105 protein-coding genes, 1 tRNA gene, 1 other RNA gene, 1 pseudogene and 3 riboswitches (1 of these 111 cut by a window edge) are annotated in these 115,343 nt (G+C 36.8%); of the genes and pseudogenes, 23 read left to right on the top strand and 85 right to left on the bottom strand.

What is annotated here, in order from left to right; all coding sequences use genetic code 11:
• Positions 1-60: 60 nt before the first annotated feature.
• The 9 genes from yhaM to CWR45_RS07425 all read right to left on the bottom strand — a co-directional run bounded on the left by yhaM (position 61) and on the right by CWR45_RS07425 (position 10,438).
• On the bottom strand, positions 61-1,008 hold the full coding sequence (yhaM, locus tag CWR45_RS07465; RefSeq protein WP_115749232.1) for a 3'-5' exoribonuclease YhaM: 948 nt from the start codon (positions 1,006-1,008) through the stop codon (positions 61-63).
• Between the two features lie 78 nt (positions 1,009-1,086).
• Positions 1,087-1,635 (bottom strand): GbsR/MarR family transcriptional regulator, encoded by a 549-nt coding sequence (locus CWR45_RS07460; protein ID WP_115749231.1) that lies wholly within the window; start codon positions 1,633-1,635, stop codon positions 1,087-1,089.
• 112 nt (positions 1,636-1,747) lie between these two features.
• Positions 1,748-4,705 (bottom strand): ATP-binding protein, encoded by a 2,958-nt coding sequence (locus CWR45_RS07455; protein WP_170138815.1) that lies wholly within the window; start codon positions 4,703-4,705, stop codon positions 1,748-1,750.
• Between the two features lie 5 nt (positions 4,706-4,710).
• Positions 4,711-5,934, bottom strand: a complete 1,224-nt coding sequence (locus CWR45_RS07450; protein WP_115749229.1) for a metallophosphoesterase family protein — start codon at positions 5,932-5,934, stop codon at positions 4,711-4,713.
• A 355-nt stretch (positions 5,935-6,289) separates the two neighbouring features.
• Positions 6,290-7,246, bottom strand: a complete 957-nt coding sequence (locus CWR45_RS07445; RefSeq protein ID WP_115749228.1) for a hypothetical protein — start codon at positions 7,244-7,246, stop codon at positions 6,290-6,292.
• A gap of 459 nt (positions 7,247-7,705) precedes the next feature.
• Positions 7,706-8,959, bottom strand: coding sequence for an ABC transporter permease (locus tag CWR45_RS07440; protein WP_115749227.1), 1,254 nt, complete (start codon positions 8,957-8,959; stop codon positions 7,706-7,708).
• Positions 8,952-9,851 carry an ABC transporter ATP-binding protein gene (locus CWR45_RS07435; RefSeq protein ID WP_115749226.1) on the bottom strand — a complete coding sequence of 300 codons (900 nt, stop codon included), beginning with the start codon at positions 9,849-9,851 and terminating at the stop codon, positions 8,952-8,954. The genes CWR45_RS07440 and CWR45_RS07435 overlap by 8 nt, the downstream gene beginning before the upstream one ends.
• Before the next feature lie 70 nt (positions 9,852-9,921).
• Entirely contained in the window at positions 9,922-10,236 is a 315-nt protein-coding gene (locus tag CWR45_RS07430; protein WP_115749225.1) for a DUF2178 domain-containing protein, read from the bottom strand.
• Positions 10,229-10,438 carry a helix-turn-helix transcriptional regulator gene (locus tag CWR45_RS07425; protein ID WP_115749224.1) on the bottom strand — a complete coding sequence of 70 codons (210 nt, stop codon included), beginning with the start codon at positions 10,436-10,438 and terminating at the stop codon, positions 10,229-10,231. The genes CWR45_RS07430 and CWR45_RS07425 overlap by 8 nt, the downstream gene beginning before the upstream one ends.
• 167 nt (positions 10,439-10,605) lie before the next feature.
• On the opposite strand from CWR45_RS07425, the gene CWR45_RS07420 reads away from it, so the two are divergent.
• Positions 10,606-10,791, top strand: a complete 186-nt coding sequence (locus tag CWR45_RS07420; protein WP_115749223.1) for a YhzD family protein — start codon at positions 10,606-10,608, stop codon at positions 10,789-10,791.
• Positions 10,792-11,267: 476 nt separating this feature from the next.
• Here the strand turns inward: CWR45_RS07420 and CWR45_RS07415 are convergent, their stop codons facing one another.
• Complete coding sequence (locus CWR45_RS07415) at positions 11,268-11,624, bottom strand: YlbF/YmcA family competence regulator (protein ID WP_115749222.1); 357 nt, start codon at positions 11,622-11,624, stop codon at positions 11,268-11,270.
• Between the two features lie 177 nt (positions 11,625-11,801).
• Between CWR45_RS07415 and CWR45_RS07410 the strand changes: the two genes are divergently transcribed.
• Positions 11,802-12,689 carry a PucR family transcriptional regulator gene (locus CWR45_RS07410; protein WP_170138814.1) on the top strand — a complete coding sequence of 296 codons (888 nt, stop codon included), beginning with the start codon at positions 11,802-11,804 and terminating at the stop codon, positions 12,687-12,689.
• A gap of 87 nt (positions 12,690-12,776) precedes the next feature.
• Positions 12,777-13,874 (top strand): ABC transporter ATP-binding protein, encoded by a 1,098-nt coding sequence (locus tag CWR45_RS07405; RefSeq protein ID WP_115749220.1) that lies wholly within the window; start codon positions 12,777-12,779, stop codon positions 13,872-13,874.
• A gap of 157 nt (positions 13,875-14,031) precedes the next feature.
• On the opposite strand, the gene CWR45_RS07400 is transcribed toward CWR45_RS07405, so the two are convergent.
• The 3 genes from CWR45_RS07400 to CWR45_RS07390 all read right to left on the bottom strand — a co-directional run bounded on the left by CWR45_RS07400 (position 14,032) and on the right by CWR45_RS07390 (position 16,331).
• Entirely contained in the window at positions 14,032-14,232 is a 201-nt protein-coding gene (locus CWR45_RS07400) for an alpha/beta-type small acid-soluble spore protein (RefSeq protein ID WP_114915987.1), read from the bottom strand.
• 335 nt (positions 14,233-14,567) lie between these two features.
• Positions 14,568-15,953, bottom strand: coding sequence for a class II fumarate hydratase (gene fumC / locus CWR45_RS07395; RefSeq protein ID WP_115749219.1), 1,386 nt, complete (start codon positions 15,951-15,953; stop codon positions 14,568-14,570).
• Between the two features lie 147 nt (positions 15,954-16,100).
• Positions 16,101-16,331, bottom strand: coding sequence for an IDEAL domain-containing protein (locus tag CWR45_RS07390; RefSeq protein WP_115749218.1), 231 nt, complete (start codon positions 16,329-16,331; stop codon positions 16,101-16,103).
• A gap of 319 nt (positions 16,332-16,650) precedes the next feature.
• Between CWR45_RS07390 and CWR45_RS07385 the strand changes: the two genes are divergently transcribed.
• A complete protein-coding gene (locus CWR45_RS07385; RefSeq protein WP_115749217.1) occupies positions 16,651-17,523 on the top strand; it encodes a cation diffusion facilitator family transporter in 873 nt (290 codons plus the stop codon).
• A 72-nt stretch (positions 17,524-17,595) separates the two neighbouring features.
• Here the strand turns inward: CWR45_RS07385 and CWR45_RS07380 are convergent, their stop codons facing one another.
• The 3 genes from CWR45_RS07380 to CWR45_RS07370 all read right to left on the bottom strand — a co-directional run bounded on the left by CWR45_RS07380 (position 17,596) and on the right by CWR45_RS07370 (position 19,493).
• Positions 17,596-18,255, bottom strand: a complete 660-nt coding sequence (locus tag CWR45_RS07380) for a hypothetical protein (RefSeq protein WP_115749216.1) — start codon at positions 18,253-18,255, stop codon at positions 17,596-17,598.
• Positions 18,256-18,471: 216 nt separating this feature from the next.
• Positions 18,472-18,765 (bottom strand): AzlD domain-containing protein, encoded by a 294-nt coding sequence (locus CWR45_RS07375; protein WP_115749215.1) that lies wholly within the window; start codon positions 18,763-18,765, stop codon positions 18,472-18,474.
• Positions 18,762-19,493: an AzlC family ABC transporter permease gene (locus tag CWR45_RS07370; RefSeq protein ID WP_115749214.1), complete on the bottom strand. Its 732-nt coding sequence runs from the start codon at positions 19,491-19,493 to the stop codon at positions 18,762-18,764. The genes CWR45_RS07375 and CWR45_RS07370 overlap by 4 nt, the downstream gene beginning before the upstream one ends.
• A 394-nt stretch (positions 19,494-19,887) precedes the next feature.
• Between CWR45_RS07370 and nhaC the strand changes: the two genes are divergently transcribed.
• Positions 19,888-21,258, top strand: a complete 1,371-nt coding sequence (gene nhaC / locus CWR45_RS07365) for a Na+/H+ antiporter NhaC (protein ID WP_115749213.1) — start codon at positions 19,888-19,890, stop codon at positions 21,256-21,258.
• A gap of 66 nt (positions 21,259-21,324) precedes the next feature.
• Here the strand turns inward: nhaC and map are convergent, their stop codons facing one another.
• From map to CWR45_RS07325, 8 genes are all read right to left on the bottom strand, one after another.
• Entirely contained in the window at positions 21,325-22,080 is a 756-nt protein-coding gene (gene map, locus CWR45_RS07360) for a type I methionyl aminopeptidase (protein ID WP_115749212.1), read from the bottom strand.
• A gap of 323 nt (positions 22,081-22,403) precedes the next feature.
• Positions 22,404-22,526 (bottom strand): YjcZ family sporulation protein, encoded by a 123-nt coding sequence (locus CWR45_RS07355; RefSeq protein WP_115749211.1) that lies wholly within the window; start codon positions 22,524-22,526, stop codon positions 22,404-22,406.
• A 93-nt stretch (positions 22,527-22,619) separates the two neighbouring features.
• Positions 22,620-23,378 carry a (S)-benzoin forming benzil reductase gene (locus CWR45_RS07350; RefSeq protein WP_115749210.1) on the bottom strand — a complete coding sequence of 253 codons (759 nt, stop codon included), beginning with the start codon at positions 23,376-23,378 and terminating at the stop codon, positions 22,620-22,622.
• 79 nt (positions 23,379-23,457) lie between these two features.
• Complete coding sequence (locus CWR45_RS07345) at positions 23,458-24,825, bottom strand: dipeptidase (RefSeq protein WP_115749209.1); 1,368 nt, start codon at positions 24,823-24,825, stop codon at positions 23,458-23,460.
• A 293-nt stretch (positions 24,826-25,118) separates the two neighbouring features.
• Positions 25,119-26,252, bottom strand: a complete 1,134-nt coding sequence (locus CWR45_RS07340; protein ID WP_115749208.1) for a bifunctional cystathionine gamma-lyase/homocysteine desulfhydrase — start codon at positions 26,250-26,252, stop codon at positions 25,119-25,121.
• Positions 26,253-26,270: 18 nt separating this feature from the next.
• The gene (locus CWR45_RS07335) at positions 26,271-27,185 is read right to left on the bottom strand and encodes a PLP-dependent cysteine synthase family protein (RefSeq protein WP_115749331.1); all 915 of its coding nucleotides are present in this window, start codon (positions 27,183-27,185) and stop codon (positions 26,271-26,273) included.
• Between the two features lie 195 nt (positions 27,186-27,380).
• On the bottom strand, positions 27,381-28,037 hold the full coding sequence (locus CWR45_RS07330; RefSeq protein ID WP_115749207.1) for a class I SAM-dependent DNA methyltransferase: 657 nt from the start codon (positions 28,035-28,037) through the stop codon (positions 27,381-27,383).
• A 271-nt stretch (positions 28,038-28,308) separates the two neighbouring features.
• On the bottom strand, positions 28,309-28,932 hold the full coding sequence (locus CWR45_RS07325; RefSeq protein WP_115749206.1) for a YhcN/YlaJ family sporulation lipoprotein: 624 nt from the start codon (positions 28,930-28,932) through the stop codon (positions 28,309-28,311).
• Positions 28,933-29,130: 198 nt separating this feature from the next.
• On the opposite strand from CWR45_RS07325, the gene CWR45_RS07320 reads away from it, so the two are divergent.
• A complete protein-coding gene (locus tag CWR45_RS07320) occupies positions 29,131-29,364 on the top strand; it encodes a YhdB family protein (protein ID WP_115749205.1) in 234 nt (77 codons plus the stop codon).
• Between the two features lie 37 nt (positions 29,365-29,401).
• Here CWR45_RS07320 and CWR45_RS07315 read toward each other — a convergent pair whose 3' ends face one another.
• From CWR45_RS07315 to CWR45_RS07290, 6 genes are all read right to left on the bottom strand, one after another.
• Positions 29,402-30,625, bottom strand: a complete 1,224-nt coding sequence (locus CWR45_RS07315) for an anti-sigma-I factor RsgI family protein (RefSeq protein WP_115749204.1) — start codon at positions 30,623-30,625, stop codon at positions 29,402-29,404.
• Complete coding sequence (gene sigI / locus CWR45_RS07310; protein WP_115749203.1) at positions 30,622-31,353, bottom strand: RNA polymerase sigma factor SigI; 732 nt, start codon at positions 31,351-31,353, stop codon at positions 30,622-30,624. Before sigI ends, CWR45_RS07315 begins: the two co-directional genes overlap by 4 nt.
• 401 nt (positions 31,354-31,754) lie before the next feature.
• Positions 31,755-32,483 carry a PRC-barrel domain-containing protein gene (locus CWR45_RS07305; RefSeq protein WP_115749202.1) on the bottom strand — a complete coding sequence of 243 codons (729 nt, stop codon included), beginning with the start codon at positions 32,481-32,483 and terminating at the stop codon, positions 31,755-31,757.
• 494 nt (positions 32,484-32,977) lie between these two features.
• Positions 32,978-33,796, bottom strand: coding sequence for a S1C family serine protease (locus CWR45_RS07300; protein WP_115749201.1), 819 nt, complete (start codon positions 33,794-33,796; stop codon positions 32,978-32,980).
• A 35-nt stretch (positions 33,797-33,831) separates the two neighbouring features.
• Positions 33,832-35,859: an ABC transporter ATP-binding protein gene (locus CWR45_RS07295; protein WP_115749200.1), complete on the bottom strand. Its 2,028-nt coding sequence runs from the start codon at positions 35,857-35,859 to the stop codon at positions 33,832-33,834.
• Complete coding sequence (locus CWR45_RS07290; RefSeq protein ID WP_115749199.1) at positions 35,856-37,607, bottom strand: ABC transporter ATP-binding protein; 1,752 nt, start codon at positions 37,605-37,607, stop codon at positions 35,856-35,858. Before CWR45_RS07290 ends, CWR45_RS07295 begins: the two co-directional genes overlap by 4 nt.
• 394 nt (positions 37,608-38,001) lie before the next feature.
• Here CWR45_RS07290 and CWR45_RS20300 point away from each other — a divergent pair, with 394 nt between their 5' ends.
• Positions 38,002-38,955, top strand: a complete 954-nt coding sequence (locus tag CWR45_RS20300; RefSeq protein ID WP_115749198.1) for a methyl-accepting chemotaxis protein — start codon at positions 38,002-38,004, stop codon at positions 38,953-38,955.
• A 128-nt stretch (positions 38,956-39,083) separates the two neighbouring features.
• On the opposite strand, the gene CWR45_RS07280 is transcribed toward CWR45_RS20300, so the two are convergent.
• Positions 39,084-39,293 (bottom strand): hypothetical protein, encoded by a 210-nt coding sequence (locus CWR45_RS07280; protein ID WP_115749197.1) that lies wholly within the window; start codon positions 39,291-39,293, stop codon positions 39,084-39,086.
• Positions 39,294-39,535: 242 nt separating this feature from the next.
• Here CWR45_RS07280 and CWR45_RS07275 point away from each other — a divergent pair, with 242 nt between their 5' ends.
• From CWR45_RS07275 to CWR45_RS07260, 4 genes are all read left to right on the top strand, one after another.
• Positions 39,536-40,090 (top strand): beta-class carbonic anhydrase, encoded by a 555-nt coding sequence (locus CWR45_RS07275; protein ID WP_115749196.1) that lies wholly within the window; start codon positions 39,536-39,538, stop codon positions 40,088-40,090.
• A gap of 269 nt (positions 40,091-40,359) precedes the next feature.
• The gene (locus CWR45_RS07270) at positions 40,360-41,868 is read left to right on the top strand and encodes a spore germination protein (RefSeq protein WP_115749195.1); all 1,509 of its coding nucleotides are present in this window, start codon (positions 40,360-40,362) and stop codon (positions 41,866-41,868) included.
• A 9-nt stretch (positions 41,869-41,877) separates the two neighbouring features.
• Complete coding sequence (locus tag CWR45_RS07265) at positions 41,878-42,993, top strand: GerAB/ArcD/ProY family transporter (RefSeq protein ID WP_115749194.1); 1,116 nt, start codon at positions 41,878-41,880, stop codon at positions 42,991-42,993.
• Positions 42,990-44,129 (top strand): Ger(x)C family spore germination protein, encoded by a 1,140-nt coding sequence (locus tag CWR45_RS07260; protein WP_115749193.1) that lies wholly within the window; start codon positions 42,990-42,992, stop codon positions 44,127-44,129. Before CWR45_RS07265 ends, CWR45_RS07260 begins: the two co-directional genes overlap by 4 nt.
• Positions 44,130-44,194: 65 nt before the next feature.
• Here the strand turns inward: CWR45_RS07260 and CWR45_RS07255 are convergent, their stop codons facing one another.
• The gene (locus tag CWR45_RS07255) at positions 44,195-45,265 is read right to left on the bottom strand and encodes an undecaprenyldiphospho-muramoylpentapeptide beta-N-acetylglucosaminyltransferase (protein ID WP_115749192.1); all 1,071 of its coding nucleotides are present in this window, start codon (positions 45,263-45,265) and stop codon (positions 44,195-44,197) included.
• Positions 45,266-45,460: 195 nt separating this feature from the next.
• On the opposite strand from CWR45_RS07255, the gene CWR45_RS07250 reads away from it, so the two are divergent.
• Complete coding sequence (locus CWR45_RS07250; RefSeq protein ID WP_115749191.1) at positions 45,461-46,816, top strand: MATE family efflux transporter; 1,356 nt, start codon at positions 45,461-45,463, stop codon at positions 46,814-46,816.
• Positions 46,817-46,848: 32 nt separating this feature from the next.
• On the opposite strand, the gene CWR45_RS07245 is transcribed toward CWR45_RS07250, so the two are convergent.
• The 8 genes from CWR45_RS07245 to CWR45_RS07210 form a co-directional block, all read right to left on the bottom strand.
• Complete coding sequence (locus CWR45_RS07245) at positions 46,849-47,565, bottom strand: Na+ dependent nucleoside transporter N-terminal domain-containing protein (RefSeq protein WP_115749190.1); 717 nt, start codon at positions 47,563-47,565, stop codon at positions 46,849-46,851.
• Between the two features lie 164 nt (positions 47,566-47,729).
• Positions 47,730-49,031 carry an NCS2 family permease gene (locus CWR45_RS07240; RefSeq protein WP_115749330.1) on the bottom strand — a complete coding sequence of 434 codons (1,302 nt, stop codon included), beginning with the start codon at positions 49,029-49,031 and terminating at the stop codon, positions 47,730-47,732.
• A gap of 320 nt (positions 49,032-49,351) precedes the next feature.
• Positions 49,352-50,623, bottom strand: coding sequence for a 2-oxoglutarate dehydrogenase complex dihydrolipoyllysine-residue succinyltransferase (odhB, locus tag CWR45_RS07235; RefSeq protein WP_115749189.1), 1,272 nt, complete (start codon positions 50,621-50,623; stop codon positions 49,352-49,354).
• Positions 50,610-53,486, bottom strand: a complete 2,877-nt coding sequence (locus CWR45_RS07230; protein ID WP_245975373.1) for a 2-oxoglutarate dehydrogenase E1 component — start codon at positions 53,484-53,486, stop codon at positions 50,610-50,612. The genes odhB and CWR45_RS07230 overlap by 14 nt, the downstream gene beginning before the upstream one ends.
• A 559-nt stretch (positions 53,487-54,045) precedes the next feature.
• The gene (gene trmL, locus CWR45_RS07225; RefSeq protein WP_115749187.1) at positions 54,046-54,519 is read right to left on the bottom strand and encodes a tRNA (uridine(34)/cytosine(34)/5-carboxymethylaminomethyluridine(34)-2'-O)-methyltransferase TrmL; all 474 of its coding nucleotides are present in this window, start codon (positions 54,517-54,519) and stop codon (positions 54,046-54,048) included.
• A gap of 46 nt (positions 54,520-54,565) precedes the next feature.
• Positions 54,566-55,414, bottom strand: a complete 849-nt coding sequence (locus CWR45_RS07220) for an amidase domain-containing protein (protein WP_115749186.1) — start codon at positions 55,412-55,414, stop codon at positions 54,566-54,568.
• A 65-nt stretch (positions 55,415-55,479) separates the two neighbouring features.
• Positions 55,480-56,625 (bottom strand): tRNA epoxyqueuosine(34) reductase QueG, encoded by a 1,146-nt coding sequence (queG, locus tag CWR45_RS07215; protein ID WP_115749185.1) that lies wholly within the window; start codon positions 56,623-56,625, stop codon positions 55,480-55,482.
• Between the two features lie 208 nt (positions 56,626-56,833).
• Positions 56,834-56,907 (bottom strand) — tRNA-Gly (locus tag CWR45_RS07210).
• 574 nt (positions 56,908-57,481) lie between these two features.
• Here CWR45_RS07210 and dat point away from each other — a divergent pair.
• The 3 genes from dat to CWR45_RS07195 all read left to right on the top strand — a co-directional run bounded on the left by dat (position 57,482) and on the right by CWR45_RS07195 (position 61,230).
• Positions 57,482-58,357: a D-amino-acid transaminase gene (dat, locus tag CWR45_RS07205; RefSeq protein ID WP_115749184.1), complete on the top strand. Its 876-nt coding sequence runs from the start codon at positions 57,482-57,484 to the stop codon at positions 58,355-58,357.
• Positions 58,358-58,594: 237 nt separating this feature from the next.
• A complete protein-coding gene (locus CWR45_RS07200; protein ID WP_115749183.1) occupies positions 58,595-59,101 on the top strand; it encodes a DNA topology modulation protein in 507 nt (168 codons plus the stop codon).
• Between the two features lie 116 nt (positions 59,102-59,217).
• Positions 59,218-61,230 (top strand): S9 family peptidase, encoded by a 2,013-nt coding sequence (locus CWR45_RS07195; protein ID WP_115749182.1) that lies wholly within the window; start codon positions 59,218-59,220, stop codon positions 61,228-61,230.
• 89 nt (positions 61,231-61,319) lie between these two features.
• On the opposite strand, the gene carB is transcribed toward CWR45_RS07195, so the two are convergent.
• From carB to CWR45_RS07100, 19 genes and pseudogenes are all read right to left on the bottom strand, one after another.
• Positions 61,320-64,553 (bottom strand): carbamoyl-phosphate synthase (glutamine-hydrolyzing) large subunit, encoded by a 3,234-nt coding sequence (carB, locus tag CWR45_RS07190; protein WP_115749181.1) that lies wholly within the window; start codon positions 64,551-64,553, stop codon positions 61,320-61,322.
• 32 nt (positions 64,554-64,585) lie between these two features.
• A complete protein-coding gene (locus CWR45_RS07185) occupies positions 64,586-65,791 on the bottom strand; it encodes an acetylornithine transaminase (protein ID WP_115749180.1) in 1,206 nt (401 codons plus the stop codon).
• Positions 65,784-66,584 (bottom strand): acetylglutamate kinase, encoded by an 801-nt coding sequence (argB, locus tag CWR45_RS07180; protein ID WP_115749179.1) that lies wholly within the window; start codon positions 66,582-66,584, stop codon positions 65,784-65,786. Before argB ends, CWR45_RS07185 begins: the two co-directional genes overlap by 8 nt.
• Before the next feature lie 10 nt (positions 66,585-66,594).
• Positions 66,595-67,821: a bifunctional glutamate N-acetyltransferase/amino-acid acetyltransferase ArgJ gene (argJ, locus tag CWR45_RS07175; protein WP_115749178.1), complete on the bottom strand. Its 1,227-nt coding sequence runs from the start codon at positions 67,819-67,821 to the stop codon at positions 66,595-66,597.
• A 16-nt stretch (positions 67,822-67,837) separates the two neighbouring features.
• Positions 67,838-68,878, bottom strand: a complete 1,041-nt coding sequence (argC, locus tag CWR45_RS07170) for an N-acetyl-gamma-glutamyl-phosphate reductase (RefSeq protein ID WP_115749177.1) — start codon at positions 68,876-68,878, stop codon at positions 67,838-67,840.
• Positions 68,879-69,070: 192 nt separating this feature from the next.
• Positions 69,071-69,673, bottom strand: coding sequence for an energy-coupled thiamine transporter ThiT (thiT, locus tag CWR45_RS07165; protein WP_115749176.1), 603 nt, complete (start codon positions 69,671-69,673; stop codon positions 69,071-69,073).
• A gap of 107 nt (positions 69,674-69,780) precedes the next feature.
• Positions 69,781-69,886: riboswitch (TPP riboswitch) on the bottom strand.
• A gap of 93 nt (positions 69,887-69,979) precedes the next feature.
• Positions 69,980-70,942, bottom strand: coding sequence for an alpha/beta hydrolase (locus CWR45_RS07160; protein WP_115749175.1), 963 nt, complete (start codon positions 70,940-70,942; stop codon positions 69,980-69,982).
• A gap of 483 nt (positions 70,943-71,425) precedes the next feature.
• Positions 71,426-72,541 carry an ABC transporter permease gene (locus tag CWR45_RS07155; protein ID WP_115749174.1) on the bottom strand — a complete coding sequence of 372 codons (1,116 nt, stop codon included), beginning with the start codon at positions 72,539-72,541 and terminating at the stop codon, positions 71,426-71,428.
• Positions 72,538-73,800, bottom strand: a complete 1,263-nt coding sequence (locus CWR45_RS07150) for an ABC transporter permease (RefSeq protein ID WP_115749173.1) — start codon at positions 73,798-73,800, stop codon at positions 72,538-72,540. Before CWR45_RS07150 ends, CWR45_RS07155 begins: the two co-directional genes overlap by 4 nt.
• Before the next feature lie 11 nt (positions 73,801-73,811).
• On the bottom strand, positions 73,812-74,744 hold the full coding sequence (locus tag CWR45_RS07145) for an ABC transporter ATP-binding protein (protein WP_115749172.1): 933 nt from the start codon (positions 74,742-74,744) through the stop codon (positions 73,812-73,814).
• A gap of 498 nt (positions 74,745-75,242) precedes the next feature.
• Positions 75,243-75,878: a response regulator transcription factor gene (locus CWR45_RS07140; RefSeq protein WP_115749171.1), complete on the bottom strand. Its 636-nt coding sequence runs from the start codon at positions 75,876-75,878 to the stop codon at positions 75,243-75,245.
• A 1-nt stretch (position 75,879) separates the two neighbouring features.
• A complete protein-coding gene (locus CWR45_RS07135) occupies positions 75,880-76,965 on the bottom strand; it encodes a sensor histidine kinase (protein ID WP_115749170.1) in 1,086 nt (361 codons plus the stop codon).
• Positions 76,966-77,099: 134 nt separating this feature from the next.
• Entirely contained in the window at positions 77,100-77,612 is a 513-nt protein-coding gene (locus tag CWR45_RS07130; protein WP_342770088.1) for a DNA-deoxyinosine glycosylase, read from the bottom strand.
• An 18-nt stretch (positions 77,613-77,630) separates the two neighbouring features.
• Positions 77,631-78,803: a PstS family phosphate ABC transporter substrate-binding protein gene (locus CWR45_RS07125; RefSeq protein WP_245975372.1), complete on the bottom strand. Its 1,173-nt coding sequence runs from the start codon at positions 78,801-78,803 to the stop codon at positions 77,631-77,633.
• Positions 78,804-79,001: 198 nt separating this feature from the next.
• The gene (locus CWR45_RS20110) at positions 79,002-79,157 is read right to left on the bottom strand and encodes an HIT family protein (protein WP_281271845.1); all 156 of its coding nucleotides are present in this window, start codon (positions 79,155-79,157) and stop codon (positions 79,002-79,004) included.
• 274 nt (positions 79,158-79,431) lie between these two features.
• Positions 79,432-80,202 (bottom strand): annotated as a pseudogene (locus tag CWR45_RS07115) (class I SAM-dependent methyltransferase).
• A gap of 49 nt (positions 80,203-80,251) precedes the next feature.
• Positions 80,252-80,380: a DUF1905 domain-containing protein gene (locus CWR45_RS20470; RefSeq protein ID WP_115749169.1), complete on the bottom strand. Its 129-nt coding sequence runs from the start codon at positions 80,378-80,380 to the stop codon at positions 80,252-80,254.
• 99 nt (positions 80,381-80,479) lie between these two features.
• Positions 80,480-81,094, bottom strand: coding sequence for a YdcF family protein (locus CWR45_RS07105; protein ID WP_115749168.1), 615 nt, complete (start codon positions 81,092-81,094; stop codon positions 80,480-80,482).
• Between the two features lie 25 nt (positions 81,095-81,119).
• Positions 81,120-81,560 carry a hypothetical protein gene (locus CWR45_RS07100; protein ID WP_115749167.1) on the bottom strand — a complete coding sequence of 147 codons (441 nt, stop codon included), beginning with the start codon at positions 81,558-81,560 and terminating at the stop codon, positions 81,120-81,122.
• 250 nt (positions 81,561-81,810) lie between these two features.
• On the opposite strand from CWR45_RS07100, the gene CWR45_RS07095 reads away from it, so the two are divergent.
• A complete protein-coding gene (locus tag CWR45_RS07095; protein ID WP_115749166.1) occupies positions 81,811-82,767 on the top strand; it encodes a DMT family transporter in 957 nt (318 codons plus the stop codon).
• Between the two features lie 3 nt (positions 82,768-82,770).
• On the opposite strand, the gene CWR45_RS07090 is transcribed toward CWR45_RS07095, so the two are convergent.
• The gene (locus tag CWR45_RS07090) at positions 82,771-83,721 is read right to left on the bottom strand and encodes an alpha/beta hydrolase (protein WP_211315944.1); all 951 of its coding nucleotides are present in this window, start codon (positions 83,719-83,721) and stop codon (positions 82,771-82,773) included.
• A gap of 537 nt (positions 83,722-84,258) precedes the next feature.
• Here CWR45_RS07090 and CWR45_RS07085 point away from each other — a divergent pair.
• Positions 84,259-84,717 (top strand): GNAT family N-acetyltransferase, encoded by a 459-nt coding sequence (locus CWR45_RS07085; RefSeq protein ID WP_115749164.1) that lies wholly within the window; start codon positions 84,259-84,261, stop codon positions 84,715-84,717.
• Positions 84,718-84,838: 121 nt separating this feature from the next.
• Here the strand turns inward: CWR45_RS07085 and CWR45_RS07080 are convergent, their stop codons facing one another.
• Both CWR45_RS07080 and CWR45_RS07075 read right to left on the bottom strand, forming a co-directional pair.
• Positions 84,839-85,969, bottom strand: a complete 1,131-nt coding sequence (locus tag CWR45_RS07080) for an NADH-dependent flavin oxidoreductase (protein ID WP_115749163.1) — start codon at positions 85,967-85,969, stop codon at positions 84,839-84,841.
• A 31-nt stretch (positions 85,970-86,000) separates the two neighbouring features.
• On the bottom strand, positions 86,001-86,756 hold the full coding sequence (locus CWR45_RS07075) for an IclR family transcriptional regulator (protein ID WP_115749162.1): 756 nt from the start codon (positions 86,754-86,756) through the stop codon (positions 86,001-86,003).
• A gap of 155 nt (positions 86,757-86,911) precedes the next feature.
• Between CWR45_RS07075 and CWR45_RS07070 the strand changes: the two genes are divergently transcribed.
• Entirely contained in the window at positions 86,912-87,853 is a 942-nt protein-coding gene (locus tag CWR45_RS07070) for an aldo/keto reductase (protein ID WP_115749161.1), read from the top strand.
• A 133-nt stretch (positions 87,854-87,986) separates the two neighbouring features.
• Here CWR45_RS07070 and CWR45_RS07065 read toward each other — a convergent pair whose 3' ends face one another.
• From CWR45_RS07065 to CWR45_RS07040, 6 genes are all read right to left on the bottom strand, one after another.
• On the bottom strand, positions 87,987-89,273 hold the full coding sequence (locus tag CWR45_RS07065; RefSeq protein WP_115749160.1) for a nucleobase:cation symporter-2 family protein: 1,287 nt from the start codon (positions 89,271-89,273) through the stop codon (positions 87,987-87,989).
• Complete coding sequence (locus CWR45_RS07060; protein WP_115749159.1) at positions 89,270-89,854, bottom strand: xanthine phosphoribosyltransferase; 585 nt, start codon at positions 89,852-89,854, stop codon at positions 89,270-89,272. Before CWR45_RS07060 ends, CWR45_RS07065 begins: the two co-directional genes overlap by 4 nt.
• 140 nt (positions 89,855-89,994) lie before the next feature.
• A riboswitch (purine riboswitch) is annotated at positions 89,995-90,096 on the bottom strand.
• A gap of 139 nt (positions 90,097-90,235) precedes the next feature.
• Complete coding sequence (locus CWR45_RS07055; protein WP_115749158.1) at positions 90,236-90,607, bottom strand: VOC family protein; 372 nt, start codon at positions 90,605-90,607, stop codon at positions 90,236-90,238.
• A gap of 163 nt (positions 90,608-90,770) precedes the next feature.
• Positions 90,771-90,957: non-coding RNA, 6S RNA (gene ssrS, locus CWR45_RS07050), on the bottom strand.
• Between the two features lie 73 nt (positions 90,958-91,030).
• Positions 91,031-91,171 carry a small, acid-soluble spore protein L gene (gene sspL, locus CWR45_RS07045; protein WP_245975370.1) on the bottom strand — a complete coding sequence of 47 codons (141 nt, stop codon included), beginning with the start codon at positions 91,169-91,171 and terminating at the stop codon, positions 91,031-91,033.
• Positions 91,172-91,715: 544 nt separating this feature from the next.
• The gene (locus tag CWR45_RS07040) at positions 91,716-93,320 is read right to left on the bottom strand and encodes an acyl-CoA synthetase (RefSeq protein ID WP_211315943.1); all 1,605 of its coding nucleotides are present in this window, start codon (positions 93,318-93,320) and stop codon (positions 91,716-91,718) included.
• Positions 93,321-93,582: 262 nt separating this feature from the next.
• Between CWR45_RS07040 and CWR45_RS19765 the strand changes: the two genes are divergently transcribed.
• Positions 93,583-93,747 carry a hypothetical protein gene (locus tag CWR45_RS19765; protein WP_170138813.1) on the top strand — a complete coding sequence of 55 codons (165 nt, stop codon included), beginning with the start codon at positions 93,583-93,585 and terminating at the stop codon, positions 93,745-93,747.
• Positions 93,748-93,807: 60 nt separating this feature from the next.
• On the opposite strand, the gene CWR45_RS07035 is transcribed toward CWR45_RS19765, so the two are convergent.
• From CWR45_RS07035 to CWR45_RS06985, 11 genes are all read right to left on the bottom strand, one after another.
• Positions 93,808-94,422: a 3'-5' exonuclease gene (locus CWR45_RS07035; RefSeq protein ID WP_115749156.1), complete on the bottom strand. Its 615-nt coding sequence runs from the start codon at positions 94,420-94,422 to the stop codon at positions 93,808-93,810.
• 55 nt (positions 94,423-94,477) lie between these two features.
• Positions 94,478-95,419 (bottom strand): nucleoside hydrolase, encoded by a 942-nt coding sequence (locus tag CWR45_RS07030; RefSeq protein WP_115749155.1) that lies wholly within the window; start codon positions 95,417-95,419, stop codon positions 94,478-94,480.
• 15 nt (positions 95,420-95,434) lie between these two features.
• Positions 95,435-96,322: a ribokinase gene (rbsK, locus tag CWR45_RS07025; protein ID WP_115749154.1), complete on the bottom strand. Its 888-nt coding sequence runs from the start codon at positions 96,320-96,322 to the stop codon at positions 95,435-95,437.
• A 31-nt stretch (positions 96,323-96,353) separates the two neighbouring features.
• A complete protein-coding gene (locus CWR45_RS07020) occupies positions 96,354-97,292 on the bottom strand; it encodes an MBL fold metallo-hydrolase (RefSeq protein ID WP_115749153.1) in 939 nt (312 codons plus the stop codon).
• A gap of 295 nt (positions 97,293-97,587) precedes the next feature.
• Positions 97,588-98,655 (bottom strand): hypothetical protein, encoded by a 1,068-nt coding sequence (locus CWR45_RS07015; protein ID WP_170138812.1) that lies wholly within the window; start codon positions 98,653-98,655, stop codon positions 97,588-97,590.
• Positions 98,656-98,741: 86 nt separating this feature from the next.
• Entirely contained in the window at positions 98,742-100,100 is a 1,359-nt protein-coding gene (locus tag CWR45_RS07010) for a sensor histidine kinase (RefSeq protein WP_115749151.1), read from the bottom strand.
• On the bottom strand, positions 100,097-100,771 hold the full coding sequence (locus CWR45_RS07005) for a response regulator transcription factor (RefSeq protein ID WP_115749150.1): 675 nt from the start codon (positions 100,769-100,771) through the stop codon (positions 100,097-100,099). The genes CWR45_RS07010 and CWR45_RS07005 overlap by 4 nt, the downstream gene beginning before the upstream one ends.
• A gap of 396 nt (positions 100,772-101,167) precedes the next feature.
• Positions 101,168-101,851: a DUF3995 domain-containing protein gene (locus CWR45_RS07000; RefSeq protein ID WP_170138811.1), complete on the bottom strand. Its 684-nt coding sequence runs from the start codon at positions 101,849-101,851 to the stop codon at positions 101,168-101,170.
• A gap of 285 nt (positions 101,852-102,136) precedes the next feature.
• On the bottom strand, positions 102,137-102,886 hold the full coding sequence (locus CWR45_RS06995; RefSeq protein ID WP_115749325.1) for an amino acid ABC transporter ATP-binding protein: 750 nt from the start codon (positions 102,884-102,886) through the stop codon (positions 102,137-102,139).
• A gap of 14 nt (positions 102,887-102,900) precedes the next feature.
• Positions 102,901-103,605 (bottom strand): amino acid ABC transporter permease, encoded by a 705-nt coding sequence (locus CWR45_RS06990; RefSeq protein ID WP_115749149.1) that lies wholly within the window; start codon positions 103,603-103,605, stop codon positions 102,901-102,903.
• Entirely contained in the window at positions 103,589-104,413 is an 825-nt protein-coding gene (locus CWR45_RS06985) for an amino acid ABC transporter substrate-binding protein (RefSeq protein ID WP_115749148.1), read from the bottom strand. Before CWR45_RS06985 ends, CWR45_RS06990 begins: the two co-directional genes overlap by 17 nt.
• Positions 104,414-104,677: 264 nt before the next feature.
• Positions 104,678-104,779: riboswitch (SAM riboswitch) on the top strand.
• A gap of 101 nt (positions 104,780-104,880) precedes the next feature.
• Here CWR45_RS06985 and CWR45_RS06980 point away from each other — a divergent pair.
• The 4 genes from CWR45_RS06980 to CWR45_RS06960 all read left to right on the top strand — a co-directional run bounded on the left by CWR45_RS06980 (position 104,881) and on the right by CWR45_RS06960 (position 109,170).
• Positions 104,881-105,633: a cyclase family protein gene (locus CWR45_RS06980; protein ID WP_115749147.1), complete on the top strand. Its 753-nt coding sequence runs from the start codon at positions 104,881-104,883 to the stop codon at positions 105,631-105,633.
• Between the two features lie 313 nt (positions 105,634-105,946).
• Complete coding sequence (locus CWR45_RS06970; protein ID WP_115749145.1) at positions 105,947-107,047, top strand: 5-methyltetrahydropteroyltriglutamate--homocysteine S-methyltransferase; 1,101 nt, start codon at positions 105,947-105,949, stop codon at positions 107,045-107,047.
• 98 nt (positions 107,048-107,145) lie between these two features.
• A complete protein-coding gene (locus CWR45_RS06965) occupies positions 107,146-108,246 on the top strand; it encodes a 5-methyltetrahydropteroyltriglutamate--homocysteine S-methyltransferase (protein WP_115749144.1) in 1,101 nt (366 codons plus the stop codon).
• A 453-nt stretch (positions 108,247-108,699) separates the two neighbouring features.
• Positions 108,700-109,170 carry an S-ribosylhomocysteine lyase gene (locus CWR45_RS06960; protein ID WP_115749143.1) on the top strand — a complete coding sequence of 157 codons (471 nt, stop codon included), beginning with the start codon at positions 108,700-108,702 and terminating at the stop codon, positions 109,168-109,170.
• Positions 109,171-109,431: 261 nt separating this feature from the next.
• Here CWR45_RS06960 and menC read toward each other — a convergent pair whose 3' ends face one another.
• The 6 genes from menC to CWR45_RS06930 form a co-directional block, all read right to left on the bottom strand.
• Positions 109,432-110,541, bottom strand: coding sequence for an o-succinylbenzoate synthase (gene menC, locus CWR45_RS06955; protein ID WP_115749324.1), 1,110 nt, complete (start codon positions 110,539-110,541; stop codon positions 109,432-109,434).
• 18 nt (positions 110,542-110,559) lie between these two features.
• Complete coding sequence (locus CWR45_RS06950; protein ID WP_115749142.1) at positions 110,560-111,348, bottom strand: GNAT family N-acetyltransferase; 789 nt, start codon at positions 111,346-111,348, stop codon at positions 110,560-110,562.
• A 16-nt stretch (positions 111,349-111,364) separates the two neighbouring features.
• Positions 111,365-112,492: a M20 peptidase aminoacylase family protein gene (locus tag CWR45_RS06945; protein WP_115749141.1), complete on the bottom strand. Its 1,128-nt coding sequence runs from the start codon at positions 112,490-112,492 to the stop codon at positions 111,365-111,367.
• A 210-nt stretch (positions 112,493-112,702) separates the two neighbouring features.
• Positions 112,703-112,972 (bottom strand): hypothetical protein, encoded by a 270-nt coding sequence (locus tag CWR45_RS06940; protein ID WP_115749140.1) that lies wholly within the window; start codon positions 112,970-112,972, stop codon positions 112,703-112,705.
• Between the two features lie 324 nt (positions 112,973-113,296).
• Positions 113,297-114,814, bottom strand: coding sequence for an osmoprotectant update ABC transporter permease/substrate-binding subunit OpuFB (opuFB, locus tag CWR45_RS06935; protein WP_115749139.1), 1,518 nt, complete (start codon positions 114,812-114,814; stop codon positions 113,297-113,299).
• Positions 114,807-115,343, bottom strand: the 3' portion of a protein-coding gene (locus CWR45_RS06930) for an ABC transporter ATP-binding protein (protein ID WP_115749138.1). It continues 432 nt past the right edge of the window; 537 of the gene's 969 nt are visible here — the last part of the coding sequence; the start codon falls outside the window, past its right edge — the gene reads right to left on this strand; the stop codon is at positions 114,807-114,809. The genes opuFB and CWR45_RS06930 overlap by 8 nt, the downstream gene beginning before the upstream one ends.

The raw sequence follows: 115,343 nt of genomic DNA, 5'->3' as shown, positions 1-115,343 counted from the left end.
CCCTTGTCCAACTAACTATACTAATCTATATGAACAAAGGAATAAAATTATCACTATTGGTTAGTTTTCTTCAAAGGTCGGTTTATAGAACGATCGATTATCCATTGCAAATAACCTCTCCGTAAACTCTCCAGGTTTAACTTTATTTAATGCCGAATTTAGCATATTCATTTTTGCATCGATTAAGTCGATAAAATGTAAAAGTTCTGCTTCCCTGACAAGTGGTGGAGTTGGACTACCCCATTCTGCCTTACCGTGATGGCTTAACACTAGATGCTGGAGAATTAATACTTCTTCACCTTCTATTTTTAAGTCCCTTGCCATGAGTCCAATTTCCTCAACCATAATTGGAATATGGCCAAGTAATTTACCTTCAAGTGTATAGCTAGTGGAAACAATTCCTGATAGCTCTTTAATTTTTCCAATATCATGTAAAATTATGCCTGCATACAAAAGATCCTTATTAATTTGTGGGTACAAGTTATGTAGCTCCCTAGCAATTTGCAGCATACTTACAATATGATGTGCAAGACCTGATGAATATGCATGATGATTTCTCGATGCAGCAGGATATACGAGCAGTTTTTCTTGATACTTTTTAATAAATGCTCGAACTATCCGTTGAATCGTTGGGTTCTCCATTTCAAATACTGCTTCTGTTAGTTTCTCCGATAAGACTTCTTTATCTACCGGTGCTCTCTCAATGAAATCAGAGATCTGCACACCATCAGTTACTTGAGCAGGACGAATCGAAACAATTTTAAGTTGTGCTCTCCCACGAAATTGGTTGACGTCTCCACTTACTTTAATAATTTGTTCAGGTACAAATAGTGCCTCATCTTCTTTCGAGACATCCCAGAGCTTTGCTTCAATTTCTCCTGTAGCATCACGTAAGATCAATGTTAGAAATGCCTTACCGTTACTAGCGGTACCCTTTGTAGCCTCCTTGATTAAAATAAAATCATCAAACGTTTCGCCCATAGATGTATAGCCTATTCCTCTCTTCATCTTTATTCCCTCCCCAATTTGAAAAGAAATTAGCTTCAATCGAGTTCAATTACATGCCAATCTCAATTCTTCGTCTTATTATTTATTTTTAGGTATATAGTTAAATATTTCTCCCGACGCCATGACCGTGATAAATTTCATTAACCAATCATAATAATTTTTAGCATAATATAGTTTCGCTAGGTCTTGCTTAATTCTGTCCTTTAATTGTTCATCTTCTGTTTCATGAAGTAATTGTTCTAGCTTCTCAATGGTTTCCTGCGCTTCATCAATATTCGTTTCCGTTTGCTTCCGCCAGCGGTTGCCGAATAAAGAAGTAAATGATTTATACCAATCCTCTTCCGATTGATAAAGATCTTTACGAATACCTTTTTTATAAGTAGATTCTACCATTTTCATATCGGATAATGTGCGTACTCCTGTAGACATACTTGTTTTACTCATTGATAATGCCTCACGCATATCGTCTAATGTCATTGGATCCTCTGAAAAATATAAGACGCCATATAATCGTCCAATGGAAGGCGTAATTCCATATAAGTTCATGTTTTTAGCAATCACCTGGATAAATTTCTCAATCGTTACTTCATATAAATCCCAGTTTGCGTTTTCTTTGTTGTCTAGCAATTGGTGTCCCTCCACCTAATCATAATTTGCAAATATTTTATCACTATTTGTAAGGAAATGCGAACATGACTTTATTTATTTTAGCCTATTCAAGAAACACTTCCGTATTTACTCACATTATATTGGATAAAGGGATCATTTCACTTGCTTGGGAAGCATCTACAACTTCTTTCTTGCACGTAAAAATAATTACTTGCTGATCCGTTGCGATAGATTCCATAATCCGCATCATGCGCTTCGTACGCACCGAATCGAAATGGACAAATGCATCATCAATAATGAATGGCAGACGGTGATTTTCACTCAAAATCAAACTTGTTGCAAGTCTCAAAGCAACATATAATTGATCGATTGTCCCTTGTGATAACTCATCAACAGAAAAACGAATTCCACTTTCAAGTTCTACTTGAAACGGTTTATCTTCATTAGGTGCATACACACGACAATACGTGTTACCCGTTAATTCCTGGAAGAAAATAGATGTCTTCTCGATTACTTTCGGCAAATATTTATCACGGTATTCCCGTTTCGTTTCAAGAAGCATCTCCATGGCGATTTTTAAGATGGACCATTCTTTGGCTAGCTTATTTAACTGCTCCTTCTCCATCTCAAAATGATATAAACTATCAGAATACGATTCTGATGATTCCATTAACGCAATCGATGCTTGAATTGCCGCCAACTCTTCACGACAAATATTAATTTCTTTCTCTATTTGCACAATTTTTTCCTTCGTTTCGTTGTATTTTGCCTCCAATCTAGGGGCGTCTAGATTATTCTCCACATATTGCTCCCATTCTTGTTTGGAAAAAATCATTTGCAGCTGGTTAATCGTTCTTTCGATCAAACGGTTTATTTCAGTTTTTTCTTTACTTTGTTTCGCTTTTTTGTAAAAAGAATCCTCCGTCTCAACATTAGCATTTTCAAATAATATTCCAATTTCCTTTTCATAGGTCTTAATCTTTTGCCGCAGTTCTTGTTGCTGTTTATCATTATCTTTTAATAAATCGCAGTAGTGATTCATTTTCCCTGCCATTTCCAACTCATTTACCACAAACGATTCCAAGATTCCAAGTTTATCGATTAATGAATGATTGGCATTTATTTCCCAGTTATTTCTTGCAAAAAATTGATTCACGCTAAATTCAAATTTCATTAGATTATCGCTTATTTGTGAACGATTCTCTAGTTCTTGTTGGTAATCTTTTACCAAACTCAAGAGATGCTTCAAACTGTGATATAGCTCTGGCCAATACATAATCTCAACTTGATTAAGAAATGGATAGTTCTCATATTCATTTTCAATAAGGCTGTGTAATCTTGCCTCTTTATCTTTAAATGAATGCTTGGCATCTAGAAATTTCAAACGATTGATTTCATTATCCTTAATCTTCGTTTCAAGTAACTCTATTTCTCTTAAATTACTGTGATGAGCTGCTAGCAGATGTTCAGCATCTTCTATCTCCCTCTCTGAATGTTGGTTGCTTGTATGTGAATAATTCGCTCCAGTCATCATTCGCTCCATTTCCTTCATCGTATACTTCCTGAAGATCCATTGCAATCCACCCCCCAGAAGGAAAGTAAGCATTACATACATAAACAATGCACGTTCTGTGAAAACTGCCAACATTACAGCTAATAAAGCGACCCCGATACAGATTAAAAGCAGATTATTCATGCTCTTCATTTTCGTCTTCTTTGTTCGTTGCCATTCCTGCTTTTTCTTAAGTGCATCCGTTTGTAGCCTATGTAACAAGTCATTTTCTTTATAGTCATTAATCGTCCGATTAAGCTTTTGAAGCTTCTCTTCCGATAGTTTCTCGTCTTCTAGCATCTGAAGTTGATTTAATAAATAGTTTCGCTCTTGTTTTAGCTGATTCTCTTCTAAGCGTAGCTGTTGTTTTTCTGCATTCATTTGATTTGCATTATTTTTAAGTTCTATCCATTTTTTCTCAACATGAAATGGGAAGGTCAATTGACTTAATTCCTCTCGACTTATTCCGATGTTCAGCCGATTTATTTCTGCTTCTAATTGTACTTCCACTTTCTCCAGTGTTGACTCAATTTTCTTTAATTCTTTATAGTAATCAAGACCAGATTCCTTTTCTTCTAGTATCTCTTGTGCCTCTTTATATACGTCTTCCATTCTCTCATCTTGTATAGACTGCAGTTTAAGCTTGTACTGGTTTTCTGCCTCCTGTAAAACAGATAATTGACTTTGTAACGGAAGTAATCCTTCTTTTACTTTTTCTAAACGCTCAATTCCCTCCTCAGGAAATTCTAGTTCCATCGGATAGGAAGTCAATGAGGATGTATACTGTTGATATTCGCTAAAGATTGGCAATGCTTGCAGTTGTTTCTCGACTCTATATCGCGCAGCTTTCGCTTCATTTAAAGAGAATTGCAGCTGCTCCACCTGTTCTTTTAATTGATCGATTGCTGTTTTCTTTTCACGATAGGTTTCCTCATTTTCCCGAAAGTTTCGCAACGAATGCAACCGTTCATCCAATTCGTTCAATTGCTTATTTATCTCTGGTTTTTTTCCAGTTGGTCTAAATAAATCTAACATGCTGCTTTCTAATTGCTTCTCCAGATTATGGATCGTGGTTGATCCCGTCAAACCAATACTCAGTAAAATATCGCTCAAGTCTTCTTCTTTCATTTCTTGAATGAAACTTAAATCAGTTGCCGAAAATGAAAAAATGGACTGATAGGTTTGCAGATTCATACCACTTAACCTTTCCTGCAGCCAAGCTTGATTATGTTCTCTCCCATCTTCGGTATAGCAAATTGCAGCCCCACTTCTTACTGTATCTTGGCGCTCAATTGTAAACTCCCCGATTTCAGCATCATAAACAGTTAATCTACCACCCATCTTCCCACTTTGCTTTGGTTGATAGTAAGCACGTTGCTTTGGGGGTAATCCGAATAACATGAATAGAATGAATCGCTGTATTGTCGATTTCCCTGATTCATTCTCACCATAAATTATTGCTAATTCATCCGTGAAGTCGATTGAATAATCGACCCATTTGCCAAATCCATAAATAGTAGCTTTGATAAATCTCAATCGACTCACCCTTTCAAAAGTTCATTTAATAATAATTGTTTTGCCTGTGATCTTAACAACTGCTCCTCTTCATCTGATAGACGTTCTAAATATTTTCTTGCTTGCTTATGGCGATATAACTCTTTTAGAAAAGGATAATCTTGCATTTTATCTGCATGCCTGACAAGTTCTCCAATAAAATGCTCCCCCCCCTCCAACTCTGATGCACCTAAGGAGGATATCGTAACAGACAAATTAAAAATATAAAACCAATTGTGATGATTTACCGATGCCTCATTAATTAGTTCGATAATTTCTTCTAATAGATTTTCACTTTCCCATTGCTTCACTTTGGCTTGATGACTCGTTAATGTTAAATTAATGAGTTGTGGTGTCGTAGGCTCCTGTTGTTGCAGGTCTTCCTGTATTATCGCTTCTATTTGATCTACTGTTTGACAATCCGATACATCAATCGTTAAGCTCTTAAATTCAATTGCTTGCAGTGGAATGAAAGACATTTCTGTTTTCGATTCTGTTAAGACAACATGGTAGCATCCTTTTTCACCGGTCTCTTTACGATTTCTACCTTGAATATTGCCTGGGTAGACAATATTTGGTCTTTCTTTCAGTATTTCTCTTTTATGGATATGCCCTAGAGCCCAATAATCAAATCCTTCTTCTTGTAAGTCACTTAGCTTAAATGGCGCATACACATCATGTTCTGAATTACTTTGAATACTCCCGTGCAACATTGCAATATGAAACGGGATATGATGATGACTAATTTTAAACTCCGTCGCCTTTGGATCTAATACAGCACGATTTATGTAGCTAAATCCATAAATTTCGGCAATTGGCTTACCTTCCTTTTCATAGGTGAAGGACGTTACCTCTCCATCTTGAAAAATATAGACATTTTCAGGGTATTCTATTGGAAAGCGATTCCCGCTAATGAAATCATGATTACCATAGGATAGATAAACGTTAATATTATATTGATTTAATTGTTCAAATGCTCTTCGTAACCGAACCTGTGCCTTCAAGCTTTGGCTTTCATTATCAAATAAATCACCAACGATAAGCACAAAATCTACTTGTTTTTCAATTGCATTTTCAACTAGACGCTCAAGTGCAATAAATGTACTTTCCCTTATTTCCTTGAAAATCTCGTCTGGTGTACTTGTTAATCCTTTAAATGGGCTGTCTAAATGTAAATCAGCCGCATGTATGAATGATATTTGCATTCCCATAAATTACACCCTCTATCCTATAAAGCTATTATCTTTAGTTTAGCAAACTCACAGATAGAATGCACGTTCTATTAAAAGCAAAATTAGCAATTGACTAGCTAAGAAAATGCATATTGCTATAAAACTAATCGAATTCTCATAAATATTTATTAGGCTAGTAAGCATGGATGAGACAAGTGTTATCAAAGTAGCTATGCTGTACTTAGAAAGGACGATAATCGTGAAGAACACGAATCTATCTATGGCTGTTTCCTAGCAAAAACGCTTAAGCCTAGCAAACGAGGCTTCTTTTTTAAGTAAAAAAATAGACTAAGAGTTTCTATCTCTTAATCTATTTCTTCAAAGCTGAAAAAACTTATTCCTCTACCATGTATTTTTTAAATTCAAATATTCCAAAGTTAAATTCATGTTCACTTGAAATTAAAATATCTACAATTTCAGCACCATTTACATCAATTTCAAATTGCTCTATTTGATTAATATCCGTAAATGTTTTTTCAAAGATAACCTTTTCTTTGTCTGAATCTCTGTCTGTTTTTACCTTGATGACTAAAGGATTATCTTCACTAACTTTCATATTTTCCATAAAGGACCCGATAAACGATATCTCATTTACCTTTTCGAACAGATTAAAACTTATGCCTGCCCAATACCCAGGCTCTTCTGAATTGGGCTGTTCCCCAGATGTTACTACAATATAGTCATCGTACTCTGTACCATTTATATCTTTTACTGTTTTTGTATCAAAAATCTCACTGTGGTAGACATCAATCGTTGCATCGGAATGATTCGCATAAAAGGCATTATCATTTTCTACATATTCAATATCTCGTTGGTCGTATAAATGAAAGTCATCTATCCCGACAAGTGCAATGTAGATTGATAATATGACATACAACGGTAAACGGAACATTAAAATCGCTATATTTGAAACAATCCATAACTTTCCAATCGTTTTTACCGCTCCGGGTTTCATATGTTTTTTCCAAACTCGATAAAGGATGAAGAAGAGAATAGTTAACATTAGAATAATGAATACTGATTTTTGAATTTGGTTATCCCTTATTCCAATCCAGTGATCTATTTCAGCAAGGAAAAACCAAATTTTTAAAGGAAATAGCTTTTCAATCAAGCTAAAAATAAAAGAATCTGCCAGAACATAAAGTGTGAAAAATAGAGAAGCAACAAAGATAATAGCTGCATAACCCAATAAAAACCAAGTGATAAAACCAATTCCTTTACCAACCGCTTCAAGATCATTCCCATCATATACCGTTATTGGTCTTCCGTTTTGATCAAAACCATGTTTCATAAAAATTCCCCTTACTACTTATTTCTGATTAATATTAACGGACTAATAGAAAAGTTAGATTACCAAGAATGTCTCCTTCTAATCTATCAACTTTATTATCACCTTACTATAGTCAATGGATTATACGCTTTCTTATAGTATATATACTTTGTTCGATTGTCAATTAAGGGAAAATAAGGCAATTATTGGTTTTTCGCCATCACTAAAGACTATCGGATCCCACTCATGCCCTTTATTGCAAATCCACCAATCTTTTCTTTATTTTCACTACCAGGGACAGCATCATATGATTAGGTTTCTCTTTACATTTCCACCATAACTTGTGACTTCAGAATCTTACATATTCTGGCCTTAACATAAAAACACTTGAACTTATTGAAGTCCAAGTGTTTTTTATATAGTATTTCGAACACAATTTTCATCAATAATATTATTTTTCTTAATATTATCAGAACTGCTTTATTTTTCCTTCTTGGATAACTGGATTGCCTTCATCATATTTTTCAATGGTTTCGCACTTCCATACATTAATACCCCACCTTTGTATACTCTAGCGCCGATTAACCCAAGAATGATAATCGTAGCAATTAAAATTCCAATTGATATGGCGATCTCCCAGATTGCCACATCAAGCATACCAATCCTTAAGAGCATTACCATCGGTGCAAAAAACGGGATAAACGATGTGACTGTAATTAACGGTGACTCCGGAGAAGACAATCCAAACATTGCTATTAAGAAAGCTACCGCTATTAACATGATTAAGGGCGTAATTGCTTGGTTGGCTTCTTCTGAACGATTAACTAAAGATCCAAGCATTGCAGCAAGGGTTGCGTACAATAAATAACCAAGTAGAAAGAAAAGCACTCCATAGATAATTAATGATGTTGGTGTGTCTAGAAAACCGAACATATCTAAAACGCCACCTACTAGTTCATCTTTTTGTGATGAAACAGCACTAACCGCTACAGCAATGATAATTCCAATCTGGGTTAATCCTACCAATGCAATCCCAATTATTTTGGCAAACATATGGGTAATCGGTGATGCACTCGAGATTAATATCTCCATCACACGTGATGATTTTTCTGTTGCCACATCCGTTGCAATCATCGTTCCATACATGATGACAACTATATACATTAGAAATACCATAATATATACAACACCTTGCGCTTGGAACATTTCTTCGATTGTTTTTGCTCCTTCATCCAGTGCGATTGTGTTGAATGTTACTGGGGCATTAATCGATGATATCATCGCCTCATCAAATCCAGCCTGCTCAATTGCAAGTCCAACCTTCAATTGCTGCAATTGATCCAAGATTGTTTGCTGCATTCCAGTATTCGTAATATCACTCGCATAATAGTTTGCTTCCGGAATTCCTTCATTATTTAACGCTATCGTAAGTGCAGATTCATATTTTTCGTTTTGAACAGCAGTCTTTACATCTTCTTCCGTGCCATCAAATGCAATTAATTCAAGACTATCATCTGCACTTTCAACCCCTGCCTTCAAGGGGGGAAACAAAACCTCCGAAGAATCAATAACCGCTACTTGGTCCTTGCTTTCATCAGAAAATAGAGAGGTAATGTTTTGAATGTTAACCGAACCAATAACTAATAATACAAAAAGTGCAGTTGTAATAATAAACGTCTTTGATTTAATCTTATCTAAATATGTATGGGCAAAAATAATCCAAAACTTATTCATATGAAGCACCTACTTTCTCGATAAAGATGTCATTCAATGAAGGCTCTTCAAGCTCAAATTTACGGATAAATCCTTTTCCTTGTAACGCCTGGAATATTTCCTGTGAAACAGCTTCATCCTCAATTTGCAATTTACAGCCGTCCATCACTTTTTTGTAATTTACTACACCAGGAAACGCTTTTAAGAACTCCAGTGATTCATCTGCATGTACAATTAAATTCTTCTTGCCAAATGACCGTTTGATTTCTCGTAAAGCACCCTGTACAACTGGTCTTCCCTTTTGTAAAATACATAAATGCTCACACATTTCCTCTACGTGGTCCATTTGATGTGAGGAAAATACAATCGATGTTCCGCTTTCTTTCACATCAAGAACTGCTTCTTTCAGCATTTCCACATTAACTGGATCGAGTCCGGAGAATGGTTCATCCAAAATCAGTAGCTTCGGTTTATGTATTACAGCAGAGATAAACTGGATTTTTTGTTGGTTACCTTTCGATAATTCCTCTACCTTTTTGTCCATGTATTCTGGCACTTTAAACCGTTCGAGCCATTTTTCCAATTCGGATACAATTTCTGCTTTTTCCATTCCACGTAATCTGCCGAGGTAGATTATTTGTTCCCTTACCTTCAACTTTGGATATAATCCTCTTTCTTCAGGTAAATAGCCGATTAAATTACTTTTCCCGTAATTGATCTGCTCATTATTCCAAGATATTTTCCCCTCTGATTTATCCAAAAGCCCAAGAATCATCCTAAATGTAGTTGTCTTACCAGCACCATTTCCACCTAAAAAACCAAACATTTCCTTTTCTGGAATAGTGAGCGATAAATTATCTACCGCAGTATGCTCACCAAAGCGCTTTGTTACGTTCTCTAATATTAATGTCAATTTATTCTCCCCTCTCCAATTCTTACATACGTTTAAAATATCAAATGGTTTCATTAATATTCGCAACTATTTATTCTCTTGTTGAATAATATATAGAAGCAAATAAATAGCTAAAATTATGAAGCACAAAAATGATGGATAGTAAAAAGAAACTAAACCCGATGCCGTCGAACATGATAATAATTGGCCATGCTAGCAATAAAATTATTGTTGTTATTTCATAACCTCTCGCTTTTGCACTATTATTTTCCTGTTTATATCGCTCATCAAATAAATGTTTTTTCTTGCCTATACGACGTATCACGAGAAACATAATAATATACATCAAATACAAACAAGGAAACATGAGGATTAAAAACGGGTTCTCTAAAAATGATTCACTCAATATTCTCATCCCCCTCAAATATAAATAACTCCTCAATCGTACACCCAAACGTTTGTGCAAGCTTATGTGCCAATACTAATGATGGCTTATACTTGCCTTTTTCAAGCGAAATAACTGTTTGCCTCGATACTTTCAATATTTGCGATAAATCCTCCTGTGTAATATTCATCTGATTTCGATATTCACGAATTAGTGTTTTCATAGGTTCTCCTTGTCAAATTGTAAAGCCAACTTTACTTTGTTATAAATTTACTATTTATTCATATAATTGTCAAGTGAACTTTACATCATTTTTATTTCACATTGGATGCCAAATTACTTATAATAAAATATAAATAAAGCGGTATTAATTTAGAGGGGGAAACTGCAATGGTTAGCTATTTTTTAACGGTCTTCGATCAATCTGGGGAGAAATTGTATGATGAATCTTTCATTGCGACGAATAATTCTCAGGCAAAAGAGATTGGGTTACGCAAGTTAAAAGAGCTAGAATTTACAGAACACACACATCGCTGTGTTACAGCAGATGGTAAACTACTGCTGTTTCACCGTTAACCTGCGAAATAGATGTAATGTTGATTACCCATGAGCAATAAACTCAACTACTTAGCCTTTACTGAAAAAGCAATATTCTTTGAAAACAACATCAAAAAAGAGCTTAGCCGTAAAGGTGGTTACAACCGAAAGTTAGATTTTTTACTCTAACTTTCAAGGGTCGGTACCAAAATGGCGCTAAGCTCTTTTTTCTTGAACTGAATCTTCATGTTAGATTAAAGGCGTAAAGAATAAGTGGATATTGACAATGTTTTATTCCGCCTCAAACGAAAAGGTGTAAATTTTTGAAAGAAAGACGAAGGGAGTATCTGGCGAGAACAAGTTCCAATTGTGGAGTCAAACATCGAAACTATGCCGTCCTGAATTCATTCCAACTTCTACTATTTGAACCTTAATCGACATCGTCTTAGAAGATAGTTAATCAATTATTATCAAATAAAAACGTTTACTGTATTTCTTTTTTGTAATGCAACTACTTAGTTTACATTATTTGAATTACCGTAAAGCTCCTCTAATGGGCTAGTAATAATTCGGCTAATATCATTGATTAATTGATTTACACTTTGCTCTTCTTCCATTAAAGTAGAAATATCTTGATTTGCTTGTACTTGCTCCACTACTTTACGAGCTGTTTCAATTTCTTCCTCTGTTATTTCTAAGCCTTGCATCTGTTTTTCTTGTAATCTAATTTGTGTATCGCGGAACTCATCAAACATTTGCTTTGTTTCAGGATTTTTCATTACTATTTCAAAAGCCGATTTTAATTTTTGGAATTCTTCACTCTCACTGATTGCTTTTTCTAAACTATGTGCTTTATCATGAATATTAGACATAATATTACCTCCTAAAGTTTTAACTATAGGTTTAATATAGCAAATGAAAGAAAATATGTATAGCATTTGCTAACAGTCCTGAATCATTAAATAATATCAGTAAAGCAATTATCTTCAAGCTTTATGCTGCAAATATTAATTTTCAACTATGATTGACGAATGAAAAGGAGTTTTTCTATGTTAAAAGAACTGAAAAAAATTTTTTCAACTTTAGTTATTTATCAAAATAACCACGCCGAAATTCCAGAGAATTACCAGTGGTTTATTACTTCAAATCAGGATATTATTGGAATCGATACACAAGAACTGTCATCCCGAGATACAGCACTTTTATCGACTTTTCTTTCGCCGTATTCTATTACAATTCCAAAACCAACTTCACAAGAACAGCTATGGAAAAGTAGGCTGCAAGAAAATGACAATGCTGAAGTTGTATCACCATTTCGTCTCGTTTACTTTAAAATTACTGAAAACCAAATGAAACCGCTGCAATTTAAAGAAGCAATCCAAGATTTCTATGCAAAATCGGTACCTATTATTTGGGAGAATCAGTATGAAGGCATTATCATCGAAGAACTTAGCGATTTAAGTGAAGAATTTATATCGTATGAACAGATCATAAATACCCTAATGAGTGATCTTTATGTGAATATTAGATTTTATGTTGGCCCAATATTAGACAATTTAACACATGTAAAGCAATTATATGCTACTTTTATTACGAATAGTGAACAGGCATTTTCCTATTTCGAAAAGCCTGTGATTACATATATGGACGCAATTATACATGGATTTATTGACAGGGTAGATACACCCTTCCGTGATGAGGTTATTATGGTTATTTTTAAGGATTTAGTTACAGATAAAGATTTGCTTCATACATTACAGACGTTTATCCAAAGTAATTTAAATACATCTGTTGCTGCTAAAGCCTTACATATGCATCGCAATAGTCTGCAATATCGTTTAGATAAATTCAGAGAGAGAACTGGAATTGATATTCGGCAATTCGACCAGGCAATCATCGTTTATTTAGGGTTATTGTCGATTATGCACAGAGATTAGGCATATATTTGTGCAACTTGTCCATTACCTGCCTTCCTCGTTTATTATACAATATATAAAACGCTTACATTAATGGAGGAGATAGTTATGGCAGAACTAGTACTAGAGAATATCCAAAAGAGATACGATAAAAATGTGATTGCAGTAAATGACTTTAATCTACATATCCAGGATAAGGAATTTATTGTTTTCGTCGGTCCATCAGGATGTGGAAAATCAACAACTCTAAGAATGATTGCAGGTCTTGAAGAAATATCTGATGGTGCATTGTATATCGATGAAAAGAAAATGAATGATGTTGCACCAAAAGACCGTGATATTGCGATGGTTTTCCAGAACTACGCATTATATCCGCATATGAATGTGTATGACAACATGGCATTTGGATTGAAATTACGTAAATTTAAAAAAGAGGAAATCGATCAGCGCGTGAATAATGCTGCAAAGATCTTAGGCCTTGAATCTTATTTAGATCGTAAGCCAAAAGCTTTGTCTGGTGGGCAACGCCAACGTGTTGCACTTGGACGGGCAATCGTACGTGATGCGAAAGTATTCTTAATGGATGAGCCACTATCTAACTTGGATGCAAAATTAAGGGTGCAAATGCGTTCAGAGATTCAAAAATTACATAAACGTTTACAAACAACGACAATCTATGTAACGCATGACCAAACAGAAGCAATGACAATGGCTACTCGACTTGTAGTTATGAAGGACGGCTTAATCCAGCAGATTGGTGCACCGAAAGATGTTTATGATTTTCCAGATAATGTTTTTGTTGGCGGCTTCATTGGTTCTCCTTCCATGAATTTCTTAAATGGTAAGCTCGATGAAAGTCACTTTATCTTAGGAGATATAAAAGTAAAAGTACCAGAAGGGAAAATGAAGGTTCTTCGTGCAAATGGATATATTGGTAAGGATATCATTTTAGGTATTCGCCCAGAGGATATTCATGATGAACAGTTATTTATCGACGCAAACCCAGATACGAAAATAACTACAAAAATTGACGTTGCTGAATTAATGGGGGCAGAATCTTATCTCTATACATCCGTTAACAGTCAAGATTTTATCGCAAGAGTTGATTCAAGATCCGATATAAAGGGTGGAGAGAATTTAGACCTAGCATTCGATATGAATAAAGTACATTTCTTCGATATAGAATCTGAGTTACGTATTAAGTAGTTAAACGGAAGCAACAAGTTTTTAAGTTAAAAGGGTATTTTTCAACTACAGCTTTATAGTGTGGGCAAGAGGCGGACTAACCGCCTCTTTTTCTGCGTATATGTACATAATATAGAGGATAGGGACCATATTGTCCTATCCTCTTAGCCATAATTATTTAGAACTGACCACCATTAAGTTGTTGTTGAGCAGTTGCTACTAGACGTTTTGTGATTTCTCCACCTACAGATCCATTCGCACGTGAAGTTGTATCAGCGCCTAAGTTAACTCCAAATTCTTGAGCAATTTCATATTTCATTTGATCAAGTGCTTGTTGTACTCCTGGTACAAGTAATTGATTTGAGTTGTTGTTAGCCATGTGTTTCTCACCTCCTTTTGTAATACTATTGTTCACCGTTTACAAAAACTTATTACGAAAAGCGACTGGTAAATTGTAGATAGAATTCCAGTTGCTTTAGAACAAAAGCGCAAGCGCCGTAGCGACGTAAGGTGGTGAGAAAAGTCTCGCTAGGCGCACGAGCCCTGAAGCTAGACGTGATTTTCCTATCAATCCGTTTTTCTTATACTTTACAAATAAAATAAGGAAATAACTGAGCTTTCGGTAACCAGCCTTACGTTTAGTTTCTTGCCCATCAAAAAAACCCACTAATCATTAGTGAGTTTTTTAATACTTATAAAAAGCTTCATAACTCTTTATTTAGGGTACGTCATTTCCTCTGGTTTTACATATGCATCAAATTCTTCTTCCGTTAATAGTTCAAGATTCACTGCCGCTTCTTTTAATGTAGAATTATCATCAAACGCTTTTTTGGCGATTTTTGCAGCATTTTCATATCCTATATGTGGATTTAGCGCTGTAACTAGCATCAGTGATCCATATAGATTCTTATCAATTTGTTCAACATTCGGTTCAATTCCTTGTGCACATCGTTCATCAAATGATTTAATACTGTCTGCCAGCAATTGCGAAGACTGCAGGAAATTATAAGCAATGACAGGCTTAAATACGTTTAATTCGAAATTCCCTTGACTGGCTGCAAAGCCAATCGTTGCATCATTTCCCATCACTTGTGCAGCGACCATCGTCACGGATTCACTTTGAGTAGGATTTACCTTTCCTGGCATAATTGAGCTACCCGGTTCATTGGCAGGGATTGTAATTTCACCAATACCGGAACGTGGTCCACTTGCCAGCCAGCGAACATCATTCGCTATTTTCATCATGTCTGCTGCAAGTGCTTTTAATGCACCATGCGCATATACTGCTTCATCATAACTCGTTAATGAATGAAATTTATTCGCTGCGGAAATGAAATTCTTTCCTGTAAATTCACTAATTGTTTCAGCAACGCGATTCGAAAACTCTGGATGGGCATTTAGCCCAGTACCTACAGCTGTGCCACCGAGTGCTAATTCCTTTAAATGCTCGGTACTTTCACGGATAAATAGCTCCGATTTCTCAAGCATACGATGCCAGCCACTAATTTCTTGACCAAGTGTTAATGGCGTTGCATCTTGGAGGTGGGTACGTCCAATTTTCACAATATCTTGAAAAGCATCACATTTTTGCTCCAACGTATTTTTCAAAACTGAAATTGCCGGTAATACCTCATTTTCAAGCTTTAGAACGAAGGCGATATGCATTGCTGTTGGATATGTATCATTCGAGCTTTGTGATTTATTTACGTCATCATTTGGATGAAGAACTAAATCACTCCCTTCTTCCTGTAACCACTTATTGCCAACAAAAGCTAGCACTTCATTCACATTCATATTTGATTGTGTCCCGCTCCCAGTTTGCCATACAACTAAAGGGAAATGATCATTAAGTTTATTCGCCAATAGTTGGTCTGCAGCAAAGGTGATTGCTTTAGCCTTATCTCTATCTAATAACCCTAAATCACTATTTACTTTTGCAGCGCTCTTCTTAAGAATAGCAAACGCTTCAATAATCTCCTTTGGCATTTTCTCATTGCCTATTGGAAAATTTTGCTTGCTTCGTTCAGTTTGTGCCCCCCAGAACTTGTCAGCTGGTACATTTATCTCCCCTAATGTATCCTTTTCAACACGGAATTCCATTTCGTATTCCTCCCCTATGTATTGATGCTACAACACTATTGTATCAAATTTTTCAAAATATATAATCTTATATCTATCGGAAATATAAATTACGATTCACTTAGACCGTAAATTTACTTACCTAATTGGCAGTGCTTACATTTAAAACTACCAAACATAACTTTTATATACTTCACTTAACCGAAAAAAAGCTTCTTTGTTATTAGTATCGATCGCATGGTTGAGCTTCTCTTCTAATTTCATCTTATTCCAATTGAGACATATTTCATCTAGTATCAATCGAGATGTCAGTCTAATCTCATACGGTATTTCTTTTCTTGCGTGAAGGACATCACCCTTATAACGATACATACGGTAAACTAATTTCTCCTTTTTCATGGAACATCCCCCCCCTTTGTTCCTTTTCTCTATTATCTCTAATTTTTATGACTATTACAATTTTAATGTTTTATTGATAGAATATATTAGTTTTTACCATACTAAACAAACATACCAGACTCCAATTTATATACCTTCATCCTTTTATTTTTCTCTAGACACACTGCAATTTCATTTGTTAGACTATCAATGCTCAGTAAATAATAAATTAATTGCTGCCTTTCCAAGTGAAGGGCGATAGGTGTATAAAGGTACTTTCTGCTGTGTTATACCTTAAATACTGCACTAAATATGCAACCACGAAAGCTGGAGGAACTATATGAATCATAGAGAGAACTTAAAAATGGGAGAGAAAGGTGCTTGGATAAGCATTATTGCGTATGTTTTCTTATCAGTAATAAAATTGCTCATGGCAGAATTTGGTGATTCAGATGCATTACGTGCAGACGGGCTTAATAACGCAACAGATGTTGTGGCATCAGTTGCTATATTAATTGGTTTAAAGATTTCAAGGAAACCACCAGATGAAGATCACCATTACGGTCACTACCGTGCAGAAACGATTGCATCACTGTTTGCCGCATTTATCATGATGATTGTGGGAATTCAGGTTATCATAGATACTTTCCAAAAAATTATTGCTGGTGAGATTTCACAGCCTGATCTATTAACTGCTTGGACAGCTTTAGGTGCTGCTCTATTTATGTATGTTGTGTATCGATACAATTTAAATCTGTCTAAAAAAATTGACAGCCGTGCACTATATGCTGCTGCTCAAGATAATCGTTCAGATGCACTTGTAAGTATCGGTGCATTTATTGGAATTATTGGTGCGCAATTTGGTTTGTATTGGTTAGATCCTTTAGCAGGATTGATTGTGGGAATTATTATCTGTATTACAGCCTGGGATATTTTTAAAGAAGCTACCTATGCACTTACAGATGGTTTTGATGAAAAGCAAATTAGCAAGATTAGAGATAGTATTCTTAAAAATAGTGATGTAAAAGAGGTTGTAGACATAAAGGGCAGACTCCATGGGAATCAAACATTAGTTGATGTAACGATTCGAGTTGAGCCAACATTAAATGTGAAGGAAAGTCATGAGATAACAGAAAGAATTGAAAATTATCTAGCAAATAAACATAATATTTATCATGCACATATCCATATTGAACCATATTTAAAAGGGTAAAACCGCATTACGGGCTTTTACCCTTTTAAATAGAAAAAACCGCTCAAGTTTCCGAGCAGCTCCTTCTCTTTCTTATTGCATAAATTCATCTACCCCACGTATGGAGTCCATATGGCTCGCAATCATAGCGATCAATGTACTAGCCTCTTCCTTGCTGAACTTAATAATGGTCTCATCTTTGACCAGTTCCTCATCATCTGACCACGAACGGTTTATTCGTTTAATTACACCTTCACCAGTATCCTCCGTAATGCCGAATTGATAAGATACTTCTGCTTCATTTTCTTTATAATAAGCAGTTACCTCTGGTGTTTCCCATTCTACATCAATTTCAGCTAATAATAATTCGTGTTCAACTTCATCCGAAATGTCAAAATCTGTTTCTTCATCCAATACTCCCACTTCGGAAATAGCGTCCTGATCTTCTAAGTAATCATGGAAGCTTTGGTGAACAGCATCAATGATATCTTCTATGTCCTCAAGTATAACCTTGCTGATATGACCATACTCTGGATCGACCATCTGAATATAAAATTCCTCGTTATGCGGATCAAAGAAAAGGGAGCAGAAATAATCTCGCTCATCCACTCCTCTTTCCGTAAAGAAATCGATCCTCGGATGCTTTGCCCCACGTTCAATTAACATACTGCCATTTTCACCATATTTATCACAAATTGAATTTAGGCTGTCCTGCAACTCACCACATACTCTGTCAAACCACTCTAAGTGCATACAAGCTTCCACCTTTCGATGTATTTTCTATTAGTATGACCTTTTAGCAGGATTTCTCTCCTTATAATTCCATTTTTTTTGGCAGAAAAATGTAAACATAATGAATGAGAGAACAAATTTAGTTTAATACTATGCAGAACTTTTTAAAGCAGGAGAAAAAATGCTGATTACCATGCTTACAAGACGGGATGACCTTAACTTTCTCCCATCTAGTTATTACATTGTCAATAGAAATACAGTTGTAATTGCACCAATCACTGCGAATACGACATTCAGTCCAAGGGATGCGAGAATAATTGCAACTAATCCACCAATGATACCAATAATTGGTTCATTGGGAACGACCCATAATATCCCTGGGAATATTAATGCACCTAATGCAGCATAAGGAATTGCCCCTAGCCAGCGATTTACCCATGGTTTAAATTGTAATTTCTCTACTACAAAGGCAGGAATAATTCTCGGTATCATCGTTACAAGTGACATGCCGATAATAATGATTACAATCATCTCTCATCCTCCTTCAACAAAATAATACCACTCATTCCACCAATGACCGTACCAAATACAATTGCCCAACCTGCGCTAAAGCCAATCTGAATACAAAGCGCGTTGATTAACATTGATAAGATTGCAATTAGGCCAACTTTTAGATTCTTTTTCACTGATGGAACCAATAAACCGATAAACATAGCATAAAGCGCAATTCCCATACTTTGACTTAAATTATCTGGGATTACTTCTCCAAGGATCCCTCCCAATATGGAGCCAGCAACCCATGATAAATAAGCTATTAAAAATATCATTGCATAAAAAAGAACCCCGTTCTCCTTTTTCCCCTCATCTGGATTCATTGCCGAAACAGCAAAGGATTCATCCGTTAATCCAAGGCCTAGAGGCAGTCTCCATTTAAGAGCAATCCCACGTAATTGATTCATAAATGACAAGCTCATTACAAAATGACGGAAGTTCAAAACAAAAGTTGCAATGACAATTTCTACTACTCCTGTACCAACGGCTATCATATTAACTGCCATGAACTGCGCTGCACCTGCATATACCATAAGACTCATTAAACCAATTTCAAGCAAAGTCATCCCAGCTTGTTTCGCTAACACACCATATGTAATCGCCACAGGTAAGTACCCTAGCATAATTGGAAATCCAGTAATAATCCCTCGCTGAATCATATGAAAAGATTGAGATTGTTCTCCACCACTTGCAGCATTTTTCTCCATTGCCGGCCCTCCTTATTTAAACAAAAATTAAACTTATTATAACGAAGTTTTCGATAATTGAATAGATTTTATTTAGAAATTAAGCTGTTGACAAGTAAAGCTTACAGGTTGTATAGTCTATACTAACATATAAATATATAATCAAATCTAGGAATGCATGGCAGATTATTTTTGAGCAGTAAGTAGAGACAGAGTGGCTGGTGAAAGCTCTGGCAGAAAATAATTAAATTACACATTTCGTTTTACGGATTGTATCAATAAGTGGGTGGAATAATTTTATTATTCTCATCAACTAGGGTGGTAACGCGGAGTTAAGCTTCGTCCCTTTTCATAGGGGCGAGGCTTTTTTATGTAGTTAGACAATAACAATCTATTTCTTAAAGGAGGATCATTCATGTTTCCAATCGAACCAAAGCACAACCCAAAGTTAAGTGAGTCATTACTATTTTTCATTGCTATTATAGGGATAATTAGTTATTTTATTATCGGATTGGAAGCTGTCCCACATATCCCGATATTACTAGGAATCCTCCTATTAATTGCATATGGCGTCATTCGCCGAATTTCTTTTAAATCATTAGAAGGTGCTATGATTGCTGGTGCTAGTTCTGGAATGGGAGCTATATTTCTATTTTTCCTCATCGGTGTACTCATTAGCAGCTGGATGATTAGTGGCACAGTTCCTGCATTAATTAATACTGGTTTTTCTCTTATTAGTGGAACTTGGTTTTACGGTATCGTTTTTGCTACTACAGCGATTATCGGGGTTTCACTTGGTAGTTCGTTAACAACTACTGCAACGGTTGGAGTTGCATTTATTGGGATAGCAAGTGCGATGGATGCTTCACTAGTTATTACTGCTGGTGCAATTGTATCAGGTGCATTTTTCGGTGATAAAATGTCCCCACTATCCGATACAACAAGTCTTGCCTCTAATATTGTCGGGGTTGATTTATTTGAACATATTAAACATATTAGTTTGACTACAATTCCTGCATTTATTATTTCGTTTATCATTTATGTCATCCTATCCCCGGATCAGACGGCATCACCACGAAATGTTCAGGGATATCAAGATGCATTGCTTTCAACCAATTTAATTAGTTGGACATCATGGATTCCATTGCTCGTTCTCGTTTGCTGTACAATTTTCAAGCTATCTGGCTTTATCTCACTAGCAATCAGTAGCTTGTCCGCAACCTTACTAGCGTGGATTGTTAATGGTTTTAACTGGCCAGAAATCTGGTCGATTTGGTTTAATGGTTATGTTGGAGTAACAGAATTTGAACCAGTTAATGAGTTATTAACCAAAGGCGGAATTAGTAGCATGTTCTTTACTATTTCACTTGTAATCTTAGCCCTTGGTTTTGGTGGTTTATTATTTGTTACTGGAATTATTCCGAGTATCCTTTCTTCATTCCAAGAGAAGCTGAAGAAGGCGCGCTCCATTATTATTTCAACTGCCGCAACGGCAATTGGGATTAACGTGTTGATTGGGGAGCAATATTTATCGATTTTATTAACGGGAGAAACGTATAAAGGAATTTATGAAAAGGCTGGACTTCCAAATAAGGTGTTGTCAAGAACATTAGAGGATGCTGGAACCGTCATTAATCCGCTTGTCCCTTGGAGTGTTTGTGGCGTATTCATTGCTAATGTTTTAGGTGTCGCAGTGCTGGATTACTTACCTTTTGCTTTCTTCTGCTTATTGAGTCCAATTATTACGATTTTATTTGGCGGAAGAAGGATCAATAGTAAATATTAGCTTATTACTGAATATTAATATAAAGGGAGGCTATTCAAACAAGATAGCCTCCTTTTTCTATGTTTATTAATCTCTGTCTTGGTCGGTTATGATTAATGGACCATCTTTTGTTATCGCAATTTGATGTTCATATTGTGCAGAACGTCCTTTGTCGATCGTTCTAGCTGTCCATCCATTATCGTCCATTTTACTTTCCCATGCACCTTCATTTATCATCGGTTCAATGGTAATTACCATGCCCTCTTTCAAGCGCAACCCTTTATTTGGCAAGCCAAAATGGGGAATATGCGGATCTTCATGGATTGTCGGTCCGATTCCATGACCAGTGAAGTCACGAACAACAGAGAATCCTTCACCCTCAGCATATGTTTGAATCGCATGACCAATATCTCCAATACGATTACCAATTTGAGCTTGCTCAATCCCTTTATAGAGCGATTCTTTCGTGACTTCCATTAATCGCTTGCCGGCCTCATCAATTTCACCAACAGCATACGTCCACGCAGAGTCTGCAAGCCCGCCATGTAAGTTTACAACGATATCAATGGTTACCAAATCGCCATTCTTTAGCTGTTCTTCACGAGGAAAACCATGACATATTTCATCGTTTATCGATGCACAAATAGAACCTGGGAAACCATTATAGCCCTTTTGCTCTGGTGTTGCATCATGTTTTGCTAGAAATTCCTCAACGAATGCATCAATTTCCATAGTAGTAATTCCTGGTTTTATCATTTTTGCAATTTCTTTATGACATTTTACAAGCAGATCTCCTGCTGCGAGCATTTGGTCAATCTCACGTTTACTTTTTCGTGTAATCATCTAATTTCTTCCTTTCTATTGCTTAGTAAACTAGGGTTTAGCCAAGCTTTTCGCTGACAGCCATAGTTGTACTTATATATTATGAAAGTCGTTTTACTTTCTTAGCTAACAATAAAAAATCCATACCTTCTATACTATGTCCTTTACATTATTTCATTAATAGCACCCTTAAGTTTATCATATTTTTGTCGTTTATGCTGAAGCGACTGACATGTAATAAACCTATTATTAATTATTGTCTTCTTATGTATACGCATTAGTTAGAAATGTAAGCATATGAAAGATGCAGTAGAGATTCCTCCACTGCATCCTAATGTTACATATTAATATCCTCCACCGTAACCACATGTATAAGCAGTTCCGATGATAATTAATAAAATAAACAATACGACTAAAAGCGCAAAACCGCCTGAACCGTAACCAACTCCACCTTCTTTACTACCCATTACATTCCCTCCTTATTCTCAAGGCTAGTTTACTATATTCCAGCAAGTTTGAAATGGGAAGGGCGTTTTGCTCATATTTTTACTTACGGCAGATTACACATAATTTTTTATATCATAAATTTTACCGTTCATTACACCCTCATCGTTTAGAATATCAATAAGTACACCTGCCACCAGTCTTGGATCATTTAAAAGATTATTTTTCTTAAAATTAATAAAAGATTCAACGTCGGAAAATTGTTCTTTTGAACTTGAACGGATTTCTTCTTGCATCTCTGTATCCATCACACCGGGATTGAATGCAATCACTTTATTTCCAGTAGCCAGTTCTTCCTGTTCTAATGCAACTGTTTTCGTAAACATATTAATACTTGCCTTACTTGAACCATATGCACTCCATCCATAAATCGGTCGGTCAGCAGCGCCTGATGTAATTGTGACAGCCATAAACGGAATCTCGCTTTCAAAGGCTTTTTTCAGGAAAAAATTAGTTAATAACATAGGCGCAATAGTATTTAACTGAAAATGTTGGATTAATTCTTCGCTAGTAATATTTATAGATGGGCTGATCGGTTCTATAGTCGCAGCATTATTGACGAGTTGTAAAGACGTTAAATCAACTGTTAACAATAGTTCCGAGATTTGTTCATATGTAGATTGTAATGCGTTATGATCAGTTAAATCACAGGAATAATGATGATAACTCTTATTAAGTTCATTTGCTAATATAGATAAATGATTATTTTCCGTTCGTGAAATTCCAATGACATTGACACCTGATTCTAAAAATAGACTTGCAATTTCTTTTCCAAGTCCCTTAGATGCACCTGTCACAATAGCAAATCTCTCCATTATTAGCACCTCCAAAAACAGAATAATACCCCGAATCGAACATATGGACACGGGGTTATCTCAGTAGTAAAAAAAGTATTTATTTATTAACCATTTCCCAGTAATACACTAATGTTTCCATTCCTTTATCAAAGCTGTCTAATGGGAAGCTTTCATTAGGTGAATGCAAACGATCTTCTGGTGTACCGAAGCCTAATAATACGATTGGGATGTTGTAAATTGCTTCAATCCATTCTACAACTGGAATCGAACCTCCCATGCGAATGAAAATTGTTTCCTTGCCAAATGCTTTTGTGTAGCTTTCTGCTGCTTTTGTAATTAGTGGATGCGTTGGTTCTACTTTATAAGCTTTCGATGAAAGTTTCTCTTTTTTCACATCGACAGTTACGCCTGCTGGTGCCACTTTATTCACATGTGTTTCAAGTAAATCCTGAATCTTCTCAGGATCTTGTCCAGGCACAAGTCTACACGTGATCTTTGCCGTTGCAGATGATGGGATAATTGTTTTCGTTCCCTCACCTTGGTAACCACCAAAAATGCCATTAATTTCAAATGTAGGTCGTCCCATTGTATGTTCCTTCGCTGTATAGCCTTTTTCAGATACGGTTGCAGGTGCACCAGTTGAACTAATGAAATCCTCACCAGGCGCTTGCTCCATTAGTTTTCTTTCCGCATCTGTAAGTGGCTCTACATCCTCATAAAAACCATCAACAGTAATCACTTCATCCTCATTCTTCATAGATGCAAGAATATGGTTTAAAGCCATGATAGGGTTACGAATTGCACCACCATACATCCCTGAATGCAGGTCATGATCCGGTCCTGTAACCGTAATTTCAATCCCCGTAAAGCCTTTTAATCCATAAAGGATTGTCGGTTGGTTCGTTTCGGCCATACCAGAATCAGATATTACAGCAAAATCCGCTTTAAATTGCTCCTTCTTATCATGTAAAATTCCATATAAATTCTCACTGCCGATTTCTTCTTCTCCTTCTATACAAACTTTTACATTAAGTGGAAGCTTCCCTTCCGTTTTCATATATGCTTCAAAAACAGCGAGATGCATAAATACTTGACCCTTGTCATCACTTGTCCCACGTCCGTAAATTCTGCCATCTCTTACTTCTGGTTGAAATGGATCACTAATCCACTCATTTAATGGATCTGCAGGTTGAACATCATAATGACCATAGAATAATACAGTTGGCGCCTCTGGTCCTGCCTGATTGTATTCTGCATATACAAGTGGATGCCCCGCTGTTTCCTGTTTTTCAACATTTTCAAAACCGATATCATTTAAATATGTAACTATAAAATCCGCTGCTGCTTCCACATCTTTCTTATTTGCACTGTCTGTACTAACACTTGGAATCGATAGGAATTCATTGAGTTTCGTCAATAAATACTCTCTATTTTCTTTAAGATATGCGATTGCTTTTTCACTCATATAATCTGCCTCCATTTTATATTGTATTTAAATTATTTCCCTTATTTGCTTTGAAAAGTACTTCACTATTAGGTACTTTCATTTTTATTAGTATAGCATAAAGTGAAATATCATTGAGTATGGAGATTCTATAGAGGCGAGATATTTTTCATTTAAATGTACTAGTTATTGTATTGCAATGGTCGCTCGATTTAAGGCTTGTCTCTATTTGTGATTATAACTGATTCTATTTTTTACTTTACAGAAAAGAAAAAAGGACAGCTATATAAAAAGCCATCCTCTACTATATTTATTTATCGTAGTGCTTGCTCTAAATCCTCAATTAAATCTTCTGCATCCTCAATCCCGACAGATACACGAATTAAGCCATCGGTAATTCCGAGTTCTTGTCTTCTATCTGCTGGTATTGATGCATGGGTCATTTTTGCTGGAACAGAAATTAGACTTTCGACAGCTCCAAGACTTTCTGCAAGGGTAAAGTATTTCACTTTTTCAAGTACTTGTTCTGCAGTTTTCTCACTGCCAACATCGAAAGAAATCATTCCGCCAAATCCAGTGGCTTGTTTCCCTGCAAGTTCGTGACCTGGATGATTTGGAAGTCCAGGATAATAAATGGTCGTAACTTTTTCATGTCCTTGTAAAAAATCGACTATTTTCTTCGTATTCGCTTCAATTGCTTCCATTCTCAATGCCAATGTCTTAATTCCCCGCATTAATAGCCAAGAATCTTGTGGGCCTAATACTGCACCGACGGAATTTTGGATAAAGTGAACTCTTTCGGCAAGTTCTTTTGTTTTAACAACAACTAGACCTGAGACAACATCACTATGACCGCCAATGTATTTCGTTGCACTATGCAAAACAATATCTGCACCATGATCTATTGGCTGTTGCCAATAAGGGGTAGCAAATGTATTATCAACGATTAATAATAAATCATGCTTCTTCGCTATTTCTGCCATCCTCTTTAAATCGGTTATTTTCAATAAAGGATTTGTTGGTGTTTCAATATATATTGCCTTTGTATTTTCTTGAATTGACGCTTCTACGGATCGAGGATTACTCGTATCAACAAATGTGTGGTCAAGATTATATCGATTTAATACTTTTGTCATCAGTCGGTAAGATCCGCCATATACATCATCAGTCATTACAACATGGTCACCTGCATCAAACAGCATCATGATCGATGTAATAGCAGCCATCCCTGAGCCAAAAGCAAATCCTGCTTCACCATTTTCCAAATTGGCTATTACAGTTTCAAGCGCATGTCTTGTCGGGTTACCTGTACGTGAATATTCGTACCCTCGATGATTACCTACTCCATCCTGTTTATACGTACTTACTTGATAAATTGGTACCGAAACTGCACCTGTATTTTCGTCATTCGTAATTCCACCATGGATCATCTTTGTCTTTGCTCGCATCTTAATTCCCTCCACTTTTTAGCTATAAATATTTTTACTTAAATAACGATCACTACCATCAGGGAGAATCGTTACTACTGTAGTCCCTGCTTTCGCCTTCCTTGCCTCTTGCAATGCAGCAAACATAGCCGATCCAGAAGAACTGCCTACAAGCAATCCTTCTTTCTTAGCTAATTCTTTTACTACTTCAAATGCATCATCATCTGTAACAGTGTAAATATTATCGAATAAAGCTTGATCGACAAAATCTGGAATGAATTCCATGCCAATTCCTTCTGTTCGATGTGGCCCTGCCTTTCCACCAGCAATTATCGAACCCTCCGGCTCAACGATGACAGTTCGAATAGCGGGTTTCTTTTCTTTTAAAAACGTAGCTGTACCTGTAAACGTACCACCCGACCCAGCACCAGCAACAAAAACATCTACTTTTCCATTTAAATCATTCCAAATTTCCGGTCCAAGTGTTTTATAATATGTTCTTGGATTAGCTGCATTAGAAAATTGCTGTGGTGAAAAACTATTTGGAATCTCCTGGAGTAATTGTTCTGTTCTCTTAATCGCCCCAATCATTCCAGCATCCTTTGGTGTATGAACAATTGTTGCACCAAGTGCCTTCATAATCTGTTGCTTTTCCAAACTGAATTGCTCGGGCACACAAAACATCACCTTAATATTTTTATCTATTGCAGCTATTGCCAATCCAATCCCAGTATTACCTGCTGTTGGTTCGATGATTGTACCGCCCTCTTTTAACTTTCCGCTAGCTAACGCATCATTTATTAGTTCTACACCAAGCCGATCCTTCACACTGCCACCAGGATTTAAATATTCGAGCTTTGCAAAAAGGCGAACACCTTTTGGAAGTGAGAGTTTTGTTATCTCGAGTAATGGGGTATTACCAATAAGCTCCTGTATTGAATTATATGTGACCATGCCATATCCCCTCTTCACATCTATAAAAGGATTCAATCTTTTTTTAATAAAACTGATTCCTATCCAATTTACATGACAGGAGAAGCCACGGTCACCTGCACCTGCACAAGACGTAAGTAAGACTTCTCCCATCTCCCAAATCTATTACAACCGTTTATACTCCCTAAGTTGTTTTTTCTCCATTGTTGAACGTTGCTAAAGGGACTTTACACTATTGTTCTTTATTGCCGTTAAAATCCAAACAAAATGATTCATTTGTTTAAACTGTACATCAAAACCGTTTGTTGTAAATATGTCCTCTAATGTATCAATGATTGGATAGTATTCACGCTGTAGATCCTCTGCTAATGCAAAAAAACCTTTTTCCTTAGCATCAGAAATCATTGCTTGCTTCTCTATTTCCGAGGCAAACATTGTGTCCCCAAAGACAATCCTCCCATTATCCTCAAGGATCTCAGAGAATTGTTTTGCGGCAACCAACTTTTCATCGTCTGTTAAATGGTGAAATGCATATGTGCTCACAATTGTATTAACTGGCGTATCAATTACTGGATATGTTAAAAAATCTCCCTCTAATACCGTGAGTTCTGGTAGCTTTTCTTTTGCAATATTGAGCATTGCTAACGATGGCTCAATTCCAATAACATTTAAACCTGCGTGTATTAATTTTTCAGATAAATTACCTGTTCCGACACCGAATTCAAGAACAGTACCTGCAGATAAGGCCACAACTTCATTTAATATTCCTTCATAGTTGGCAAATACAGCAGCGTATTGCGGATCTTGACCTGCTACACTGTCATCATAATCTTTCGCCCACTCTTCAAATATTTCAATAAATTCTCGTCCCATTCTATTTCAACTCCATTCATAATTAATCACATTAAATAACTTTGATTAATACGAATTATATGTATTACAATACCACATGTTCCTAATTTTGACTAGAAATAATCATTTAATCTGGGGCTTATGGATTGGTTTTGTTTTAATTTATTCTCATTCTGATGGATTTGTGCATATGCTGTTCTTTATTTGCTCATGGCTATCCAAGCTTTTTGATTTACATACATTCGACAATCAAAAAAGAGCACTCTCATTTATTTAAGAGTGCTCTTTGCTTTTATCGTGTATGATGAGGAAATAATCGTTGAACCATATTACCAAATTGGTCAAAGAATCCTTCTACAGGATGTCCACTTCTAACATCTTCCACATAATTATGCGTTAAGTTAAAGAATTCTGGATGAGCTGAAACGTATACTTTATCAATATTTTTGTCAACAGATTTAACGATTCTGCTTATTTCATTCTTCACATCATTTGGCAATTCATCACGGTTGCGGTCATGGTTACGATTTTGATTAACATTGGCATCTTTTACTCCTACAGCAACATATGCATTATGGCCTGATGTTAACACATGTGCACGATCAACATGTTTTACATCTCTGACTATTTTATCTGCTGCCTCTTTATCTACATGGTATCGGGTTTCATTATTGATGTTTCCATCTGTTGGGTTATTTATATTTCGATAATAATCGTTATGCATACGATTACCATTTTCATGTGTGTAATTTCGAACGTTTGTCATTCCTTCTCCAGCATTATTATAATATCTCGTTTGCTCCACGTGATGATTTCTATCTCTGTTTGCTGCACCTTGTTCTGTTCCATTCATATTTGAACAACCAACTAAAGTCAATGCAACAACTGCAACTGTACTATATTTTTTCCATGTCATTGTTTTTCCTCCTTAACTGTTTGCTAGTAGTATGTTTCGTCAGTGCTGTTTTATGCTCATTTTCGCAAAGCCTTTTATTGGCAATCACACCAGCATTGCTTCTGACATTTAATATAGAAAAAGGGGATAATATAATCTGTAGGCAATTTAAATATTGAAGAGAAAAGATTTTAACCCTACATTTAAGGAGGGGGAAAAATGGTTCCAGATTATGATAAAGCTCTTTATTTCACGCTTTGGGGACAGTGGGATGATTTACTCGTTCTTATGGTCCGTACAAATGATGATATATTGTCTAAAAAGATTCATCATTTTTTACACGCCTACAACTACTCTTTAGATGAGCAAAAAATTATCGAATCTCATGACAATCTTCTATATTATCTAGACCATGCAATGAAGCACCTTCCAGCATTAACTATGCAAGTATAAAAATGGCAAGGCTCCTATATTTAGGGGCTTTGCCATTTTATTTATTATGATGTTGATCATAATCGTTATTCTTTTCATGTTTGTCCTTACGATTTTCTTTATTTGCGTTGTTATTCTTTTCTTGTTTGTTCTTACGATTTTCTTTATTTGCGTTGTTATTCTTTTCTTGTTTGTCCTTATGTTTTTCTTTATTTAGGTTGTTATTCTTTTCTTGTTTGTCCTTATCTTTTTCTTCATTTGCTTTATTCAGATTCTTTTTTTGCTTATCTTTATGACCATTGTTTAATTCTTGCTGGTTAGGCTGTTTGTTCCTTTTCTCTTCTTCCATTTTTTTCCCGTGATTATGGCTCACGTTTGGCTTGTTCTTAGTATTTGCTTTATTCTTTTGTTCGGAATTAGGTTTTGGCTTTCCTTTTTTCTCGGAAGCGGTATCTTCTTGTATATTTTTTTCCAAGTTTGTTTTTTTATCTGAATTCGGATTTTTTTCTTTAATATGTAACTGTTCTTGCCTGACAGGTTGCTCATAAAACATTTGTTTCTCATCGGTTGAGTCATTATGATAGAAGGAATTAATAATTACTTTTTCTTTTTCATCTATGATTTCTTCATCAAGTTCATTTTCATTAAGGCTTTCCGACATAACCTTATTCATAGAGATATTTTTTTCAAGTGCTTTATTTCTGATATTTTTGGGCACGATAAAAGTGGCAATATTCCAGTCTTCAACATACTCGTCGGAAAATTGCTGCATATTTTCTGATACTGTTTGCTCCTTTTCCTCAGTAACAAAACTAATTCCTAGAAGCATATTTTTTTCATCATTAATAAGCCCGGTCTTCTCACTCATACTCATAATTAAATCAATAATAATTTCAACTTTCTCATTTCTAAAATACTCTAATTGCTCGACAATAATTTCCGCATCTTTATTCAACGGCCGAATATTTCGAACATTATAATGCGCATCGATTTCTAATTCGATGCTTGGGTTAATATCAATCATTACATATGCAAATGTTTCATTATTGTCAGGAATTAAATAAAATGGAAGCATAAATAATAATATTATGCATACCATGGGAAGCAGTTTTATTGGGGTACGAAAACTAGGCTTTCTTTGCTTTAATTCAAAAGGTTGATAATGAACCTCCTCACCAATTTTAGGATGTTTATCCAAAGTAACACCTTTCTCAAATTCACCGTCCTCTGTCATGAGTATAATAAAATCCCGGTGTTCTTCCATTACGATCCCTTTTTTCACTCACCCACACCCTTAAGATAATCCTTTAAGTAATGATAATCCTCACTTAAAATAATAAAAATCGCTAATATAAACTTTCTATTTCGTTCTAATGTTTTCTTACTAACCTCTACTTTATTTACTAAGTCTTTAATCGGCAATTTCCTTTTCAGATAAACGTATTTACTTAATTCCCGATCTTCATAGAGCGTTCTCGCAACTTTAACTGCAGAATCCCTTGCATCTTTATGCTTCGGCGAAACCTCTGTGAGCTCCGAGAAGGTTAATTTGTACTGACTTAACTTCTCTTTAAATTCGACAATTTCTTCTCTGCGATGAATATTATTTTGCTCTTCTTGATATGCTTCCTTTGCTACAACAACTTCAATAGGATTTTCCATCTGTTCCTCATCATACTTCTCATCTAAAGAAATAGAATGTGGCCTTCTACTATTATAGCGTATATAATCGATTATTTTTCGTTTGATTACAATTTTTGCAAAGGACAAGAATGAACAACCACGAGTAGCTGAATAAGAAAATATTGCTTCATTAAATGCGGATAGACCAATGCTATATTCATCATCACGCTTCGGATCAATATACCGCTTGCATACTTCAGATGCACATTTAGCAATAAAAGGCTGATAAGCCCTCAATAAATAATTCTGAACGTTTGTATCACCATTTTGAACTGATTCAACCATTTCTTCAAGGGGGATTTCTTCTAATAGGCTACTTGCTAGCATTCGCTTCTCCCCCCGAACATTATATATTTCGTCTTAGCATGAGTGTTTTTGGGTGTATGTTTCTTATCTCGTTTAAATTTTATACCTTTCATAAATCCACCATCTCTATTTTTTTATTCATATGGTTTCCGCTCTATGTATTGACATACTTCAATTTACTAACTATACGTTTAATCTTATCCCACTATAGTATCAGTTGCTATCTCAAATCAATTACAATTCGTTTAAATATCAATGACTGAATGAAAAGTATTTGTAATATATTAGAAAAGCAGAAACATCCTTTTTAATTTTCTTAAATAAAAGCGGATAATATGATAATTATTATTCTGCATATAATTTGATACAAAATTATGTCCCCTGCATCATCTAATTTGCAAGGGACTTAGATATTATTCCTTTTATGAATGGGAATCGATGGTATTTAATATCTCTTCTTTATTATCAAAAATCTTATTTTCGTTTAATGCTTGTACCGTATCTTTCACATAAATGCTTTGTTCAAGCCACTCAATCGAATTAATATCTTCCACACTATAGACATGGTATTTAGGTTCAATGAAGTGTGTACTACGAACTACGAGATATTGAATTTTCCAATATTCATCATCGTAAATTAAATCAACAATTTCTCCTATTTTACCATCACTGCCATGAACCTTAAGATCGATTGTTTGATCTAGATTTTGTAAATCTAATGTGTTCATTTGCTGTTGATTTTTATCATACGCTTCTATCTCTTCAGCTGATCTTGGATCCTTGAAAATAGCTAAAGGACTATTCTCTGCGCTCCCCAGAACTCCTCCGGTCCAATATCTGCCCCAACCATAATAATCAATGAGGGAGTTTTCTGCATCCCTTGTTAGAATTGAATCCTCATTAAGGGATGGACTATTCCGTACTTTTTCTTTATCATATTCAATTTCGACATTTTCACTTAGTTCATTTACCATTACAAAAGAGGCTGGTGATAATAGCACCTTTCTTCCTGGTAGCCACTTCCTTGTATCAACAACCGCATAGCGAATTTGCCATTTATTATCATCGAAATATAGTTCTTTTATTTTCCCCAATTCACCGTCTGTTGCTTCGATATTATAAGTCATTAATTTTGATGTGTAATGTAACATAAATATCGCCTCCAAAGTCGATTACTTCCCATATACCCGATATGAATTATTTAAAACCAATTTTTTCTATAATTGTTGCTAAAAAGGGCTGTCACCTTGTTTAAAGTGACAGCCCTAGTTGCGCTAATATAGTAAAAAAGTTCTTTTCGATATCTTACTCTTCCAAGTAATTAATGGGTAATTACTAAAGTGCGACATACTTTGGAGTGGTGTGGGCTTACAGTCCTGTCACTGCGAAAATACACTACGCTTTCCGCGGGGGGCTCGTGAGCCTGTTTGTGCTAACGCACTTCGAAGTCTCACCTAGGCCCTTCCTCCCGCAGGAGTCTTCGTGTATTTTATTCGCTAAAGTAGTGCTAGAAGACAATTATTAACTATCTATAAACATTACTGATTAATTATCCTAATAAATAAACCAAGATTTTCTATAGTTACTTTTAAAGCTTTTTCTTTCGGAATCAAAACCTAAAAAAACAACCATTCGTATGGGAACATTACTCCGAGCGATATTGGTAATATAGATTAATTGGTACGAAAAGCCCTACCCTTCCATGGGTCTCATGATTTAATGTAGCAAAAATTACACCGATTACTTCTCCATCTTGGTTCAAAATTGGACTTCCACTATTCCCACGATATACTGGTGCCTCTATCATTAAGACTTCTTCGTCCCAGCTCGATAATTTCGTATAGCCAATGATATTTCCCTCGTTTGCGATTCCGTTAAATTTTAGAGGATTTCCAATAAATGAAATTGCATCTTCCGATTCGTAGTCTAGTTGTTCCGCTAATGATAGGTATGGCAAATCCTTTCCATCGACCTTAATCACTGCTAAATCTATGGTAGGGTAAGATTCAATTACTTCCGCTTGAAACAATCCATTATCTGGGAATGCGACCGTAATTGCATGCTTATCCTCTATAACATGATAATTTGTAAGAAGCGTGCCATCAGCAGAAATTGCGAATCCAGTTCCCTTGCTATTCTCCGTCTCAATTACGACAACAGCCTTTTTTTGTTGCTGCACGGTTTCACTTGTAGATAATATTGCTGATGTTTTTAGAAATTCAATGGCCGGAATGGAAAAAAATTGGGGAAATAACGCAAATATATTAAGGAACATTGCAAACACAATAAGCCAAAACGCCCATTTTGGAAATGGTCGTTTTGGTGTATTATCTTTTTTATTTTTTTCTTTCTGCAATACTTTCTGACGTTCGGCTTCGACAAGTTCATATAACTCTTCATCATCGAATTCTTCATATAAATCTTCATCTATAATCTCATTATTATTACGTTCTTTATCGTCCATTCGTCAGTCACCCCATGATCCAATCAGCATAATAACTAAACAGCGGCTTTTATTTTCCCTTGCTGCATCTTATACATTTGATAATATAATCCTTTTTCATGTATTAGCTGCTCATGATTTCCTTGTTCTTTAATTGTACCATGTTCCAGTACAAAAATAGTATCCGCTTGTTGAATTGTTGATAATCGGTGGGCAATAACTAATGTCGTTCTCCCCTGTTTTAATACTTCTAATGCTTGCTGAATCACCATTTCCGTTTCCGTATCAATATTTGCTGTTGCTTCATCTAAAATTAAAATGGCTGGATCAAATGCAAGTGCACGAGCAAATGAGATTAATTGTCTTTCCCCAAGCGAGTATGTCGTACCACCCTCTGTTACAACCTCTTCATAGGATTTCGGCAGCTTCTCAATGAATCGATCAGCACCAACAGCCTTTAACGCTTGAATTGCTCTTTCCTTGGTAATCCCCGGATCATTCATCGTAACATTGGATAAGATCGTACCAGAGAAAAGAAACGGGTCCTGTAAAACGATTCCCATATAACTTCTGACCTGCTGCCTTGACCATTCACTAGTACTATATCCATCGATGGTAATTTTACCTTTTTGCGGGTCATAAAATCGAAAAAGTAAATTCATAATCGAGCTTTTTCCTGAACCTGTATGGCCAACGAATGCGACCGTTTCACCTGATTTTACTTGAAAGCTAATATCCTTTAGTACATAATCCTCTTCTTTATATGCAAATGAAACATGATCAAAGACAATATTCCCTTTGTATTTTTCTATGCTTTCGAGAACAACTTCTTCTCCATCTAAGTCCATTAATTCAAAGACACGATTCCCCGCTACTCTTGCCTGCTCTAATAATGGCAATTGGTTTACAATATCTGTAACTGGTTCAAACAATCTTGTAATATAGTCAACAAACGCATAGAGCATCCCTATAGAAATTATGCTAGTTAAATCTAAAGAAGCTCCACCAAAATACCAAATAAAGCCAACAAAAGTTAGATTTCGAATAACCGTTACTAAATTATATTGTGTAAGTGCTTGTAGTTTCAGCAGTTTTCTTTGAAATTTATAATGACGCTCATTCAAGATTTCAAATTCCTCTTTCGTTCTCTTCTCTCGATTAAACGCTTGAATGATTGGCATCCCTTGGATTGCTTCATTAATGTTTCCATTAATTTCACTATTGGTTGCCCGAATTACCGTATTGTACTTTGTTCCAAAATGCTTATAAACCTTCATCCAAATAAAGAGCATTGGGATAATTGCTAAACATATCATTGCTAGCTTCACATCTAAAATAAAAAGTGCAACGAAAATTCCCACCATGTAAACGGCACTCGTAACAATGATGGACAATACCCGTTCATATAAATCTCGGATTGCCTCTGTATCATTGGTAATTCTCGCTAATATCGTTCCAGCTGGCTGGTCTACAAAATAATCAATCGGAACTCGTTGAGTATGCGCAAATAAATCATTTCGCATCTTCTTCACGATTTGATTCGCAGATTTCTGCAGCAAGAACGTTTTGAAGAATTGGAAGACCCCAGCAATCACAATCAAGAGCATATATAAACCTAATAATAGTAATATAGGTAGTTGCTCAGGCTTAAAAAAAGCTGTTACTTCGGCAAGGGAAAGCTTCTCACCCTGATAAGTCAAAATTCCGTCTCCTGTTTCGATTGAAATCGTGCCATCTTCAACACTTCGTTTTCCTTGTAATGGTACTTCTTCATCAAGTAAATAATATGCTGTACCGATTTGGAAAAGGGTAACTGTATTATTCGTAATTTGCTCCTTTGAACTTATGCGATCTACTCGTTTATAAAATGTATCCTGATATGGAACGACATCTTGCTCCTCACTAGAAGCTTCCTGCCAATATCCTTCCACCCCAAGAATATAATCATCAATGATTGTCTTTGCAATTAGTGGTCCAGCGAGCTCTAATGTTACTGCAACAATTAAACAGGTTAAGCCAATGATAATTCCTTTTTTAAATTGTAGTGCATATTGAAATAATCTTTTCTCCGTTGAGGGTTTCATTCGCTCGTCACCTCCCCATCTTCAAGTTGCTGTGCATAATACTGGTCTTTATACCAACCGCCAAGAGAAATTAACGCCTCATGGGTTCCTTCTTCGATTATTTTGCCATTTTCCAAGACGATAATATGATCTGCATGGGTAACAGCTGACAATCGATGGGAAACAATAAAGGTTGTTTTATTATTACGTTCTGCCCGAAGATGATCAATAATTTTTGCTTCCGTTTTCCCATCAACGGCAGACATGGAATCATCCAGGATTAATATTTCTGGATCTTTAATAAACGCTCTTGCCAATGCGACACGTTGTTTCTGTCCACCAGATAATGTAATTCCTGTTTCGCCTACCTGGGTATCCAGTCCCATAGGCAGTTGCTTTATGTCATCTAAGAAATGTGCCAGCTCCATCACTCGGTAAATTTCTTCATCAGTAGCATCTGATTTTCCAAATTGGATATTCTCTCGGATTGTCTTTGAAAACATAATTTGATCCTGTGGTACATAACCAATCCAATCTCTGATTTTCTCTAGACTAATTTCTGTTAGATTCACATCAGAAATCTGTATTTGCCCTGTCAGCCCAGCATATTGCCGTAGCAGTAATTTAAACAAAGTTGATTTTCCTGACCCTGTTTTACCAACAACGCCTATCGTTTGTCCTTTCTTTACCACTAAGGAAATCTCATCCAATTGCTTCGTTTCTGTGTCTGGATATGAGAAACTCACCTTGTTAAATGTGATTGAATGAACGGATTGAATAACTTTAGGATTCTCAACATCTTTCACATCTGCTGCGTAGTCAAGCGTATCATTAACGCGGTCTAATGATGCATTTCCTCGTTGTAATATGTTTATTAATTCCCCTACCGCAAACATTGGCCAAATTAACATTCCCAGATAAACATTAAATGTGACCAGATCACCTAGGGTCATTATATTTTCGAAAACTAGGAATGCACCATAACCTAATCCGATTGCATATGAGAGTCCAACAAGAATTTTCATTGTCGGTTCAAATAGTGCATCAATTTTTGCAACTTCAATATTCTTACTATAAACATTCTCAGTCATACTGCTAAATCTTTCAGCATCTTGTTTCTCTTGAACGAATGCCCGAATTACTCTTACTCCACGAATGGATTCAAGTACTTCATTATTCATCTCACCAAAGGCGGCTTGTGCCTCGGTAAACCTCGAATGGATTGCAGCACCGTATTTATTCATCACAACTGCCATAATTGGTAGTGGGATTAATGCTGCAATCGTCAACTGCCAACTAATTGTGAATCCCATTACGATAATAATCATCAGCATAAAAATACTCGAATCAACTAACGTCAGTACACCATATCCAGCAGTTAGATTGATTGCTTTTAGATCATTAGTAGACCTGGCCATTAAGTCACCAGTTCGATATTTCCCATAAAATGTCGGTGTCATTCTCATGAAGTGGTCCATTAAATTACTCCGAACCCATCTTTCTAATATAACCGCACCACCGAAAAGGGTATAATCCCATAAAAATGAGATGGTGTAGTGAACAACAATAAGAGCTAAATACCCTAGTATAATAGCGGTTAAAACTTGAGTTGTTAACGAATTAAATTGAATCTGATCGATTGTAAACCCCACTAATTTCGGCGGAATAAGCCCGATACCACTAGCCGTAATAAGCGCAAGTATTGCAAATGTGTACCGTTTCCAATAATGCTTAAAAAACCAATCTAATTTCTTAAAAACCTGAAACATATATCCACCTTCTCTCTATTTTCCAAAGCATAAAAAAAAGCATACGCCTCTAACGTATGCAATCAAAAATAGGCTATGCAATACTACCCTATTTTTCCCAATTACAAAAGGTCACAGACAGCTGTGACCTTTACTGGAATAAGAAATCCCCCTAGGATTCCCTAGCAGATAATACCTTTCTTACCGATAGAGGTCACATTATTTATGAAATTATCCGTTTGATTCTTGTAAACGTTTTCCATTGTAGTGACCTCCCTTTTTTATACTTCACAATTATTATAGTATTTAGAAAACAACTAGTCAATATTTTTTTGCAAATTGCTTCACAATTTTATACATTTAGCCGAATATAATACTATAGTCCTAAATTCAATAAAATACCGGGGGAAAACAGATGCGAAAAGTAAAACAAATAAAAAGTCTTGAAGAAGAACTCCAAAAAGCGCAACAAAAAATAGCTGTATTGGAAGAAGAGAAATTAAATATAAAACAGCAGCACAAACAGTTTCTAAATGAATTAGAAGCGAATTTATTACATACAATCGATCAGCAGGAACATGTTAATGGTCAGCACCATAATTTAGAAGATCTTGTATTACAAATCAGACAGCGTTTTGACGAAATACAATCCCTTGGACAGCAATCCAATCAGCATTCTGAACAATTGGTAATAAAAGGTAATGAGATTGTATCAAATTATGAGAAGCTTGCCTCCCATACTGGGTATTACTTACAAATTGTCGAACAAAATAAAGTTTTGATGGATAATCTTGAATTACAAATGACCAATACGGCAACTAGAATGCAAGAACTTGGTGAGCATTCAAATACAATTAGAGAAATTGTCCAAGTTATTAGTGATATTGCAAATCAAACAAATCTGCTAGCCTTAAACGCTTCGATTGAAGCTGCTCGTGCTGGTGAACATGGAAAAGGATTTGCAGTTGTAGCTGCTGAAGTAGGAAAACTTGCAGAAAGTACAAGGGAAAGCACATCCACAATTGATGAAGTCGCAACAACGATTCAGGAAAAAATCCAAGATGCGGAACAAGGAACAAATGAAAACCAAGAGACCGTCCAGAACTCCACGAAATTTAATAATAAAACTGTTGAAATATTAAGTGAGATGAATAGTATTGTAGAGAATACAAAGAAGATCACAATTAATGTGTTGGAGGAAATAAATAGCCAGAGCAACCTTACGAATCAAATGGTCAATGATATATACAACACAAATGATTCCTTTGAAACGATTAAGCAAACTTTGCACAAGCATATTGATGATGCAAGAGTCGTAGATCAACAATTAGCATCAGGAATTAATGGAATTAATGAGAACGCTAAATAAGTTAACACTATTACGCTATTAAGTCTTCTCTAAATAGAAGAGGATATACTTATAGATAAGAAATATTCTCTTCTATTTTTCGTTTCCGATATAATTTTATCTTTTCTATACTTAATTTTCTAAATTCCTTAGTAATGGTGGCCCAGCTTTACTAACTTTACTATCTTTTCAATTGGCACACTAGTAAATTGTGCTATTTCTTCAATTGAAACAAGAGGATCTTTATTAACAAGATTTTGAACTTTATTGCTATCAGTCAAGCATGCCGGACACATGGTAAACGGACTGCTTTTCATCGGCAAATCACATAGACGACAATTTCGTACAAAATCTCCCAATAGTATACCTCCTTATAAAATTGTAATCCTATTATATGTTAAACTTCTAGATGAATCAACATTACTTTTGAATTATTCCAAAAGTTTATTACTGTGATTTTTATACTAAAGTAACCCCTCTCTAGTGTTTTAACCAAGGAAATTATTATTTTTTAACACATGTCATAAATCGGCAATAAACTTCCCTTTTTCATGATATTCTGCTATAGTTTTTAAATACTATAAAAATAGGAGTTGATTCGATGCATTTAGAAGAAATGCTTTCGTTTAATGAAAAATTTGTTAAAGATAAGCTGTATGAACAATACAAAACAGATACATATCCTAATAAGAAGATGGTCATTTTTACTTGCATGGAATCACGACTAGTTGAACTATTACAGCGAGCACTAAATATCGAAAATGGCGACGTTAAAATGGTGAAAAATGCTGGGGCAATTATTCGGAAACCGTTTGATAGCATTATGAAGAGTATTCTTGTTGCTGTGTTCAAACTAAAAGCCGACGAGGTTGTCGTAATCGGTCACCATGATTGTGGAATGTCTCATGTCGATACTGAGGCATTGACAGTAAGTATGACGGAACGTGGAATTCCACAGGAAACTATTAATTCGCTCACACATGGCGGAATTAATTTACACGAAGAATTTCATGGATTTGATACGGTAGAGGAATCAGTTCTGCAAAGTGTTGAAATCATTCGCAATCATCCACTTCTCCCGAAAGAAATTAAAGTTCATGGTCTTGTCATTGATCCAGACACAGGAAAAGTTGATATTGTAACAAAAGAAGATTAAAGATTCACCTTCATTGGTGAATCTTTTTTTTCTTTCCTATCAGCGAAATTAACGATTCCGTGATTCTAACAGCACCAATTACAGCAAAAGACAGCCGCTCTACTGCAGCGACTGCTATTTACTCTGTCAATTTATATCATCTAATATGAAAAGTCGATTTTGTTGTTTTATAAATAGAACTATTAGTAAATATAACCGCTTCACATACATAATTCTTGCCTTCTTAACCATAATAATCTTAACGGCTTGATTGTGACTTGGAGGTTCCTATGAGAAAAAGAACTAGACCGACTAAACAAGGCAATAGTGTTTTACCGATAGCCATTAATGAGCTTGAACAATTATTGCAAGATAACTTCCCCAATAATCCAGACTTGACCTTTTCTATTTATCATCATCACGGAAAGATAATGGCCGTATTTTATATATCATATATGGTTGAAAACGACAAAATTGAAAATTACATATTAGATCAATCATTAAAGATGAAGACGGACTGGTCCACGCAAACGTTATTAAATGAAATTCCTTTAAGCTCAGGTAAGACAAATACCTCAATTGATGATGTGTTATATGGCTTATTATTAGGAAAAGTTTTTCTTTACGTTGAACAAGAGAAGGAAATTATTGAATATGTATTACTAAACAAAGATAAACGCAGTTTAGAGAAAGCAGAAACGGAGTCACTTGTACTTGGTCCCAAAATTGCCTTTACAGAATCTCTCATAACTAATCTAAACATTATTCGGTGGCGAATCCGTTCGACTGATTTAGTATTAGAGGAAATTATAGTCGGTAAAAAGATATCACGTGAAGTTCGCTTGATTTATATGAAATCCGTCGCAAATGAAAAAGATGTCAATACAATGAGGCAACGATTGAAGGACTTAGATGTGGATGAAATTGAAGATAGCGCGGTATTAAGTCAATATATTGAAGACTCATCCTTTAATTTATTCCCGCAATTCGACACTACAGAATTACCGGATCGTTTCTCATATGCGATAACGAAGGGAAAAGTAGGATTGCTCGTCGAAAATAGTCCCTCTGGGCTCGTTGCACCAGCGACAATATTTAGCTTCTTAGAGTCAACCGAAGATTTGTATATGAGATGGCAAGCTGGCTCCTTTTTACGGCTAATTCGTTTTCTAGCAATGTTTTTCTCGATTGTTGTTACTCCTGCATATGTTGCAGTCATAACATATCACTATGAGATTATCCCAACACAATTATTATTATCGATTGGTGAATCTCGTGCAGCAGTCCCCTTTCCACCACTATTAGAAGCCCTCTTGCTCGAGTTTATGATTGAATTGTTACGTGAAGCTGGCGCGAGGCTACCTACAAAGGTTGGACAAACAATGGGTATTGTAGGTGGGATTGTCATTGGACAGGCAGCAGTACAGGCTGGAATCACTAGTAATATTCTCATAATTGTAGTAGCAATGAGTGCACTTGCTTCATTTACTTCACCAAGCTACTTACTCGGGACGACTGTGCGTCTTATCCGTTTTCCATTAATATTTTTATCCGGTATACTCGGTTTTTTTGGCTTGATGTTTGGAATCTGTTTCCTAATTATTCATCTATTACGTCTAACATCTATAGGCACGCCTTACCTTGCCCCACTATACCCATTAAGTTTACAGGACTTTAATAACGTCTTTTATCGTCTTCCATTTAGTCTGGAGAATAAACGAGCTAAATTTAATATTCCAAAAGAATTAGTTCGATATAGTAAAAAGGAAGCGAAGAAAAAACAAGACATTGATGAATAGGTGATTCGGATGGAAATAAATAGCAACATAAAAGCCCATTTGCAATTCCCTGCTTTTTATTTATTTTTTATTATGTTTGGCGTGCAAACTGGGGTTGGAATAATGGGAGCACCAAAATATATTTTTATTGAGGCTAAACAAGATTCATGGGTCGCGATTTTATTAGCATATATTTTATTGATAATAATAGTATCTGTAATGCTTCTAATTTTAAAACAATATGAGGATGCAGATATTTTTGGGATACAAGTAGATATATTTGGAAAATGGATTGGTAAATTGTTTGGAACGATCTATATCCTATATTTCTTTGTTAACCTGCTTTCTATTTTATTGAATTACATTGAAGTAATCAAAGTGTATCTATTTCCTACTATTTCCTCTTTTATTTTGGGGTTATTATTTATTATCTTAATTGCATATTGCGTACTCGGTGGTATTCGAACAATAGTCGGCATGATATTTTTCTTCGTTATCTTAACGCAATGGATATTGTTCCTACTATATGATCCGATTTCAAGAATGGATTGGAGTCATTTTAGCCCCATGTTTCAAGCCTCTTTTCCAGAAATATTACAAGGAACGAAAGCAACAACCTATTCTATTTCCGGGTTTGAACTATTATTCATTCTTTATCCATTCATCCAAAACAAAGATAAAATAAAATTGCCTTTGTTTTTAGGTCTAGGTTATACCATTTTTAATCTATTGCTTGTGACAGTAATTTCTATCGGCTATTTCAGTCCAGTGGACCTAGCCGACCTCGACTGGCCAACATTAAGTTTGTTTAAAAATGTTTCCTACTCGTTTATTGAACGCTTGGATAATATTATTATCTTTGAGTGGATAATGGTAATTTTACCAAATCTAGTTTTACTGATGTGGGGAATGACCTATGGAATGAAGAGGATCTATAATGTTTCACAAAAGTCCACATTATATATTGCTTCTATTATGGTCCTGATTTTGATTATTTTTATTCAACACGATAAGCAGGTTACCATGATTACCGATACAATTGCACAATTTGGATTTTGGCTTCTTTTTGTTTATCCATTATTCCTTCTACCAATTGTACTAATTAAGAAGAAATGGCGAAGACAACGAGAGGATGAAAAGAATTGAAAACATTACATTGTTTACTCTTGATTATGATTTGCTTAACACTTGGCAGTTGTGTTCAATCAAAGCAAATTGAGAAACTCTCGGTTGTTACAAGTCGTGGCACCGATCAGTTAGAAAACAGTGAGATTGAGACCACCCTTATGATCTTCCAGTTCACGAAGCCAGAAGGAATCGTGATTAACCCAGTATTCGGAAAGGGAAAAACAATAAAAGGGGCATTAGCGAATGCAAATTTAGAATCACGTTTTGAATTAGTAGCTGGAAAAATACAGTTGGAGTTATATGGAATGGAACTAGCAAAAAAAGGGATTTTTCCGTATCTCGATACATTGAACCGTGATGCAAGACTTCCTGATTCGATGTATTTAGCAATTAGTGTTCCCACTGCAAAAGAAGTATTAACGACAAAAGAACAAAGTATTTCAAATAATGTTGGCGAACATATACATGGATTAATAAAAGAGAATGCAAAAGACCATTTTTTGCCTCGTGTAACCTTACAAACCTTCTTAAGTAAATATTATGATATTGGTGTTGATCCAGCGTTACCAATTATTGAAATAAAAGATAGCATACCGAAAATAAGATCGATTGCAATACTACGAGACGATAAATTAGTCGGTGAAATTGAGTCAAACTATCTTTTGCTTTTTAAAATACTAGAAGAAACGGTTAGGAACGAGAAGTTTGAATTGCTACTACCAATGAAACCATTTGAAAAATATCTAAAGAATTATACTGATACAACAAAAAGTACAGATAAATTAAACATCGCCTTAGGACTAGTAAAATCAAAAGTAGACACATCTTTGATTGATAATAAAAACAACGTCTTTCAGACGGATTTATGGCTAGATGTAAATCTATTAGAGTTATCAGAGCCGGTAGATTTAAATAATGATAAATCCTTGAAATTACTGGAAAAAGAGATAAATAAGAAAATTGAAGCTGACGCAAAGGGAGTTCTTGCGCGGATTCAAAAAATGAATGGCGATACATTTGGATACGGTAAAATTTATCGTACACACCAAAAGAATGGAAAATTAACTGACGAATTGTGGCATGAAATATATCCAACAATCAAAGTCAATTTCAACGTAAAAACAACCATCACTAGACATGGTTCTGTTGACTAAAATTTATCGGTAAAGATAAAAAATCCCATTGCATCTGTAAAACAATGGGATTTTCCAACTAATCATTATCTGCCTACTTCTTCTAATATCTCAATGACACGGTCACGAGCTTTTTCACTTTTATATTTCTCCATATGATCGCTCATAATCGATGCATATTCTTTTAATTGTGTGAGTTCGTGAATTAAGGTTTCCTTCGTTAAGTTTTCTTCTTCCATCACACGCGCATAGCGTTTCTCTTCAAAAGAGTTCGCATTAATTATTTGGTCTCCACGACTCGCTTCCTTAGATAATGGTATTAGCAGCATTGGAATACGTAAGGCTAAGAACTCAAAGATTGCATTTGATCCTGCTCGTGATAAAACATAATCAGTTGCAGCAAAAATATCCTTTAACTCTTCATTTACATACTCAAACTGAACGTAGCCTTTTTCATGAATAGTAGAATCCACCTTATCCTTTCCACAAATATGAATGACCTGAAAGTGGGATAATAGCTCTGGTAAACTCGTCCTAACTGTTTCATTGATTTTATGTGATCCGCCACTGCCACCCATAATAAGCAGTACTGGTTTTTCCTTTGTTAACCCTGAAATAGTTAGTCCCTTCTCCTTATTTCCCTGGAAAAGTTCATCACGAATAACAGCGCCGACATATTCAGCTTTTTTCTCTGGTAAGAAGTTCATTGTCTCTGGAAATGTTGCAAGTACTTTCTTTGCAAATGGAATGGAAAGCTTATTAGCAAGTCCTGGCGTATAATCGGACTCATGAATAACAACAGGTACACCACGTAGCTTCGCTGCCATCACAACAGGTACAGACACAAACCCACCCTTTGAAAAGATAATCGACGGCTTTCGCTTACCGATAATTCGAAAAGCTTGCATCGTTCCCTTCATCACTTTAAAAGGGTCCTTCAGATTTTCCTTCGATAGATAACGACGAAGCTTCCCAGTTGAAATTGGGTGATATGTAACACCATCAAGCTGACCGATTAGTTCTCGCTCTATTCCATTATGTGAACCGATATAATCAATTTCCCAACCATTATTTTGATACACCGGTATCAGTGCCAGGTTAACAATTACATGTCCTGCCGTTCCTCCACCAGTGAAGAGAATTCGCTTGTTTTTCATGTTTTGATCTTCCTTTCTTTCACAAATACTATATTATTAGAAAACTTGGTTGTCACGAAGCATGTGACAACTTTAGTTGCTCTTATGTAGTAAGAAAGTTTTTGAACTTTCTCAACTACCAAGTTATAATAATCTTTATGCTAATAGATTACTCTCTCTATCCTATTAGAAAACAATTGAAAAAGGAAGAGCATCATGTATGAAACATTATTGATAAGGCAAAAAGTAAAACTATTTATTACAATATTAATTCCCATACTTATTACACAGGTAAGTTTAAACCTAATGACGTTTTTTGATACCGTTATGTCTGGACGGTTCGGGGCAATCGATCTGGCCGGTGTCGCAATCGGCTCTAGCTTGTGGCTCCCTATTTCTACTGGCATTAATGGAATCCTTTTAGCGATTACGCCAATCATCGCGCAATTAACTGGGGCAAAGGAAACAAATAAAATTAAGAAGAATATGCATCAAGGGATTTACTTAAGCATTGTAATTGCACTTATTGTTATCATAATTGGAGGTTTACTACTTACTCCAGTATTAAATATGTTGGACTTAGAAAGTGATGTAAGCCATGTTGCTAAATATTATCTTATTTCTCTTGGTGCAGGTATTATACCACTTTTCATTTTTAATACGCTAAGAAACTTTATCGATGCGCTCGGTCAAACTCGACTTTCGATGGTTATCATGTTAATCTCATTACCGATTAATATTGTATTAAATTATATTCTTATATTTGGAAAGCTTGGCTTACCCGCATTTGGTGGAATTGGTTCTGGAATAGCTACTGCACTAACTTATTGGCTCGTTTGCTTTATAGCAATGGCAATTATAAAGCGTCTTCAACCATTCCGTAGCTTTAATTTATTTTCAAGCTGGTCAATCCCTAATTTATCAGCTTGGTGGGAACAGTTGAAAATTGGGCTTCCTATCGGATTTGCAATGTTTTTCGAAACAAGTATTTTCTCAGCAGTTACAATCCTCATGAGTGTCTATAGCACTTATACGATTGCTGCACATCAAGCTGCAATCAGTTTTGCTAGCTTATTGTATATGATACCTCTAAGCGTTGGCATGGCTTTAACTATCGTAGTTGGCTTCGAGGTTGGAGCAAAGCGCTACAAGGACGCGCGTACCTTTGGATATATAGGGATAAGCGGCTCAATCTTTTTTGCAATTCTTAATGGTGTAATATTATTAGTATTAAAAGAGCCTGTTGCTGCACTATATAATTCAGAGCCTGAAGTAATCCAATTAACAACAGAATTTATTGTTTTCGCGGTATTTTATCAATTAGCGGATGCCTTCGGTGCCCCAATCCAAGGTGCACTACGAGGTTATAAGGATGTAAACATGACACTCGTAATTGCACTTATTTCTTATTGGGTAATCGGTTTACCAATTGGTTGGATCTTAGCGAATTACACCAGACTGGAGCCGTTCGGGTATTGGGTAGGAATTATTACAGGCTTAAGCTGTGGTGCAATTGCATTATTATGGAGACTGCTTTATTTACAGAAGAATATTAGAAAACAAATTAAGTGAGGGGCATAACTTCCCCTCACTTTTAATCTACCCTATAAGAAAAGCCCTACTACTGTTGCAGATAATATCGATGTTAAGATTCCACTAATCAACAGCTTAAGCCCAAATCGTGATACTATCGCAGCCTTCTTGTCGTCAATACCCTTTACTGTTCCCGCCATAATACCAATCGAAGAAAAGTTTGCAAAGCTAGTTAAGAATACTGTTAAGATCCCAACTGTTTTTGAGTTCATTGCCGACGCACTTACGATAAATAATCGGTTTGCAGTTAAATGATGAAACTGGGAGCGGATTGCAATTAATGCTTCAGACTGACCAAAGAAAATACTATTCACTCCATTAAAAGATTCTATCTTAGGTAATCCTGTAACTTTTGAAACTAGTCCACCTAAATATTTAATAATAAATGGCAGGATCTTTAAATACGTTAGCACAGATAGTAACGTTGCAAAAAAGATAATTAATAGTAATACATTGAAGAAGAAAACGCCGCCTTCTCCAACTTCGATTCCTCCAAGGATAAAGTCTATCCCCGCTCTACCAAACTCAATTAATTTATTGAATAAAGCAGAAATACCATTAATAATTACTTGTCCAATCGTCGTGGAAAACATAAACCATGTAATTAGAAGCTGCAATACTAGCATAATTCCAAGACTCTTAAAGTTTACATTTTTCTTGTCATTTGACATTAAATATGAAATTCCTAATGTCACGATTATCGCAAGTACTCCTAGTACAATACCCAAGCATTTAGCCTCCCTTATATTTCGAACAAGTAAATCCAATTATTATATAATATAGTTTAGTTATACCCTATTTTTATGGAGTTTATCATAGGCTCTTTCTATCAATGTGCTAAAATAAATCCACCCATGAATTGAGAAGCTTATACTTCTGCTACATAGTTCTTTTAACTCATCGGAAAGAATATCATTTGAATGATAAAGATGAGTGCAAAAACATACAGTACCCAGTGCACTTCCTTACCTTTACCAGATACTAATTTTAATATTGGATATGTGATAAACCCAACTGAAATCCCAGTTGCTATACTAGAAGTAAGAGGCATCAACAGGATCACGATAAAAGCTGGAAATGCTTCATCAAATGCTTTCCAATTAATTTTTGCTAAGCCTTGCATCATAAAACTACCTACAATAATTAGTACTGGAGCCGTAATCGCTGGCACATTAGCTACAACACTGATAATTGGCGTAAAGAAAAGCGATAGCCCGAATAGGACTGCAACAACAACAGATGTTAATCCCGTTCTACCACCAGCTGCAACACCTGATGTAGACTCAATAAATGCTGTAGATGGACTTGTCCCAAACATTGAACCTACTGTAGTCGCTGTCGCATCTGCTAGTAATGCCTGTTTTGCACGTGGCATTTTTCCATCCTTCAAGAATCCCGCCTGCTCTGCAACACCGATCATAGTTCCAGTTGTATCAAATAAAGTAACTAATAGAAAGGCAATAATTACCGTATAGAGTCCATTTGTGAATACACCGGCAATATCTATATCAAAGAACACAGGAGATGGTGGTGCTGAGACAATACCTTCATAGCTCAGTTGTCCCGTGAAGAGAGCAATAATTGCTGTGAGAAGCATACCGAAAAATAAAGCTCCTTTTATTTTTAACACGTAAAGGATTAATGTAATAAAAAGTCCCACTATCGTTAGAACTATCATCGGATCCGTTATATCACCTAAACCAACCATATTCGCTTCATTCGGCACGATTAAACCTGAATTTCTTAATCCAACAAAGGCAATAAATAAGCCGATTCCAGCAGTAATTCCGTACTTAAGTGATGCAGGAATCGACTGTATGAGTAATTCCCGTAATTTAGTTAAACTTAATAATAAGAAGAGTATCCCTGCTAGAAATACCGCTCCTAAAACAACCTGATAGGAAAGACCTTGTGTGGCAACTACACTAGCAAAATATGCATTTAAGCCCATACCTGGTGCAATCGCAATCGGATAATTAGCAAATAGTCCCATTATTAATGATCCTATAATAGCCGAAATAACAGTCGCCATAAATACTTGGTCAAAAGGTAGACCCGCACTAGACAATATTGCAGGGTTCACAAATACAATATATACCATTGTCATAAATGTCGTTAGCCCTGCGAAAAGTTCTGTTCGGATATTCGTATTATTTTCTTTTAATTTAAAGAATTCCTTCACATTAAACACCATACTTTCCGAATTTAAATAATCAACCTTATATATATTATTCGTTTTTATTCTGTTTTGCAATGAAGGAATTCTAAAATCAAGAAATACTTTTGCATTTTAAGGTTAGAAATCCCTTTTCGTTAAAAGCATATTCATTGAATCATGATTGCGTGGACGTGATTCATGTTTTCCCGTGCTGGATCAAGATATACAGTCCTGATTCCTGATTTATCGAGCTGTATCCTGATATATCCTCCATAATTGTTGATTAATTCAAAAAAAAAGAATAGAACCTCAATTCGATAACTTACAAATTGAGGTTCTATCATATTCGTTATTTATTAACCTTCTAATAATAAATCAGTAGGGTCTTCCAGCATCTGTTTGATCCGTACTAGGAAACTAACTGCTTCTTTTCCATCAACAATCCGATGATCATAGGAAACTGCCAAGTACATCATCGGACGCACTTCAATAGTGTCATCTGGCATGACAACTGCACGCTTCACAATATTATGCATTCCAAGAATGCCAACCTGAGGTGCATTTAAAATTGGTGTAGACATCATGGATCCGAATGTACCACCATTTGTAATCGTAAATGATCCACCTTGTAAATCACCTAATGCTAGTTTATTATCACGTGCCTTTTCACCAAGGTTAGCTATTTCTTTCTCAACCCCCGCGAATGTAAGGCGATCAGCATCACGTACTACTGGGACAACTAAACCATCATCCGTTGAAACTGCAATCCCAATGTCATAGAATTTCTTTATAACAAGCTCCGAACCTTGAATTTCTGCATTAAGAAGCGGGAATTCTTTCAGCGCACCAACAACTGCTTTTGTAAAGAAGGACATGAAGCCAAGCTTCACACCATGTTTTTTGATGAAATTCTCTTTTCTCTCACTGCGCAGTTTCATAATTGCTGACATATCTACTTCATTAAAGGTTGTGAGCATTGCAGCCTCTTGTTGTACATTTACTAGATTTTTCGCGATTGTTTGACGGCGACGTGTCATTTTCACGCGTTCTACGGGCTTTTCAAATTCTTTACGCTCTGGGTTGCTTGCTTCTTCTTTTTTCGCTTGCTTCGGTTCATTTTTATTATTAGCAACTGAAGCATGTGCTTCTACATCATCTGGACGAACGCGACCAAGTGGATCACGTGGGCTAATTGCACTTAAATCAATATTAAGCTCACGTGCACGCTTTCTTGCTGCTGGCGTGGCGATAACATCACCTTTAGTTGCACTATCTTCTTGTTTTTCAGTTTCTTTCACTATTTCTTCTTTTGCATCAGAAGCAGGAGATTCTTTTACAACTTCTGCTTTTGCTGGTTCTGGATCATTCTCTGAAGATTCGCTACCGGATGTTCCATTTTCATCAAGCTTTGCTATGACATCACCAACTTGAACATCCTCACCTTCTCCTTGAATTATTTCCATAATGACACCCGCAAAATCAGAATTCACTTCCACGTTAACTTTATCTGTTTCAAGTTCAACGATTGCGTCACCCTTTTCGACCTTATCTCCCTTTTGAACTAACCATTCTGCAATTGTACCTTCTGTTATCGATTCTGCGAGTTCTGGTACTTTAATTTCCTGCACTTGAATTTCCCCCTTCTGAAAACTTGATTGATTGTTGTATAATTAGATTTTGTTCATATTTATGGACATTAGGTAAGCCCGTAGCAGGAGCTGACCGGTCTGGACGCCCAATATAACGCAATTTCTGCCCTTCTTTTAAAAGCTCCTGTAAATAATTTTCCACAAAATCCCATGCACCCATATTTTTCGGTTCTTCTTGTACCCAAACAATTTCTTCAATATTAGGTAATTCATTCATTACCTTTTCTAATTCCTCTTTAGGAAACGGATAAATTTGTTCAAGACGTAATGCACGTAACCAATCATAATTTTCTGCTGAGTCTTCAATTGCTTCTTCAATCTCAACCATTATTTTACCACTACCAATTAATAACCGTTTCGCACTTTCCTTATTAATTTCTAGGTTCGGTTGATTCTTTAATGGTTCAAACTTTCCTTCAGTAAATTCTTCTGCTGCTGACGCAACGCGTTGATTTCGAATGAGACTGCTCTTTGGTGTCATTACAACCAATGGTCTTGCCTCATCATGCCCCCCCATAGCCGCCTGTCTGCGAAGCAAATGGAAAAACTGGGCAGATGATGAAGGATAGGTAATAATCAGATTATTCTCCGCAGCCATTTGTAAATATCTTTCCAGTCTACCACTAGAATGCTCTGGTCCTTGCCCTTCGTATCCATGTGGTAATAGAACAATCAGATTTGATTTATCTCCCCATTTCGCTCTTGCAGCACCAATAAATTGGTCAAAGATTATTTGCGCAACATTTGCGAAATCACCAAATTGCGCCTCCCAAATTACTAAGGTTTCCGGAGACTGAATACTATAGCCATACTCAAATCCTAATACAGCTACCTCTGATAAAGGACTATTACGTATTTCAAATGAAGCATTTGCTTCCTCTAATCCATGAAATGGTGAATATTTTTCTCCTGTTTCAATATCATTGAGGACAGCATGCCTATGTGCAAATGTACCACGTTCTGAATCTTGTCCAGTGAAGCGAATTGGTACGCCATCTTTAATAATCGATGCATATGCCAATGCTTCTCCTGTACCCCAGTCCGCTTTATTCCCCTCTTCAAACGCAGCTTCTCGACGTTTTAGAATTTTCTCCGTTTTTCTGAAACCATTAAATCCTTCAGGGCGTTTTAGCAGACCTTCATTTAAAGCTTTTAATGATTCTAAATCTACTGCTGTTTCATATATATCAAGATCTCCCAATAGCTCTTTCGGCATATTCAGGACCTCAGTTTCAACGGTATCATTTTCCTGCATATTCGTAAAAATATCACGTAATTCCTTCTCGATACTTTCTTTTACCTCATTCAAATAATCTGCACCGATGATATTTCGTTCCTCTAGTGCTTTTGCAAACACTTCTGTCACTGTTGGATGATTATCAATTTCTTGGTAAAGCTTCGGCTGTGTTGTACGAGGTTCATCCATTTCATTATGACCAAACCTGCGATAGCCAACAAGATCGATAAGAAAATCCTTATTGAATTTCTTCCGGTATTCATATGCAATCTTAATTGCCGAAATGCATGAAATAGGATCATCTGCATTTACGCGAATAATCGGAATTTCAAATCCTTTAGCCATGTCACTTGCATACCGAGTCGAACGACCATCCTCTCTATCGGTTGTATAACCTAATAGGTTGTTCGCGATAATATGGACGGTTCCTCCAGTATTGTAGCCTGGTAATCCGCTAAGATTCAATGTTTCAGCAACAACACCTTCACCGATAAATGCTGCGTCACCATGAATTACAACACAAAACGCTTTATTTACATCTCTGACTGGATTTCCCCTCTTGGAACGATCATCTTGGGCCGCTCGTGTAAATCCTTCTACAACTGGATTTACGAATTCCAAGTGGGATGGGTTATGTGCAAGTGTTATCCTTGTCGTTTCATCGCCTTCTTTCACTTCTCTTTTAGCCCCGAAGTGATATTTAACATCCCCAGTCCAGCCATAATTAATGCCCCTCGAACCTTCTGAAGGAATTAATTCCTTGTTCGGCGAACTATGGAATTCAGAAAAGATTCGATCATATGGCTTTCCTAAAACATGAGCAAGTACAGCCAAACGACCTCGGTGTGCCATTCCCATCATAATATTTTCCACTTTATCAGAAATTGCATCATTCACGATTTGATCCAACATCGGCACCATTGCTTCTAATCCTTGGATTGAAAATCGTTTCTGTCCAACAAAGGTTTTCTGTAAGAAGTCCTCAAAGCCTTCTACATGCGCCAAACGCTCTAATATCCGTTTACGAACATCAGGTGATATTTCTAGTCGAGCCCTTCCTGATTCAATCAATTCAAATAACCATGTACGTTCTTCATCATTATTTACGTGATCATACTCAAAGGTAATTGTACCTGTATAATATTTCTTTAATGTATTAACAACATCCAGACCATTCTCAACATCCCCAGGTGCGTTCTCCCAAATCCATCCAGCTGGAATACTCCTTAAATCTTCTTCACTTAATCCAAATGATTCAGGATCAAGTGATTTCGTTTCGCCCGAATCCTTATAATTACCGACTGGATAGATATCTGCAGTAAGGTGACCAAAACGACGAATAGCCTCAACAAGTTTCAATGCTGAGGAGAGCTTTTTTGCAGTATGCATTGTTAATGTGTCTAGTATTCCGGAAGTATTTTGGACAATATGGTTTTGATTCATCCATACAGGCGCACCATATGTATCAAAAATTTCTTTGATTGAAGCCTCAACAGAGTCTGGATTCTGTTTGTATAAATCATATTGCTGTTCAATATACCCTTTATTCGGTCCATAAAACTGTTCCCAGAATCTTTTAGTAGATTCTCCAAATTCTACTACCACGATGTCTACCTCCATAATGTCATTTCCCGTTATGTAAACGGTTAATATTTGTATCAATATTATAGACTGCCCCTACACATTCTAATATACCTTATTTTCAGATAGTGTTCAATATTTGTATAAGAAAAGAATTATTCTAATCTTTCTCTATGCCATTTATCTCAATTCAAGCGCAATTTTCATATTTATCTGTTTCTTTTATGACTATTATTAGTTATAATGGGGTTATTATTGGTAAATATGCTCATTGGTACATATTGATATGAGGGAGGATTTACGGATGAAACTAGCGTTAATATTTGGCGTCATTATTACATTTATCATTGCTGACTTTACTGCTGGCTATGAAGCAAAACCAGGAGTGCCTAAGAAAAATCAATAACAGAATCTATATTTTTATGCTTAATATGCAGAAGACCACCAGCTAATAATAACGAGTTTGGTGGTCTTTTTAGGTCTTATAAAAGGTTAGTTGCATTGAACCGACATCACAAAATATATCAACTACTACATCATCCTTCATTTACTAGAAGCATTTTTTATAAAACACCATTCTAGTTTACGTAAGAGTTGGAAATCCTTGTTGACGAAGCGCTTCGTACAGGATGATTGCAGCGGTGTTTGAAAGGTTAAGTGACCGTACTTTATCATTCATATGGATTCTGAGACATTTATCCTCTTTCCCAATTAATAAATCTTTCGGTATCCCAGTAGTTTCTTTACCGAACACAAAAAATATATCCTGTTCATGATTGCTAAAATCATAATCGGTATAATGTTTTGTACCGAAATTTTCAATATAATAAAATTCACCATTTGGATATTGTTGATATAACTCTTCCATTGAAGCATATTCCTTAACATCTACATTTTTCCAATAATCTAACCCAGCCCGACGCAGCATCTTGTCATCCGTAGAAAAACCAAGTGGATGGATTAAATGCAAGGAAGTATCAGTTGCTAGACAAGTCCTTCCAATATTACCAGTATTAGCCGGAATCTCTGGTTGAAATAATACGACATGTAAACTCACTTTATTCATTCTCCTAACCATTATCAATTCAACTAATAGTATACCACTACTCCCCGCCAATTCTAAAAAATTTATATTGAATATTTGGTGTCCATGCACTTGAATCCTCGTAGGACCAGTAACGATGCCTGCTATTATCCGTATGTGCATTCACTAATGGCATCCCGTAAGCATCCTTTGCAACGACAATCGTATTATGATCCCACCTGCCATCCCCTTGAAAATCATAGCAAATAACATCTCCTGGGATTAGTTCTTCTGCACGCATCATTTCTTTCGCCTGCATTCTTTGTGCAGCACCACTTAAATACCACCTTAAGGAATGAGCAACGGCCCAGCTGTAGCTCCAGTTATCCCCACCATACCACCAACCCCGCCCCCTAACTCTTGCACCATGCATTGGCACCCCTCCAGCAAATAAACATTGTGAGATGAAATTAGTACAATCAACCGTAAATTTACGATAATTAGGGTTGTAGCTATTCCACCAGCGTTCTGCATACTGAACTGCTGCTAGGCGATTATATGAAAAACGTGCATCATTTGTTTCGATATCACGTTCCGGAAAGTTAATCTTCCCTTCTTCTACTCCCTTCTCTTCTATTTTTTTATGTTCGATTAGTTGATTTCTCAAATTGGTAGTAAATTGATACGGAATAACCTGTTCCTCTAAATGAAAATGGTTATTCTGCTTTATTAAATAAGTAAGATGAAATAAATATTGCTTTTGCTGCTCACGGCCGAAACTGAGCTTCCGAAAGATTCTGCCCTTTCCCTCGATGCGAACAATCTCCGCTCCTCTCTTCTCCCACAGTGCTTTCTTTCGATTCCACCAACTTTCCTCGTTTTGATCCTGATGAAAAAAATCCCACCAAAAGGCTTTTATTTTTTCCATAAAAAATCCCCTCCATATCAAGTATATGGAGAGGTGCTTGGATTAAATTCAATTTTTCGTTCTATTTAATTTACTGTTTGTCTTTCTTGAAAATCTAAGCCTTTTCTCATTTCAAATAATACTTGCTCGTCTTGCTCATTTTCCATCGCTGCTTGAATTGCTTCGTAGGCTTCTTCTGTCCCAATTTTCCCAAGGGACCATGCTGCTGTACCACGAATAACAGGTCTCGGGTCATCGCGCATCACATTAATCATTTCTTCAACCGCTGTCTTGTCCTTGTAATGACCGAGTGCGATTAATGCATTTCGCTGAAGTGGTTTTTTCCCGCGCCATGAACCTGAGATATGGCCAAAAGTTTCCTTAAAATGACGATTAGACATTTTTAACATTGGCTTTAATTTTGGTTTCGCGATGTCATGCTCTGGTTCAAATTCTGGATGTATATGAAAATCAATTCCCTTATTCCGTGGACAAACCTGCTGGCAAGTATCACAGCCATAGACACGGTTACCAATCTTTGTACGGAATTCATCGGGAAGGAAATCCTTCGTTTGTGTTAGAAAGGCGATGCAGCGCTGGGCATTCAACTGTCCACCTTGAATTAGTGCACCTGTTGGGCAAGCATCCATACACTTCGTACAGTCACCACAGCTATCTTCAATCGGATCATCAGGAATAAACGGGATATTGGTAATCAACTCTCCTAGATAGACAAACGATCCAAATTCAGGTGTAATGATTGAAGTATTTTTACCACTAAAACCAATACCCGCACGTTCCGCAACCGCCCGATCAGAAAGTTCACCAGTATCAACCATTACTTTATTTTTTGCATCTGGTACCTTTTCCATTATAAAAGCTGCAAGTTTCTCTAAGCGATCCTTCAGCACAACATGATAATCGATTCCCCAGGAAGCTCTCGCAAAGATACCACGTCGCTCTTCCTTTGTACTTTTCGGCGCATCCTTCATTCTGGAAGGATAGGCAATCGCAATTGAGATAATCGATTGTGCCTCTGGCAGCAATCGTACCGGCTCTGTTCTTTCTTCTACTGAACCTTTTTCAAATCCAGATTGATAGTTTAATTCTTGTTGACGTCTTAATCGTTCCTTTAGCTCACCAAAGACATCCGCCGTTGTAAAACCAATTTTATCGATGCCGATTTTCTTTGAATAATCGATTATCTCTTGTTTAAGTTCTGCGGTACGCATGAACATGTTCTCCTTCCAGCCTGCTATATAAATAGTATTTTTACCTAAAGATTTAACAATACCCTAACATATGCATATAATATTAGAAAACTAAGGTTTAGCCAAGCTTCTAGGTGACAGCCTTAGTTGCACTTCTTAACTACTAGGAAATAATAAAAACGCAACACTTCGTAGACTAAGTACGAAATACTGCGTTATGACATATGTATGGAGCGGGTGAAGGGAATCGAACCCTCATCATCAGCTTGGAAGGCTGAGGTTTTACCACTAAACTACACCCGCAAATTCAATTAAAATAACTTAGTAAATTTGATGACAAGAAATAGTATATCAGATTTATATCTTGAAATCAAGAGGTTTTCTAAAAAAATTTAATAGGCTCTTTTTTAAAAAAGCTAAGTTACACCATACTAAGGTAATAATTGATATAAAGTGCGAACTAGCCGTAATTTTTGATTTCAGATATGGATTGTTGTGGATATTCACAAATCAGCCTCCATTTATTTGCTATAATCGACATCAGTTGTCATTGTGTAAGCAACTACTGTATCGGTACTTTCTTCACTTACCCAGTGGAAGAAATACACGAAGACTCCTACGGGAAGAAGAGTCTAGGTGAGACTACGAAGCGCAATAGCGCGAGTAGGCTCACCAGCTCCCCGTGGAAAGCGAAGTGTATTTCTGGAACGACTGGCCTAAGAGTAGCCCCCCAAGTTATGCACTTTATCTATTTATGCCAGCAATCAATAAGAAATGAGCAGGGGAACTAACAGATAAATCAAGATAAACTAATCATTTACAATATTAAGCAATCAAGATAAACTATACTTACGGTTTTTAAGGAGGGTGTTAGTGCATGTCTGTTTATCCAATAATCATGACTCAGTCAAAATTTATCCATCAAGACCATTTGACTTATCCGTTCGAGGAACGTGGGTTACAATTTGGGGATGGAATATATGAAGTAATTCGAATTTACAATGGAAAATATTATCTATTTGAGGAACATGTCGATCGATTATTCCGCTCAGCAGCTGCAATAAAAATAAATTTGCCTTTTTCAAAGGATGAACTATCCGACCTATTACTTCAATTATTAGATAGAAATAAAATGACGACAGATGGTAAAGTTTATTTGCAAGTAACAAGAGGTTCTGCACCTAGGGATCATGTTTTCCCTATCGATGTACTGCCTAACATCTATGCATATATCGAAGACTTACCAAGAAAGCTAGAAAATCTAAGAAATGGTGTCAGCGCCATCACCGAACGAGATATTCGCTGGGAAAATTGCTATATCAAGAGCTTGAATCTTTTACCAAATGTGTTAGCGAAGCAGACTGCAAAGGAAAACGGCTGTTATGAAGCAATTTTACACAGGGACGGACTAGTAACAGAATGTAGCTCATCAAATGTTTACCTTGTTAAGGATGGTGAAATCTATACTCATCCAACAACAAATAATATTTTGTATGGTTGTGTTCGAATGGCAATTGAAAGATTTTCCCTTGAACTGAATATCCCCTTCCATGAAGATGGATTCACCGTTGAAGATATTGGGATGGCTGATGAACTCTTTTTATCAAGCAGTACTTCGGAAATCATGCCAATTGTGAAAGTTGATAATACACAAATCAGCACTGGGAAACCTGGTAAAATAACGAAGCTTTTACAGGCAGCATATGAAAAAGACGCCCTAATTAACGTGAACGAAGCAACACAAACAATTTGAAAACAAGAGCGCAAGCGAATTGATGTTGACTTTCACCACAGGGGTATAAGTGCGACTACGCCTCTGGGGTTACACCAATCGGCAAGTCTTCTTTATCGTACGAAGATGAGGGAAGTCTCGCTAGGAACACAGGCACTTGCGCTGGACGTGGCTGAAAATTAGCTAAGCTAAAATTCAAAGAGTGATTCAGAAAATGGATCACTCTTTTTTGATTCAATGACAAGGAGGTCATCTACTTTGAAAAAAATCCTAATACTTGGTGGCAGTGGTGCTGGAAAATCTACATTAGCAAAAAATCTAGGATCCACACTGAATATTCCTGTTTATCATCTCGATGCAATTTACTGGCAACCCGGCTGGCAACCCCTTGACCGGGAAATTTTTATTACGAAACAAAGCAAAATTTCAAAAGAAGAGAACTGGATAATGGATGGAAATTACGGTGCGACAATCGATTCCCGGTTAGAGCTAGCAGATACTGTAATCGTCCTACACTACTCGACCATTCGCTACTTATATGGAATCATTAAGCGAAGAATCCAATATCGTAATAAAACAAGATCTGATATGGGAAAGGATTGCCCGGAAAAAATTGATTGGGAGTTTTTCAATTGGGTAATGCGGTTTAATAGAAATCAAACTCCTTTAATCTATCAAAAGCTAAGACAGTTTCATGACAAAACTGTCTTAATCTTTCATTCTCCCAAACAATTAAAGCGCTTTTTAATGGAATTAGAAGATTAGAATGTGTTTTCATGAAGTGAAATTAATTATTTTCAATTCTATCTGCAATTAAATTGCTTCGATTCTCGAAATAGATTAGAATGATATGTAAAGTTCTGATAATTAGGAGGATTTATATGGTCAGCAAACGCCCAATTACAGCCGAGGATTTATCTAGAATAGAAGTATTTAGTGACCCACATTTCACTCCAAACGGGAAAGCATATACATATGTTTCGACTATCATTAATGGAAAGAATGAATATGAATCACATTTATTTTTTCAAAATGTAAATGAAACGGAAAGTAAGCAATGGACATTCGGCCATCATAGAAACAGTAATTTAACAATTTCACCTGATGGACAAACAGCTGTATTCCAATCCAATCGAAGCGGTCTGCCACAGCTTTGGCTAATTCATACTGATGGTGGTGAAGCACAACAGCTTACGACATTTAAAAATGGAGCGAGTAACCCAATGTGGTCGAAGGATGGAAAGCAAATTCTATTTAGTGCTTCACTTAATTCAGATGATGATATTCAGAATCAAAAGGAGCTGTCAAACGAAGAACGGCAACAAGCGATTGAGAAGAAAAAGAATAAACCGCTTCTCGTCAATCGTCTTCAATATAAATCAAATGATAAAGGCTTCCACGACGATAAACGGGCCCAAATAATTAGTTATGATATCGAGAAAGAATCTTATTCAAAACTTACTACTGCTGATGAAGACCATCGGCTTCAAGATATTTCACCTGATGGACAGTATTTACTTTTTACTGCAAACTTAAATCCTGGTGCGGATTATGAAAATACAACAGATTTATTCCTTTTCAATATTTCTACTAAAAATCTGTCAAAACTAACAGATGGTAAAGGAATCTACTATAATGCTCGTTTCTCGCCAAGTGGAAATAGAATTTCCTGTTTTGGTCATGAGTATGAATACGATGGAGCTACACTTAGTGAAATTTTTGTTTTTGATTTGGCATCTGGTGAACGAACCTGTCTAAGTGATGCATGGGATATCCAGCTTGGAGATGCAATGGCAGGTGATACGAGATTAGGGCAATCAGTAAATGGTCCTATATGGTCCAAGTACGAGGATAGACTATTCTTCCTTGCTACCGATTCTGGCGCTACAGGACTTTATCAAGTCACACTCGAACGTAATTTAACCGTACTTTATAAGGATGACAATCATGTGTTTGGCTTTGCTTACGATGTGAATTCAGATTCATTTATTTTAGGTATTAGCACGCCAACAAATCCTTGCAACTTCTATCTATTAGGAAAAAACTTAGATTTGACACGATTAACCAATTCGAATGCAGCATTTCTCGAAGAAGTTGCAATAATGAATCCTGAGACGTTTACGATACAAACTGAAGATGACTGGGAAATTCAAGGATGGATTATTAAACCGTACGGATTCAACGAAGACAAGAAATACCCGTTTATTCTGGAGATCCATGGCGGTCCACATGCCATGTATGGGCAAACATTTTTCCATGAGCTTCAATTACTTGCTGCAAAGGGCTATGTCGTGATGTATACGAATCCTCGTGGAAGCCATGGGTATGGACAGAAATTTGTGGATGCTGTCCGTTCTGATTACGGTGGACGTGACTATGCAGACTTAATGGATGCAGTCGATTATGCATTGGCTAATTATTCATATATTGATGAAAATCGACTTGGCGTTACTGGTGGAAGCTATGGCGGCTTCATGACAAACTGGATTGTTGGACAAACGAATCGCTTTAAAGCTGCAGTAACGCAACGATCCATTTCCAATTGGTTGAGCTTTTATGGCGTAAGTGATATTGGCTACTTCTTTACAAAATGGGAGATTGGGTATAATTTATTAGAAAACCCTGCAAAATTATGGGACTCTTCCCCTTTGAAATATGCTGACAAGGTAGAAACTCCGCTATTAATTTTACATGGAGAACTTGATTATCGTTGCCCGATTGAACAAGGTGAACAGCTATTTATCGCCTTAAAGCATTTACGAAAAGATGTTGAATTCGTTCGCTTCCCAGGCGCAGACCATGAGTTAAGTAGGAGTGGCAATCCAAACATGAGGATTGCAAGACTCAAGCAAATCTGTCGCTGGTTTGATAAGTACTTAAAAATAAATGAATAGATCATGCTGGAGACCAAAATTTTTCACATGCTCCTGCTCAAATATGTAAAAAGCGAGGTGCTCCACCCTCGCTTTTTGCTGCCATATTATTAGTTTTTTACCGATAGTTGGTCTAAATAATCTTGGATTGACAGTGGGGTTTCCACAACATCTTGGTTTAGCTGGCAATCAATCATTGCTTTTAATGTTTCTAAACTAGTAAAGTATGGGGTTTGATATCTGACTGACAACTCACGTATATAAAACCCGATTTTTTCCTTTTCCCTGCCTTGGTTCGGAATATTTAACACAATATCTGGTGTATTCTCCTGCCAATGACGCAACAAATCTGTTTTGTTTTTCAAAATTTCACTCGTATCGATTCCATTTTCTGCTAAAAACTCAGCTGTGCCCTTTGTTGCAGTGATGCTAGAATCTAGCTTGTTTAATTCAAGAATCAGTTCAAGACTCTCTTGTTTCATTCGGTCTGAAATCGAGACGAATATTTGAAGAGATCCCACCACTTTTTCCTTCATGTTACCAATATACGAAGCTACCCTTTTCAAGGCTTGATTTTTCGTCCATCCTAGTCCAATAATTTCACCTGTTGATTTCATTTCAGGTCCTAAGATATGGTCAACACCCTTTAATTTACTCGCTGAGAAGATAGGTGCTTTGACAGTTACATAATTTGGCTCTGGTAATAAATCTCTTTCACCAGTAATTTCGCTTATCGGTGTCCCAAGCTGGGTCTTAACTGCCCATTCTATAATTGGAATTCCAGTAACTTTACTGATAATAGGAACCGTTCTTGATGAGCGAGGGTTTACCTCGAGAACATAGATAGTATTTTGATGGATAACAAACTGAATATTCATGATGCCTACAATCGGTAAGGCCCTGCTAATCCGAGATGCCATCTCGGTCATTTCTTCCTTCATTTTTTCTGTTATCGTAATTGGCGGAAATACGCTAATACTATCTCCCGAATGAACACCAGCCTTTTCAATATGTTCCATAATCCCAGGGATGATAATATCCTTTCCATCACTTATGATATCCATTTCGCATTCTAACCCTGGCAGATAAGAGTCAATCAGCAGTGGCCAGCATTTATTAAATGTATCTTTTTGAATTCGCTGTACATAGGTTTTTAACTCTTCTTCCTTATTACAAATGAACATTGACTGCCCTCCAATCACATAAGATGGGCGAATGAGTACAGGAAATCCCAATTCCTTAATTGAAGTATCCAGTTCTTCTGAATTATGAACAATTTTTCCGTTTATATGGGGTATTTCTAATTGCTCCAGTACGTCATAAAACTGTTCCCTGTCCTCCATCTGATCAATATGCTCTGGACTTGTTCCATAAATATGAATACCTTCCGCTTTTAAATCGTTCGCCAAATTAATTGCAGTTTGTCCGCCAAATTGGATGAGCACACCAGCTGCATTTTCCTTTTCGATAACAGTAAGTACATCTTCAATTGCTAACGGTTCAAAATATAAATGGTCCGCGATATAATAATCCGTACTGACTGTTTCCGGATTATTGTTAATGATGACAGCGTCATATCCCAATTTCTTCACTGTTTGAGCAGCGTGGACAGAGCAATAATCAAATTCAATTCCTTGTCCGATGCGAATTGGTCCAGAACCGAGAACTAGTATTTTTGGACTTGCTGGCACTGCCTGTGCTTCACTCTCTTCCTGCCATGTGGAATAATAGTAAGAATGAATCGTATCTGTTCCACTCACTCCCGATTTAACTTCCCTAAATGTTGGGCGCATCGCTGTATCTTTATAATATTTTCGTAAAATACTAGGCGTTGTGCCGACTAATGCTGAAATTCGTGCATCGCTGATATTTAGCCGTTTCGCTTTTATTAAATCTTCTCTCGAAACTTCTGGCCAATCAAGCTTTTGCAATAATTGTTCACAAGCAATAATTTCAGCTATTTTTTCTAAAAACCATGCATCGATTTCCGTGTAACGCTGCACTTCTTCCACGTCCATATTACGGGTAAAAGCTTCCCCAATCGCAAACAATCGCAAATCATTTGGATTTTTTAGAAGTTCGATAATATCTGAAGTTGGCATTTCACTCATCACTGGCCAGCTTAAACTTGTAACATTCATTTCCAGGGAGCGAACTGCTTTATTTAGTGCCCCTGCAAAGGAAAGATCCGTCGCCATTACTTCTCCAGTCGCCTTCATTTGTGTACCAAGCGTCCGGTCTGCTTCTGTAAATTTATCGAATGGGAATCTTGGCAGTTTAACAACAACATAATCTAAACTTGGTTCAAAAGTTGCATAGGTTTCTCCTGAAATTGGATTTTTCATTTCACTTAGACGATAGCCGATTGCACATTTTGTTGTTATTCGCGCAATTGGATAGCCAGTTGCTTTTGACGCTAGCGCTGAAGAGCGGCTTACCCGTGGATTCACTTCAATAATACAATAATCATTTGTTTCTGGATGTAATGCGAATTGAATATTACATCCGCCAACGATTTCCAGTGCACGAATTACTTTCATTGAGGCAGCTCGCAACAGCTGATATTGATTTTCTTTTAAGGTTTGAGACGGGGCAACTACAATTGAATCACCTGTATGAACACCAACAGGGTCTACATTTTCCATATCACAAACAATCACACATGCATCAGATGCATCTCGAATCACTTCAAATTCAATTTCCTTCCAGCCCTTTATGCTTTTTTCGACTAATACTTGATGAATAGGACTTAAGGTTATTGCATTATCTAGTAAATTGATAAACGCTTGCTCATTATATGCAAATCCACCACCCTCTCCGCCTAATGTGTAGGCTGGGCGAAGGATAACTGGATAGCCAATTTCTTCAATAAATGTTAAACCTTCCTGAACGGACTCCACCACCTTTGACTCGGCAATTGGTTCGGCAATTTCAATCATCAGCTGACGAAATTTATCCCTGTCTTCCCCATTTTGAATCGATTTAACAGAAGTGCCAAGCAGCTCAACATTATATTTTTTTAAAATACCTTTTTCATCTAATTTAATTGTTAAATTTAAAGCAGTCTGCCCACCTAAGCTCCCAATCATTCCATCTGGTCTTTCCTTCGCAATAATCTTCTCCAATGTTGGGATATCAAGCGGCTCCATGTAAACATAGTCTGCAACACTCGTGTCTGTCATGATTGTTGCTGGATTATTATTGACGAGTACAACTTCAATTCCTTCTTCTTTTAACGCTAAACATGCTTGTGTACCGGCATAGTCGAATTCAGCTGCTTGACCGATTACAATTGGTCCTGAACCTATCACAAGCACTTTATTTAATTTCTTATGCTTTCCCATTGTTGTGGACCCTCCCTTTGCTGAAACAAAAATTAAAGCTTATCTTCATTTTTACTTTCGTTTTCGATAAGTAATTCTTGAAAGACAGTAATGAATTGCTCTAATTCTTCATTAGTAGTCGTTAATGGTGGTAAAATTCGTATTACATTACTTCCAGCGGATAATACTAGAATTCCCTTCTCTCTAAACTTAGCTATCCAGCTCCCTGCGTCTTCAGTCATTTGTACTCCAATTAATAAACCTATCCCCCGAATTTCTTCGATACTTGAATATGACATTTGCAATTTCTTCAGGCTACTAATCAGCCATTCCGACTTTCTCCTAACATTTGCTAGAAAACCCGCTTCCAATATAGTTTCAAGTGTTGCTAGCCCTGCAGTCATCGCAATCGGATTCCCACCAAACGTACTACCGTGAGTGCCCGGTTGGAATGACGCTGCTACAGTCTCTTTTACTACCATTGCACCAATTGCGATTCCTGAACCTAACCCTTTCGCTAATGTCATAACATCAGGTTCAATTCCAAATTGTTCATAAGCAAAAAGCGAACCAGTTCTAGCGATTCCTGTTTGGATTTCATCTACCATCAACAAAATATCATGCTGTTTACAAATAGTTTCCAGCTGTTTAATCCAAGCAATATCAACAGGATTGACTCCACCCTCTCCTTGAACAAGCTCAAGCAGTACTGCAGTTGTTTTTCCGTTATCAATTATCTCAAGTACATCGGGATTATTTAAAGATAAGTAACGGAATCCAGGTGTTAATGGTGTAAACCCTTGGTGAATTTTCGCTTGTGCTGTTGCCGCCATTGTTGTTCCAGTTCTTCCGTGAAATGAATCGGTAAAAGTTATAATTTCGACTCTTTCTTCATTTCCATGATCTTTCGCATACTTCTTTGCTATTTTTATTGCTGCTTCATTTGCCTCTGCTCCACTATTACAGAAAAAAGCTTTGTCAAAACAACTATTATCGACTAGTAGCTGCGCTAGTTCTTGTTGAGCAGGAATATCATATAGGTTAGAACAATGCCACAAGAGGTCTAATTGATCTTTAACTTTCGTTTGTACTAGTTCTGGGACATGCCCTAAATTACATGTCGCAATTCCTGATGTATAATCTAAATATTTCGCGTCGTTATCAGCCCAAACATAACTCCCTTTTCCTCTGACGATTTTTAAAGGAAACCGATTATACGTGTTCATGATTGCCGATGTTTCTGCCAATGCTTCAGACATGATGAACCTCCTCTTTGATTACTTTTGTTCCTACCTCTTCACCGTGGATATATTTCTTTAAATCTGTTGGAGAGAGACCATTAATTATTACTGATTCTTCTACTCCTTCCGTTAACCCTTGTAATGCGGAACGAACCTTAGGAATCATACCACCGTGGATTACACCTGAAGCGATTAATGCTTCTATTTGTGATTCGGTAAGATTTTTATGGATGACAGATTCATTATTAATGTTTTCCATTACTCCAGGGGTATCACTGATTAATACGAGCTTTCCATTTATTGCACTGGCGACTGCAGCAGCAGCAATATCACCATTGATGTTATAATGTTGTCCTGTTGCATCAGTTCCAATCGGTGAAATAACCGGAATTGCACCATGACTCATGAGATGTCTAACTAGCGTGGTATTGACATTGATGACTTTACCTACATATCCCATTTTTCCGGTTTCATCTATAGGTTCAGTTTGCAAAAGGGAATTATCGACTCCACTAATCCCTATTGCTGCGGCCCCAGCCTTTTGCAGGTCAGTGACGATCTTCTTATTTATTGAGCCACTCATAACCATTTCTGCAACATCTAATACTTCTTTCGTCGTCACACGTAATCCATCAATAAATGTACTTTCCACTTGCAGCCGTTTTAATGTTTGATTTATTTCTGGCCCACCACCATGAACGATAATTGGCTCACATAGCCCTGATTCTTTAATTTCGACCAATATTTTATAGAATGATTCAGGAAGCTTCGCCAAAATACTTCCGCCGATTTTTAAAACAATTATATTCATCCTTGTCACCTCACGTCCGGTAAGAAGCATTTATTTTTACATAGTCATAGGTCAAATCACAACCCCATGCAGTTGCTTCCCCTAATCCATTTTGCAGATCAACATTAAGCGATACCGACTCATTTTCTAAATATTTTTTTCCGTCGCTTTCATTAAATTCAACTGGATAGCCATCTTTTACAACCTCAATTTCTCCAAGAGAAACACATATTTTGTCTGGATCAATCGGTTGTTCACTATAGCCGACTGCAGTAATGATTCTCCCCCAGTTTGGATCAGCACCATATACCGCCGTCTTCACTAAATTGGAAGAAATAATTGCTTTGGCTACTTGCTTGGCTGCAAGCTCAGATGGTGCCCCCTTTACATTTGCTTCAATTAATTTAGTAGCACCCTCCCCGTCCCTGGCAATTGACTTAGACAATCCCTCACTTACCATTTGCAGGCCTTCTAAAAACAAGGACCACTTCGGATGTGCTTCGTTTAATGGCTCATTCTCCTGCTGTCCATTCGCCATGACCAGTACCATATCATTCGTGCTGCTGTCCCCATCAACCGTGATCATGTTAAACGACTTATCGACAATGGAACGTAATGCAGGTTGCAGGCTGTCTGCTTCAACTGCCGCATCGGTTGTAATAAAACCAAGCATCGTCGCCATATTCGGATGAATCATTCCTGAACCCTTGGCTGCACCGCCGATTGTTATTGTTTTACCGTCAATCTCCAGTTGCACTGCCATATGCTTTGTAACTGTATCGGTTGTTAAAATCGCCTCTTCAAAGTTTTCCGAACCAGCATGTTCCGCGCTCCCGACTTGCTGGATCGCTGTACGAATATTATCCATTGGCAAGGAAACCCCAATAACACCTGTGGACGCTACAGCAACATGTTCAAGTATTACTCCCATTTTCTTTGCCGTCAGCTCCTGCATTTCCAGTGCATCAAGCAACCCTTGCTTGCCAGTAAATGAATTTGCATTCCCTGAATTTACAACTACCGTCTGTATTGTCTGCCCTTTATCAATACATTGCTTTGTTATCTTCAGTGGTGCTGCTTGAAAAGCATTTAATGTGTATACTCCCGCTGTTGCTGCAGGGTTATCAGAATGAATCCAGCCAAAATCCAATCTTTTTTTTCTAATCCCACAATGCAGTCCACCTGCAGAAAACCCTTTTGGCATTGTGACATGCCCATTTTCGATTTTGTGAATACCTTCCACTTTTGTTGCAATCATCTAAGATCTCCTTTCTTTATGGAAAAATTGGAATTGCGTCCAGTCCTTCTGCTTCTTCCCATCCATTCATTAGATTCGCATTTTGTATAGCCTGACCGGCTGCCCCCTTGACGAGATTGTCAATTGCTGATGCAATAATCAGCTGATTCGTTCTCTCATCAACATGCAACCCAATATCGCAATAATTACTGCCATAAACATCCTTCGTCGTTGGAAATGCACCAATTTCCTTTATTCGGACAAAACGATGTTTCTCATAATAGGTTCGATAAAGATCAATCACCGCTTCTGTAGATATCTCCTTAGCTAATTCTGCATATATCGTACAGATCAATCCACGAGTCATCGGTATAAGATGGGTAGTAAATGTAGTATTAATCGCATCTCCTGCTATCTTTGATAACACTTGGTCAATCTCAGGAATATGCTGATGCTTTCCGATTTTATACGGGGTGATATTTTCATTCGTATCAGAGAAATGTGTTGATGCTGTTGGTGTTCTGCCTGCACCAGATACAGCTGTTTTTCCATCAATCACAATATGATTTGAAGTGATTATTTTATTTTCCAATGCTGGGATTAGCCCAAGCAATGCAGAAGTTGGAAAACATCCTGGATTTGAGATAATTTTTGCCCCTTTTACTTGTTCATGGTAAATTTCTGTCAAGCCATATACTGCTTGATTTAATAATTCCTTTGGTGCGGCTTGCTTCCCATACCATTTTTCATATGCTTCCTTTGAGTGAAGACGCAAATCCCCTGATAAATCGATGCATTGTACAGTTGAATCTGCAAACTTTGGGATAAGCTCTTTTGCTACTCCGGCTGGTGTAGCAAAAAATACAATATCTACCTCTTCTATTAAGCTCGTAACCTCAAACTCTTCCATTGGTTCCTCTACAAAACCAGTTAAATGTGGGTAAACAGATGTAATATGCTCGCCGAATTGTGAATGAGATATAATTTTTTTCACTTGCAGATGCTTATGGGTATGCAATAACCGAATCAGTTCAATTGCGCCATAACCTGTTCCCCCAATAATCGCTACGTTCTTCACACATCCCGTCTCCCTTTATTGTATTTTCGAATTATTCATTATTATAGATTTAAGTAATTCGAATTGCAAGCATATTTATAAATATATATTAATATTTATGCAATAATACCTATATTTAAAGCTATCTTATGCATATACAATGTATAATTCTTGTATTCATTATTCATTAATACGTAAAAAAAGAAGGCAATTTCATGCCTTCTTCTGTTGCTCACTCCATATTTGATTGCTTGTATTTTTTGTTAATACAAGTCTTGGTGCTGCGTTTATTAAAATTACAAGCACTATTGCACAAAGAATTGCAGCACCCAGCATTGTACCCCCGTTAACAATAAAGGAATAGAGGTATGGTGACATTCCTTCTGGCGCATAACTTCCCCAGAAAATAACTCCCGCAATGAAATGCCAGAAATAGCGGGCAATACTGCCGACAAAGACTGCAAGGACGATCCCCGCTACAGCCTTCTTCCTTTTTTGATGCTGTAATGCATTTTGGATACTTTTATAAAATAAACCCGCAAATCCTACAAATGCAAACGCTATGAAATATTCAATCAAAAATTGCCAAATTGTTAGAATGTAAACATCACCAGTCACAACCTGCAATAATCCCCAAAGAAAGCCTGACATAATCCCGCCTTTAACTCCCCAGCGCAAGGCCATAATAAATATTGGCACCATCGCAATTGAAATAGATACAGCGGGTGTTAATCGAATCGAAGGCAGCAAGTCGAGGATAAGTGCAAATACTGCCAGGAAAGATGCCTCAATCATCATAATAAGATTTCTGTTCATAAAAAAATTCCCCCTTTGATTATTGAATCCACGGGAGAACGCCAAAAAACAAGAATGAATAAGTGCAACTAGAGCTGTCACTCAAAAACCTGGTTAAACCTTAGTACTCTAATATTCATCCACATCCCTACGCTAGAATTAACTATCAGGTTCAAAGGGTATAGCGTGAATCTCTTCACTCAATCTCAGCAATATGCTCCCCCTGTGGTTCATATCATATTTATTTGTCCAAATCATTGTAGCTTAAGTTATCTAAGATTACAAGCAAATCAAAATTCGTATGACTTGGAGGAGAATATGCAGCAATTAATCTACTATATATTTGTTTAAAAACTGTTGCAGCTTTTTAATATAAGTATCCTGCGCTATTACAATTCCTTCCCCGTGGCCAGCACCATCAATTAGAAGCAGTTCAGCATCACTCTTCGTATTTTCATATAGCTCCATCGTCATAGATGTTGGTACAAAGACATCTTCCTTACCATGAATATACAATATAGGCACATCTGCCTTTTTCACTTGCACTAGCGCAGAAGCTTCTTTTAGTGAATATCCCGCTTTTAATTTCGAAACTAGCCCGGTTGTTGGGATGATTGGTATTTCCGGCAAATGAAACATGCGTTCAAGCTGGTAGCCAAATAAGTCCGCAACACTTGTATATGGACTATCTGCCACAACTGCTTTTACATTGCTTGGCAGTTCTTCACCGCTTGTCATCAATACAGTTGCCGCTCCCATTGAGATTCCATGTAATACAATTTCTGTATTAGGGCCCTGCTCTTCAATAATACGATTGATCCAGCCTAAATAATCTAATCGATCATGCCATCCGAAACCAATATAGTCCCCTTCACTTTTGCCATGACCACGAAGATCTGCTGTGAACACATTATAACCAAGTGATTCGTAGTAATATTGACCAAATAATGCCATATCACTTGCAGTTCCTAAATATCCATGTGCAAAGACGACAGTTTTATTCGTTGGCACTTTTGCTTCCAAGTAATACCCATTAAGCATTAACCCATCAAAGGATTCCATTTCCCATTGCTCAAAATCCTGATTAGCAGCCCATGAACGCCAATCACCATCAATAAAAACATCCATCGCTTCAGCCGAAACTTCCAAATCAGTATTGCCAACAAGATAATCCTTTAAGTTTCTATCGATTGCCAGATTATAAAAGAAAAACCCAGCAATTATATCTATAATAAGAAGAAGGCTAAGAAGTGCCGTTCCTAGCCCCAACCATAATTTTTTTCTCTTCACAAATCAGCCACTCCCTTATAAATCTAGTTCTATTATACTAGAAAATATTATTGAGAGAAGGTAATTTGAGATGGTAGTTTCTAGAAGTAGTTTTATTGTCACATGATATGATAAACATTTGTCGATTGTTGCTAATTTAAATAAACTGTAACTAACTAAGCGCAAAGTTGTCTTTTCAGACACTAACTTTCCGCCGGCAACGACCATTTGGGGGTAATTGCCATCTCATCTCAATTATAGGGATTTAGGATTATATTTATTCGCTCAAACTTAGCGGAGGAAATACACGGAGACTCCTCGAAAATAAAGTACCAATTGTCTGATTGCGATGTAACGCTGCAGAAGCTTTCCTTTTCCTAAGGAAGAAGAGCCTAGGTGAGACTGCGAAGTGCGTCAGCACAAGCAGGCTCACCAGCCCCCTAAGGTGCGCGTAGTGTATTTCCGCAGCGGTATGCCAGAAATCAAATGAGCACTAGTGTATGATTAGATATGCCTTCTCTCCATCAAATGAATGCCAACCCCCATAAACACAACACCCATTAAGAACAGAATACTAATCGGAAACAGCAGTTCCTGAAGTGGATATTGATAAACGACTGCTCCATTCAACATTTCCATTCCGTACGTAATTGGATTCACCTTAGATAAAGTAAGCAGAAACTGTGATTCTACAATCTCAATTGGCCAGTATGCCCCACCAATCATCGCTGAGCTTACCGCAACTATCGGGAGAATCGCATTAAACTGTGCCACTGTCTTGACAATCGCCGTGAGTAAGATCGAAAGGGAAACAATTGCAAACACATATACGCTCATTAATAACAAGGTTTCGATAAATCTCCCTTGAAAATCAACACCAACTATATAACGGAAGACCGAAAAGATAATAACTATCTGCAAGTACCCAACCAGAAAGCTATATAATAAATTTGCAATGTACATTTCCCACTTTTTCACTGGTGATAGAATTACGCGATCCCATATTCCTTCCTTCTTCTCAACGAGAATAGGCAGCACATTATATGCAATCGTGTAAATGACGAAGAACAATGTAAACCCAAATAGTGTTTGAAATGTATTATCATAAATAAACGCATCCGTTCCTCTAAAACTACTCGACTCAATTGTAAACACTGGCGATTCTATTGATACTTGCAACTCGTCTAATATTGCTTCTCTCTCGGCCACTGTCGCTGCATCCGAGGCATCTACTATTTGTTCAAACTGAGCCTTCTTTGCATATGCTCCTTCAATCGTTTGTTCAATAATTTTACTAGTAGGAGTTTCTACACCAACGATTAATTGAAAATCATCTTCATGTAATGCTACTCCTGCTTCCGCTTTATTATTAGATAGTCGGTTCAATACTTCTTTTTCAGATAGCCATTCAAACGTATAGACATCTGAATCCTCAAGGATATCGCCAATTACCGAGTTCTGAATACCTTCACTAGCAGAGTACACTGGGATTGTAATAGCTGTATATGCACCTGTCCCGCCAATGATTAATGCGAAGCCAATAGACATTGCCGTCATCATCACAAACACCCAGGGGCTACGGATAAACATTCTGATTTTTGTCTGAAAAATACCAATCATGCTGCAGACCCCCTTTTTGGAAAGCTAAATGCAGCTGCAACAATTAAAGCAACAGCAAATATAGCCAAGAATAAAAGATGATTAGAGATATCTGCTAAACTCTCACCTCTTAAAATATCTAAATAAGCACTCATTGCTGCGCCATTAGGAGTCAAGTCACCAAGTAATTGAATAAAGGACGATAATTCACCAAGCGCAAAGAAACTGCCTCCTAATGTCGCGAAGATCGTTACGACAATGTTTGAGAAAAAGTTCGTAATCATCTCCGAATTTATCCGGTAACAGATGGCTGTCAGTAAGACAGATAATCCTCCAACAGCGATTGCGAATGCTAACGTAACAACGAAAAAAGCAAATAAATCTGGCCAAATGACACCGTAAAATACTCTAGAAAATCCAAAGATAATAAGGAGATGGAGAAAACCTATGATCATACCAGAAAGAAAAATACCAATAAAATAAGTCCAGCGTGACACATTAGCAAGAATAATTCGGTTAAATACATGGTCTTTCTTTTCTAGGAATGCAAATGTGCCAATAGTTGAAGCAATAAACAGGACATTCATTACTGCCATCCCGATTGCGTAGTAGTCTCTAGCCGATGCCGGTTTATCTTGATTAATCGAGACAATCTCACCAAATGGTTGTTGTTCTATCTGTGGAGACAGTTGTTCCAATCCATTTTTGCTAATAAAGCTACCAATCGCGAATTGCTCTTGATAATGCTCCAGCATCCCTTGGACAACAGTTGCTCCTAGTGCCGCTTCATTTTGATATACTTGTAAAGATGGTTGAACACCCTCTTCGAACACCATATAATTTAACATATCGTACGTAAAATTATTAGGAACTTCTATTACAGTGGAATATGAATCATCCGCAAGTAACTGCTTTAATTTTTCAGACTCTGCTAAATCAAGCTCGATTACATCTTTCATCGCTTCATTACCAAATACGGATTCTTTTAATAGTTGAATTGGTGCAGCTTGAGCGATATTTAATTGAATTTGACCTACAGCTTCTTCAGGCAAGCCTAGCTCCTCAACATCCTTCATAAACCGTTCAATTTGTTCTTCCTCATTTTCTTCTTCAATGAGTGCTACCTTTAAATCAAGTTCTAATGCTTCTCCCTCCATAAAACTGGATAATGCCGTTCCTAAAATTGCGATTAAGATGATTGGCAAGCCGATCAATAAAAGAAGTTGTACAGGGCTTCGCAATAATAATAACAGTTGTTTCTTAACAATTTGACCAACCATTCCAACTCCCCCTAATCTCTTAATGCTCTACCTGTTAGATGGAGAAATACATCTTCAAGTGTAGGTGTTTTAATATCGACTGAGTTCAGTTCGATTTTCGCATCTTCCGCCATTTTAATTAACATTGGAAATATATTAATCTCTTTCGAAACTATAATGGTAATCTCTTTTTCTGTAATAATTACGCGATTAATCGTCGGGTTATCATTCAAAAGATTTATGAATTTGTCATTCCAAAAATCTGCCTGAATCAAAATTGTTTTCTCGGCAGATAATATTCGCTTAATCTCATCTTTTGTTCCAGAAGCAATCATATTTCCTTTATCCATAATATAAATGCGGTCACAAAGATACTCCACTTCTTCCATATAATGACTCGTGTAAAGTACAGTCATTTGCTTTTCTTGATTAAGTCTCTTTACTGTTTCCAATATATAATTCCGTGATTGCGGGTCGATTCCTACTGTTGGTTCATCCATAATAATTAATTCCGGTTCATGAAGCATCGCGACTCCAATATTCAGTCTGCGCTTCATTCCTCCAGAAAAGGTCTTAACGATGTCCTTCCGTCGGTCCGTCAATCCAATTTGCTCTAACACCTCATCCACTTTTCGTTTCAGTGCCTCACCTTTTAACCGGTATATTCTTCCAAAAAACTGTAAATTCTCCTCTGCAGTTAAATCTTCATACAGGGCAATTTCCTGTGGAACAACACCAATTACTTTCCGTAATGGTGCAGGATTTTTAATGATACTCTTATTATTAAATCGCACGTCACCTTCTGTCGGCTCAACTAGCGATGAAAGCATAGATATCGCCGTTGATTTCCCTGCACCATTTGGGCCTAGTAAACCAACAATTTCTCCCTTTTCAATGAACATATTCAAATTTTTCACAGCATACATCTGTTTAAATTTCTTAGATAAATCTACTAATTCAAGCAACTGATCTCCTCCTCTGTGTTTACAGTTTACGCTGAATCTTACGTCAAGCATACTGACCAGCGTCATGATATATTCTATTGCAATATGACCTAAGTCATTTTTCCTAGCTAGACATGGGTGTTTTTATTAAAGATCTTTTCTCATTCATTAGTGCTATTAATATACATAGTGGGAACTATTCTACGCAGATATGTGATTATTGGCACACGCTCAGGAAATATACTTTGCTGGGATTATGCGTTTGCTATTATGTAAGCCCTCTTATTAAGCTGGGAAAACAATTCTCACTCTTGGCGTTAATCCAGCTGCGGATATAGCCTACAATCAACATCGCATATTGCTCAAAGATAATAACGACTTATCTTTATCATTCATTAATTGTAAAACAGATTTATTAGTCAGCTCTTCAATAAATTTTTTCCATTCTTAAAGTACAAGAAAAAAACCTCCTCATATATACGTTATGAGGAGATTTTATTGTTAAGCCATAAATTAATGTTAATTCCCAATATCATGTTTCACAGCATAGATTGCTAATTGTGTACGATCACGCAATTTTGTTTTTTGCAAAATCGCTGTCAGATGATTTTTTACTGTGCCAATTGATAAGAAGAGGGTCGCTGCAATTTCCTTGTTCGTCTTCCCCTCACCAATTAGCTTTGTTATCGCTATTTCTCTTGGAGTAAACACTATATCAATCTGTGGTTTATTCGAAGATTGTAAAAGACGAGGCATTACTTTCGCAGCAACTTCATCGTGAATGGTTAATCCACCGTTCATGCAACTGTGTACTGCTTCAATTAATTTTCTTGGCTCCGAGGTTTTTAATAAAAAACCATTTGCACCTTCTTTCAGTGCATTTAGTGCATACTCATCGTCATTAAATGTTGTTAATATTAAAATCTTAATATTTGGCCAGTGTTGTTTAATCCTTCTAGTTGCTTCTATCCCATTCATTTCAGGCATTCTTACATCCATCATAATAAAATCAATCAAATGTTTTTCTAAAATCTCGATTGCTTCGCGTCCATTCTCCGCCTGATGAGTAACCGCAATATTTTCGTCCTGTTCTAAGATGACTTTTAAACCCTGTCTCACGATTGGCTGATCTTCAACCAATAATACTCGCAACATGTTAATCCCCCTCACTTGGAATACTGCCTGTTACAACAAACTGTCTATCCGTTTGATAAATACTCAGCGTCCCCTTCACTTCATCAATTCGTCGCTTCATATTTGTTAAACCAAAACCATATGTAATAGGGGGCGGGTTAAGAACAGCATTATTAATTTCAAAGGATATGTCGCCCGTTGCTGATTTTCCTAATATAACCTGAACTTCCCTGGAGCCTGCATGACGCATCGCATTCGTTAGTGATTCTTGTATTACCCGGTAAAGTGCAACACTTCTATCATTTGTCATTGGTACCGATAATACCCCTTGTTTCATTGTAAACTGAACAAGAACATGACTTTCCGCTTCTAGCTTCCGAATCAGATGAACAATTGTAGCAATCCCTTCATCTTCCTCTGTTTGCAGTACCTTTACTGCATGTCTTGTTTCTTCCAAACTCTCATTTGCCATTTTCTTTAATTCTCCGAAACTATTATTCGAATCTTGAATCATTAGCATTTCTAGTTTCATAATTAATGCCGTTAACCTATGTCCAACTGAATCATGAATGTCTCGAGCAATTTTCGTTCGTTCCTCAAGTCGCGCATTATTTTCAGCTGTAAGGTTCATTCGCTTTAAATTCCGATATTCACCACGTAACTGATCATAAATCTCCGCCTGCTCCTTCCTATCCACGGTCATTCTACTAATTATGAGGATTAGGTAATAAAGAAAAACTAGCATTATGACGATTTCAAATGTTGCCTCGCCACGAATAAAAAAAAGGAGAAGGGTTAGAATCATCGTTACAACAAAATAACTTACGAATTGTTTTTCTTTTAAGCGAAAACTAGCATCAATTAACAAGTATAGAATAAGAAGAACACCTAGCATCACATTGTTTGTTAATAAAAATCCATGAATAAATACAATAATAGCGAGTGAGATGTAGAGCATTGATGGCAGCTTATGAATTGACAGAAGAAAATATATCCCTAGACTTAAAGCAAAAATTATAATGCTAACTGGGACTTGCTTACTATCTATCATAATTAGTAGGATCCACAATACACTAAAAATCACGAACCGGAACCAAAATAATTTCATATTCAATTTTCCTGCCTTTAATCAAATTACAGTTCATTTATACCATACCAAATAATTAGTAATATGAATATTATCTTTTGAAAACTACAGCTTATCCAACTTCCTTTAGACTTAATCTTGATGAAATCTAAATCTTAAAGATAATGTAAAATTTCTCGCCATGCATTAACTTTACCTGTAAATGATTTCGTGTATTTTCCAGGGATTGGACTCGTTGATGGTAACTTAATAACATTGACATCGGGATACGCTGTTAAGTTAAAGTTCTTCTTAAATGTAGTATAGGATTTGGTTCCATTACAGGCAATCAAACGAATCGATGGATATTCTTCTAATATTGCTAGTATGTCATTAGGTTCTTCATCGACAATATTTGTATCTAAGCTACCTTGACGATAGCATGAGCCGATAGAGTCCCATAATGCAAGTCCATGCCTTTTTGCAATTGCAATCTTCCCCCTGTAATCGTCTACAGGAGACTCATTAAGTAATTCAAAGATAATCGGCCAAAAGTGATTACGTGGATTACCATAATACTCCTGTTTCTCAAGTGAAACCTTTCCAGGCATCGACCCGAGAATTAACACTTTTGGATTTTGCGGTAAAACTGGCGGGAACGAAATTAACTTGTTATTAATTGGTATCACTCCGTGGATTATATTTATTTATTCTATATTATTAATCGGCACATATCCTGTTTTCTCAACAAGAGATTGTCCCTGTGGTGATAAAATCCATTGTAAAAAAGGTTCGATATTCGGATTATCGCTGCCAGCAGTAATGGCGTAAAATTCGGAAGCTAGTGGATACGTGCCATTCCGGATAGTTTCTTCACTTGGGAAAACACCATCTATCTCTAAATGACGAATCGCATCATTCTGGACCATTTCCATGGAAAAGTAGCGAAAAGAGTAACCAATTGCATTTGGATAATTACGATAGTTAGCAGTTTGTTCAATAATACCACCCATACCACTGACAACATCTTCTCTTGGAGCTTTGACAATTGGCGTTCTTCCCATTAAGTTTACAAGAGCTGTTTGACTTCCACTATCCTCAGGACGCTGAAAGGCTCGGATTTTTTCATTCTTGCCACCTAGCTCATTCCAATTTTTCACTTCACCAGAATAAATGTCTTGTATCTGTTGAACTGAAAGTCCTTCAACAGGATTCCCCGCATTTACGAAAAACACAAATGCCTCTCTGCCTATTGGAGTCATTTCGAGCTCGACCCCTTGTGCTTTCGCATCTTCTAGTTGCTGGACTGATGGACCAGCTACAAAAATAATATCTGCAACACCATGGATTAAGTTCTGATAAGCATCTGGTGTTGTGCTCACCATCACTTCACTCATATACATATCATATTCCTTTTCTGGATATGTAGCTTGTGCAAAGGCTGCATATAATGGATACAATGCTGTTGCACCGTCTAATACTAATAGCTCACCCCCCATCTTGAAAGTGGCAGGATTTTCTAGGGTAGCTAGAGAGGATTCATTTGTGAATGGCTGATATAGATATAGATCTGCTTCCTGATCCTCCATTGTTTCAAAACTACTATGGTAGGCATCGATTTGCTCAAAAACAATCACCGCAACGATACATAATATAAGAAATACGAACGCACTAATCTTCCATACTTTAGAACTAAAAAAATGGAAGATCCAATTACTAATAAAGAAAATAATCCCTGCAACCATAATTGCAATAAAGCTCGGATAAAACTTTATTTCGCCTGAAAATATCATTAATACGATTAGAACAAAACCTAGAAACATAATACTTAAACTGATAGCAATAAACAATATAAGTTTGAGCACAAAATTAGATTTCAATACAACTCCTCCAGCTTGTTCCCGAGTTCCATTTATTTAGTAATCTCAATTTAAAACATCTAGTAAGCTTGCTGCCAATTCCATGAATTCATTAACACTAACATTTACCTCTGGTTCGACCCAAGCAAATCTATCGTTCATAAACCTTGGCACAATGTGCATATGATAATGCTCCAAATCCTTAAATATCCAGCTATTCTACATAATTGTTATCCCATCGGCAAGAAATAATGTTTCAAGCGCGGTTGCTACTTTTTGTGCTGTAAGGATGACTTCACTGAAACTCACTTGATCAACCTCCGTGAATTCTGGAAAATGTCTTTTCGAAACAACGAGCACATGACCTTTATTGATTGGAAATTTATTTTAGAAAACTTGGTTGTCACCAAGTTTTTAGGTGACAGCCTTAGTTGCACTTATGTAGTGAGAAAGTCGTGATAGTTTCTTACCTACTTAAAAACAGCATACATATTTATTTTCATAAATAATACATGCTTGTGATCCTCTTGCTATAATCTGGAAGAAAATACAGACTTCCATTATTTCACTTCTTATATTTAGATTTGAGTAAATTTAATTTACATCTTAATCGTCAGCGATATTTATTTTCGCGATTTAGCTTTTACAATTAAAAATGGGGATTTGACATTAAATAATGATACTGTTTAGGATATTTAAGTTTCATCTGTTCCTGGGGTAGTGGTTCGATTATTTTGTCAATGCTGAAGTAACGCACTGTGTCTATCATAATATCTTGAAGCGGTCTTCTATAGAAATGAACATCTACTGTTAGATTAGGCTTTTTCCATGTATCTGTAATTAGCTCTTTTTTGAAGTATTCTTCACTATCGAATTTGTGAAATTCCATGAAAGGATGGTGCACGGAAAATAGCAAGGTTCCTCCAGGCTTCAATACACGATTAAATTCAAAGAAAGTATTTCCCCACTCCTTTATATAATGCATCGTTAAAGAGCTAATGATCAGATCAAATTTATTTGCTTCAAACGGTAATTTCTCTTGTAGATCATGATTAGAAAACTTGGTTGTCACCATGCCTTTCTGTGACAGCCTTAGTTGCACTTATGTAGTAAGAAAGTTTTTATACTATCTTAACTACTAAAGAAAATTCACCTTATCTCCAATTCTTCTTTTCGCAGCTTCTATCATTTTATTACTAATATCTATGCCTGTAACCATTGCCCCTTGATTAGATAAATATTCTGAGTACCACCCAGCAGCGCAACCAGCATCGAGTACCGATTTCCCATATAAATTTCCTGTGATGCTGTTTACCATGGCGGGTCTTTCATATTCGGAGTTATAAGGACTATCTTTATCTATATTCTGCTCGTATGTTGTTGCTAAGCTATCAAATACCTCGTTAATTTTTTTAGTCAAAATGGTAACTCCTTTTTAAAAATTGCTTATTAACGCTTTTCTTATTTTTTCACATTTCCGTTATAATGATGAGATAGTCCATATTTACTAGTGATTCTCTGTATTCAAAGCCATCAAAGTACGCTCTTACCTTAACTTGTCCGTTTGTCCCAAACACTTCCTCTACATTAAACGGAATTCAATACACGCGGCATCCATATTGTGACGAGACTTAATTTCTGCAGTGAATTGATACTTTTAAATTTTGTCCATAAATATTAATCTCCCAAATAAACATTTAGTTTTTAGGCAGCTCCATCTCTTCGTCAACCAAGCTGCCTAATTTTACATAATGGATAATTTTACTAGTCTCCTTTTCCACTCGTTCTCTACCATATGGAGTTTGAAACCAATTTTCTTCTCTTGTCGTTCGATCATTTACTGCACATAAAGAATACTTAATCCAAGCTGGCATATAGGTTCTGAGTGTAAGATGAGTCCTTCTCATATGATAGGTTGTCGTTACTACGAGCAACCTATTTATATTGTGAAGACCAAATGCTCGGTCAAGTACTAATAAAGACGCAAGGGCATTTTCCTTCGTATGCTTTGATTCTTTCTCGATTAAAATATCTTCTTTTGGTATCCCTAATTCCATCGCTTTTTCTCGTAAAAGCTCTGCCTCTGTTAAACCGCCTTTCTCCCAGACGACTCCACCAGAAAACAAGAGTTTCTTTGCCCGTCCCTCTTTATACAATTGAACTGCTTTTGGCAATCGATATTCCACAGCCTTACTGCTCCCTAGAACAAAAATACAATCGCCTTTTTCCAAATCATCTTTTATATTCTTGTAAAGCAATGCTGTCATTTGTTCGTCCGTTAGTTTTTCATGTTGCAGTTGTGATATTTTCATTGTACACCTCTTTTTACTCCACATTTTACTTACTTTCACTTTTTACACCTTCAGATTTTACATCCTCTTCATGCTTACTAAATGGTAGCTTTTTCATAAGCCTTAATAGCTTCCCTTTCATCATCGACAGCTTTTCCTTAACTGATTGGTTTCGCGACAATTTCATAATAAAGTAGGATAATATAAATAGATTCCAAGTAATTAAACATAAAAAGATAACTGTAATGAATATCGCCCACAAATCTCCTATTTTCAATTGTGCTATCAAATATTCAAGTGCTGTTATACTATTTGACCGCTGAATCGAATAGACAAAGCTGACTAAAGGCGCAAGTAATGACAACGCAATAGTAAAAGCGGAAAGTGTACTTTTCCATTGTCTAACCAATCCTATCAATCCGGTAATTAAAGATACAAAAAGAAAGATAGAATACATAATCCAGAACCAATTTGGTAAAGTTTCCATACTTGAACACTTCCTTATTTAATCAAAATCAATTCTAAGCTTCCCGTAATTGTAAAGTAACTGCTTCATTAATATATTCTTCATGAATCACGAAAATCCTGCAATATTTGCAATAATGACGTCATTATCCATTAACTATACCCTCTTTGCAAATAAAGTTTCTAACAATTTATATGCTTCCACAAAAAATAATGTATATTTAGAATACTCAATATCAATATATTACCTTTAAAAATCAGAGGTGTTTTTGATGAAAGCAATTCTTATTGGTATTTTAGGAGCATTATTCTTTTCTGTAACGTTTGTGCTAAATCGATCAATGGTATTAGAGGGTGGAAGTTGGGTATGGAGTGCTTCACTTCGCTACATTTTTATGCTCCCAATACTATTCATTATTGTCGGGTATAAACGAAATGTCATGCCAGTCATTTTACATATGAAAAACAAGCCAATTCCTTGGCTTATTTGGAGTACTGTTGGGTTTGGATTATTCTATGCACCACTTACATTTGCATCCATTTATGGACCGGATTGGCTTGTCGCTGCAACATTTCAAATTACGATTATTGCTGGATCATTACTCGTACCATTTCTAAATAAAGGAAACAAACAACGTATTCCTATGCAAAGTGTATTTATTTCGTTAATTATTCTCGCTGGCGTATTTATCATGCAGTTCGAACACGCATCATCCGTCCCCATTATGAATGTGATACTTTGTGTAATTCCCTTAATTATTACTGCATTTGCCTATCCACTCGGTAACCGAAAAATGATGGAATTGGTGGGTAGTGAATTAAATACGTTTCAAAGAATTCTTGGGATGACGATAGCTTCCTTGCCGTTTTGGATGATACTTTCCATTTATGGAGTGAGCGCACATGGTTTACCAAGTGTAAATCAACTAATCCAAACATTTATTGTCGCTGTTTCATCTGGCGTCATCGCAACAGCTCTGTTCTTCTATGCCACCGAAATCGTCCGGAACAATACGCAAAAATTAGCCGGGGTGGTGGCGACCCAATCAGGTGAGGTTGTTTTTGCATTGATTGGCGAAATACTTATACTAAGTGCTCCACTTCCAAGTCTTCTTTCGTTTGCTGGAATCGGGCTCGTCATTATTACCATGATTTTGCATAGTGTTGTCTCTTCATTAGGAAATAGAAAAACTGTGTCTGCGGTTCAGCGATTAACATCTGATAATTGATTGTTACTCTTTTGATGCTGTTTTGATAAACTGTAACAATCGTTCCTCATACTCAGACGTGGCCATCGTGTGTGCTTTTGTATGACCAGCTTTAGGGACAATCCAAAGTTCTTTTTCACCGTTAGCTGTATTATAAAGTCGATTTGCCATTTCGGTTGGAACAAGTTCATCCTCTTCTCCATGAATGATGAATAGGGGACGAGTATTATGTTTCACCTGTTCAATCGCGGACGCCTCCTCGAAAGAATAGCCGGCCCTTATTTTTGTCATGAGACTTGTCAAATCCAATAAAGGAAATGAGGGCAGGTTGTATAAATGCTGGAGCTGGTAGCTTAATTCCTCTTTCACCGTTGTATATCCACTATCGGCAATAATAGCCTTCACTTCATTTGGAAGTTCTTCACCACTAGTCATTAGAACTAGAGAAGCTCCCATAGACTTTCCATGCAAAATGATTTTATCCGCTTGATAGTCGTTTATTAACAAATCAATCCACTTTAAATAATCCAAGCGATCATGCCACCCATAACCAACATATTCACCCTCACTCTTTCCATGACCACGAGCGTCTGGAATCAAAATATCGAATCCTTGATCATAATAAAATTTAGCAAAGTCCCCCATATTTTCACTTTGTTCACGGTAGCCATGTGCAAGAATAACCGCTTTCCCTGTTGATTTTACATTTTCTAGAAATATCGATTTTAAGAGCAAACCATCATTAGAGACTTGCTCTACTTGTTGCAACTCCTGATTAGCGAACCACTGCTGTGCTTCTTCTAAGATCACTTTATCCTCAATTGCTACATCCTCAACAATCTTATCCCCACTATATAATTCTACCTCTACCCCTCGTTTTACACTCTCTCCGTAAAAATAATTCACTGCAAAAATTAACGCAAATAACAATACGATAATAACAACAATCGCGACGATAATAATTTTCCTCTTCACAATAACCCTCCCTAAATGCCCATATATATAATATTTTATTATTCCACAAATTCGAAATTACCTGTATAATGTAAACGAAGTAGTATGTGTATGATGTTGAATAGTTGATATAAATTACGAACTAACCTTGAGATAGGAATCCCTCACGGGCTGTTCGCTCCGAAAATACACTTCGCTTTCCGCGGGGGGCTGGTGAGCCTTCTTGTGCTGATGCACTTCGAAGTCTCACCTAGGCCCTTCCCCCTACAGGAGTCTTCGTGTATTTTCTACGCTGGGATTTTGCAATTGCTGTCATCTTTCTAACTATGATAAATGACGAGAGGGCAATTCCACTGTCATAGGCCGTTGATTGTAGCGGAGGACAGGAGACTCCTGCGGGAAAAGCAACGGCTGAAGACCCATCGGAAGTGGTCTTCTTCCGAAGGAGCTGAAGCGTTGCCCGCGGAAAGCGACTGTCCGCAGTGGAAATCAACACTGCGCCAAGTTCGTAGTTTATCTAAATAACGACTAATAATATGAAAGAAACGGGGAAGATTGATGCCTAACAATATCGAGATTAAAGCTGTAACAAATGATAATTTTTTCGAATGTATAAATCTTGAAGTTGCCGAAAGTCAAAAATCATTTGTAGCGAGTAATGTATTTACGATTGCACAGTCATATGTAGATAAAACACTTGTCCCTTATGCTATTTATGATAAGAATACAGTAGTAGGACTAGCTGCACTGGAATATAATTCAGTTGATAAACATTGGATCACCCGTTTTATGATAGGTGAGAAATTTCAAGGTAAAGGTTATGGAAGACAAGCAATGCAGGAAATAATCGAGTTACAGGCTAAGCACGATGACTGTGACCGTATTCGTCTATCTGTCGTACCTGAAAATAATGGTGCAATAACATTCTATGAAAAGTCAGGCTTTGCCATGACAGATGAAGTAATTGATGGCGAGTTAGTGATGGAATTACTATTGGACAAGAAAATTTTCGCATAAAAAAATGGAAGAGCTCATTTTTTCGCTCTTCCATTCATAACCTAGGACAATTAGATTGCTTATCACTCAAAGCATTTAAAACTATCTCTGAATAGGTACTGTAGATTGATAAAGGTTATCCCTATCTTACAACCTGAAACCATCCCTCTACCTCTAAAATTAATTTCCATAATGGTGTTGGAATAACCGCTTTATGTTGGTCATCGAAGGTTAATTCATGACGAATCGTGTCTTCTTCATTTTGTTGAGTCTTTTCAACCCAATCTGGATCAACGACAAGCGCTCTTCCAAGTGCGACAAAGTCTGTTTTTCCTTCCTTCATTACAAGAGCTGCATCATCAGGTGTATGAATACTGCCAACACCAATGACTGGTACACGCTGATTGATGTATTCTGCAATTAATTCTGTACGTGATTTTTCACTTTCAATTCCTCTACGTGGCTTAGCCCAAGCATTCGTTGTCGCGATATGAATATAGTCGATATCCGCTTTAATTAATTCATCTAGTAACCCAAAAGTCTCTTTCATCGTGATTCCTGGTGTTTCAGGTTCTTCCGGTGAAAAGCGATAGCCGATTAAAAACGGTTTTGTTGCATGTTTTTTAATAACACGCTTCACTTCATCTATTAGTTTTATTGCAAATAAATAGCGATTTTGAAACTCATCAGTTCGTTGGTTAGAATGTGGTGAAACAAACTGTTGAAGTAAATACCCTGTTGCACCGTGCAATTCTACTCCGTCAAACCCTGCTTCAATTGCACGACGTGTTGCTTCCCCAAAGTCGTTTATTATTTCATATACTTCTTCAGTTGTTAAAGCTTCTGGTGTTTGCTGCACACTATAAAATCCACGGTCTCCAAGTGGAGCTACTGCACTAGCACTTACTGTTGCACCATTCGGTATAAGTCTTGGCACTGCTAAACGACCACCATGATAAATCTGAACAATTCCTTTTGCTCCACCAGCGTGAATGACTTCCGCAAGCTTTGATAAACCACTAATTGTACCGTCATGGTCAATTCCCATTTGACCATCAAATCCCTTTCCATTCATAGATACATATGCACAAGCCGTAATGATCGTCCCTACGCCTTTTGCACGCTTTTGGTAATATTCAAGTTCTTCTTGTGAGACATAATCATTCCCATCTGCAGAAAATGTAGTCATTGGTGCCATCATCAGACGATTTTTTACGCGAACACCACTTTTAAATGTATAATCCTGAAATAAAGCTGTATTATTACTTTTCATAATATCCTCCGATAATTGTTATTTCATTAATTTATTTTATATTGACTATAGTTTCTATTTCTTTTGTAATGGCTTTGCTTCCTGTATTTAATTTTGAAATAATCTGCTTGATATTGCCCCGCGAAATTTGTACAGCTGGTGCTGCTATCGCTAAGGCTGCAACTACTTCCTGGTTGCGAAACACTGGAACTGCTAAGCAACGGATTCCAACTATCCTCTCTTCATCATCGAATGCATAGCCTTCTTGACCTATGGCTTTTAAATGATAGCGAAATAATTGTGAGTCTTGGAAAGTATTTTTTGTTGCACGTTCCAGTGACAATTTATCTAGTATGGATTCTAACGATTCTTCATCTAAATTAGCTAGGATAACTTTTCCTAAAGCGGATTGATGTAGTTTTGAACGGTTTCCGATTTCTTCGTCTGCTGACTCTTGAAATGGAGAATGTAATACTTGCGTCATGACAAGATCGGTTCCATCAACTTTTCCTATATAGGTACTCATTTGTAATTTTTTGGCTAATTGATATATCGAACGTAATGAAGCCCATTCCATTTCTGAATGTTTTTCAAAGCTGTCGAGAAACATTTTATGATTTATTAAATATTGTGTTTGAATTTTATATACATAATCCATTTCTTCTAACGTTGTTAGTAATCGAAATGCTGTAGATTTGCTTAAGCTCAGTTCATCCATTACTTGCCTTAACGTAATGCCTTTACTTCGCTTTACTAATTCTAAAACAAGAAGCCCTTTTTTAAGTGTCGATACTTCATTTTGTGCCATTTAATCACCTCAGTCTCTTAATATTATAGTTGTTTTACTTTTTTGTCTCAAAATTAACAAATTGAGTTTCACTATATGAAACTCATTCCGCGAAATTTGTTCATTTGATTTTGAAGAATTAAGATTAGGCTAATTTAATTTAAGGAGGTAAAAACATGAAATATACAGCATTAAAAAAATCAAATATAGAAGTTTCAACTATAGGTCTTGGAACAAATGCAGTTGGTGGACATAATCTATTTCAAAACTTAAATGAAGCAGATGGGAAAGCCTTTGTAAGAGAAGCGCTAAACTTAGGAGTAAACTTTATTGATACTGCAGATATTTATGGTCTTGGACGTTCTGAAGAGTTAGTCGGTGAAGTTGTAAAAGAATTTAATCGGGATGACGTTGTAATAGCAACAAAGGGTGCGCAGCATTGGTATGAGGATGGCACTGTAAAGACAGATAACCGACCAGAATATTTACGAGAAGCAGTTGAAAAAAGTTTACAAAGATTGCAATTAGATTATTTGGACTTGTATTATTTACACTTCCCAGACGGGGAAACATCGTTTGCCGAATCAATTGGGGAACTAGTTCGTTTAAAAGAAGAAGGAAAAATTCGTGCAATTGGGATTTCAAATGTTTCGCTTGACCAATTAAAAGAGGCTAACAAGAATGGTGATATTTCTGTCTTACAATCCCCTTATAATATGTTAGATCGTTCAGCTGAAACAGAATTATTACCATATTGTGTAGAAAATAACATTTCCTTTATACCTTATGGTCCATTATCATTTGGATTACTTAGTGGTACGTTCACAAAAGAGTCTACATTGGATTCACTAGATTGGCGCCAATCACTCCCTTTATTCCAAGGCGAGCAATTCCAGCAAGCAATTAAAACGGTCGACAAATTAAAAGAATTTGCTAACCAAAAAGAAACATCTCTTCCTAACCTCGCACTAGCTTGGTTGCTTGCACAAGATGGTGTTGATGCAGTTATTCCTGGTGGCAAACGAAAAGAACGCATACGTGAAAACGTTCAAGCAAGCGACATTAATTTATCTAAGGATGAATTAAACATCATAGAGGATATTTTGAGCAACAACTAAGAAGGTCACTGATAAGGTGTCGATGCAGCAGATTTTAGCGTGTTTGCTGCGGATATCAGCTTCTTTCTCCAATATTTCTGTATTTTCCCTTATATACCAAAAGAGCTCAGAATAAATCTGAGCCTTTTGGTGTCTATGCTTGTTTCTCTTTCAATAGAGGAACAGGCTTTTTAGAAGGTATCATATTAAATACGATATTCAAGGTGATTGCAGTTACACTTCCTGCAACAATTCCGTTACTTGTCAAAATTTGAATGCTTTGTGGTAATTGTACGAATAACTCGGGAACAACTGTTACACCAAGCCCCATTCCAACAGAACACGCGATAATCATTGAGTTACCTGGTGATTTAGAAATCTCACTGCTTAACATTTTAATTCCTTGTGAGATAACCATTCCGAACATGGCAACCATTGCCCCACCTAATACAGATGTCGGAATAATTGTTGTTAAAGCAGCAATTTTCGGTACTAACCCTAACCCAATTAACATGAATGCTGCAACAAAAATTACTTTACGTGATTTAACTCCACTCATTTGCATTAAACCGACATTTTGTGAAAATGCAGTGTATTGAAAGGCATTAAAAATTCCACCAAATAATATGGCAAGTCCTTCTGCACGATAACCTTTAACTAAGTCATTTTCCATCAATTTCTTTTCGGTTATATCACTTACTGCAAAATATACACCTGTTGATTCAACAAGTGACACCATTGCTACTAAAATCATCGTAATAATTGCAGACCATTCGAATGTCGGAGTTCCAAAATAAAACGGTTGAATCATATGGAAATACGATGCATCTGCTACCGCATCAAAGTGTACTTTACCCATGAAGGTTGCCGCAATCGTTCCAGAAACAAGGCCAAGTAAAATAGAAATCGATCGCATAAATCCTTTTGAAAATCGGTATATCAGAACGATAAAGATTAATGTACCAAAGCCTAATGAAATATTAGTTAATGAACCGAAATCACTCGCACCTTGTCCACCACCTAAATTATTTATTGCAACAGGTATTAATGTAATTCCGATCGTTGTAACAACTGTACCAGTTACAATTGGCGGGAAAAATCGAACAAGCTTGCCAAAAAAAGCAGCAATAACAACAATGAATATACCAGATGCGATAATCGCACCGTATATTGCAGAAATTCCGTACTGTCCACCAATCGCAATCATTGGACCAACTGCGGTAAACGTACATCCAAGTATAACCGGCAAGCCTATTCCAAAAAATCGGTTACTAACAACTTGTAAAAGTGTTGCAATCCCGCACATGAAAATATCGATTGCAACTAGATACGTTAATTGCTCTGCTGTAAGTCCTAATGCATCACCAACTATTAGTGGAACGAGAATTGCACCTGCATACATTGCGAATACATGTTGAAGTCCTAGTGCTGCTGTTTTCATCTAGAATTCTCCCCTTTAAATGTCACTATTCCGTCTGAAAGTGAGTCGATAATCGCTAATGATTCTACACGTATGCCACGCTCGCGAATTAGATTGCCGCCATTTTGAAAACCTTTTTCAATGACGATTCCAACTCCTGCTGCCGTTGCTCCCGCTTGCTCAACAATATCAATTAACCCTAGTGCAGCCTGTCCATTCGCAAGGAAATCGTCAATCACAAGCACGACATCATCGGATGTAATATAGGAATTTGCTATGGATATTTCATTGGTTTCATTTTTAGTGAAGGAATAGACCTTCGAAGAATACAACTGATCAACTAATGTAAGTGATTTTCGCTTTCTAGCAAATACGACCGGAACCCCTAAACTTAATCCTGCCATAACAGATGGTGCAATACCTGAAGATTCAATCGTTAGAATCTTGGTAATCCCTGCCTCTGCAAAAAGACCAGCAAATTCCTCTCCAATATATTTCATTAATTGTGGATCAATTTGGTGATTCAAAAAGGAATCAACCTTTAGGATAGAATCCGATAATACTTGTCCTTCTGTGATAATCTTCTGTTGTAATAAATTCATGCTTTTCCCCTTTCTACGCTTAGGGACAATAAAAAAGCCCCATAAACGTTCTCCATTCATACCATGAGGGGAGCAATGTTTCGAGACTTAAAATTCGAAATAAAACGAAAGAATTTTCCTATTTATAATAGAAAAAATCCAATCATTCCGTTGCTTCTCATAGTCGGCTCATTTAAGGTAAACCGGTAGAAACTTGCAGGCCATATCCCTGCGATTATATGAAAATATTATTCAATTTGAATGTTTATAGTATAGCACGGAATGTTTTATTTTCAATGAATAGAATTAAAAATAAAACATTCAAATAATTACAATAAAATTAGATTGTGTTCATTCATGATGATGTCTTCATTAATGTTAGAGAAGCTTGTTAAATCACTATCAATTTTGCCATTCTAAGAATTCAAGTCGGTTTCCAAATGGATCATTGATATAAATTCTACTTGCGTTGGGGAGTTTGTCATCTTCAGTGTATTTTACACCTTTTGTGCTTAAATATAGCTTCAACTCTTGCAAATTTTTCACACGAAATGCTGGATGCGCCTTCTTCGCAGGATCAAACGGCTCATCAATGCCAATGTGAAGCTGAATCTGTCCTGCTTGGAACCAAACTCCACCATTCTTTTGAAGCGAAGCCGGCTTTTGGACTTCTTGAAACCCTAATAACCCTCGATAAAATTCACGGGCTGTTTCCTCACTTCCTACTGGCGCTGCTAACTGTACATGGTCAATTGATTCAAACTGGAAAACCATATTACCCCTCCTCTTTAATTCAATCATATCCCAATTCACCAGATAAAAATAATAACATTTTCAAATCTGATTTCTGGTGATTTGCTTATAGGTTTAAATAGAAGTCTTTAATAACAGCAAAAAACCAGCCCCAATATAGAAGCTGGTTTAAATATAATATGTAGTACAGGCCACGGGTGCCGTATTATGATAATAAAAAGTTTTAAACCACCACTTCGCAAAGTGGGTGTTCGCAGAAACCTTCCTGTCTTCCGCTGCTTTGGCGGCCCAACATTCCAATTCCGATGTAAAACTCCCTATACATTCATTAGAGGTTAAAACTTAATTAAATACGTACATCGTAGCTTGTAGATATATATTACACCTAACTATACCATAAATCAATAGTAATGATTTACCATTTCCCTCTAGCTTTCTCAACAATTAAATCTTTGTATTTTTCTTCTTTGATCGTTGTTCGAGTTGAGACTTTGGCGCTTGATTCACCACATCTTCAGACAATCCTTGAGGATTCACGCTTGTGTTTACCCGTTTTTTACTCCAGTTATTATTTTTACTACTCACTACAAACACCTCCATTTATATTGTTTCTAAAATTAATCTTTATATTCCATCGCATAACTATATCCTTAATTTTCAATACTAATTCTATTTCGCAACTCTAATAATAGGATTAGAAGACATTGATTTTTTGATTTGTTAATGGAATTGGTAAGGAACAAAAGGGCAAGCCCCGTTTAGCGACGTACGGACTGCGCCCCGAAGTTTGGGGTGGTTCGACTTGTCGAACATTCCTTCGAGGAGATAAAGGAAACATGCCCCTTCACTCTAGGGGTATGTCGACGTTGGCGAATGCCCGATCTTAGTCGGCCTTCCTTAACTCCGAATCGATGTTGACTTTCACCACAAGGGTATAAGTGCGACTAAGCCTCATGTGTAACCAATCGGCAAGTCTTCTTTATCGTACGGAGGTGAGGGAAGTCTCGCTAGGAGCACGGGCGCTGGAGCTGGACGTGGCTATTCTTGGTAATTGAGTTATCCACAGCATCCAAATTGTATAGTTTCCTAAGCAGTAAAAAAGGGCTCTATTCTCAGCCCTTTTAACACCTTATCGTTTCCCAAAATTTTCATATCTGTCCCTCAATGAACGCTTCAATACCTTACCACTTGGATTCTTGGGCAGTACATCTGTAAATTGGACAAATTTTGGAACCTTAAATTTTGAGAGTTTTCCTTTACAAAATTCAATGATATCCTCTTCCATTAATGTAAATCCCTCTTTTGGAACAATAATTGCAGTAACTGCTTCAATCCAGTATGCATCTGGAATACTAATTACTGCAACCTCCGAAACACCTTCAATTCGATAAATCGCTTCTTCCACTTCCCTGCTTGAAACATTGACACCACCAGTATTTATCATATCCTTCTTCCGATCGACAATCGTAATATAACCCTCTTCATCCATCACACCTAAGTCACCACTGTGGAACCAACCTCCGCGAAACGCTTCCGCCGTTTTCTCAGGATCATGCAAATAACCCCTCATTGCGTGTGGTGTGCGGTGGACAATTTCTCCAATTTTCCCCCTTGGCAATTCATTATCATGATCATCAAAAATTTTCGTTTGTACATTTAGAATAGGCTGCCCTGCTGAGCCTAATTTAGTTAATTGGTCTTCTGGCTGTAATACCATTACTAGTGGTGCCACTTCGGTTTGACCATAACAATTCCATAGCTTCGCGTTTGGTAACCGCTTACTTAGTTCTTTAATAACTTCCATTGGCATAATTGCCGCACCATAATAACATTTTCTTAACGTCGATAAATCACGTTTATCAAAATCTGGATGGCGTAGTAGTGCGATCCAAACCGTTGGAGGACAGAATAGTTGTGTTGCACCCTCTCGTTCAATCGTTTTCAAAATAAATTCGGGACTTGCTGATTGCAAAATAATTCCACTCGATCCTACGTAAACACTTGGACCTAGAAACACGTGCAGCTGTGCGCTATGATACAGCGGCAATGCATGAATCGCAATATCATCTTTATCAATCTTTGCATCGACAATCGTACTTACATATTCACTTATAATACTCTTATGGGTAAGCATTACCCCTTTAGGTCTTGATTCCGTTCCACTTGTATATAGCACTTGTGCCAAATCATCATCGAAAATTTCGATTTCAACTGGATCCGTCGACTGTCCATTACGAGCAGCAGCAAGGGCTGTCCATGAAGAAAGTTCGCCATCATCATTCGTTGATACATCCATCAGATAACGATAATTAATCTCCATTCTCCCTGCAACTGCATCTAGTACTGGAGCATATTCTTCAGATGCAATAAATCCAGTAACCTCTGCATGTTCTAAAATAAACTGAACATCTTCTTCGGTCAACATGTAATTTATCGGAATCATCACTGCACCAATACGTGCAAGCGCAAAATTAACAATTACAAAATCCAAACTATTTTTAGACATGACGGTAATCATATCACCTTTTTTCATGCCATCTAACAAAAATTTATTAGCAGTTTGATTTACCAAACCGTCCAATTCCTCATAATTTAAACGTTGTGTTTGATATGCAAAGGCGAACTTATCTGGCATACGATCCCTTGTCCTTGCTAATAAATCCCCAAGTGTATTTCTTCTCGCACGTTCCAGCAACTTACTCAATTCATTAGATACATTTGCATTTAAGTTCATTTTTTCCACTCCTTAGAAAACTTAGGTTTAATCCAAGGCTTCGGTGACAGCCTTAGTTGTATCTATGTAGTTAAGAAAGTTTTTATGCTTTCTTAACTACCAAATGAAATTAATGATGAGCATCATGCGGAATATTCTTTATTTTAGTTTATTTCAGATATACGTTCCAAGCAAGTAATATCTTTATCAACTATAAATATATATGGAAATAATTAAGAATCTGATATTATTAATACGATGACAACTACAAAGGGGATTACATATGGATAGTGGATATTTTGTAGGATGGGGCACATTAGCATTGATTAATGCAGGATTAGCACAGGGGAAAAACAGAAGTGGACTTAATTGGTTTCTTATATCATTATTTATCGGTCCGCTCGCAACGTTTATTCTGTTATTCGTTGAAAAAAAGTACAATGAATAAAACAAGTCCAGATTTTGTCTATCTGGACTTGTTTTATTTTGCACCTTATTACTTCAGCAATTATTTTAAGAAAATCTTACTGCTATGCTTCGCTCGATTTACTTTTGGCGGATAATATCCATGCTCATAAATTCTTCCCATTTTCATGTTGCAATTCTCCAGAAGTTTATCCACCCTATTCGTTTGATATTCTTCCATCGCTTTCATGAACACTTTTGCAGCGACTCGCGCATCTTCTAGTGCATGATGATGTTCAAATATAATCCCATGATGTGCTGCAAGTGTGTTTAATTTATGGTTTTCTAGCTGTGGCCAGGTCTTTTGTGATATCTTTACCGTACACAAATAGTCCATCTCAGGATATAGTAACCCAAAATGATCTAGTGTACTCCTAAGTACACTCATATCAAAACTGGCGTTATGGGCTATTACTAGGTTATCATTTAAGTATTTCTTTAAGCTTGGCCAAATTTCTGCAAATGTTGGCGCATTTTCAACATCTCGTTCCGTAATTCCATGCACATAAATATTATTAGAATTAAACGGCATTAATGGGTTAATCAAGCTGTAAAATTCTTCAATAATTTCCTTATCGTTTGCAACGACAACACCAATTGCACATGGACTATATCGTTTTTCATTTGCTGTTTCAAAATCAATTGATATATAATTCATCTTCTAACCTTCTCCTTATTTTTACAAAATAAGTGGACGAGATATGACATTCAATCTAGTTATTAGTGTTCTTTAATGTCTTAATAAACATGGAAATAAAACGTTCTGAGTCAACTTCTAGACAAATTTCAACGTTAGGCTCTTTCCCCCATAAATTCCCAAAATCACAGATCGTTTGTCCATAGCTTAATTCACTTTTCGTTTCTACATCAACAAAGTAGCTTGCTGTTTTCACGAGAGTCGGGTCTAATACAACTCCAACCGTTAATGGATCATGAAGTGCACACCCGTTTATTCCATAATTTTCTTCACTATACTTGCGATATACTGCCGTACATTCTTTAACAAAATCATAGTAATGTGTTCCTTTTAATTTTTCTATATCCTTACTAGTAATAATTGTCTTCTTCGTTACATCTAAGCTTACTAGTTTTAATGGAATACCAGAATGAAAAACTATTTTCGCTGCTTCGGCATCCGCATAAATATTAAATTCAGATGTAGGTAATGTATTTCCTTTTCCTGCTTCAGAAACAAGCCCACCCATTACAACTACTTGTTTGACCCACGTTGCTAACAGCGGTTCTTTACGAATTGCTAACGCTAGATTTGTTAAGGGCCCGACCATAATAAGGGTCAATTCGCCCTGGTGTCGTTTTGCCTGTTCAATGATAAAATCTGGAGCGAATATATCTGGAACATCTTCCGTATCCACTTCAACCGACTTTAATGCACCACCCATTCCATCATCTCCATGTACACTATATTCATGAAATGGCTCTATCAAAATAGGACGATTAGCGCCTTTATAAACATTAATTGATTCCTTTCCAGCATGTTTCAATACTTTCTTCGTATTTTTAATCACATAATCCAGCGGAACATTTCCATTTACAGTTGTGATTCCTAATAAGTCCAGTTTTCCACTTTCGACTGCAAGCAAAATTGCGAGTGCATCATCTATACCGGTATCTACATCGAGAATAATCTTTTCCATCTTATTCTTCCTTATCTATTCGTTATTTTCTATAAATCGTTTAACTTCTTCATCGGTAGGCATCCCGCTCTGTGCACCAAGTTTGGTTACAGAGAGAGCGGCCGCTGCATTTGCATAGTAAACAGCATCTGCAAGTGAGGCTCCTCCTCCTAGCCGAGCTGCTAGCGCACCATTAAATGTATCTCCTGCACCAGTAGTATCTGCCACCTTGACATTATGACTTTTCACTACTTTCGACTTGCCATTTTCAAAAAATTGAACCCCTTCCGCACCTTTTGTAAGGATAATCTTTTCTCGAATAGAATCTGAGAGCGATTCCTGCTCCATTGCTTCAAGTTCAATTTCATTCGGCGTTAAAAATGTACATCCACTCAATATTTTATCCGGCAATACTTGATATGGCGCAGGATTTACAATAACAGGCACATCATATTCGTTCGCAATTTCAATCGTCCGTACAATGGATTCAATCGGTGTTTCAAGTTGAACTAATACAATATCACTATGACGGATTTGCTCCTGATATTGATCAACTAATTCAAGTGTAACATATGCGTTTGCTCCTGATGCAACGATTATGCGATTATCATGATCCGACATAATAATGCTGGCAACACCTGTTGCAACATCAGAAATCTTACTTATTCCCTCTACATTAATCCCTTCTCGTGAAAGGTTTTCCAACAGCGAGTCGCCGAAAGTATCGGCTCCTACTGCACCTATCATTGTTACATTCGCACCAAGTCTTGCAGCTGCCACGGCTTGATTGGCTCCTTTACCACCCGGATAAGTTTCAAAAACCTCACCAATTACCGTTTCACCTTGCTTCGGTATTTTCTTTGTTGTTATCGTTAAATCCATATTCAAGCTTCCAACTACACAAACTGTCGGGATTTTTTGCATCCTAAACCCACCTTATATGTAAAAATTAATATTACTTTTCATTGCTCGCATGGAATAAAACCTTCCCATTTATTTCTTCTCGATGTACCTTTCCGATTGATTCCAGGTAAATTAATCGGGTTAGACAGGACATAAATGGACTGAGGTATATGATTATGTTTAGGGTTTCATATATTTCCATACATATATCATAAGCAGTTTTCCCTTCCTGTTTAACCAATTGGAATACTTGCTCTAAACGTTGTTGATGGCGTTCTTGCAGTTCCCCAACCCGCTCAGACAAATTATAGATTAGTTCCCCATGACCCGGTAATGCAATGTCTGTCGGATAATCTCTTATCAGATCTAGAGAATTACGATATTCCTTTAATGGATTTGTTTCAACCCCAGACCATAGTCCAATAACTGGTGAAATTTCCTTTAACACATGATCACCAATAACCATTATCCTTTTTTCCTGATTATAAAAGCAGTAATGATCTGGAGCATGTCCTGGTGTCCAAATGGCTTCATACATTTCATTTCCAAGCATAATCCGCTCATGTTTATCAAAAAAACCATCCGGTTCAAAATCATAAATAAAGGACTGATTTCGCATATTTTCTGGAATACCAGGTGCTCCATGTGCGAGTAGTAAAGCTTTAAAATCTTCTACAAATTTCGGCCTACGATTAAGCTTCATCTCCTCGTAGCCCAATTTAGAGACAATCACTGGAACATGCATTTGTTCTTGAAACCACTTGGCGATCCCAATATGATCTTGATGTGTATGTGTCAAAACTACTTTTTCAACTTTTATTCCATTTGTGAGAACCTGTTTCCATATTTCGATTGCTTGATCTGAATAGACGCCTGTATCTACTATCGTATAGCCATTCTTACCCTTAAACAAATAACTATTTAATTCTCCCATACCACCTGGAAATTGGATTACTAGTTTATCAATATTTTCTGTAACATTAATCAGCATCATATTTCCTCTTTTCTATTTTACCACGCATTTAAGAACCTTTATTATCTACTCAATTCTACCAAATATTTTAACTTTAGTTTTGGAGAATGCAAGATTTTATAACTATTAAATATTAGTTTGAAAAAAGTTACGTAATAAAACAGAACAACATTTTTTTGGAGAAGGCCTTAGCTGACTTATGCAGATAGAAAGCTTAAAACCTTCTATCTGCATTGGTATTTTACATTATCTGAAAATCTAGCCATTTAAATAAGAGGTAGAAACTCCAATCGATTACATCCTCTTGTCGTCACTATTCATTTCTACCACAGTAATCACATTGCCCGCGCCGTCGGTAATAATAGGAAATCGTACTAAGTCCTAAAGCAACTCCCCAGGGCATCCATAAAAGCATTGGGCCAATTGTTCCGGCAATTTCACTTAAAACCATTCCTTCAGCCGGAACAAACTGGAGTGCTACCGCCAAAAAGCCAAATGCAAATATAAAACCAGCAGATGTCAATGCAATTGCTACTATGGATGCAGGAATAACTGCAATTAGAATTGGTACTCTTTTGCCTCCTATGAGAGGAAACCAATTTGGAACGACTTCTCCCCATTTCTGAATTAATCCAAGTGTTAAAAGTCCACCACCAACACATAATCCTCCAAAGACCCATTCCGTTACAGTTGCCATTGGATTCACTTTTGCAAAATCCTCCAGCATTTGTCGCTCCACACCCAGAGGTATCCCTAATGCCCAGGAAAATCTTGTTATCGCATATGGCAGTGGCGCAATAGCCGCGGCATAGGTTAGCCACTTCGCCCATCTTATTAAAACAAATGGTTTGCCATTTTCCTTTCTTCCACAATCCCTGCAAGCATTCCGCACTTTACGCTGGTAGGCAATGACGGAAAAAAACCATAATAAACCGCCAATCACACAAATTACTTGATTCAAAATCTGCCAGCTATAGGGAAACTTAAACAAGAAAGCATAAGCCATGGAAGCAATTAATCTATAATCAGGGATAAACAGAAGCAAGAATACAGCAAACCCCCAAGAAAAAAACAAGATGAACCGAGGAGACACGATTCTCCCCCACTGATTGAGCATTGCTAAACTAAAAAATATTCCCAGCATACAAAGTACACAAAAAATAGCACTGCCTGCTTGAACCGGCAAATAGGTGACTAAAGCTGAAAAGACCCCTATTCTCTCATCCTGTATAAAAGGATATCCCTCCCCGGCTATTAACCAGTAAAAATTCATGATTCCATAGATTACGGACCAAAATAAAGCTGCATACCCAATCCAGGAATACCACTTTATCATTTGTTTCCCCCGTTTGTTTTCTAATTTTTGATTACCTATCTTCATTTGAACACAATCCTTTCTATATGTTATTAATAAAAAGGATATACTCCAAAGATGTTCATTAAGGTGACCTCAAGTTAAAGATCTGTTTAAGTTTGTTTACCGCCAACATAAATGCAGGTTCCCGTTGAAGATGTGGAAATGTCCAATTCTAATCTCATTTCCTTCATCATGAGCGAAACGATGGAGAGTCCAATTCCAGCCCCCTTATTCTCTGATTCATATTCAAACCCTTCTCCCCTGTCCTTAATAACAATGAGGGTGGATCCTTGGCGTTCCATTGTTTTTATTCCAATATACCGTCCTGAACGTGCATGCCTGATGACATTTTGAATGACGTTATCCAAAATACTTTTAAACCAAATAGAGTCTACCTTCCATATTAGCGGTTTTTCAGGTAAATCAATATCGATTGTAAACCGATGCTCTTCTAATATCGGATACCATTCCGCAATAGCTTTTCGGACCTCATCTAATACATCGGTTTCTTTCTTATCGATTGGATGTTTACCAGCCGAAAGTAATGTATAGGAAAGAAGATTGTTGATCATTTTATCCATATCCCCTAATTTGTTCTCTACAATTTGCATTGATTCTTTTCCTTTAGGGGATGAAGGGGCATGTTTTGCGGAATACACGTGCTGTCTCATGACGGTTAAAGGTGTCCGTAAATCATGAGATATATTTGCGATCAGCTGCTTTCTAAGATGTTCTTCCTTTTGCTCGCTCTTCCTGCTCCTCTTCAATTGGCTGACCATCTCGTTAAAAGCACCCTCCAGCCTGCCAATCTCGTCCAGTTTCTTAATCACTACCTCATCTGGAATTCCCTCATCGCCTGGGCGAGACATCGCTAACTCAAGCTTGATAAGTCGTTTACGTATGTTAATGAAAAAGAACCAAGAAATTACGAGAAAAGCTCCGCTTACGAATAGGAAAAATGCTATAAATAAATAGTCAATATCTAAACTGCCAATATTTGTTTTAGATAACGCCATCTGGAGGACCATTATCCCCTGATTCGGATCATTTCCTATTAATGCTATAGTAGTATATATATCTTGGGGTTCTCTATCTTGCAAAAACGTATCCACATAGAATTTTCTTTCTTCCATAAAATCAAGTGAATCGGCAAACGTCCAGTTTTCCGGAATATTGCTAAGCCTATCTCCAATAAATCTCGACTCTCCTTGTCCAGTTATCCAAAAAACCTCAGCACCGGGATACTTATTTTTAATAGACTGAAGACGATGGTCAATTACCTCTACTTCTTGACCATCTAATTCAGCAGCTGACCGTTTCCATAGTTCTTCCAATTCCTGCGTATCATATAATTTATTATGAAATAGAAAATTAGAAGAATAGTATACTGCTGGAATGAGAGGAATAAGTACGAGAGCAAATAGAATAAGCAATAAATATCTTGCCATTAGCGATTGTAGGATATTCATGATTTCATCCTATAACCAATACCACGAATTGTTTCAATGATTTGCGGTCGGCTTGTATCAATCTCAATCTTTTCACGTAAATGGCGAATGTGAACCATTAATGTTTTATCCCCTTCTATGTATGTGTCTTTCCACACTGCTTCGTATATTTGCCTTTTAGTTAATATTTGATTCAAATGGTCTAATAAATACATAAAGATATGAAATTGTTTCCCTGTTAACATGATGTCTTCCTTGGAAATTGTATTGACGATGCGATTTGCCTTCTGGTTGATTCGTAAATGCTTTACCTCGATAGTTTCTGGGGTAATAACACCCAACCGTCTTACTAGTACTTGAATCCGAGCAACTAACTCGTCAGGATGATACGGCTTTGTCATATAATCATCCGCTAGCTTAAGACCCTGCAGCTTATCTTCCATTGAAGTTCGGGCTGTTAGCATCAAGATCGGTGTATTAGGATATTTCTGCTTCAGACGCTGAGCGACGGTATATCCATCTAAACCTGGCAGCATAATGTCTAAAATAACGAGGTCGGTTTTTTCCATATATTTCATAACATCATTTCCAGAAGTAAGCCAAATAACTTCATATCCATAATCCGTTAGAAATCCACTTACCCATGTGCCGATTTCCTGGTCATCCTCTATATGCAGAATCGTTAACTTCATAAATTGGCCCCCCTTATTTATACTTCTCTTCACTGTCCCGAAAAACATATAAACACGGAATTGAGTTACCAAACTTATTATGCAAGGTAAAGTAAAACTTTAAGGGGAGGAAATATTCCTCCCCCTGCTGATTATTGTTATTTAAAAGAATCAGGTTACAATCCTTGATTCCTCGATTTCTATGATTTAAAAGTCTTACTGCCCGTTACATGCGCGATAAAACTTGGAAAACTGATCGTCACCAAGTTTTTGGGTGATGTTCTTAGTTGCACTTACTTGTTAAGACAGATTTTATACTTTCCTGACTGCCAAAAGAGGTGTTAAAAAATGAATTTTCAATCAATTATATTATAAGAGATATTACAAAAACCCGCAATTTCCTTTTTCACTCGAATCTTAAATTTTAAAGCTGATTAAATCAGAAAAACCAAAAATAATAGACGATGTAACGAGCGTAGATAAGAGGAAAACAATAATCAAAAATAGAACTGTACCCCACCTAAATATAGATTGTCGAATTCCAGAGGCCTGTGCATAATGAGCGGCAGTTAAACCTGACATCATACCCATAAAAATAAACCACGGTTCGTAAAATAATAAGTCCCATAATGCAAGTTTATCAACATTTACTTCTGCGAACACAGGGAAATCCATAGTAATAACATCGGATAATAGGAGCGCTTTTGTAATCATCCCACTCACTCCATGTGTAAGCAAAAAAGCAGTTGCTATGAGTGTAGGAGTCAATAATATAATTGGATGAATCTTTCTTCCACCAATAAATGGAATCTTTACTGGAATAATTCTGCTCCAAGGTTTTATAAGGGCAATCAACACGAATCCGCAAAACATTATTGCGAGACCTGCGATATAACTTGCCATATAAAGATTTGCAGGATCTTCCATTTTAATTGGCATACCAATTGTTCCACCAGCAGCATGATAAAACCGGACGAAAACGGCATACATAAAAGCAAATAAACAGCCAATATATGCGGGCCATACAGATGATTTTGTATAGCGTTCAAAGAAATTCATTCTTCTAGTTGCTGATACTTTATTGATATTTTCCTTCTGCATAAATATTACCTCCAATTTTTTATTATAGATTTCAAATAACCTCATTTTCATTCTATCTGCCGAAAGTTAAATGAAAGTGAGGTCATATTTAAATTCTGTTTAAATTGTATTGTCAGGAAAACTATTCGCCCATTATCCCATTAGAAAACATTGCATTGGCTTTAAGTTCGGCGAATTATCTTAGCTGCACTTATACTGCATTACCATAAATTTGAATCCTTGAAGTTTCCTATACAATAAAAAAACCAGTTCTCACTTATCATTGAGAACTGGATGAATAATAACTTATGCAGGATTCAATATCCGTTGTAAAAATTGCTTTGTACGTTCCTCTTTAGGTGATTTAAGAACTTGTTCTGGAGTCCCTTGTTCTACGATATAACCGCCATCCATAAATAGTACTTCGTCCGAAACTTCTGCAGCAAATTGCAGTTCATGGGTAACGATAACCATTGTCCAGTTATCTCTTGCAAGATCCTTAATTACCGTCAATACTTCGCCAATTAGTTCTGGGTCTAACGCAGAAGTAGGTTCATCAAACAACATCAATTCAGGCTCCATTGCTAATGCCCTTGCAATTCCAACACGTTGCTGTTGTCCACCAGATAATTGATGAGGATATAAATCCATCTTATCCTTTAGTCCAACTTTTTCTAATAGGCCCTCCGCTAATTCCTTCACTTCTGCTTTTTTACGCTTCTGAACGATAAGTGGTCCCTCTGTCACATTTTCAAACGCCGTCTTATGTGGAAAAAGATTATATGACTGAAAGACCATTCCAGATTTTTGTCTAAGCTTTAATATCTCTTGTTTGCTAATTTTCTTTTCAAAATCAAGCGACAGTCCGTCATTAAATGTAAAGATTCCTTTATCTGGCTCTTCCAGCGAGTTCAAACAACGAAGCAATGTTGTTTTTCCTGATCCAGACGGACCGATTATCGATAAAACCTTACCTTTTTCAATATTAACATCAATATCCTTTAATACTTGATTAGCTCCAAATGATTTAGCTAAACCTTGAATTGATAGAAACACCACTATTTCCCTCCTTATTTATCAACGTAACGATCAAGTCGCTTTTCAATTACGGTTTGTACTAGGGATAGAATAAAACAAATTACCCAATAAATAAGTGCCGCTTCTACATATAATAACAAAAAGTCATACGTTCTGGCAGCAATTTCCTGTGCTTTCCTAAATAGCTCCGCAACTAGAATTAACGATGCGAGTGAGGTGTCCTTTACCAAACTTATGAATGAATTCGATAATGGCGGCACCGAAACCCTCGTTGCTTGTGGCAAAATAATCCGCCTTAGTGCAGTCGTCCTAGACATGCCAATCGTTATTGCTGCTTCCCATTGCCCTTTTGGTACCGATAGAATAGAAGCGCGGATAATTTCCGATGCGTATGCACCGACATTTAGTGTAAAGGCAATAATAGCACTTGGAAATGGATCAATTGTTAAACCGATTGTTGGTAACCCGTAAAAAATTATAAATAATTGCACTAAAAGTGGTGTGCCACGAATTGCAGATACATAGACAACCGCTGGTGCATGCAATAGTTTTGATTTCGAAATGCGCATCATTGCTGTTAATAATGCTAATAATAATCCGAGAACAAAAGAGATTAATGTAAGCGGAATAGTGTATTGGATTGCACCCATTATCATCGGTAAAAGGGAGTTAACAAATAACTCCCAGCCCTCTGTATTTGCAGTGATTGTATATATCATATTACTTTGTAGATACATCTTCACCAAACCATTCTTCGGAGATTTGTGCTAATGTGCCGTCTTCCTTCATCGCTTCTAATTGCTCATTAATGGCATCCACTAGCTCTTCATTTCCTTTATTAAAGACAAAGGCCATATCTGAAGTGTCCTCAGCTTCTGCGACTATTTTGATTTCCTCATCACCAGTTTGTTTCACGTAATCCAAGAGAGCAAGCTTGTCATTTACTGTTACATCAGCACGTCCTTGTTTGATCAATTCTATTGCCTGTGCCAACCCTTCCACACCTACAAGTTCTGCACCATGTTCTTCTGCAATCGCACCATAATTGCTTGTCAACGATTGAGCTGAGTCCTTCCCTTCTAAATCTTCAAAAGAATTTATTTCCGTATTATCCTTTGGTACTACAACAACTGCAGACGAGTGTGTATATGGAATCGAAAAATCATAATTTGCTAAACGGTCTTCTTCAATACCAACTTGATTCGCGATTAAGTCAAAACGTTCTGAGTTTAGCCCAGCAAACATAGAATCCCATTGTGTTTCCTGATACTCTACTGTGACTCCCATACGTTTTGCCACTTCTTCAATTACTTCCACATCATAGCCCGTCAATTCGTCCTTCTCATTATGGAAGCTAAAAGGTGCATAGGTACCCTCAGTCCCAACAGTGAGCACTCCTTTATCCATAACTTGTTCATATAAATTTGCTGAACCATCTGTTGCATTTTCTGTATTGCTACCTTCTTTATTTTCAGCAGAACCACAAGCAGCTAATATTATTGCTAGAAACAATATCAATAGACCTAACATTAATTTATTCTTCATTTCTTTTACCTCCAAAAAAGTTTCTTTAAGAAATTTCAGTATACCTAATGGACAAAAATATGTAAATTTCTCTGCTCAGCGGAACTGTGTTACTAATTATTATTGACCTATTGTAGAACTTCATTCCGTAGTAAAACTCATCAGCTTATTGAAATTGGAATTGCAATTATCAAATATCCTTCAATTTTTAGAAAAATGATTATTTTCACTTGACATAGTTTAGGAACCATTGTAATCTATGTAATAACAATTTAATATGTATTTTTCTTATCCAGAGAGGTGGAGGGACTGGCCCATCGATACCTCGGCAACAGACTATATTCAGTACTGTGCCAATTCCAGAAGCAGAATGCTTGAAGATAAGAAGAGAAACTATTCACGGCGTTTAAACCTCTTCTTATTCTTTATAGAAGAGGTTTTTTTATTTTATCTTTCTTATTTGCTAAATATATTTAGGGGGTGCGGAATTGACAAAGACAAAGTCAGCAACTGAATTACAAAACGCAATTGAACTTCTAAAAGAAAAGAAATGGGTGGATTTAACCCATACATTTGGACCTGATTCTCCACATTTCTCAGCTTTTGAGGATGCAGAATTCCAAACACTTTTTAATCTTGATGATGGATTTTTCGCTCAGCGATTTAACTTTCCCGGGCAATATGGAACCCATTTGGATGCACCGATCCACTTTGTTCGTAACACAAGATATTTAGAAGAACTAGGATTAAAGGAATTAGTATTGCCTCTCGTTGTGATAGATAAATCAACTGCAGCTGAAGAAAATAATGATTATACGATTTCTGTAGACGACATTATACAATTCGAAAAGGAACATGGCAAAATCGAGTCTGAAACATTTGTTGCATTACGTACTGATTGGAGTAAGCGCTGGCCGGATAAAGAAGCATTTGATAATAAGGATGCAAATGGAAACAACCACTTTCCTGGTTGGGGATTAGATGCTTTGAAATTTTTATTCGAGGAAAGAAAAATAAGTGCAATTGGTCACGAAACCTTTGATACGGATTCCGCAATTGAATATCAAAAGAATGGCGCACTTTTAGGAGAATATTATGTGCTTGAGCAAGATACGTATCAAATCGAATTATTAGCAAACCTGGACCAGGTACCAACGAAAGGCTCAGTTATTTTCAATATCGTGCCGAAACCAGAGAAAGCATCAGGATTTCCAGTAAGATCATTTGCAATATTACCATAACAAAAGCGCAAGCGTCCGTTTAGCAACGTACGGACTGCACCCCGCAGTTTGGGGTGGTTCGAGTTGTCGAACATACCTTCGCAGGAGATAAAGGAAACATGCCCCTTCACTTTAGGGTATGCCGACGTTGGTGATGCCTGGTTTAGTCGGCCTTCCTTAATCGTAAGAGCCGATGTTAACTTATCGTACGGAGGTGAGGGAAGTCTCGCTAGGAGCACGGGCGCTGGAGCTGGGCGTGGCTAATCATGTCCAAAAAATTATAAAAGTAAACATTATAAAACATCATAAATTAAAATAGAAAGTAGGAATAGAAATGACAAAGACAATAGTAAAAGCACCATTCAGGGCAGATCACGTTGGGAGCTTACTGCGACCAGAGAGTATCCATAAAGCGAGAGCCGAATTTAATGAAGGAACAATTTCAGCAGAAACATTACGCGAGATTGAAACAAAGGAAATTAAGCGGATTGTTGATAAGCAAATTGAAATTGGCTTGGAGTTAGTAACGGATGGCGAATTTAGACGAAGATTTTGGCATACTGATTTCTTGGAACATCTACACGGGGTTGAGGGATATGTGCCTGAACATGGCTTTAAGTTCGTCGATGTGGAAACAGAGAAATATGACGTTCGCAATATAGGGAAAATCTCATTTAATCTTGACCATCCTCATGTTAAGGATTTTATCGAGTTTAAAGAAATCGTTGGGGAGAGAGCTGTAGCAAAACAAACAATTCCGAGTCCAAATCAATTATTTAATGCGGGAATTCGAAATGAATCTATTTATCCAGACATCGAAGAATATGCAAAAGACATTATTCAAACATATCGTGATGCAATTAAAGCTTTCTACAATGCAGGTTGCCGTTACTTACAACTAGATGATGTATATATTGCAGGACTAAGCTCACCTGATATTCCTTTTAATGATAGCAACTTATCACGAGAATACTTAATTGATTTAGCACTGCGTGTTATTAACGGTGTGCTGGAAGATAAGCCGGAAGATTTAGTTGTAACTACCCATCTATGCCGTGGAAATTATCAATCTACCTGGGCTTTTGAAGGTAGCTATGAAATAATTGCACCAACATTACTTGCGAAGGAAAAAGTCGATGGATTCTTCCTGGAGTATGATGATGAGCGTTCAGGCGATTTCAAACCTTTAGAGCATGTACCAAATGATGGTGCCCGTGTTGTTCTAGGTGTCGTTACTTCAAAAAATGGTGAATTAGAAGATAAAGAAGCAATTAAAGCACGAATTAAAGATGCAGCACAACATGTACCACATGAGCAATTATGCTTAAGCCCGCAATGCGGATTTGCGTCGACCCACCATGGTAATAAACTAACAGAAGAACAGCAATGGGAAAAACTGAAATATATTGTAGACCTTGCAAAGGAAGTTTGGTGATAATCGACTCAAATAACATGTCCCAAGGCTTGAACAATAGTCTTTCTGTAAGATCATCTGTATTACTACTATAAAATAAACCGAAAGAAGGAATTAACATGACAAAAACATTAGTTAAAGCACCATTCAGAGCAGACCACGTTGGAAGCCTTTTAAGACCGGAGAATTTACATAAAGCTAGAGCAGAGTTTAAAGAGGGGAAAATTTCAGCAGAAGCATTAAGAGAAATAGAAACAGAAGAAATTAAACGAATTGTTGATAAGCAAATTGAAGTTGGTTTAGAACTTGTAACTGACGGTGAATTCAGACGTACATGGTGGCATTTGGATTTCTTAGAGCATCTTAATGGGATCGAAGGATTTATCCCTGAAAAAGGATATACATTTAAAGGAACAGAAACTGAAAGATACAATGTACGAAATATAGGAAAGGTATCTTTTAATCCCGACCATCCTTTTGTTAAAGATTTCATCGAATTCAAAGAGATCGTTGGAGACAGAGCTGTTGCAAAACAAACAATTCCAAGTCCAAATCAATTATTCAATGCCAGCATTCGAAATGAAGCTATTTATCCTGACATTGAAGAATATGCAAAAGATATCATTCAAGCATACCGGGGCGCAATCAAAGCTTTCTATGATGCTGGCTGCCGTTATTTACAATTAGATGATGTATATATCGCAAGACTAAGCTCACCGGACTCCACGTTTAATGATAGCAACTTATCACGGGAGTATCTAATTGATTTAGCACTACGTGTTATAAACGGGGTACTGGAAGATAAGCCGGAAGATTTAGTTGTGACGACTCATTTATGTCGCGGTAATTATCAATCTACCTGGGCTTTTAAAGGTAGTTATGCATTAATTGCGCCAACATTACTTGCAAAGGAAAAAGTCGATGGATTCTTCTTGGAGTATGATGACCAACGTTCTGGTGATTTCAAACCATTGGAGCATGTACCAAATGGTGGACCTCAAGTGGTTTTAGGTGTCGTTACTTCAAAAAGTGGTGAACCAGAAGATAAGGAAGCAATTAAAGCGCGAATTGAAGAAGCAGCAAAATATGTACCACTTGACCAATTATGCTTAAGCCCACAATGTGGATTTGCATCAACACATCACGGTAATAAGCTGACTGAAGAACAGCAATGGGATAAATTGAAATTTATTGTAGACCTTGCAAAGGAAGTTTGGTAATTATCCATCCATCAAGAAAACAGATTGAAGCTAGTTTTAACATAGCTTCAATCTGTTTTTCATTCTTTTTCCTCATTTCAGCAATTATATAAACTGCGAAGTATGTGCACTGTTGATTTCCGCTGCGGACAGTCGTGCACTTAAGGCAATGCCATCTCTTCTTATTTAAGAGAAAGATAAAAAACATAACAACCGCACAATCCAGCGGAGAAAATACACGGAGACTCCTGCGGGAGGAAGGCTCACCAGCCCCCCGCGGAAAGCGTTGTGTATTTTCGGAGCGACTGGCCTGAGAACAATCGCCATCCCAAGTTACGTCGCACTTTATACCAACATAGCTAATTTTTATTAATGAAAGCGACTTAACACATTAATCAGCATACTATTACAGCAACATCGAAATATGTTACTATTATACTGAATAGAAAATAATATTTTAGGGGTGGAATATTAATGGTAAAAAAAATGAATGTTGAAAGTTTCAACCTTGATCATACAAAAGTTAAAGCACCATATATTCGCTTAGCAGGTGTTACAGAAGGTGCAAATGGTGACGTCATTCACAAATATGACCTAAGATTTAAGCAACCGAATAAAGCACATATGGAAATGCCTGCACTTCATTCACTTGAGCACTTAATGGCAGAATTAATCCGTAATCATCATAATAGTGTTGTAGATTTAAGCCCAATGGGTTGCCAAACTGGATTCTATTTAACTGTTATTAACCATGATAATTATAACGAAATTTTAGAGACAGTTGAGAAGACATTACAGGATGTATTAGCTGCAACTGAAGTACCTGCTTGTAATGAGGTTCAATGTGGCTGGGCGGCAAGTCACAGTCTAGAAGGCGCAAAAGAACTCGCTAGTGAAATGCTTGCTAAAAAGGATACATGGCAAGATGTATTTGGTGAGAACTAAATAACAAAAGCGCAAGCGCCCGTTTAGCGACGTACGGACTGGACTGAGCCGTAGGAGATAAAGGAAACACGATGAGCGAAAGCGAATCGATGTTGACTTATCGTACGAAGGTGAAGGAAGTCTCGCTAGGAGCACGGGCGCTGGAGCTGGACGTGGCTATTCTCGGTAATTAAGTTATCCACAGCATCCAAATCGTATAGTTTCCTAAGCAATAATCAAAAGAAAAGAAGGGGGATAAAAATGCATCCCCCTTCTTTTCTTTTAAAATTGAAATACCTTCACCCACTCTGTAAACTCATCCAGTGCATCCTCATCTAGCTCATAGCCAATTCCTGGACTGTCAGGAACTTGGATTACACCATTTTCAGCCACAACCTCAGGCTTAATAATATCCTTCTCCCAATAATTCGATGAACCTGCCGTATCACCCGGTAAAATAAATTGTGGCAATGTTGTAAGTGCAATGTTATGTGCACGTCCAACCCCTGATTCTAGCATTCCACCGCACCAAACAGGGATATCATGTTTTAGGCAGAAATCATGAATTTTCTTTGCCTCTGTTAGTCCACCGACTCTACCAATTTTTATATTAATAATTTTACAGCTTCCTAGTTCATAGGCTTTTCTTGTATCTTCAAGAGAATGTATGCTTTCATCTAAACAAATCGGCGTATGTATAGCAGATTGCAGCTTTGCATGGTCCACAATATCATCATGCGCTAACGGCTGCTCAATCATCATTAAATTTAATTCATCGAGTTTTTGCAGATGGCTTATATCTTCCCGTGTATAAGCAGAATTTGCATCGGCCATGATTAACGTATCTGGAAAATGCGTTCTTACCTCTTGTAATACCTCTAAATCCCAGCCTGGTTTAATTTTTAGTTTAATTCGTTTATAGCCTGCTTCTATATTTTGAGAAATAATTTCGATTAACTCTTTTACTGTTGGCTGAATACCGATACTAATTCCGACATCGATTTCCTTCTTTTTTCCGCCTAGAGCTTCTGCTAAAAGGAGATCTTTCTGTTTTGCATAAAGATCCCAAATCGCTCCCTCAAGTGCGGCCTTTGCCATATTATTTCCCTTTATCGATTTGAAAAGCTCGGATACTTCATCAGGATGAACAATTTTGTTCTCCTGTAATATTGGGATTAAAAAATCTTCCATCACATGCTGATTGGTTTCTACCGTTTCTTCTGTATACCATGGGGAAGAAAAGGCAACAGATTCACCGAAGCCATGTTTCCCATCTATATCAATTGCTTCCGTAATGAAGAATTCCTTCTCTTGAATCGTGCCGAAGCTCGTTGTAAAAGGATGCTTTAATTTCATTTTTAATTTTCTAAGCTTTAATTGCTTGATTGAAATTGCCAATCAAAAGACCTCCTATTTTTTCAGTACGTAAAAACTCTGCTTCTTTGCTTGATCTCGTATAATATCCACTGCTTTATAACCATTCGCAAACATTGCTTCGAAAATTGTTCTTGTCGCTAACCGCCAAGATTTCGCCAGCTCGATATTTTCGCTTTTTAACGTCTGAAAATCTTCTGGAAATGCCATAAACCACACTGTCTCACTTAGACCCCCTAGTGTGTCAAAAGCATCCGTAATTTGTGGAGAACCATCTGGACCTTTTACTAGTAACACTTGCGATTGCTGGATAGAAAAGTCCTTTGTAGTTGTGGGATGATTAATTTCCCACTTAATATGGATACGGTCTGATGGCAATCCTTGATTCAGCTCATCTTCCATCACTCCATAATAATTCGCTTTATAAAATACACCTTCTGCACCTAACTTATGTAGATTCAAGTATGCATTCACACTTTCTAAGGGATCGAATGTCCAAGTTAGCATTTCGTATCCAGCTTCAAATGCTAAATCAGCCTGCATCCACTTCATCCTCTCTCCAAGACCACTCTTTTGATAGGCTGGTAAAATCCCTAATTCATGTGAGCATAAATAAGCTCTTTTCCCATCAAATCCTGCGAAACTATATAGAAAACCTACCATTTTTCCATGGTCGAAAGCTCCAATAATAATTCCGCCATTATTCAGAGCAGTAAATGTTTGATGCACAGGAATAGAGTCTGCATGCCAAACAGACTCTTCTACTTTTTGCATTTCTATTAGTTCATCCATTGTGGTGAGTGGACGAATTTCAATATTATTCATACTCCCCTTACTCCTTCTATTCGTATGAATTAGCTGTATTTATCATTACGTTTGAAATAATTTCGATTGCTTTCGGAATAACATCATGATTAAATGTCATTTTCGGATGATGCAAACCTGGTGTTAGGTCACAGCCAATTGCTAGCATTGTAGCTTTCAACTTCGGGCGTTTTATCGTATAAAAATGGAAATCATCCCCACCATTTGTCCTAATAACTGGTGCTAGTTTTGCCTCACCAGCGCTCATTTTGATTGCATCACTCATGAATCTAATAGCATCTTCATCAAGTACAGCTGCAGCAACATTAGCTGATGTCTTTAATTCTATTTTAATTTGATGAAAGGTTGCAAGCATCATTGCAATCTGTTCAACCTTCTCCGTTAAATACTGCATTGCTTCATTCGTTTGTGCACGAACATCAATTGAAAATGTTGCATTTCCTGGAATAATATTCGGACTCTTGTCCCCTGCATGGAATGTCGTCATCTTCACAGAATGGGGGAACATTGGATTTATTTGAATATTGTTCAATGATTGGATAAATTCCGCCCCAACTTGGATAGCATTTACATTTAAGTGTGGTCTAGCACCGTGTGCATCTTCACCGATGATCGTTCCTTCGATAAATTTAGCTGCACCGTGCTGAATCGCCGGCGCAAATTGACCATTTTCTAATTCTTCGATTGGTCTTAGATGCATTCCGTAAAGATAATCTACATCATCAACAATCCCTTTTTCAACGAAAGCCAAAGCGCCAGTCCCTTTTTCTTCTGCAGGTTGAAAGATGAAGCGAAACGTTCCTTTATTTGGCTGCTTGCTTTCTAACATCGTGAATAATGTACCAATCACAATGGTCATATGTGCATCATGTCCACAAGAATGATTCGCTCGAAACGAGTTATCAACCTCCTGCCATAACGCATCAATATCTGCTCGTACAGCAATAACGGGCTTACCTGCACCGATATCGATTACTAATCCTGTTGAATTGTCGAACGTTTTTATTTTGCAATCTTTATTGCTAAATAATGATTTAATATAGGAGGTTGTTTGAACTTCTTCCCAACTAATTTCTGGATTTTCATGTAAATGGTTAAAAATAGTTTTTAAATAAGGAATTAACTTATATATCCTACCCTCCATGTAAAAACTTCCTTTCTTATGCAAAAAGCTCCTGGGCAATTTCCGAAAGCTAAAGTATAGCCGAACCTATAGGAGGTGACGTCCTCCAATGCGCTGTTGCACATTTATATAGTCCCCCAAAGTATTTGTTTTAGCATATTATATATTAGACTATGTAGCATTCCAACTTGAAGTTCTTTTCCCCTCATAAAAACTGATGCCTAATTATCATCAGTCTACATTATATATATACACAGCTAGAACAATAATAGATACAATTATGGTGATAGTGTAAATCCATACTAAGCTTGGGATATTTCTTTTCAATGACTTGGTCTCATACTCATGTGACCTTTTAAGTTCATTTTCTACAGTATCCCCTTCAGCTTCATATTGCTTTAATTTATTTTCTTCCTTTTTTAAGATTAATAAGGTCTCGATTAATGCGATTACTAAAATCACTACTAATAAGACAATGATCCATACCCATGAACTTTCCATAATAACTCTCCTTAATAATATTCATAGCTTTATATCTTTATAATAGATGATTCTGATAATTTAGTCTCACATCAAATGTTGAATAGATACGTAAATTCTTTATCATTGTGCTTCTTCCTACTTCAGTTGAAAAATGTACTAATTGCAGCAATCTAATTGTTTTTATAACTGTCAACAGCCAAATATATTAAGGGTTATATCCTCACTAATAATATATATTGCGCACACTAAAAAAAACTCTAATAAAGAATGGTTGAACAAATAAGTTCATTTTAGAAAACTTATTTGCCCAACCAGCTTTATGCTATCGTATTAAAAATCTAGTCAATCCAATAATCCTTCGTTTTTTAGATATTCTGCTGCAACATCCTGTGCTTTTTCTCCTTCAACATTAACCTGATAATTCATTTCACGCATTTCGTCATCTGTTATTTTTCCAGACAGTTTGTTTAAAGCATCTGCAATCTCAGGATGCTCACGGACGGTTTCTGTTCTTAATAATGGTGCCCCTTGATACGGCGGAAATAATTCCTGGTCATCCTCTAGCACGGTTAAATTAAATTCCCGCAGTTCACTATCCGTTGAATAGGCATCCATTACATTAATTTCCCCAGACTCTATTGCAGTATAGCGTAATTTCGGTTCCATAGTTATGACATTTGGAAATGAAATGTCATATAAATTTTGTATCCCAATATAGCCATCTTCACGGTCATTGAATTCTAATGTAAAGCCTGCCCTCACTTCTTGTTCAAGTGGTTTTAAATCAGAAATCGTTTCGACCTGATGACGCTCAGCGAATTCCTCTGACACGGCCAATGTATACGTATTATTAAAATCCATCGGTTCTAACAAGGTTAGGTCATAGTCTTCTTTTATCCCTGCTTTAGCTTGCTCATATACCTCCTCACGGTCTGTACTAACAGCTGTCTCTTTCAAAAATTCTGAAATAATTGTTCCACTAAATTCAGGATAGATATCAATATCACCAGAGTTTAGCGCATTAAAGACAAAGGATGTTTTACCAAATCCTGGTTCTAACTCAACATTCAAATCAGTTTCATTTTCAATTAATAATTTATACATATTAATTAATATTTCCGGCTCCGCTCCTAATTTTCCAGCAATAACAATGGTATCTTCTTTCTCATTGGTGATAAATGGCAGGAGAATAATGATAATAGCTGCTAGTGTTATAACACCTGCAGACATAACCATATTTTTGAAAGACAAATTCTCCATCCTGCGTAAGATAAAATCAAAGATAATCGCTAGTAATGCCGCTGGGATTGCTCCTAGTAAAATTAGCGATGTATCTAGTCGATCAATTCCTAGAAGAATGAGCTCTCCTAGTCCACCACCACCAATCAATGCAGCTAGTGTTGCTGTACCTATGATTAAGACCATCGATGTTCGTATTCCAGCCATCATCACTGGTAATGCAAGCGGAAGTTCTACTTTTATTAATCTTTTTCTCCTGTTCATCCCCATCGCTGTAGCTGCTTCAACTAAGGATTGGTCTACTTCTTTAATCCCTGTATATGTATTCCTGACGATAGGTAATAATGCATAAATTACTAGGGCAATCACTGCTGGCAGCTTGCCAATTCCAACTAACGGAATTAATAGTCCAAGCAGGGCCAAGGATGGGATTGTTTGTAATACTGCTGTAATTCCAATGATGTATTCTGCTAGTTTTGGTTTCTTAGTCAAATAAATACCAAGTGGAATCGCAATCAGAACTGCTAGAAATAATGCAATGAATGAGAGTTCAATATGTTCGAGCAATGTAGATACTAGCTGTCCCTGTCTCTCTTGAAAAGTAGTTAGCAAATTATTCATGTGCTTTACCTCTTTCATTCAACCGATCCGATAAATATTGAATAATAATCTCTCGATTTATCACACCGATAATTTCTCCATCTTTTTCGACAGGAAGCTGTTCCTCCGTTGCTAGGCGCTCTAGAATCGTTTGTATTGTTGCTGTTACTGGGAGGGAATCTGTTAAATTAACTATCTCTGTTTCATCGTCATATGGCCTAACTAGATTGCTTAATTCTATGTTTTCATGATGAAGCTTATTTCCTTCGCCAACAAAGTTTAAAATAAAATCATTTGCTGGTTGATTCAGTAATTGTTCTGGCGTACCAATTTGCTCGACCCTACCATTTTTCATGACACAAATGCGATCACCTAATTTTAATGCTTCCTTCATATCATGAGTGACAAACACAATTGTTTTATTGATTGTTCGTTGAAGTGCTAAGATATCGTCCTGTAATTTCTCTCTTGTAATCGGGTCAAGTGCACTAAAAGGCTCATCCATTAATATTATTTCAGGGTCTGCTGCAAGCGCGCGAACCACACCAAT

Origin of the sequence: Oceanobacillus chungangensis, assembly GCF_003369565.1 — a bacterium.
Classification (GTDB): domain Bacteria; phylum Bacillota; class Bacilli; order Bacillales; family Amphibacillaceae; genus Oceanobacillus; species Oceanobacillus chungangensis.
Note: the sequence above shows the minus strand (reverse complement) of the source record. Positions and strands in the feature narration are given on the sequence as shown.

Bases quoted from the DNA above. Each gene is read 5' to 3' on its own strand.
- yhaM (WP_115749232.1), bottom strand. From the start codon at position 1,008: ATGAAGAGAGGAATAGGCTATACATCTATGGGCGAAACGTTTGATGAT.
- CWR45_RS07450 (WP_115749229.1), bottom strand. From the start codon at position 5,934: ATGGGAATGCAAATATCATTCATACATGCGGCTGATTTACATTTAGAC.
- CWR45_RS07445 (WP_115749228.1), bottom strand. From the start codon at position 7,246: ATGAAACATGGTTTTGATCAAAACGGAAGACCAATAACGGTATATGAT.
- CWR45_RS07440 (WP_115749227.1), bottom strand. From the start codon at position 8,959: ATGAATAAGTTTTGGATTATTTTTGCCCATACATATTTAGATAAGATT.
- CWR45_RS07425 (WP_115749224.1), bottom strand. From the start codon at position 10,438: ATGAAAACACTAATTCGTGAATATCGAAATCAGATGAATATTACACAG.
- CWR45_RS07420 (WP_115749223.1), top strand. From the start codon at position 10,606: ATGGTTAGCTATTTTTTAACGGTCTTCGATCAATCTGGGGAGAAATTG.
- CWR45_RS07415 (WP_115749222.1), bottom strand. From the start codon at position 11,624: ATGTCTAATATTCATGATAAAGCACATAGTTTAGAAAAAGCAATCAGT.
- CWR45_RS07410 (WP_170138814.1), top strand. From the start codon at position 11,802: ATGTTAAAAGAACTGAAAAAAATTTTTTCAACTTTAGTTATTTATCAA.
- CWR45_RS07405 (WP_115749220.1), top strand. From the start codon at position 12,777: ATGGCAGAACTAGTACTAGAGAATATCCAAAAGAGATACGATAAAAAT.
- CWR45_RS07400 (WP_114915987.1), bottom strand. From the start codon at position 14,232: ATGGCTAACAACAACTCAAATCAATTACTTGTACCAGGAGTACAACAA.
- fumC (WP_115749219.1), bottom strand. From the start codon at position 15,953: ATGGAATTCCGTGTTGAAAAGGATACATTAGGGGAGATAAATGTACCA.
- CWR45_RS07390 (WP_115749218.1), bottom strand. From the start codon at position 16,331: ATGAAAAAGGAGAAATTAGTTTACCGTATGTATCGTTATAAGGGTGAT.
- CWR45_RS07385 (WP_115749217.1), top strand. From the start codon at position 16,651: ATGAATCATAGAGAGAACTTAAAAATGGGAGAGAAAGGTGCTTGGATA.
- CWR45_RS07380 (WP_115749216.1), bottom strand. From the start codon at position 18,255: ATGCACTTAGAGTGGTTTGACAGAGTATGTGGTGAGTTGCAGGACAGC.
- CWR45_RS07375 (WP_115749215.1), bottom strand. From the start codon at position 18,765: ATGATTGTAATCATTATTATCGGCATGTCACTTGTAACGATGATACCG.
- CWR45_RS07370 (WP_115749214.1), bottom strand. From the start codon at position 19,493: ATGGAGAAAAATGCTGCAAGTGGTGGAGAACAATCTCAATCTTTTCAT.
- nhaC (WP_115749213.1), top strand. From the start codon at position 19,888: ATGTTTCCAATCGAACCAAAGCACAACCCAAAGTTAAGTGAGTCATTA.
- map (WP_115749212.1), bottom strand. From the start codon at position 22,080: ATGATTACACGAAAAAGTAAACGTGAGATTGACCAAATGCTCGCAGCA.
- CWR45_RS07355 (WP_115749211.1), bottom strand. From the start codon at position 22,526: ATGGGTAGTAAAGAAGGTGGAGTTGGTTACGGTTCAGGCGGTTTTGCG.
- CWR45_RS07350 (WP_115749210.1), bottom strand. From the start codon at position 23,378: ATGGAGAGATTTGCTATTGTGACAGGTGCATCTAAGGGACTTGGAAAA.
- CWR45_RS07345 (WP_115749209.1), bottom strand. From the start codon at position 24,825: ATGAGTGAAAAAGCAATCGCATATCTTAAAGAAAATAGAGAGTATTTA.
- CWR45_RS07340 (WP_115749208.1), bottom strand. From the start codon at position 26,252: ATGCGAGCAAAGACAAAGATGATCCATGGTGGAATTACGAATGACGAA.
- CWR45_RS07335 (WP_115749331.1), bottom strand. From the start codon at position 27,185: ATGGTCACATATAATTCAATACAGGAGCTTATTGGTAATACCCCATTA.
- CWR45_RS07330 (WP_115749207.1), bottom strand. From the start codon at position 28,037: ATGGGACGAGAATTTATTGAAATATTTGAAGAGTGGGCGAAAGATTAT.
- CWR45_RS07325 (WP_115749206.1), bottom strand. From the start codon at position 28,932: ATGACATGGAAAAAATATAGTACAGTTGCAGTTGTTGCATTGACTTTA.
- CWR45_RS07320 (WP_115749205.1), top strand. From the start codon at position 29,131: ATGGTTCCAGATTATGATAAAGCTCTTTATTTCACGCTTTGGGGACAG.
- sigI (WP_115749203.1), bottom strand. From the start codon at position 31,353: ATGCTAGCAAGTAGCCTATTAGAAGAAATCCCCCTTGAAGAAATGGTT.
- CWR45_RS07305 (WP_115749202.1), bottom strand. From the start codon at position 32,483: ATGTTACATTACACATCAAAATTAATGACTTATAATATCGAAGCAACA.
- CWR45_RS07300 (WP_115749201.1), bottom strand. From the start codon at position 33,796: ATGGACGATAAAGAACGTAATAATAATGAGATTATAGATGAAGATTTA.
- CWR45_RS07295 (WP_115749200.1), bottom strand. From the start codon at position 35,859: ATGAAACCCTCAACGGAGAAAAGATTATTTCAATATGCACTACAATTT.
- CWR45_RS07290 (WP_115749199.1), bottom strand. From the start codon at position 37,607: ATGTTTCAGGTTTTTAAGAAATTAGATTGGTTTTTTAAGCATTATTGG.
- CWR45_RS20300 (WP_115749198.1), top strand. From the start codon at position 38,002: ATGCGAAAAGTAAAACAAATAAAAAGTCTTGAAGAAGAACTCCAAAAA.
- CWR45_RS07275 (WP_115749196.1), top strand. From the start codon at position 39,536: ATGCATTTAGAAGAAATGCTTTCGTTTAATGAAAAATTTGTTAAAGAT.
- CWR45_RS07270 (WP_115749195.1), top strand. From the start codon at position 40,360: ATGAGAAAAAGAACTAGACCGACTAAACAAGGCAATAGTGTTTTACCG.
- CWR45_RS07265 (WP_115749194.1), top strand. From the start codon at position 41,878: ATGGAAATAAATAGCAACATAAAAGCCCATTTGCAATTCCCTGCTTTT.
- CWR45_RS07255 (WP_115749192.1), bottom strand. From the start codon at position 45,265: ATGAAAAACAAGCGAATTCTCTTCACTGGTGGAGGAACGGCAGGACAT.
- CWR45_RS07250 (WP_115749191.1), top strand. From the start codon at position 45,461: ATGTATGAAACATTATTGATAAGGCAAAAAGTAAAACTATTTATTACA.
- CWR45_RS07240 (WP_115749330.1), bottom strand. From the start codon at position 49,031: ATGGTGTTTAATGTGAAGGAATTCTTTAAATTAAAAGAAAATAATACG.
- CWR45_RS07220 (WP_115749186.1), bottom strand. From the start codon at position 55,414: ATGGAAAAAATAAAAGCCTTTTGGTGGGATTTTTTTCATCAGGATCAA.
- queG (WP_115749185.1), bottom strand. From the start codon at position 56,625: ATGCGTACCGCAGAACTTAAACAAGAGATAATCGATTATTCAAAGAAA.
- dat (WP_115749184.1), top strand. From the start codon at position 57,482: ATGTCTGTTTATCCAATAATCATGACTCAGTCAAAATTTATCCATCAA.
- CWR45_RS07195 (WP_115749182.1), top strand. From the start codon at position 59,218: ATGGTCAGCAAACGCCCAATTACAGCCGAGGATTTATCTAGAATAGAA.
- carB (WP_115749181.1), bottom strand. From the start codon at position 64,553: ATGGGAAAGCATAAGAAATTAAATAAAGTGCTTGTGATAGGTTCAGGA.
- CWR45_RS07185 (WP_115749180.1), bottom strand. From the start codon at position 65,791: ATGTCTGAAGCATTGGCAGAAACATCGGCAATCATGAACACGTATAAT.
- argB (WP_115749179.1), bottom strand. From the start codon at position 66,584: ATGAATATAATTGTTTTAAAAATCGGCGGAAGTATTTTGGCGAAGCTT.
- argJ (WP_115749178.1), bottom strand. From the start codon at position 67,821: ATGATTGCAACAAAAGTGGAAGGTATTCACAAAATCGAAAATGGGCAT.
- thiT (WP_115749176.1), bottom strand. From the start codon at position 69,673: ATGAACAGAAATCTTATTATGATGATTGAGGCATCTTTCCTGGCAGTA.
- CWR45_RS07155 (WP_115749174.1), bottom strand. From the start codon at position 72,541: ATGATTGGTATTTTTCAGACAAAAATCAGAATGTTTATCCGTAGCCCC.
- CWR45_RS07150 (WP_115749173.1), bottom strand. From the start codon at position 73,800: ATGGTTGGTCAAATTGTTAAGAAACAACTGTTATTATTATTGCGAAGC.
- CWR45_RS07140 (WP_115749171.1), bottom strand. From the start codon at position 75,878: ATGTTGCGAGTATTATTGGTTGAAGATCAGCCAATCGTGAGACAGGGT.
- CWR45_RS07135 (WP_115749170.1), bottom strand. From the start codon at position 76,965: ATGAAATTATTTTGGTTCCGGTTCGTGATTTTTAGTGTATTGTGGATC.
- CWR45_RS07105 (WP_115749168.1), bottom strand. From the start codon at position 81,094: ATGAAAATATCACAACTGCAACATGAAAAACTAACGGACGAACAAATG.
- CWR45_RS07100 (WP_115749167.1), bottom strand. From the start codon at position 81,560: ATGGAAACTTTACCAAATTGGTTCTGGATTATGTATTCTATCTTTCTT.
- CWR45_RS07095 (WP_115749166.1), top strand. From the start codon at position 81,811: ATGAAAGCAATTCTTATTGGTATTTTAGGAGCATTATTCTTTTCTGTA.
- CWR45_RS07085 (WP_115749164.1), top strand. From the start codon at position 84,259: ATGCCTAACAATATCGAGATTAAAGCTGTAACAAATGATAATTTTTTC.
- CWR45_RS07080 (WP_115749163.1), bottom strand. From the start codon at position 85,969: ATGAAAAGTAATAATACAGCTTTATTTCAGGATTATACATTTAAAAGT.
- CWR45_RS07075 (WP_115749162.1), bottom strand. From the start codon at position 86,756: ATGGCACAAAATGAAGTATCGACACTTAAAAAAGGGCTTCTTGTTTTA.
- CWR45_RS07070 (WP_115749161.1), top strand. From the start codon at position 86,912: ATGAAATATACAGCATTAAAAAAATCAAATATAGAAGTTTCAACTATA.
- CWR45_RS07065 (WP_115749160.1), bottom strand. From the start codon at position 89,273: ATGAAAACAGCAGCACTAGGACTTCAACATGTATTCGCAATGTATGCA.
- CWR45_RS07060 (WP_115749159.1), bottom strand. From the start codon at position 89,854: ATGAATTTATTACAACAGAAGATTATCACAGAAGGACAAGTATTATCG.
- CWR45_RS07055 (WP_115749158.1), bottom strand. From the start codon at position 90,607: ATGGTTTTCCAGTTTGAATCAATTGACCATGTACAGTTAGCAGCGCCA.
- CWR45_RS07040 (WP_211315943.1), bottom strand. From the start codon at position 93,320: ATGAACTTAAATGCAAATGTATCTAATGAATTGAGTAAGTTGCTGGAA.
- CWR45_RS19765 (WP_170138813.1), top strand. From the start codon at position 93,583: ATGGATAGTGGATATTTTGTAGGATGGGGCACATTAGCATTGATTAAT.
- CWR45_RS07035 (WP_115749156.1), bottom strand. From the start codon at position 94,422: ATGAATTATATATCAATTGATTTTGAAACAGCAAATGAAAAACGATAT.
- CWR45_RS07030 (WP_115749155.1), bottom strand. From the start codon at position 95,419: ATGGAAAAGATTATTCTCGATGTAGATACCGGTATAGATGATGCACTC.
- rbsK (WP_115749154.1), bottom strand. From the start codon at position 96,322: ATGCAAAAAATCCCGACAGTTTGTGTAGTTGGAAGCTTGAATATGGAT.
- CWR45_RS07020 (WP_115749153.1), bottom strand. From the start codon at position 97,292: ATGCTGATTAATGTTACAGAAAATATTGATAAACTAGTAATCCAATTT.
- CWR45_RS07015 (WP_170138812.1), bottom strand. From the start codon at position 98,655: ATGAAGATAGGTAATCAAAAATTAGAAAACAAACGGGGGAAACAAATG.
- CWR45_RS07010 (WP_115749151.1), bottom strand. From the start codon at position 100,100: ATGAATATCCTACAATCGCTAATGGCAAGATATTTATTGCTTATTCTA.
- CWR45_RS07005 (WP_115749150.1), bottom strand. From the start codon at position 100,771: ATGAAGTTAACGATTCTGCATATAGAGGATGACCAGGAAATCGGCACA.
- CWR45_RS07000 (WP_170138811.1), bottom strand. From the start codon at position 101,851: ATGCAGAAGGAAAATATCAATAAAGTATCAGCAACTAGAAGAATGAAT.
- CWR45_RS06990 (WP_115749149.1), bottom strand. From the start codon at position 103,605: ATGTATCTACAAAGTAATATGATATATACAATCACTGCAAATACAGAG.
- CWR45_RS06985 (WP_115749148.1), bottom strand. From the start codon at position 104,413: ATGAAGAATAAATTAATGTTAGGTCTATTGATATTGTTTCTAGCAATA.
- CWR45_RS06970 (WP_115749145.1), top strand. From the start codon at position 105,947: ATGACAAAGACAATAGTAAAAGCACCATTCAGGGCAGATCACGTTGGG.
- CWR45_RS06965 (WP_115749144.1), top strand. From the start codon at position 107,146: ATGACAAAAACATTAGTTAAAGCACCATTCAGAGCAGACCACGTTGGA.
- CWR45_RS06960 (WP_115749143.1), top strand. From the start codon at position 108,700: ATGGTAAAAAAAATGAATGTTGAAAGTTTCAACCTTGATCATACAAAA.
- CWR45_RS06950 (WP_115749142.1), bottom strand. From the start codon at position 111,348: ATGAATAATATTGAAATTCGTCCACTCACCACAATGGATGAACTAATA.
- CWR45_RS06945 (WP_115749141.1), bottom strand. From the start codon at position 112,492: ATGGAGGGTAGGATATATAAGTTAATTCCTTATTTAAAAACTATTTTT.
- CWR45_RS06940 (WP_115749140.1), bottom strand. From the start codon at position 112,972: ATGGAAAGTTCATGGGTATGGATCATTGTCTTATTAGTAGTGATTTTA.
- opuFB (WP_115749139.1), bottom strand. From the start codon at position 114,814: ATGAATAATTTGCTAACTACTTTTCAAGAGAGACAGGGACAGCTAGTA.